This window comes from Pyrococcus woesei (assembly GCF_050496105.1).
GTDB classification, from domain to species: domain Archaea; phylum Methanobacteriota_B; class Thermococci; order Thermococcales; family Thermococcaceae; genus Pyrococcus; species Pyrococcus furiosus.
In genome coordinates this window covers 274,340-382,843 of record NZ_CP179867.1, presented here as the reverse complement: position 1 = coordinate 382,843, position 108,504 = coordinate 274,340, and the positions used below count along the sequence as shown (strand labels likewise).

Genomic DNA, 108,504 nt, shown 5'->3' with positions numbered 1-108,504 from the left:
GCCGTGATGATCATTGCCACAATAATTCTGGCAATTTACATGTACGTGAATGTTAAGATAACAAGATTACAGGAGGGTGCTAAAGAATGAGGAGAGATGAGCTTATAAAATCTGGAATAATGACTTTTTTGGCAATAGTGGTCATGTTTTTAATCCTCTTCCCAGTTTACTACATATTCACGGTTTCCATAAAACCGGCTGCGACAATAGCAACAACTGAATTAGATTTAATACCTGATAAAGTTACTGGGGAAGCTTATGGGGAAGTACTCTTTGGGTTAAAGGGAACTAGAATTTCAGAAGAATTTACAGGGACACTAGAAGGATCGGCAAAAATAGTTGGGGGAAAGCTTCAGGTTGAAAACGGAGTTATAAAAGGTGAAGTTAAATACGGTCCATTTACAGGTATAAGATTTGAAGTTCCAGTTAGTGGATTGTCATTTGAGTTATCCCAACAGGTTAATGAAGTTCAAGGAAATCTAAAGGCTGAGATTAGTGGAATAATCTCCTTAACTAGGGTTAATTCAGACGGTACCATAGGGCTTGGTGTAATAAAGAACGTTACCCTGAAGTCAGGGGAAGTCAATGGGTTAAAAATCTCAGAAGGAAAATTAGCTGGATTTATAAGAATAAGAGACTCTGGAAAGGCTGAACTTACAGCGATTGGGAAGTTCGTAAACTCAAAGTTCTTCCACCACCTTAGGAATAGCTTAATTCTTGCAACATTAACTGTGTTCCTGACTTTACTCTTCGTAGTTCCGGCTGCATATGCATTCTCAAGGCTCAAGTTCTTTGGAAGAGAGCACATACTATACTTCTACCTGATGTTTACCCAGGTAGCAGGAGGTTTAGGAATAGCGGGATTGATAGCCCTTTATGGTATGCTCGTAAAGCTAGGCCTCTACAACAAGCTTCCAGCTTTGGCCATAATATACGCTGCAGGTAGCGTTCCATTCAACACTTGGCTTCTCAAAAGTTACATAGACTCTATAAGTCCAGACTTTGACGAGGCCGCACTTGTTGATGGAGCAAGCTATCTCCAGATAATAAGATACGTATTACTCCCAATGGCTCTTCCAGGAATTGCTACGGTAGCAGTTATGTCATTCATAGGAGGGTGGACAGAATTCATCCTTGCAAGCCTATTGTTAACCGAGGAGAATCAACCTCTCTCAGTGTGGATATACACCCTAATGGGTGGAATTGGAAGGGGAATTGACTGGAACTACTTTGCAGCTGCAGCGTTACTATTTGCACTTCCCGTGTTTATAATGTTCATGCTTGCTCAAAACTACATTAGAAGTGGCCTAACTGTCGGTGGATTGAAAGAATGAGGTGGTGGAAATGAGTAGGAAGCTTTCTCTCCTCTTAGTATTTCTAATTTTTGGAAGCATGCTGGGAGCAAACAACATTGTAAAAGCTGAGGAGCCAAAGCCATTAAACGTCATAATAGTTTGGCACCAACACCAACCCTACTATTATGATCCCGTGCAGGGCATCTATACTAGGCCTTGGGTTAGGCTACATGCGGCAAATAACTATTGGAAGATGGCACACTACCTAACGGAATTTCCAGACATTCACGTTACCATAGACTTATCTGGGTCTCTGATAGCTCAGTTAGCTGACTACATGAATGGAGCAAAGGACATCTACCAGATAATTTCGGAGAAAATCGCCAATGGTGAGCCTCTAACTTATGATGAGAAATGGTTTATGCTTCAGGCCCCAGGAGGGTTCTTTGATCACACAATTCCTTGGAATGGAGAGCCCGTTACAGACGAGAATGGCAACCCAATAAGAGACTTCTGGGATAGGTATACTGAGCTTAAAGACAAGATGTTAGCTGCAAAGCAAAAGTATGCCAACCTCCCTCTAGAGGAGCAAAAAGTTGCAGTTACAAACGAATTCACGGAGCAAGATTACATTGACCTTGCGGTTCTCTTCAACCTTGCATGGATAGATTACAATTACATAATCAGCACTCCTGAATTAAAGGCCCTCTACGACAAAGTTGATGAAGGAGGATACACAAGGGAAGACTTAAAGACAGTTCTCTACCACCAGATGTGGTTGCTAAACAATACTTTCAAGGAGCATGAGAAAATAAACCTTCTTCTTGGAAATGGAAACGTTGAAGTTACAGTTGTTCCTTACGCTCACCCAATTGGCCCAATACTTAACGACTTTGGATGGAGTGAAGACTTTGATGCCCATGTAAAGAAGGCTCACGAGCTATACAAGAAGTACCTCGGAGGGGGAGTAGCAACTCCTAGGGGAGGTTGGGCTGCAGAATCGGCACTTAATGACAAGACGTTAGAAATTTTGGCTGAGAATGGCTGGCAATGGGTAATGACTGATCAAATGGTGCTGGAGAGAATGGGCATTCCATATAGCATTGAAAACTATTATAGACCGTGGGTAGCGGAGTTCAATGGAAAGAAGATATACTTGTTCCCAAGAAATCACGATCTAAGTGACAGAGTTGGATTCAGATACAGCGGAATGAACCAATATGAGGCCGTTGAAGACTTCATAAATGAGCTCCTTAAGATTCAAAAGTACAACTATGATGGTTCCTTGGTCTATGTAATAACATTGGATGGAGAGAATCCCTGGGAGCACTATCCCTATGATGGGAAACTCTTCCTTGAGACACTGTACAAGAGGCTATCAGAGCTTCAAGAGGCTGGTTTAATTAGAACTCTAACTCCCACCGAGTACATTCAGCTCTACGGAGACAAGGCAAACAAGCTCACTCCTCAGATGATGGAGAGGTTGGACTTTACTACAGAAGAGAGAGTAGAAGCTCTTAAAGTGGCTAACTCCCTAGGTGAGCTCTATGATCTCGCAGGAGTTACTGAAGAAATGCAGTGGCCAGAGTCAAGTTGGATTGATGGAACGCTCTCGACATGGATAGGTGAGCCACAAGAAAACTATGCATGGTATTGGCTATATTTAGCGAGAAGAACCTTAATGGAGAACAAAGACAAAATGGACAGCGCTTCCTGGGAAAAGGCTTATGAGTACTTACTCAGGGCTGAGGCAAGTGACTGGTTCTGGTGGTATGGAAATGATCAAGATAGTGGGCAAGATTACTCCTTTGACAGATACTTCAAGACATATCTTTACGAAATCTACAAGTTAGCAGGAGTTGAGCCTCCAAGCTATCTCTATGGAAACTACTTCCCAGATGGTGCTCCTTACACAGTAAGAGCCTTAGAAGGGCTAAAAGAGGGAGATGTGAAAGAGTACTCAAGCTTATCTCCAGTGGCTGAAGGGGTAAAAGTCTTCTTTGATTCCCAGGGACTTCACTTCATAATAAAAGGTAGCCTTGATAAGTTTGAAATAAGCATTTATGAGAAGGACAAGAGGATTGGCAACACCTTTACACTTCTACAGAAGAAACCCGATAAGATTAGATATGATGTGTTCCCATTTGTAAGGGATAGCGTTGGGTTAATGATAACTAAGCACATTGTATACAAGGATGGAAAAGCTGAAATATACAACGCCACTGACTATGAGGGTTATGAGAAGATTGGAGAGGCTCAGGTAAGCGTAAATGGGGATGAAATTGAAGTTATTGTTCCATTTGAATACCTAGAGACTCCAGAAGACTTCTACTTCGCAGTTTCAACAGTAGATGAGCTGGGAATGTTAGAGGTAATAACTACTCCAGTTAACCTCAAACTACCAGTCCAAGTAAAAGGAGTGGTGCTGGTAGATATAGCAGATCCAGAGGGAGATGATCACGGGCCAGGAACATACACTTATCCAACAGACAAGGTATTTGTAGAGGGGGCCTTTGACTTGCTTAGGTTCAGAATGCTAGAACAGACCGACGCATACGTCATGGAGTTTTACTTCAAGGAGCTTGGTGGAAACCCATGGAATGGGCCTAATGGATTCAGCTTGCAAATCATTGAAGTGTATCTTGACTTCAAAGAGGGAGGTAATACTTCAGCAATCAAGATGTTCCCAGATGGACCTGGTGCAAATGTTCAGCTTGACCCAGAACACCCCTGGGACGTAGCATTTAGAATTGCTGGGTGGGATTATGGTAATCTAATAGTGCTGGCTAATGGAACTGTTTATCAAGGCGAGATGCAGATAAGTGCAGATCCTGCCAGAAATGCGATAATAGTAAAGGTTCCGAAGAAGTACATTCAGATTAACGAAGACTACGGTCTGTGGGGAGTAGTTTTAACAGGAAGTCAAGATGGTTATGGGCCTGACAAGTGGAGGCCAGTTGGTGTTGAAGCGGAGCAATGGAAAGTGGGTGGAGCTGATCCACAAGCAGTTATAAACAATGTTGCTCCAAGAGTGATGGATCTCCTAGCTCCAGAAGGATTCAAACCAACCCAGGAGGAGCAACTAAGTAGTTACGATGCTGAGAAGGGAATTCTAGCAACAGTTAAGGCTTTACCATTACTAAAGCAAGGTATCGTCGTCATTGATCCAGAGGGAGATGATCACGGGCCAGGAACATACACTTATCCAACAGACAAGGTATTTGTTCCTGGGCACCTTGACCTATTGAAGTTCAAGATGGTCGAGGGAGACGAGTATTGGCAGATGGAATTCTACTTCAAGGAGCTTGGTGGAAACCCATGGAATGGGCCTAATGGATTCAGCTTGCAAATCATTGAAGTGTATCTTGACTTCAAAGAGGGAGGTAATACTTCAGCAATCAAGATGTTCCCAGATGGGCCAGGAGCTAATGTAAAGCTAGATCCAAGACATCCCTGGGATGTTGCCTTAAGAATTGCTGGGTGGGATTATGGTAATCTAATAGTGCTGGCTAATGGAACTGTTTATCAAGGTGAGATGCAGATAAGCGCAGATCCAACTAAGAATGCAGTAATAGTGAAACTTCCAAAGAAGTATCTCTCAATTGGGGACTATGGGCTCTATGCAGCAGTCTTAGTAGGTTCTCAAGATGGTTATGGGCCTGACAAGTGGAGGCCAGTTGCTGTTGAAGCAGAGCAATGGAAGCTTGGAGGGGCAGATCCGCAGGCTGTAGTGGACAACCTTGCACCTAGAGTAGTTGATATGCTCGTTCCAGAAGGATTTAAGCCCACCCAGGAGGAGCAACTAAGTAGTTATGACGTAGAGAAGAAAGAGCTGGCTACAGTATACATGATAACACTAGTAAGCGGAAGTGGTGAGAAAGAGGAGGAGGTAGAAGAGGAAACCCCAACTCAGACTGAAACCCAGACGCCAACAGAAACTAGGACTGAGACCAAAACTCCAACTGAAACGACAACTACCACACCAACAGAAACAAAAGAGACACCAACACAAACCACTACTACCCAACCTGCAAGAACAGAAACGCAAGGGGGAATATGTGGTCCTGGATTGATTGTACTATTGGCAGCTCTAGGTGTTTTAAGAAGAAGGAGCTGACTTCACTTTACTTTAAATTTTTTCAAGGAGGGAAGAGAAATGGCTGGTGTTAGGCTTGTGGGTGTTTGGAAGCAGTTTGGGAGTTTTACTGCGGTGAAGGATTTAACGCTGGAGGTTAGGGATGGTGAATTCCTAGTCCTCCTCGGCCCCTCGGGCTGTGGTAAGACTACAACTTTAAGGATGATTGCTGGTTTGGAGGAACCAACAAAAGGTCAAATCTACATTGGGGATAAGCTCGTCGCTGATCCAGAGAAGGGAGTCTTTGTTCCACCAAAGGATAGGGATATTGCCATGGTCTTCCAGAGCTATGCATTGTACCCCCACATGACTGTTTATGAGAACATCGCCTTTCCACTAAAGCTTAGGAAGGTTCCAAAGCAGGAGATTGACAAGAGGGTTAGGGAAGTTGCAGAAATGCTTGGGTTGACCGAGCTTTTAAATAGAAAGCCGAGAGAGTTGAGTGGTGGGCAGAGGCAGCGTGTGGCACTAGGAAGGGCCATTGTTAGGAGACCTCAAGTCTTCCTAATGGATGAGCCATTGTCAAACTTAGATGCTAAATTAAGGGTGAAGATGCGTGCTGAACTTAAAAAACTCCAAAAGCAATTGGGCGTGACTACAATCTACGTAACCCACGACCAGGTTGAGGCAATGACCATGGGTGATAGGATTGCTGTGATGAATCAAGGAGTATTACAACAAGTTGGGACTCCAGAGGAGGTTTATGAAAAGCCAGCAAATACTTTCGTCGCTGGTTTCATTGGATCACCACCAATGAACTTCCTGGATGCTACGATTACTGAGGATGGGTTCTTGGACTTTGGTGAGTTTAGGCTTAAATTACTCCCAGATCAATTTGAAGTCCTGCAGGATTACGTTGGGAAGGAGGTCATCTTTGGCATTAGGCCTGAAGACATTTACGACGCACTCTTTGCCCAAGTAAAGATTCCCGGGGAGAATATGGCTAGGGGCGTTGTTGATATAATCGAAAACCTCGGTGGAGAAAAAATCGTGCACATAAGCATTGGAGGATTGATAGTAACAGCAAAATTCCCAGGAGAATCAAGAGTCAAAGAAGGAGACGAAATAGACATTGTCTTCGACATGAAAAAAATCCACATATTCAACAAAAAAACAGGAAAAGCAATACTTTAGAGAAGGGATTCCAAAATTTCTTTTGCCTTCTTAATTCCATCCTTAAGTTTTGTTATTTCTTCTTCAAGCTCTTTAATCCTGTTTTCTAGTTCCTTTGCCTTTTCTGCCTCTGCTTGTACTTCTTCAAGCTTCTTCTTTAGTTCTTCACTTTCCTTTGCTAGTTGCTCAAGCTCCTTGACTTTGTTCTCCAACTCCTCTGCCCTCTTAGCTTTTGCCTCATATTCTATAAGTTTTACTTTCTGTTCCTTGAGTTCTTTCTCTAGCTCTTTTTTCTCTTCTTCTAACTTTTGAAGCTTCTTCTTTAGGTTCTCTATTTCTTCCTTGGCTTTTTCTAAGCTTTCAAGCTCTGCTGCTTCAACTTTTTCTTTTATTGCTTCATACTCTTGTTTTAACTTTTCATATTCTTGCAACAATTTTTCGTACTCTTCTTTGGCGACTACCTCTCTTAATCCACCTTTTTCTATCATTTCAATGGTCTTTATCAACTCATCAAGCTTTCCTTGCTTTATTAGCTCGTAGGTCTCCCTGACCAATTGGCCAGCCTTGCTCTCTCCCTTTAAGTGTTTCCTTATCGTCTGCTCAGTCCTACCTAGTTCTCTGGCTATTTCACTAACTGTCATTCCAGCCTTCTCTCTTGCTATGGCTCCTGCAGCCACTGCTAGGCTGTCGACCCATGTTAATCTTTCTGCTGGGTCCTTTATTAGTTCAATAACTTCTGGCCTAAATAGCGTGGCGAATAGTAGTATGCTCTCTAACTGGTGGATTTCACTTCTTGTAATTGGATTTAGGGGAACTTCTACACTCATCTTTCCTCACCTCCTTTAGAGTTCGTAAATCCTACCCCTCTTCAATACCTTGTCTGGATATACTATAATTCCCTTGTCAGTTATGTCGAAAGGATGTCTCTTCATTGAATGGCTTGTACCTCTCATCTTCCAAACTATGAGAGAACGCTTAAGTTCACCGTCTATTTCATCAAGATCCAGTCTAATTATTCCATCAACACCATGCTCTACACCTGGGCCACCAAAACCTCTCTCTCCAACGCTTATCTGACTAACAAAGATGCTTGTACATCCAGTTCCGGCTAGAACTCTCTTGAGTTGAAGAATTATGCTTCTAGCCATGGCAGGCTTGTTTATGTAGAGTGTTGTAACTGAATCAACCACCACCCTCTTTGCATTTATGTCCCTTATTGCTTGCCTAAGCACTTCTATGAACTCCCTAATGTCTGTAAGGTCATGAACGATGTACTTCTCATATTCTTTGCTTTTGCCCACTCCAGCTGTGAATGCATCTACCATTGCAAATAATCCTTCTTCTTCGTATTTTCTGACATCCCAGCCAAATTGGGCCATATTTTGTCTAACTTGGACAGGGTGTTCCTCTAAAGCAACGTATATTCCTGGTTCTCCCATTTGGAGGCCATTCCAGAGGAACTGTTGACTAAAGATACTTTTTCCTGTACCTGGGCCACCGCTTAGTAAAACTACGTTTCTTTCAGGTATCCCACCGTGTAAAATTTCGTCCATTCCAGGTATTCCGGTTTTAACTCTTCTTACCATCTTAATCACCCCCGCACTAGGCACTATAGGTTTTACTAACTTCAATATACTATAATTTGCCAAGAATATTTAAGTGTTTCTACCTTGGAATATTCATCACAAAAAAAAACATTGAGCCCTAAAACCCATATTAGGTAGAAATAGAAAAGCATCAAGAAAAAGCCAAGGAAGAGAAGAATTACTTGTTGCCGTTTCTTCTGTCAAGTTTTTCTTCCCAGGTTAGGATGGTATGAGTAAATGTGCTATCTTCCTCCTCAATCCCCCTCTTTAATTCTGATACGTGAGCGTACTTTGCTTTAAACTTCTCTAAGATGTAATCAACGGCCTTTTCTGGATCTGCTTTTTCACCGCATGTATAGACATCTAAAGCAGCATATCCTTTCTCGGGCCAAGTGTGGACGGAAATGTGACTTTCGGCAACTATGACAACTCCACTTACCCCCATAGGTGAGAACTTAAAGAAGTAGCTAGCCTTAACTTCCATGTTTCCTACTTTTGCTGCTTCGAGAAAGATCTCTCTAATCTTGTTTGGGTCAGCGATGACTTCAGGATCGCAACCAGCAGCTTCAACAACATAGTGATATCCTATTGTATCCATTCTCTCACCTCCCCACCTTCTATTTACATTTTGATACTGGAATGGGGATACTTTTAAAGTTTTTTGGTATAGTGAAAAGAAATTATCGGGATATTTTAGTTTTGTCCCGTAAATATCATGCCTTCTTGGGTTTTTTCTTATCCTTTTCGACAATTTTTTGAAAAATCTGATAGTTCCTAGTCTTTTTTAATTTTGGGCTTTCATTGATGAACAAAATTACAAAAATTAACCAAAACCACCCCTTATGAGCTTACTATATTGGTGGGGAATACTTTTTACGGAGAATAAAGGAGGAAAAAGATATAAATAGCACGGATAGTGAGAAACTACCAATGTGGGCTTATCTAGCAATCTTAGCGATGGCCTATGTCACTTACAAAACAAAAGCGCTTGACATAAAGGGAATAATAGCTGCCCTGCTCTTAGGGGTCATTATAGTAACCTTAGGAGGAATTATACCCTTTATTGCATTGTTGGCATTTCTAGTTATGGGAACTCTTGCAACAAAATTTAGGTACAGAGAAAAGAGAAAGATGGGTCTAATAGATGAAAGTATCAGGAGCGTAGGAAACGTTCTTGGAAACGGCTTAGCCCCATTGCTTTTTGTCATTGTAGAGTTTATAATAAAGCAGGATTTTGGGTGGGCAGGAGTTCTCTCGTCCATAGCAGTTGCGAATGCTGATACTCTTGCAAGTGAAATTGGAAAAGTTTTTGGAAAGAATCCCAGGATTATAACGAATTTGAAACCTGCGAAACCTGGAGAAGAAGGAGCAGTAAGCTTTGCAGGCGAATTTGCTGCTTTATTAGGAGCTTTTGTAATATCTCTCTTTGGACTATCTCTAACTGAGTATGGAATTCAGATGATTGTTTCTGTCACCTTGGCTGGCTTAATAGGGGCAAATATTGATAGTTTAATTGGAGCTACTTTTGAAAAGAATGGGTATTTTGGGAACAACATGACAAACTTTATAGCAACTCTCTTAGGAGGACTATTGGGAATGGCGCTGTTCCTCCTACTGGTGTGATGAAAAGGCGGATTGCTGAGAGGATGATGAAGACCTTAGGGGCTGATCACACCTCAATGATTGTAAAGTCCCTTGCAACTTCTCCCTGTACTCCTGATTCTCGAACTCTCTTTTCTAGAACTTCATGTGAATAGTTAGTATGACTTATGTGAGCAAAGACAGTATAACTTGCTCCAACAACTTTTGCAAATTCTATGGAGTCTGAAACTCCAAGGTGGACTCCTGGAATTGACTCTCTCTTTGTCATCTCAACTATAAGGATATCAACTCCCTCTAGTAGCTTTTTAACTTTTTCATCTTTCAGTATCTCTGGCCCTGTATCCCCTGTAACCCCTATTCTCCTTCCCTTGATTTCAAAGAGATAACCCCCAGCAATTTCGAGAGAGTGAATAACTGGGAAGTGAATTACCCTAAAGTTGTCAAATGAATATTCATTCCAAAATTGAAGCTCCTCATACCTCCACTCATAGCCAGAAGGGACTTCACTTCCAAAGGCAAGCCTAGAGAGTTCCTTTGCAACTTTTATGCCAAGTGTATTTGACGAAATAATAAGTTTTTTGTAAACTTGAAGATCTGGTACTCCAAATATGTGATCAAAATGAGCGTGGGTTATAAACACATTCTCTACTTTTTTGTTTAAGCGCTCTAGGTGATAATGAAGGTCTGGACTTGGGTCCACTAGTATTTTTCCCTCTTCTATGTAGAGAGAAAATCTTGTCCTTCTAAAGGCTGGATTTCTCCTTGCAATGCTACAATTCTCACAGTTACACAATGGCTTTGGTGTCCCACTGTATGAACCTGAGCCCAATATCACAACCTTCATTTTTCCTCACCATGCAAAAGTTCTTAACTTAATTAATTAGCCTTTTTTAAGGTGAGCAAAATGGAGGAGTATTATGTTTGTCCTGAGTGTGGAAGTGAGGATGTAGAGGTCATTAAAGAGAGGGGGAGAGAGGTGACTCTAAGGTGCAACGAATGCGGTTACGTATGGATGATCACACTCCCAAAATTGAGGGAGATTCCAGTAATAGTTAGCAAACATGAGAGAAGCTTCAGGGAGAAGGCTGTGCTCCCTGAGGATGAGGTAATAAAGGTAGGAGATGTTATTGAGATAGAAAACGACCAAGTGAAAGTACTTAGCATAGAGCTTCCAGGAGGAAAAAGAGTGAGAAAGGCCAAAGTAGCAGAGATACAGACAATTTGGGGCGAGAGCTTAACATACCCAAAGGTCTTCGGAGTGTCAATATATCTCCCAGGAGGAATAACTCAGTCATTTAAGGTAGTTGTGGATAGAGAGGAAGAATTCGTGGTGGGAGAAGTAATAGAAGTTGGAGGTTACACCTTCAAAGTTGAGATGATAAAGACAGAGAAGAAGCTCATGAGGAGTGGCAAGGCCAAGGCCGAAAACATAGTAAGGCTAATGGGTCATGCAATAAAAGGTAGAGCGAGAAGAAAGCTCAAAATCTATGAGGGCTATGATTCGATATCTGCTGAGAATCAGTAATTTTATTTCTGCATTTTCTAGAAAAAACGTTTTTAGGAAATATTTCTCAAAATCTTTCCCTTTAAAAACCCTTAGTAAAATATATAACTCCCTCAGTCATACCCACCTTGAAGACTCACGATCATATGGGTGATGGAAGATGGCTGGTGAGGAAGTTAAGGAGATAGATGAGTTTGAGGAATTAGGATTTGAGCCTGCTACAGAAGAAACTCCTAAGAAAAAGAAGAAGGAGAAAATAATCAGGTCAATAGAAGATCTTCCAGGAGTTGGACCGGCTACAGCAGAAAAGCTTAGAGAAGCTGGTTACGATACTTTAGAGGCAATAGCTGTAGCTTCCCCAATAGAGCTCAAGGAAGTTGCTGGAATAAGCGAGGGAACAGCATTAAAGATAATTCAAGCTGCAAGAAAGGCAGCTAACCTGGGAACATTCATGAGAGCAGATGAATATCTCAAGAAGAGAGCTACAATAGGGAGAATTTCCACGGGGAGTAAAAGCCTTGATAAGCTTCTTGGTGGTGGTATAGAAACCCAGGCAATTACAGAGGTGTTTGGAGAGTTCGGTAGTGGAAAAACTCAGCTAGCCCACACACTGGCAGTTATGGTTCAATTGCCTCCAGAAGAAGGAGGGCTTAACGGTTCTGTAATATGGATAGACACAGAGAACACATTTAGGCCTGAGAGAATAAGGGAAATTGCCCAGAATAGAGGGTTGGATCCAGATGAAGTCTTAAAGCATATTTACGTTGCTAGAGCCTTTAATAGCAATCATCAAATGCTTCTTGTTCAACAAGCTGAAGATAAGATAAAGGAGTTGCTCAACACAGATAGGCCCGTTAAGCTCCTAATAGTGGACTCACTAACGAGTCACTTTAGGAGTGAATACATTGGTAGGGGAGCCCTAGCAGAGAGACAGCAAAAGCTTGCAAAACACCTTGCTGACTTGCACAGGCTAGCAAATCTATACGATATAGCCGTCTTCGTAACTAACCAAGTACAAGCAAGGCCTGATGCATTCTTTGGAGATCCAACAAGGCCTATAGGTGGTCACATCTTGGCCCACAGTGCCACGCTAAGAGTTTACCTAAGGAAAGGAAAGGGTGGAAAGAGAATAGCTAGGCTAATTGATGCCCCACACTTGCCAGAGGGAGAGGCAGTATTCTCAATAACTGAAAAAGGGATAGAGGATTAGCTAAGCTTGAACTCTTTTGTCTTTTTCTTCATTCTCCACTCCTCAATAATTCTTATAAATGGACATTTAGATCTCCAAAGCCTTATTATCTCTTTAATCTTCCTTATCACTAATCTCACCTCTCCTCCTAAGTTCCTCTTCATATATAGTCCACAAAGCCACTAGTGTTGCTGGGATCCCATGCTCGGTTGCAAAAGTCATGTAGGGGGCTAAATCAACTACATAATCTGCAAACCTAAACAAGCCTACTGGAATGCCCTCCCTTGACCCTATGAAAACCACAACTTCCTTGGCGTAATACATGTCCTTTGCAAGCTTATCTTTGACTTCGTTAAGAGTAGGTCCTTTTGGATCTGTAATTATGATTAACCTCCTGCTCCTTCTCTTGTCTCTAATTACCTGGTAGAGGTCCCAAACACTTACGGGAACTTTTTCAACTTCCCAGGGGTAGGCTTCCTTTTGAATTTGATATCTGCTCTCTTGTCCCTCCTTTACTCCCCTTATAAACGCCATAAGCTCGTAGGCGTTCATCTTTTCCTTGGGTGCTATTATTAGCTCTTTAACTTCAAAGGCCTGGGCTGCCCTGCCTATCTTTTCTCCAAAAGCTCTAGCTGTTTTATAATCTCCCCAATAGGGCATCTGAACGATTGTTAGCTTCTTGAACAGTTTCCTACAGTCTGGCTTGTCCTTGGGATATTTTTTCCACTTAAGATATTCTTCTCCTGGGATTACTGAGATATACGCTTTGTCTCCAATTATTTCAACTTGAACAACTTTGTCTGGATAGCTTAAGTTCACTTCAGCATTTGTCAAATCTTTGATCCTGGCACCAAGTACAACGTTCACGTCCACGCTTGAAAAGTCCCTCTTTCCTCTCTTCTTTGTTCTAACAGCAAAGCTCTCGCCTTCTTTTATGTACTTTACTATCTCCTCTGCAGCTCCCTTAATATCCTCGAGTGTTGCTGGAACTTCTATTAAAACTGGATAAACTTTCTCGACCTCTGGAACCTCCAATATCTTTTCTAGAGCTTTCTCATTGTCACTCTCTACTATAACTATCCCAGGATATCCCTCTGGGGCTATTGTAACTTTAGCGTCTGGGAGAATTTCTTTGATGTAGTTTCCAGCCACAGCTTCCATGTCCATTTGGGTTTTAACTATGAACTTCATTCCTCAATCCTCCCGTATTTTTTCATTATCCTCACTAACTCTTCCTTGGGAAGAGCATACCTTATATGATTGTCCCTTCCATCCATAGTTTTAGCTTGGAGGAGGGAATTAATAATTGCCTCTTCAACAGCTTCAGCTGTAGCTTTAAATATGGGAGATAACACCGAATCTGGAAGAGCTCTAATGGAAATCTCTTGCTTCTCATAGTGTTTTATCTTGTTTGCTGTCGAGAAGGCAACCACTACATCTCCACTTCCGTTGTAGGCATAACCTCCAGTCCTTGCTAACCCAACGACAGCCCTCTTAGCTAATCTGTTGAGCTGTCTTGCTGTTAGAGGAGCATCTGTAGCCACAATCATTATTATGCTTCCCTTTCCACTACCACCTCTCCCAGGCCAGTCCTTAAGCTCTAATCCCACTGGGACTCCTGCTATTGTTAAGTCTTCCCTCTTCCCAAAGTTGCTCAAGACTAGAGCTCCAACTGTATACTTCTTTCCCTCCACCTCCACAATCCTTGAGGAAGACCCTATACCCCCTTTAAATTCAAATGCACTCATTCCAGTTCCTGCCCCAACTGCCCCTTCTTCGAAATCTTTTGAAGCACTTTCAATTGCCTCAACAACGTGCTCTCTCTTTACATGCCTTCCCCTTATGTCGTTGAGGTAAGAGTCATTACACTCCAAAACAAGAGGGTTCACTGACCCTGTTGTGACCCCTATGTCCTCATTTTCCCTGAGAACATAGTCAAGTAACCCATCTATTGCTGTTCCTATGCTTAAGGTGTTCGTGAGAATTATTGGCGTTTCAATGGTCCCGAGTTCCCACAGCTGAACTAACCCTACTGGCTTAGAATATCCATTCATTACAAAAGCGCCTGCTAAAACTTTCTCTTTATATATGTTCCCATCATGAGGTAAAATAGCTGTGACTCCAGTTCTTACGGGTCCTTTACCTGGGATCAATTTTCCCCTTCCTTTTATGAGAGTAACGTGACCAACTTTAACTCCCTTGACATCAGAGATGCTATTTCTTTTTCCATGCTCAAAAACGCCTATCCTAATTCCCAAATCTGGTGCCTTCATAGTTACACCCAAGTTGAATCTTTTAAGCTTTGCATTTTTAGCCTTTTATTGTGGGTTATTGATTTTCTATTTCCATTTTCTCCTTAATTTTCCTGAGTTGTGCTTCCTTAATAGCTTCTTTATGCTCTATATCGCCTTTGATACCTTTCACACGCATTGAAAGTCTAAGTAATGAGTCTTCTGGTCCATAACATATGAGAACATCTCCTGGAAGTATCTTTGTGATTCCAGTTGGAGCGCCAATATAGATTTCCCCATTTTTCGTTTTTCTATATATTCCAAGTACAAGGATTCCCTCTTTGTCGAGTTCAACTTTCCGTAATGTTTTATTTGCCAGCCAACTGTTTTCCTTTACCTGGATTCTAGAGATTGAGTAACCTCTAGAGAGTCCTAACAACTGATTATAGTCGTAAACCTTAAGTTCTGGGAATTGTTTTTCGAGAAATTTCTTTATGACTCTTCTCATCCATCTCTCAACTCTTTTTGAGGTGAAGAAGAAGTAAAGGAAAACAAGACTTATTACAAGAATTCCCAATGAAGTTAATGCCTCACTCTTACTCTTTCCAACAAAAGTAAGTATTAATGTGGCTATCGCTGATGTTATTCCTGCGCTTCCCAAAAATATCAGGATTCTAATTATTCTTCTCCTCACTGGATGGGAAACTACGTATTCACTTTCGCTAGTTGTAAAGCCTGTGCCAGAGTAGGCAGATTGAGCCTGAAAAGCAGCTACATCTCTAGATAAGCCAGTCATTTCAAGGGCTATTGCTCCAATCCTGACAATGATTATCGAAAGCACGACTACAAGGATAAAGGAGATAAGGGCAAACACTTTTATGGCACCTGTCAGAATTGTACCTTTTCTGCTGGAATTTATAAAGATTATTTTGGAACAAACAAAGAATATAGTAATGCATTTATACTCTTCAGATTTTCCTCTAATGATGGATGAGAAAGAACTTTACGAAAAGTGGATGCGAACAGTGGAAATGTTGAAGGCTGAGGGAATAATTAGAAGTAAGGAAGTGGAGCGAGCATTTCTAAAATACCCTCGATACTTGTTTGTGGAAGATAAGTACAAAAAATACGCTCACATTGATGAGCCTCTTCCAATTCCAGCAGGCCAGACAGTCTCGGCTCCTCATATGGTGGCAATAATGCTTGAGATCGCTAATCTAAAACCTGGAATGAATATTCTTGAAGTGGGAACTGGAAGTGGGTGGAATGCTGCCTTGATTTCTGAAATAGTCAAAACGGATGTATACACAATAGAAAGGATCCCTGAACTTGTGGAATTTGCAAAAAGAAACTTGGAGAGAGCAGGCGTAAAGAATGTTCATGTAATTTTGGGAGATGGGAGTAAAGGATTTCCTCCCAAGGCTCCCTATGATGTTATTATCGTCACAGCTGGTGCTCCAAAGATTCCCGAACCACTTATTGAACAGTTAAAAATTGGTGGAAAGTTGATAATTCCTGTAGGTAGCTATCACCTCTGGCAAGAGCTTTTAGAAGTTAGGAAAACTAAAGATGGCATTAAGATCAAAAACCATGGTGGGGTAGCCTTCGTTCCTTTAATAGGGGAATACGGGTGGAAAGAATGAAAGGGCTTATAGCCTTTGATTTAGAAGGGACGTTAACTGATATGATAAGTTGGGAAATTCTTCACGAGAAATTTGGGACGTGTGATAAAGCTAGGGTTCATACTTCTCTTTTTCTCTCGGGAAAGATAACTTATCATGAATGGGCTGAGATGGATGTGAGATTATGGAAAGGTAGAAGGAGAGAAGAAGTTGAGGAGGCCTTTTCTCAGGTTACCCTTAAACCCTACGCCCGAGAGCTCTTTGAATGGTTGAAAAAGAACAACTTCAAAACTGCTATAATAAGCGGGGGTTTGATGTGCCTTGCAAGAAAGGTGGGAGAAAAGTTAGGTGTGGATTTCATTGTAGCTAATGAGTTAAAGTTTGATTCCCAGGGAAGGATAGAGGGGGTGATAGTTAGAGTTACATTTGACAATAAAGGTGAGATTTTAAGACAGCTAAAGCAAAAAGTCAATCCAAATGTTACAATCGCCGTTGGGGATTGGAAAAATGACAAATCAATGTTTGAGGAAGCTGATATTTCCATTTCTCTGGGAGATATTGACGGAGATTATAAAGCTAGGGATCTGAGGGACGTTCTCGAAATTTTGAAGAGTATTGTTAGAAACATTTAAGAATATTGAAGTAAATTTTCACGATTGGTGATAAGCTATGGCTAAACTCAAGGAGCCAATTATAGCAATCAATTTTAAGACGTACATAGAGGCAACTGGAAAAAGGGCTTTAGAAATAGCAAAGGCCGCTGAAAAAGTGTACAAAGAAACAGGTGTAACAATTGTGGTTGCTCCCCAGCTTGTAGATCTAAGAATGATTGCCGAAAGCGTTGAAATACCTGTATTCGCTCAACATATAGACCCGATAAAACCTGGGAGTCATACTGGACACGTTCTTCCTGAGGCTGTGAAGGAAGCTGGAGCGGTAGGGACTCTCCTCAATCACTCTGAGAATAGAATGATCCTTGCAGATCTCGAGGCTGCAATAAGGAGGGCCGAAGAAGTAGGTCTAATGACAATGGTCTGCTCTAATAATCCTGCTGTATCGGCGGCTGTAGCCGCTTTGAACCCAGATTATGTTGCTGTAGAGCCTCCTGAGTTGATAGGAACTGGTATCCCAGTCAGTAAGGCCAAGCCTGAAGTGATAACCAACACAGTGGAGTTGGTTAAGAAGGTAAATCCTGAGGTTAAGGTTCTTTGTGGAGCTGGAATATCCACGGGAGAAGACGTTAAGAAGGCAATAGAGCTTGGAACGGTAGGGGTTCTTTTAGCAAGTGGAGTAACAAAAGCAAAAGATCCAGAGAAGGCGATATGGGATCTTGTTTCGGGAATAATTAAGGAGTAGAAGCTAAATCTCTATCTTTACTGTTTTTCCTGTTTTTGAGGATTCATATGCTGCAAGGACTACTGCTAAATTCTTGAGTGCATCTTCTCCCGTTATTGGAGGTTCTTTATCTTGCTGAATTGCATCTATAAATGAGTTAATTATCCCCTCTATATCTGCCCTCTCCCAGTAAATCTTTTCGGTCTTGTCTTGATATACTGTGAAGTCTGGATAAGCTGTTCTTATATCAAGGAACCCATCGTCACCGACTATGTAGTACTTCATCTCTAGTCCCACGGGGTATCCTTTCGGATTCGCCCACCCTGCTGTTAGTAGGGTAACAACTCCGTTTTTGAACTTAATGAGTGCGGTTCCTATGTCGTCAACTTTAAATCCCCATATCTTTGCTCCTATGTCGGCATAAACCTCCACTGGATCACTCTCCGTAAGCCAGAAGAGTGAATCTATTCCATGGGGTGCCGTATCCATGAAGCCTCCTCCTCCACTCTTCCTTACGTCAAAGAACCAGCTTGTATCTAGGCCCTCTAAGAACATTGGTGGCTTTACATACTCTGAAATTGCATAGATGTACTCTAACCTTCCTATCTCGTTGTTTTCTATCATTTCTTTGGCCTTTCTTAATGGTTGAGTGAACCTGGGATTGAATGGAACCATTAGCTTAACTCCAGCTTTTCTTGCCGCTTTTATTATCTCCTTCCCATCCTCTAGAGTTAGTGCTATTGGCTTTTCTAGGAGTATGTGCTTGCCCTCTTCTGCAGCTCTTATTGCTACTTCTTTGTGCTTGTATGTTTCAGTAGCAATGTAAACCGCCTCTATTGTTTTGTCCTTTAACAATTCTTCATATGTTGGATAGAATTTTGCTCCATACTTCTTAGCTTCTAACTTTGCAACTCCAGAGTTCGGCCCATCTCCTGATATTGCAACAAGCTTAGCCCTTCTGCTCGCCTTAATTACGGGGGCATACCTCAACGCGTGAGGGTGAGCGTAGCTTATAATCCCAAACCTTACCATCTCACATCACCATCCTTGTGGGCTGGAAGCCTCGTCCTTTAGGGTGGGGAGGAAAGTCCGCTTTCTTAATTCTTCCAAACCTTTTTTCGCAATATTTATTGAGGCATTATAATCCCTATCAGCCACAAAGCCGCACTTTGGACACCTAAACACTCTATCATCTTTGAAAGTTCTAACGTAGTAACCGCAGTTTGAACACGTCTTTGAAGTCCCTCTCGGGCTTACAAAAATTACTGGCACACCGTATAGCTTTGCCTTGTAAACTATTTTTGCTATCAAGTCTGCATAGCTCCAAAGGTGTAAAATTTTCCTCAATAGTTTCGGCCTCCTTTGCTTTTTCAGCCCCTTCAGCTTCTCAAGGACAATAGCCCTATTCAACTGCTTTGCCTTTAAAACAAGTGCTTTAGCAATTTTATGGTTTAAGTCATTGACAAACCTCCTGTCTTTGTGGTTTGTCCTAGCATAAATGCCGAACTTTTTCATAAGCCTCTCTTGCCTTCTAGCAGTCAACCTTTCCATATGTTCCTTATGCCTTATTAATATGTCCCCTTGAACCCTCATAACTACTCTTCCCTTTTCATCGCTTGCCACCAACAAGTTGTAGTATCCCAAGTCCACCCCAATTGTTCCAACGGGCTTTATTGGTTCTTTTTCTGGAACATTGACCGAGACCAACGCATACCAATCTTTGTCAACACGTTTTATAATAACTCTACCGTGTTTGTATTGAAGATACTTCTTGTACTTCTTTGGAACGTATAGTGGCAAATAAACCCTCCTCCCCATTAAAGGGACAACCAATCCGTTATTTTCTATCCTAACATCAACACCTTTAAAGTAAATAACATCAGAGCGAAACTTCGGAAATTCTCCTCCGTTCTTGAGCCAAGAGCGATAGATTTCGATTGCCAAGTTCATGGCATCTTGGACAACATTGCTGTGTAGCTGGGGGTATTTGTCCCTAATTGCTCTGTAAGCAAATCTATGGAGGTTGCCCCTGTTGGGCTTCTCCCCAAGCTGAGCAATTGCACTAAGCCAATCATTTACACAGGCCTTGAAGGCTTCTATAGATTGTTCTAGCATCCATTCTTTGCTCCTTGTTAATGGTCTCATTTTCATCTTTAGCGTGAGCTTCATCTCACGCACTCATTATGTTTTTTGCGTAAAGCTTTTAAATACTTTTCGCTTACCTTATGGTGAGGGTGCCTCTGACCGTGCCCGATGACACCAACCTGCCCAATGAAGCACGGGCGACCGTGGGGAGGGTGTTCCCTGTGGGAACCCTCGCCATTCACGGCGAGGAGGAGGTCAGCTCCTCCACGTTCAATCTAACTGGTTCGCCCTTTCTTATACTCTCTCTTGCCTTTTCAGCTATATATAAGGCTATCAATGCGTCTTTAGCTGTAACGATCGGGTCACATTCTGACCTAATGCATTCGAAGAAGTGCTTTAGCTCAGCTTCAAAGGCTTCTGGAAACGTTGAGAGCATTGGGGAAAAGCGAGGCATCTCAAAACTACTCTTTACAACTCCCACCACTGGAGCATCTAAGGGTGTATATCTAATTCTTCCATTCTTTCCTATGATGTCCAGGTGGTGGTAGAAGACTCCATATTTGGCTGGGAGTGGATAGCTCCAACTCACTTCGACGATTCCAGTTTTTTCTCCTTCAAACTTTATGAACATTATTACGTGATCAAAGGTTTTGTTAACTCTTGCTTCGCCTCTTATGGCCTTTCCTACGGCAAAAACTTCTATTGGTTCGCTTTCAAAGAACCATCTAAGAAAGTCAGTTACGTGAACCCCTAAATCTAGTGCAACTCCTCCACTCTTGGATTCATCCCAGTACCAATAGTCGGCTGGGAATGGAAGATGTTGAACTTCAGTTTTTCTTATCTGCACTGGTAGTATGTTCCTGGACTTTATGACCTCCTTTATTTGGATCCATCTCTTGTCAAACCTTCTCACATGACCTACAAAGAGTTTAAGGCCTTGTTGTTCTGCTTCTTTTATCATTTCTTTTGCTTCTTCTACCGTTAAGGCTATAGGCTTCTCAACGATTACGTGCTTTCCAGCCTTTAGGGCTTTTATTGCTATCTCAGCGTGGGTGTATGTTGGTGTTAAAACCTCTACTACATCCATGTCTTCGTTCAGAAATTCATCTAGGTCTGTATATACTTTGGCATTCAATTCTTTTCCAGCTTTTTTTGCAGCCTCTTCGTTAATATCCATCACAGCCACTACTTTAGCTAGGTGTCTTAGTGCTTTCAATGCTGGCTTGTGAGCGAGATTAAAGATATTTCCACAACCCACAACACCTACTTTTAACCTTTCTACCATTCTCACCACCATATTATATTATTCCCCCATGATTAAAAAGATATTGCCAAATTCAGCACAAAAAAATTTTTAGTTACCAAAGCTAAGTTTTTCATGGGGTGAGTGTCATGAAAGTTGTCGTGGGAATACCAAGTTACAACAATGCTGATACAATTGGCTTTGTTGTCAAGCAAGCCGCAGAAGGTCTCAAAAAGTACTTTGGAGGAGGGATTATAGTTAATGCAGATGGGGGAAGCACTGATGGAACTAGAGATGTAGTTCTCTCGACTAGCGTCCCTGAAGGCGTCGAGGTGCATAGCTTTGTCTATAAATGGCCAATCCCAGGGAAAGGGAGTGCTATGAAGGAAATTATGGAATTTGCAAGAGAAAGAGATGCAGATGCTGTAGTATTTGTGGATAGTGATTTGAGGAGCATTACTCCTGAGTGGATCTACAAATTTGCAAAACCGATTGAAGAAGGGTATGATTTTGTGGCTCCTCTCTATCTAAGACATAAATGGGATGGAACTATAACAAATAACATAGCCTATCCAATGACAGCTTCGCTGTATGGGTTTGACATCAGACAGCCAATAGGTGGGGACTTTGGAATCTCTGCAAAAATGATTGACCTTTATCTAGAAGATGAGGAAGTATGGAAGACCGATGTTGCTAGATTTGGAGTTGACATATTCCTAACAACAACGGCAATAGCCAATAAGAAGAAAGTTGTTCAAGTAAGCCTAGGAATGAAAATCCACAATCCAAAGGATCCTGCCTCATCTTTGGGCCCAATGTTCAATCAGGTAGTGGGAACACTTTACATGCTAATGAAGAAATATGAGAACATTTGGAAGAATGTCAAAGAAATTAAACCTGTTGAGACATGGGGAGAAGAAGTTTCTGGGGAGCCAGAGGAAGTTAAAGTCAATCTTGAGCTGCTAAAGCAGAGGGCTAGGGAATTGTTCTATAAAGAGAAAGAAATTTTGAAAAAAGCATTGGCTCCAGAAACATATTTCGGAGTGGAAAAGGTTCTTGAGAGTTTTGACTTCCCAGATGAACTATGGGCTAAAGTGCTGTTTGATGGGGCTGTCGCATATAAATTGGGAATATTGAAGAATGCTGAACCGTTAATTCCTCTTTACTTTGCAAAGACAGCAGACTTTGTAATAAAGACTATGGACATGCCAACAGTAGAAGCAGAAAAATTAGTAAGAAGGAGGGCAAAGGTGTTCTTGGAGCAGAAGGATTACCTAATTGAGAGATGGTTTGGTCATTCGAGATGATATCCCTCCGCTTCATACAACATTTTCAATATTCTGTCTCCTTCCTCATGTTTCTTAATGATTTTCTCCGCTAGATCAATTACCTCCAGAAATCTGTTGTGCATCATTAGAAACTCAATAGCATCTAGAGCTTTTAGGTATTCAAGGCTTTTCTCCTTTGCTGCAAGATATTTCACTATTGCCATCCTTATTCTTGCCCTGAAGTATACTTTCCCTTCGCTTTCGTATAAGGCCTCTTTGTATGCTTTCATAGCATTTTCGAACCTTCCTATCCCTATTAGCGCTTCTGCAAGTTCCATGAGCTTGTCTCCTGCATCTCTATACCTTTCTGTTGCCCTGAGAGTGTCTATTACTTGGTTTAAGATTTTCACTAAATTTATTCCAATAAGGTTAGCTCTGTTAAAGTTTCTAGCTAGGAGGTATGCATATTGGGCTCTTAGTAATAGGGTCGCCATAGTTTCTAAGTCTCCTTCTGCATATGCAAGCTTACTAGCTTTCTCATAGTGTTTTCCTGCTGTCTCCATTAGCTCAGTATATCTCTCGTCGTATCCAAAAATGCTCTTTATGTAATTTCCAACCTTTTCGAAGGTTTCCCCACTCTTTACATAATCTTCATTTGCCACGGCCTCTTCCGCTATCCTGCTGAAAATTTCTACGAGTCTACTTGCTATTTTCTTAACTCCTTCCTTATCTCCCAAGAGATCATAGTATCTGTATGAGGCCTCATAAGCTACAATTGCAGATTCTATCTCTTCTGCTTCCTCATAATTAGCTCCTAAATCGGCGTATAGGTTTGCAAACTCCGTGGCATACTTTCTGACGTGCTCTTTATCTTCTAGGAAGGTAAATGCTTCAATAACATTTAGACTTAACCCAGTTAGTCTCTCTAAGCTTACCTCTGAACGATCTAACTCCCTCTCTAAGAGTTTCACATAGAGGTATGCTGCTCTCACCATTAAAGGTCTTGCCTGCTTTTTAAGTCCAAAATTGTGTGTCAAAAGGAGAGCAGCTTCTTTGTAGAGGGTAGCAGCTTCCCTGGGTTTTCCACTCTCTTCATACTTTTTTGCAGCTCTAACTAGGAGTGTGATACCATCTTTGATTTTACCCTCTTTTAATAGCTTTCTAGCTTCTCTCTCAATTTCCTCAGGAGGAGAAAACATTGGATCTATCTCCAAATCCCCACCCTCCTTTATAGTTTGGATAAATAAAAATGTTATTTAAGTCTTTCCAGAATTCCAAGTGGATAAAAGGAGAGTGATGCTTTGGCTTGTACCTCTTCCATCCCAATTGCTATCCCCAAGCTGATCAATTCTTTTACTCCTCTGACTTGAAATTTTCCCTTAGCTGAGGAAGAAATAAATCGTGGAACCTTATATTTATTTACGAGTGTCCATGCCTTTCTCATGAATTTTAATGCATTTGCCCTCTCATATGGATTTTGATGTAAAAGAGGCCTTAGAGAGAATCCCAGGGCCACCCCTCTCTTATTCATCATCCTAGCCAAGACATGGTCAATGCCTTGATCCTTCCTATTTGCCCAGGGGGATATAACTGCGTCTACACCTCTCTCGATGGAATACCTCACAACTCTGAGATCGCTGCTTTCCACGTAGATTAGATAATTTTGTTTAAATCTCTGAACAGCCTCTTTTACGAGAGAAGGCTTTGGATTAATTAAAGTAATCGCAACATTTCCGTATTCTTTCTTAATTTCTTTAAGTCTCTCTTTATCTAAAACTCCTGGAGGGATTTCATACGAAAAAACAACATCATCGAACCACTCCTCAGCAAGTTCATAAGCTTCTCTGCTTCTAATGTCCATCTCTACAAACTTCACTCCATTTCTCCCTCCAGCCATTTCTTCACTGCTTCAACAACGCTTTCCTTCCTCATTGGAAATGCTTTGACCTTAATTCTTAAATGAATAACATCCTCTCCTTCACTGACCTTTACCTCTCCCAAATAGGCCTTTTGCTTATCGAACCTAATGTAGAATGTTCCAGTTTCGTCTACTTTTTCCTCTATGTGCTCTAACAAGTATTTCTTGTCTTCTTCGCTTAGGAGGTTCCTAAGATTTTCGAGAAATTTTCTTATATTTCTTGAATGCTTAAGCTCAGCATCAAGAACCAATATGGGGTTTCCGAAATAACCTTCAGTTTCTATAATTTCAAACTCTACATCCTTTGGCGATATATCTTCGGGGAATAAGGTTTCCAATGCTTCAAGAACTTTCTCTGGATCCTCAGTTGCGTGGATGAATGTTCTAATCCTAATGTTATGAGCTTGCAACCGCCCTTTCATTGTCATCCCCTAGAATAAATTTGGAATTTGAAGATTAAAAAGTTTAGTCTACTATCTCGCCAAGAAGATAAGTGGAAGTGGCTCCATTTACCTTTGCCCTAGCGAATTCTCCTTTTTCTCCTCTTGGGATTATTATGTGCTTGTAATTCATCGTTACGGCATCAACATTTCCTTTCTTTCCTTCTCCATGAACGAGAATGTCGACTTTCCTACCTACGTATCTCTGGTTGATTTCATAGCTTATCTGAAGTCTCACCCTGTGCATAATTCTTGACCTCTCCTTGACGACCCATCCTGGGAGTTGCTTCCACTTAGCTGCAATTGTCCCAGGTCTTGGGGAATAGCGAGATACATTTACTTTATCGGGCTTTATCCTCTTGATTAGCTCTAAACTTCTTTGAAATGCTTCTTCACTTTCTCCTGGGAAACCAACTATTATGTCCGTATGTAAATTTAGATCTGGAAACTCTCTTCTGAAAGCGTTAACTATTTCCTCAAATTCTTCCACTGTGTATGTTCTCCCCATTCTTCTCAAAATTTCGTTATCTCCACTCTGAACTGGCAAATGAAGGAACTTGTAAACTTTTTCATCCTTGTATGCTTCTATAAGCTCGTCTAGGAACTTCAATACATGATTTGGATTCATCATTCCAACCCTAATCCTAAATTCGCCTTCTATTGCTGTAATTTCATCTAATAACTTTGCTAGGTTAGTTCCTATGTCGAATCCGTAGCATCCCGTATCCTCCGCTGAAAGCCAAATTTCTTTGTACCCTTGTCTAATGGCCCACTTTACCCATTCAACAATCTTCTCTGGAGAGTAGCTTTTGAGGACTCCTCTAGCTGATCTAGTGGCACAGTAGGTACAACCATTTAAACACCCTTCAGCAATTGGGAGAATAAAGTGAACTCCTCTCGGGCTTAACCTGGGAAAATCTAGCTTATCAAGATTTCTCTTTCTCCAGTCAGGGACACTTATGAGCTTCTCACCTCTTAAGGCATATTCCACTGCTTGAACTATTCTGTCTATGCTTTTAACTCCCAAAACTGCTGACACTCTCTCATCAATAGCATCGGGATTAACGTGAGGAAGGCATCCTGTAACTATAACTTTCTTTCCCCTATCTAATAACTCTCTTATTCTCCTCGCAATCTTTACTTCTGTGGGATCTTTTACGGCACATGAATTAACAACAACAATGTCAGCATTTTCTTCTCCTTCTACTATCTCATAACCTGAAGACAAAAGTAGGCCTGCCATAATCTCTCCATCTGCTCTATTTCTCGCACATCCATAGTTCTCAATGTATACTTTTGTCATCGCACCTTCATATTCAAGGGATTTTAAGTAATTTTCTCTTATGCTCTATAACCTTTGGTTTACAATATCTTTATAAACACTCAATGTTCACAACATTTGAGTATGTTCAAAAATGTTCACGTGATCGGAGGTGTTCATCATGTATAAAATCCTCGAGAAAAAGGAAATCGCAATGAGAAATACCTGGTATAAAGTTTACGCACCTCACGTAGCTAAAAAAGTTCAGCCAGGACAGTTCGTCATAGTTAGAGCCTTTCCGAACGGAGAAAGAATTCCTTTGACTCCTGTAATGTGGGATAGAGAAGAGGGGTGGATAGTTCTAATAGTATTTACAAGAGGAAAGACAACAATGAGGATGGCAGTGGAGCTTAAGGAAGGGGATTCACTGTTAAACGTAGCGGGACCACTAGGGACGCCAGTTCCTATGGAAAAGTTTGGAAAAATACTTGCAATAGGTGCTTATACTGGAATAGTGGAAGTGTATCCAATTGCAAAAGCCTGGCAGGAAATAGGAAATGACGTAACAACACTTCACGTAACTTTCGAGCCAATGGTAATTCTCAAGGAAGAACTTGAGAAGGCAGTAACCAGGCACATTGTAGAACCTGTCCCATTGAATCCAAATCAGGACTTCTTAGCTAACATGAAAAACGTGTCTCAAAGACTCAAAGAAAAGGTTAGAGAGCTTTTAGAAAGTGAAGACTGGGATTTAGTATTTATGGTCGGCCCAGTTGGAGACCAAAAGCAGGTATTTGAAGTTGTAAAAGAGTATGGTGTCCCAATGAAGGTTGACCTCCATCCCATCATGGTTGATGGGACTGGGATGTGTGGGGCTTGTAGGGTTACAGTTGGTGGTGAAGTCAAATTCGCATGCGTAGACGGCCCAGAATTCGACGCATATCAAGTAGATTGGGATGAGCTGATTCACAGAGTGGGGTTCTATGCCAAGTTGGAAAAATTAGCTCTGGAGAAATATATGGAAGAGCTTAAGGCTAAGGGGGTGATTTGAATGCCTAGGCTTATTAAAGAGAGGGTTCCTACTCCTGAGAGGTCTGTTGGGGAGAGGGTTAGGGATTTTGGTGAGGTTAATCTTGGTTATTCTTGGGAGTTGGCTTTGAGGGAGGCTGAGCGTTGTCTCCAGTGTCCTGTTGAGTATGCCCCTTGCATTAAAGGTTGTCCTGTGCATATTAACATTCCGGGTTTCATTAAAGCCTTGAGGGAGAATAGGGATAATCCTAGTAAGGCTGTGAGGGAGGCTCTTAGGATTATTTGGAGGGATAATACGTTACCAGCAATTACTGGTAGGGTTTGTCCCCAGGAAGAGCAGTGTGAGGGTGCTTGTGTGGTTGGAAAGGTTGGTGATCCAATAAACATTGGAAAATTGGAGAGGTTCGTGGCTGATTATGCTAGGGAGCATGGGATTGACGATGAATTATTACTAGAGGAGATTAAGGGGATTAAGAGGAATGGGAAGAAAGTCGCAATCATTGGAGCTGGGCCCGCTGGCCTAACTTGTGCCGCAGACCTGGCAAAAATGGGTTATGAGGTAACAATCTACGAAGCCCTCCACCAACCAGGAGGAGTACTAACATACGGAATCCCAGAATTCAGACTACCAAAAGAAATACTTAGAAAAGAGCTGAAGAAGCTAAGCCTTTTGGGTGTAGAAATAAAAACGGACCATATAGTTGGTAAAACTATAACAATTCAAGAGTTACTTCAGGAATATGATGCAGTATTTATAGGAACTGGAGCTGGAACACCAAAATTGCCAAATATACCAGGAATAAACCTTAATGGTATTTATTCTGCGAATGAGTTCCTCACGAGAATTAACCTAATGAAGGCCTACAAATTCCCAGAATACGACACTCCAATTGTTGTTGGGAAGAAGGTTGTTGTTATTGGAGCTGGTAATACTGCAATGGATGCTGCTAGGTCAGCACTGAGGCTTGGAGCGGAGGTTACTATTGCTTACAGAAGAGGCAGGGAGGATATGACAGCCAGGATTGAGGAAGTTAAGCATGCTGAGGAAGAGGGAGTTAAGTTCATGTTCTTTGTTAATCCAGTGGAATTCATTGGAGATGAGAATGGAAATGTTAAGGCGGTGAAGTTTGAGAAGATGAAGCCACTGGAAGAGAGGGACAGTAGAGGAAAAAGAAAAATAGTTGGAACAGGAGAATACATAACTGTGGAAGCAGATACAGTAATAATAGCGATTGGCCAAACTCCAAATAAGGTTCTCTGGAGGGCAACTCCTGAGCTTAAGGTGGATGAGTGGGGTAGGATTGTTGTGGATGAGAATTTGATGACTAGTATTCCTGGGGTTTTTGCTGGTGGTGATGCTATTAGGGGTGAGGCTACGGTTATTCTAGCAATGGGCGACGGGAGAAAAGCAGCAAAAGCCATCCACCAATACCTAAGCAAGAAAGGAAATTGACACCTCTTTCTTATAACCTTTTTAGGACGAAAGGTTTATATCTCCAGGATGATAGTAAAACTCTGGTGACGGCAAATGGCGTGGAAGGTTTCTGTCGACCAAGACACCTGTATAGGAGATGCCATCTGTGCAAGCCTCTGTCCAGACGTCTTTGAGATGAACGATGAAGGAAAGGCCCAACCAAAGGTAGAGGTTATTGAGGACGAAGAGCTCTACAACTGTGCTAAGGAAGCTATGGAGGCCTGTCCAGTTAGTGCTATTACTATTGAGGAGGCTTGATTTCTTTTTCATTTATATTTTTATATCTCAAGGAATAAAATGGGAAGCATAAAGAAGGGGAAGAGAAGTAAAATATACTCATTCTTTAAGTTGCTCTGGAGCTGGAATTGGCACGATCTCGTAGGTATATACAAGTGGAATTGCATAAATTTTGTCTTTTTCTTTGTAGACTATCTTAAATCTAATTGCGGCTGGCTTTCTTGGGTACCTGAAATCGTCCTTTTTAAAGTGGACTATTATAACTTTGCTTTCATTAGGGTTAAGTGTTAGTCCTTTTAGTGGTAATCTGATTTCTTTTGTATTGTTCTCGATTTCGTCAAGATTAGTTGCATTGATGTATGTTACCTCCTCAATTTGAAGATCAGATATGTTGTATTGAACCCCTAATACAGTTAGCGGTTGTGTACCTATGTTTTTCACTGCAAACATACACTCGGGAGAAACATTTCTCCCAAAAAAGCCCACTTCTAGTTCAATCATATCAGTTATCTTTAGAGAATGATTCTGCTTGGGAGAAATTTCAAAGATCCATTTCGCACTGAGTTCTTTATGGTAACTTTCTTTTTTATTCTCTATTATCAGGGTGACATTCTTCTTATAAATACCTGTTTTGTTTAACGTGAGATATATTCCGAATGTTAACTCCCTAATCATTGGATCATGGTACTTTAGTGTTTCTTTTATCTTAGCTTTTTTAAGTGTCGCAAAGCCATCTAAACCTATAATGCTTAAATTAGAGTTCTTTATAATGTTATATTCTTTGAAATCTGTTCCAATCCAGTAGACCCTAATTAGCACTGTGTCATTGAGTTCACCATAAATGTAAGCATCTGGGACTAGAAATACACTCTCGTTTGGAACATGTGAATAAATGTAGCTCGCTCCAATAAGAAAAAGAAATATGAAAATACTAATTTTCTTTGCTCTCATATTATTCACCTTCAATTTAGAGGTTTGACTCGTACTTGATAAAATAGGAACTTTTTAACCAATGCTTTTTTTATTTCTCCAGTTGGATAATTTTGTCCATCAATATGAATATATTTTCTCTGGGTAACCTCATATTCTTCATATTTCGGTCTTATTTGGAAAGCTACAACTTGTGCATCATGCTCAAATTTCCCACTAATAGATACTTTAACAACTCCAGTAGCAGTCACATCAAAACCTAGGGATGCAGAAAGCACACTATATGCTACCATCACACTGCCACTAATTTTATGTGACCATGCTATCCAACTGCTGAAGGAATATTCCTGGCCAGCATATCCATAGGCTTCTTTTACAGTTTTCCAGAATCCGTAAGTTACTCCAACATATTTCACATTTTCTACTTTCCACAACTCCCAATACCCACCTGCATCTTGTGGAGCAACTTCTCTACTATCTGCTGTTTGAGCAGCTACTATTTGTGCTACTGTCCCAATAACTAACAATACAACAAATAATGCAGATAACTTCTTCATATTTTATACCTCCTGCTAAATTGTTGTATTAGTTATTTTTCACATTGTTTTATTTATACTTTTTTTAATTTATATTTGCCAATATTACAAGACATAAATTAAATGGGAGATAAAAATTTGACATATAGTCAAAATCTTGATTCTGTTTTTAAAAAACCTGTTGAGGTTATGAATAAGTATTACTGAATAATAACTTCGATCTCATTTAATTCCACTTTACTGTTTCCATTTGAATCTTCCCATTTAAGTAGTGTAATCTCTTTTGTCTTCCTCACTTTATAATAAAGTAGACAAGCCTCGGTTCCAAACCTATGTGTTCCTAGTATGAATATCCTCCTATCTTCGGGTTGAATTATACAATAATCCTTTTTTCGCCAAATGCTTCTGTAAATATTTCCATTAAACTTCATTGTATCCCTAGTGAATGTTGCGTTAACAAATTTTGCTGCGGCTTTTCCAAGCACAATCTGGAGATCTATTGGTTTATTGGCAAATATTTTCCTCCCTATATTTTTGTCAACGTCTGTAATAGTCACAAATGGTTCAAAGGTGAAGAAATATATTGTTTTAGAGTCAACTATCACTGCGTTTAGGTTGGAAACCCTAGCATGCTTAACATTAATTAAATAGCTTCCTAGAACTCCATCTTTTGAGATAAAATATATCCTATTGGAAGTTATTGCAATGGCCAGGAAATTAGAGGTTACTAGTTTTGTAATATTTCCATCTAGTTTAAAACTCCATAATATAGTTCCATTGATATCGTACAGCATAATCTTGTTGTCTATAGCAACTAGCAACTTATCTCCTAAAAATCCTAAGTTGGCATATAGGGGTGAGAGATATGTTGCATAAGCGCATTCATATATCCTAGCCCAATTAAATTCAATGTTCTTGCTCCAAACTTTCTTTGCGTTCTTTGTCATGAGTAATGTTCCATTATTTAGGAAGACTGCAGTAAAATTATTGTATACATCAAAACTTCGTGGGAAAATGCATATTGGGAAATCGATCACCCATTCTCGCTTTTCTTTAAATTTGTAAATATTGCTGAAACTCCGAACATAAATTGACTCATTTTTCACCTTAATTTCTTTTACAGCCATGGCATATCTCAATTTCCATGCTATCCCATACTTGTCGAGGACATAAAAGGTGGAATTCCCCCCAGGTTCAAAATCAAGAACCACTACGTATTTTTCTCCTTTTGCGATAATCCATGGAGGAAAGTTCTTAATCTTTATAGCGTATGATGTTGAGGATTTATTCGCGAGGTCTATCCAAGTAACGTGAATAGTTTTATTTGCATTTTCGAGTATTACTAGATTTTCATCTACAAGCCCAGCCCACAGAGGAGTTGGCATTTCTAGGATTTCATTTCCGACCTTATCGAATAAATATAAGGCGTCTGAGATTATTAGGACATAGTCTTTAGAAACATCAATGCTTTTTACTTGAGTGTTTAGGCTCCATAGGGGGTTTACTGTGGTATATGCTATAGTTAGTTCAGGAGATAGGAGAATAAAAAACATGAAAGTGACTTTAAAAATTCTTTTCATACTTCTTCACCTCACCCGGTTATTAACTCTACTCCAAGGTTATTAAGCACGTCATCAATGGATAGATACGTGGACGTTTCTTCATCAGGATCCCACCTATAGAGTAGTCCATAGATTTGTACATATTTATAGGCCTGTCCTTGGCACCAATAAAATACTGGAGATCCACTATCTCCAGGAGCCACCTCCATAGTTGTACGGATTTCTAAACTGGTCGAGATATCGAGTATAATGCCACCAGTCAGTCCTGTAGTCCTTCCACTCTTCAAAACAGTGGAGCCAACATATTGATATCTATATGGCTTGTATCCTTTAATAATAAAGTAAGGATAAACTTTAGGAGTGACTCCTACTGTTGTTTTTATCCATGCCATGTCTCCTTGGGCTGGAGACCAAAGTTTTATCTCAACATTTCCTATATAGTAACTTGGGTCGGAAGTGTCTGGTTGATACGCGGGAGCACCTTCATCAGTACAGTGGCCTGCGGTGACCATTCCGACTATTCCATTTTTTTCTGCAGGAAAACCTAAAGTACAATAATTATGACCTGGGACTTGAAACTGTATCCCTCCCATTAGAGGCCGTATCACATCATTCCTAGAAAGAGGTTGTATTAATGAGAGTTTACCATAATTTTCTATATTCAAAGGCTTTAGATCGATTTCTTCTACAATAACTGCTTCCTTGGGTATTCTTAACTTATCAAGGTGTCCACTAAGTAACTCCAGATTCCTAGGGGAAACACTCTCTAGTCCTATAATCAGCCGATTTTTAGAATTTTGATAACTCAACCACGTAATGCCTAATTCCCTACTCCTAAATAGTTCTTTCGCTTTTTCTCCTTCTTCTTTTAGTTGTTCGAAGCTGTATTTGCCTTTTAAAAACGCCACGTTTACTTTTCCTTTGTATTTTTCTAATGCTTTCCTTATTTTCTCTTTATCTTTTTCATCTCTCACGTAGACAAAGATTAACCCTTTATTCTCGTCAATGAACATTCCTCCGTAAGATGAGAGGTTTCTAGAGGATTCTCCATTAAGCTCGTCAATCCCCACTAGTTGGCTTAACTCTCTTGCAGCCTGATGTAATATTATTGATTCTGGTTTCTTGAGTAATCCGTAGGGTTTTTCTTTAAATGCGAATCCTTCAAAATTCTTAATTTTCTCGGGTTCTTGACAATACCACCAGATTCTAGGCTCACTCTTCTCAACCCACTGGCCATTCTCAAAAACCCAATATTTTACTGGCTGACAGGCCTTATCATTACCCGCACTCCCAAAAGAACCCAAAACCACAAAACCAAGTAACAAAACAATAACCCACCTCAAACCCAACACCACCACCACAAATATTTAACTACTAACTCAATTTTAAAATATTTAAATTTTTTGGATAAGTTATCTATATAATACCAAAGAAGGGAGTATAGTATCCATGGAGTAGTTCATTTTCAATTGCCAACAAAGTATTACACGAGGAATAATGTGGAAAATATAGAAGTCAAATCTCGAGGTTAAATTTCTTAGCTTGCTCAAGTACGTATTCTCTAATCTCTCTAGCCTTTGGAAACTCAACTACAATTTCTCCATTCTCGATAATTGGCTTTAACAATGGTTCAACTTTTGCATTACAAACTGGACATCTCTCAAGCTTTTTGTTGGCAGGAACTACATGGTAGTGTCCGTTTTCACATCTATACACTTGCTTCCTACCGCTAAGCTTTCCCCTCTTTGCAATTGGCTTTCCTTCAACTTCCACAATGTCTAGGGCAAAGTCTACTGGCTTTGCACTTGCTATAGCTCCTCCAACTCCAAAAGCATCTACAACGTCAACTATTTCCTTTATTTTCTCTTCATCAAGTCCTCCTGAGACAAATATCTTCACCCAGTCATATCCTCTAACCTTTAACTCCCATCTAACTTCTTCAATTATCTTCCTGAAGTTCCCTCTTCTTGAGCTTGGAGTGTCTAGTCTCACGGCAAATAGTTTCTTGCCGAGGGCTTCAGCTGCCATAACAGCCTCGACCTTCTCATCGTAAAATGTATCTACTAGGGCTATCCTAGGAACTTCCTCTTCAATGACCTCATCGAAGTATTTCCAGGCTTTAACTTGATCGCCAACAGTTATAATCAATGCGTGGGGCATAGTTCCCACAGCTTTTTCTCCCATCATTTCTGCTCCCAAAACTCCAGAAACTCCGTCACATCCTCCAATAAACGCGGCTCTATCAATCATCGGAGCAATTGCTGGGTGCATATGCCTAATTCCGAAGGAATACACTGGCTTAAACTTAGCAGCTATCTTAATTCTTAAGGCTGCTGTTGCTATTCCGCTAGCTTGACTTAGCATTCCCAGGAGGGCCGTTTCATAGATACCGAAGTCTGCATAATCCCCTTCTATTTGTAACACTGGCTCATATGGATGGAAGATAGTTCCTTCTGGCATGGCATAAACGTTAACTGGAATTCCTTCCAATAGTTTTGCTACTTCTTCAACCCCGACTAAAACTCCCCATCTCCAATTGTTTGGGAGGGAGGTTGTTGTTACGTCAGCAAGAACCTTTTTTCTTATGTTCTTAACCTCGAGGATCTTTTTTGTTCTCAAGAAATAGACATCAGTAGTTTTTCCCGCCTTTATCTCATCTTCATTAGCAATGTAAAATCTTTTCATTGCTATCCCCCAAATATAAATAGACCTTCAAAAAAATAAAGTTAATGTATGATGAGGAATCGGGGAGCTGAGATGTGATGAAATCCATCAGAGCTGACTAATTCAGCATCTCTTTTAGCTTTAAGATGACTTCTTTATAAGGGATCTTTCCCTTTCTCATAACTATAACGTCGTGAATTTTACCAAGTTTATCTGCCAAAAGCTCGTCATTGACTATTATTAGCATTTTCACGTCAACATTGGAAAGTTTTTCTAGCTTTGATTTAATATAACTTCTAGTCCAGAAACCTGCAATTTCAACGTAAACTTCCTTTCCGTTCTTTCTGATGAGGAAATCAGGTATGTAGGCATATTGGCCAGCCTTAATTATCCCTGGCTCTCTTATGACCTCCACTCCCAGGATTCTCTTTATTTTAGTTACAAACTCCCTTTCAAGGGAGGAATCATACTCCACACTTACTTCGAGTTTGGGTAGTAAGATATCATCTTCACTTGAGAGTTCAAAGAAGTAAACTCTCTTGTCCTCTATTATCTCGGCCTTTATCGCCCACTCTTTGGCCTTCACTATCTCTGGAATTAGTTTTGCCATAGAAGTTCCATATTTCCTCGTCATCTTTAAAATTGATGCAGGCCCTGTGATTTCTATATTTTCCCCACTTATCTCATACATCAAACCCAAGAGCTTTATTAGCCTAAAAATCCTCTTGTGATTTTCTGAGACCCGAAAACTCATTCTTGCAGAGTTAAACATGAGAGTTTGGAGAAGGGAGAGATTGTATCTTCTTATTAACTCTTCTTCACTTATCCCTGGAACTCTTGTTAGGATTTTTTCCTCTTCTCTATCTGCAAACATAGCTCTTTCAATTTCTTCTGGAGTTGTGTTGAAGTAAGTTGCGGCCTCTGCAATTATCTTAGCCCTTTCAATTTCACTCGTTACATACCCCCTGCTAAAGAGGAACCTTCTGACCTCCAATGGATCTAAGGATGAAGATGTTGTAAACTCCGACTCTCTCTCAAGAATCTTTGCAAATCCTCTAACCTTTCTATAGTTCTCAGCCCTCTCCATATGCCTTAACTTCTCTTGAAGATCTTCGTATTTTTGTCCAACACTTGATTTAAACGCAAGAATTACTGCTCTAGCTAGCCTAAAGTGTTCTTCACTTGCAAATTTTAAATAAATCTTCCCTCTTCTTCTTGTTGCATCTAAAAGTTCCTTAGGCAACACATCGCTTATAGGGTAAAGGGATTTAAAAGGAATTTCTCAACCCTGGGAATGTGAAGGTTGAATTATATTATGACAAGGGGACAGTTCTCATTAAGGGAAGGGTTCACATTCCCATGGCCAAGTGGGATGAAAGAGTGAAAGCATATAGAGCTTTGGCCTACAAGTATAAGGATATTGTAGAGTTTCTAAAGTCGGAAGGTGTTGATTTTGAGGATCATGTCATAGATAACATTATTCCATCTCCAATTTACGATGTTGAGTTTGACTTTGAGCTTAGGGATTATCAAAGAGAGGCTGTAAAGAAGTTCATGAGAGTGGGGCGAGGAATAATAGTACTGCCTACTGGGGCTGGGAAGACGATAGTAGCTCTGGAGATCATTAGGAGGTTGTCGGTTTCTACTTTGGTAGTTGTACCAACTTTGGCCCTTCTTGAGCAGTGGAAGGAAAGATTGTCCATATTTGGAGAAATTGGAGAGTTTTCGGGGAGAAAAAAAGAACTAAAGCCAATAACTGTAACTACTTATGATTCTGCTTACATAAATGCTGAGCTCCTTGGGGATAAATTTCTCTTCCTTGTATTTGATGAGTGCCATCATCTACCATCTGAAGCTTATAGAAACATAGCCCAGATGAGCATCGCCCCCTATAGGCTTGGATTGACTGCCTTTCCCGAAAGAGCTGACAATCTTCATGAGTTGTTTCCCGAGTTGATAGGTGGAATAATCTATGAGAAAAGGCCCTCTGAACTTGTTGGAAAATACCTTGCAAACTATGAGGTTGTGAGGATCCATGTTCCCTTAACAAGGGAAGAAAGGGAGGAGTATAGGAAATATTATGAGAGGTTTAAGAGATATGTTGAAAAGAGGGGAATTCAGTTTACCAGCCTAAAAGATTTCCAGCGGATAGTTTTGAGTACTGCAAATGATAATGAGGCATTTAAAGCCCTAAGAGCCTTAGAACAGGCAAGAAAAATTGCTTTTAATTCAACTAAAAAGCTAGAGAAGCTCAGAGAAATTCTTGAGCGGCATAGGGGAGAGAAGATAATAATCTTTACTAGGCACAATGATTTAGTCTACTTAATATCTAGAAAGTTCTTGATTCCTGCGATAACTCACAAAACCAATAAAGAGGAGAGAAGTGAGATTCTAAGAAAGTTTAGAAAAGGAGAATATAAAGCAATAGTGAGTAGTCAAGTTCTCGATGAAGGAATAGATGTTCCTGATGCCAGTGTGGGAGTTATAATCAGTGGTACTGGATCTTCTAGAGAATTTATCCAGAGGCTTGGGAGGATATTAAGACCGGCTCCAGGAAAGGAAAAGGCAATATTGTATGAACTAATTTCTTCTGGGACTAGTGAGGTTAGAATATCAAAAAGAAGAAGGTCAAGTATTTAGCTCGGCGTCAAACCTATTTGTCCTCTTGTAATCTGCATACCTCTTGTCGAGTCTCTTGCTTACATATGGTCCATCTTTTCTATAGCCGAATTTTCTGTAGTACTCTCTAACTCCAACTCCACTAATAATAAGCATTTTCTTTGCATCAAACTCCTCTCTTGCTATCCTTTCAGCTTCAGCTAGGAGTTCTCTTCCATACCCTCTATGCTGCCATTCGTACTTCGGCTTTTCCCCTATTGGAACCATGGGTCCGTAGACGTGAAGCTCCCTAACTATGGCTGAGGGACAGCAGTTTATCTCCTTTCTGTGGGCTTTTTCGCTCGGAATTCTCAGCCTTAGGAAACCTATGAGTATGTCATTCTTCACATCTTCAAAGCTTAGGAATATCTCTGTTCCCTCCCCAGCTTCATAATCCTCTCTAAGCAATTTAATGTGTTCTATTTCGGGCATCTTTCCAAACTTCTGCATTTGATGGCCTACCTCTCTAAACCTTATCTCCCTGGGTCTTATTCCCCTCCTTACAAGTTCCTCAAATACAAGTTGTCCTAGATTTGAGTGCTTAACACCCGCAACAATTAAGTGGGAGGGGATGTCCCTCTGTATTCTCATGACCCTAACCCACTTGGGGAATATCTTATACGCCTCAACAAGTAACTCCACGGCCTCTTCTGTAGTGTAAGGCTTATACAGACCAGCCTTATACCATGCGTAGAGGGGAGCATCTCTAGTTACGAGGGTTGGATATATCTTTAACATGTCGGGTCTAAATCTCGGATCTTCAAATATCGTCTTAAAAACGTAAAGGTCCCTTTCAAAGTTGCTCCCAGGGAGTCCGGGCATTATGTGATAATTTATCTTTAACCCAGCATCCCTCAGGAGTTGAGTAGCCTTAATTATTTCTTCAACTCCGTGCCCTCTTCCTACCCTTTCATGAATGAAGTTGAAAATTGTTTGTACTCCAAGCTCGACTCTAGTTGTCCCAAAAGCTAACATCCTATCAATTTGTCTCTCAAATGCCCAATCGGGCCTCGTCTCAATTGTTAAACCAACCATTCTAACTTTTGCTTTTTCGTTCTTTTTCTGCTCCTCCTCTAAATAATAGAACTTTTTCTTGTGGGTTTTTTCCCAGGCTTTCCTAAACTTTGGATCTTCATTAAGAACCGACTCATCTTTTAGCAGAATTAGGCGAACTAGCTTTTCCTCCAAGTTTTCTATGTCCTTAAAGTACCAGAAATCATTCATGGCTTTAAAGGCACACTTGATGTACCATTCTTGGTAGTCTAGATCAGTTGCAGGGAATGTCCCGCCTTGTATTATAACTTCGACTTTATCTATTGGGTGGCCAATATCGTAGAGTTGCTTTAGCCTGGCCATCATTATTATGTAAGGATGATAAGCGTATTGAGAGGCTCTCAAAGCTGAGGGTTCTTTTCCAGTGTAACTTTGAGGTGAACCAACTGCTGGTCCACCTGGGCAGTAAATACATCTCCCATGGGGGCATGGGAAGGGTTTCGTCATCATTGCAACTACTGCTACTCCACTTATCGTTCTTGTAGGTTTCTTTTTTAGAAGGTCTCTAAACTTCTCTCTTGCATCTTTGGGAAGGGCTTTCCATATGTCGGAGTTCTTTGGAAACTTTGGAAGGTGGTACTTTTTAGCCACCTCTACCTTAATCCTCTCTAACTCTTCCCTACTCTTTATCTCTCCAGACAGGAGTGCGTTTACAATTTCTTCTATTGCAGCCTTGAAAGCTTCATCGCTCATTTCTTCATACACTTCTGGCATAGCCTTTAAAATGTTTGTCTTATTAGAAATCTTTATAAGTAGTAAATTACAACAAACAAATATGAAGTCAGCAAAAACTATATTTATATTGGGTATTATTGCTATCATTCTTAGTAGTGGATGCATAAATACAAAGGTAACTACACAAACAGCAATTGGGGAAAAGGTAGAGAGAGTATGCCTGACTAATGAAGTTGTTGGATCCTTTGAGGTCCCTCAAGAAATTCGAGAAGAGGTGGAGAAGCTGTTTAGTGAAGCAAGTGTGAAAGGATTTACCGTGAATGTTATCTTGGACAATTCTACACTGTCTTTAACATTCTATGAGTTTCGGCCTTCTTTCCTTCCACAGGACTTTGAAGTTGCTGTAGATGGAAGGCAATTAAAGAATACGATGTATCTTTTAGCAGATGAAGTTTCCGTAGCTATAGCCTACAACAACCAGACTTTTAGGGGGAAAGTAAGAATAATCCCCAAGGAAAGAGGAGAGTTCACCTATAAGGCAAAACTAGATGAAATTTCTGGAGAGGTACTACTGGGAAGTTTTGGCACTAAGACTCCAGAGTTTCAAGTCTATGCGCGAAAGATTTCAGAAAATACAGTAGAGGTTATGGTAAAGAAAGATGATGAAATTGTTGCTAGCGGAGTTATATCTCTAGGCTGACAGAAAGCCACCATCAACTGGAATTACTGCCCCATTAATGTAGCTTGCCATGTCACTGGCTAAGAATAAAATAACTCTTGCTACTTCATCGGGATCTCCAAAGCGGCCCATAGGTAATCTAGCGTTAAAGTGGAGCGATGTTGAGATCTTCTCCATATCAAATTTTGCTATTGCCTCTTTCTTTAGCTTTTTAACCCCCTCGGTCTCTATTCCTCCAGGAACTACAACATTCGCTCTAATGGTCTTTCCATATTCTCTAGCTATTGCTCTAGTTAAAGCCACGACTCCGAGCTTTGCTGTGTCGTAATGGACTAAACCTTTTGCAAAGGGTAGAAAAGCCTCTATTGAGCTCACATTTATTATTACTTCTCCCCGATTTTTTCTTCTCCTAATGAAATGCTGGCACATCCAGAAAACTGAATCTAGGTTAATTGCCATAACTTTCCTGTAGAATTCCTCATCAACTTCAACAAAATCCTTAAACCAATAAACACCTGCATTGTTTACCAGAATATCTGGCTCTCTGCCCTCTAATAACTTCCAAAGTATGTCTATCTCTTGCTTCTTAGCTAAATTAACTCTAAATATTTCAACGTTTACGTCGTATTTTTCTTGTATTCGCTCCTTTACAAGTTTTAAACCCTCTTCATTTATATCCACTAGATAAAGATCAGCACCAGCTTCAGCAAATCTGAATGCAGTTGCTTTTCCTATCCCTGATGCTGCTCCAGTTATAAGGGCCCTCTTACCTTTGAGGCTAATCAACTCACATATGGGTTTCATCAATCTCACCCATAAGTATTAGGGAAAAGTGTTAAATATAGGTTATCCATTTTGGCCTTCCATGAGATTCAAGCCGAGACCTTTCATAACTCCTGTTAGGTTTAAGTGCCTATTTTGTCTGGATTGTTGTAGGGGAAGACATGTCTATCTTACGGTGTCGGATATTAAACGATTAGTTGGGTCTGGGCATGATCCCCAAAAGTTCCTCACGTTTTCAATTGAGGGTGGGAATATTAGATTTGTTTTAAGTGTGAGGGAATGGGATCTTGGATGTATTTTCCATGACCCTGGGACTGGAAAATGCACTATCCATCCTATTAGGCCTCTAATCTGTAGAATTTATCCGTTTATGGTGTCAAAAAGACCACTTGGAGTTGAAGGAGAGGAACCCGTTCAATATAAGGGAAGAATGTTGTGGTTATACTATGACGAGAGTTGCCCAGGAATAAATTCCCAGGAGGGGGAAGTTATAACTCCAGAGGAAATAGCTGAGTTGGGAGTAAAATTTGAGGAAGAACTAAGTAGGACTACCTTCGAGGATGTCATTAAAGTTCTCTGACAAAACATATACTCTCTTCCTCGCATCTTGCAAAAGATAAACCTCCTTTACGATTCCAGAATCTTTTAGAAGCTTTATTGCATACCTAACAGTTCTTTCAGAAAGATTTGTTCTTTTTGCAATTTCCTTGGAAGACATGGGTTCTTCAAGAACTTTCAGAACTAGCTGGGCAGATTTGGGTAATTTAGCAAAGTCGATCCCTCCTCATCATCATCACCTCAATCCTTTTGAAGGAAAGTGGAATAAAAAGCTTTCTAAAAAGGCAATAATAATGTGGCAGATAAATGTGAATGATAACAGAAAATTTTTGTCAGATTGTTAATGTTCCCTTTATGGTGGGCCCGCGGGGATTCGAACCCCGGACCTCCGCCTCGTAAGGGCGGCGTCATAACCAGCTAGACCACGGGCCCGCCCATAACTCTACCAAATCAGAGCATATATAAAAATTTCGGTAATGTTAAGAGGGTATTTAGAGATTATAGCTTGATGATGAACTTCACGGTACCCTGAGTTCTAAAAACGATGATGAGCCCCCTCTCGTCTGATTACCTTTTTCTTGCAAAAGTTATATAACCAGTATGAGCTAGAATTGTCGTTCTAGGTCTTATACATTCCTTTTTAACCTCTTGTTCAAAGACAACAACATCGATGGTCTTAGGTTTTAGAAATACATCCCTAAATTCTGCTAGTTTTTCATGAAGCCTTATTACTTGGTTCGCACAGGGGAGATATGCAACAAGATAACCTCCGGGCTTTAAAGCTTTTGCAGCATGCTCTACAACTCTCTCAGGTTGAGGAAGGTCAAGAATAACATGATCAACGTTCTCTTCGTCTATTCCTTCATAGATATCTTTTATCTTGATTTCAACTCTGTCATCGAATCCAGCCCATTTTATGTTTTCCCAAGCGAGCTTTGCAAAATCTTCCCTGATCTCATAGCTAACAATTCTTCCCGTGGGGCCAATGATATTGGCTAAAAAGAGCGTTAGTGCCCCGCTCCCAACCCCAGCCTCTACAATAAAATCTCCTGGGGAAATTCCTGCATAGGCCACAATTAGTGCAGCATCCTTAGGATGAACTATTTGAGGGCCTCTTTTCATTTTTTCAATTAAATCAACAATTTTCGGCTTTAAGATCTTGAATTCATATCCCTTATGACTTACTATGCTCTCCCCATAATTCTTGCCAACTATCTCTTCGAGCTTTAGTATGCCCAAATCTGTGTGGAAATCCTTTTTTCCTACAGTAATAATGTATTTCTTTCCCCTGGGATCAACGAGGAGAACTTTTTCCCCTTCTTTAATCATATCTTCTTCACCAGAATTTCATTGTTTCTAACTTGGATCACTATTGGGCTAATCTCTTCTAATGCCGCGACGGCTTTTTCAGGAGCTACGTCCGTATTTAGGAAGTATATTGAGGTCCAGTCTTCAATTGGCAAAACACTTCTACTCAAAAGTATTGTTTCTAAAGCTTTGGCTTCTCCGAGGTATAGGTATTGTGAAAGTCCCAATGTTATAAAAAACACTCTTTTGGAAGATTTTGCTAAGATATCTCTTATGATTGGGTAGTAAAGTTTTATGAATTCTGAAAGGTTATACGTGAGGGGTAATTCTTCGACTTTACTAGCATAACTAATCTTTCCGGGCCCAATTTTTATTGCCTTTATATTCTTTGTTTTCTCCATGATTTTAGTGTATTCATCTGGAGACGATATCCTCCTTAAATATGTCCTAAACATTACATCACCAATTCCAAAGAAGTCGTCTATCACAAACTCATATCTATCAACGTATTTTAGGATTATCTCACCCCAAACTAGCCTGTGGATTGGTGATGAGCTTGAGTATTCAACTATTGCAACATCTCCGTTTCTCATTTCATCTAATAGTATCTTTCCCAAAACTCGCAAGTTCATTTTATCCCCTCCAAATCGTTTTTAAAGTTATAGCTTTTAAATGTTGAGGGGTAATAAATGGGAAGGTTTGTAGTATGGCCAAGTGAGCTTGACTCAAGATTGTCAAGGAAGTATGGTAGAATAGTTCCCAGGTCGATAGCAGTCGAAAGTCCTAGGGTAGAGGAAATAGTAAGGGCTGCTGAGGAATTAAAGTTCAAAGTTATTAGAGTAGAGGAAGATAAACTAAACCCTAGGCTCTCTGGAATTGATGAAGAATTGAGAACTTTTGGCATGATAGTTTTGGAAAGTCCGTATGGTAAGTCAAAATCCCTAAAATTAATCGCTCAGAAAATTAGAGAGTTTAGAAGAAGGAGTGCGTAGTTACTCTTCTTCCTCCATCTCAACAACTATCGCAGTTGTTGTGTCTATAACTCCATCTATGTTATGAATGTCATGAAGGATTTTTCTTGTTAGTTCTCCTAGGTCAGAAGCCTCAATATGGACTATTGCATCGTAAGGCCCAGTAACTGCATCAGCATTTATAACCCCCGGTATTTTCTTTACTTCCTCAATAACCTTCTGTACTTTTCCTATCTCAACTGTCAATAAAATATATGCCCTCACCATTTTTCATCACCTGTCAGGTTTTCAATTGTCATTAGATCTAACAGCTTATATCGTTTTCTATGTCCAAAAGATTAAAATTCTCAAAGTTCTATAAAATGCAAGATGAACTCTCAACTATGTGCTTTATGTAAAGGAAGAAAATTATTGTGTGGAAGGCCTGTCTGCCCGATATTGCAGAAAGTTAGAATTATAAAGGAAGTCTCCCCTCTAGTAAACAGGGAAGATTTTTTTGGCTCTTCTCCTCCAAGTATTTTTGTTGGTGAGCATGGATATCCCTACGTAAGAGTAGGTCCCCTCGTTCCACCCATCCAAGGAGATACGCAATATATGGACAGCCCATTATCCTGGGAAAATGTGAGAATAGAGGATGTAATCAGGTTTAGGTCTCTCTTAGTTTTGGGAGAGGCAAAGGTCAATGTGGACGTTAGAAAATCCTCCAAGCTCATTGATTCTCTTCAAGAGCTAGCCATGTCTATAAAGCCTGTGGATAGTGAAGTTATTCTTAAGGAAAAACCAGCCATTAATATTTTACCAGAAGAATTTGCTCCTCCTCTTGGGCCTAGGGGGAAATTAAAGGTGTTCAAAGTCGTCGATAATCCAAAAGTGCCGAGAAAGGTAGATAAAACGATATCTGATGAACTTAAGGCAAGAGAAGCAATTATTGGCTTATATGAGTCGGGTTTTGATGAATATTATATAATTAGACTGCTTTCGGCTGGACTGTTAGGCGTGAAAAAGAGAATAGTTCCCACTAGATGGAGTATTACTGCAGTTCAGGATACAATAGGGAATTATCTTCGCAAAAACATTTTGAAAAATCCTATAATTGATAACTTCGAGGTTTATCATCATGAATTCCTGGGAAACAGGTACGTTGTCTTGCTTCTTCCGATGACGTATTCTTTTGAATTACTTGAAGTTTGGCTTAAGGGCTCTCTCTTTGGGACCTCCAAACCTTCGGTTATTCATGACTATGAAGACTTTAGGGGTCTTAAAGGATATGCAGAGCAAACTACTGGGGCTTATTACGCTGCTCGCCTCAGCGTTCTTGAATACTTAAGGAAGAGAAAAAGACAGGCAGGAATAATAGTGTTTAGGGAGGTAACGCCTGCATACTATGCCCCAGTTGGAGTTTGGCAAATTAGGGTTGGGGTTAAGAAAGCATTAGAAAAAGGGCCCATTAAGTTTGAAAATCTTGCGGAAGCTTTAAATCAGATAGGAAATATATTAGAACATCCCCTAGAGGAATACCTCAAGAAGAGTTGGACCCTTACAAGATTTAAGCAGAGAAGTTTAACTTCCTTCCTGGGGGTAGTGTAATGAAAAATAGGAAAATTTCGAGAATTATGAGTAAAAGAAAGTTAATTATGCTCGCTAGAAAAGAGGAGCTAAGCCATAATCTGAGGTACATCTCGAAAGTCCCTGTCAGCTTAGTTATGGATAGAGATTTTCTTAAGGTTAAGCCTGAAACTCCTCTCTTTGAGTTAATAGCCATGTTTAACGTTGAGGAGACATCAGCAGTTGTTGTTGATGATGAGAACAGACTTGTTGGATTCATAACCATGAAGGACATTCTTCACTACTTCATGCCTCCCAGGAGGTATTCTATAGTTGGAATTGGTTTGCTGAAAAAATACGGACTTACAAGAGCTTCGAGAGTAGAGGATATCATGGTTAAGAAGCCCATAACAATTAAAATTGATGATAACTTAGGGAATGCAATAAAACTTATGGTTGAAACTGGGAAGCATCACCTTCCAGTTATAGATGAGGAAAGAAAAGTTCATGGTATTCTTGAGGTGAAGGACATAATAAGGCTTATCAAGATAGTATCATCGGAATAAAGTTCCCTGTTACACGTTGGATAAAAGATAAGGGTTACATAATTAAATGTTCATGGGCCAACAGAATTTGAGATATATCTGCATATAATCCATAACTTGCAAAAACTTTTTAAATATTGTCCAAAACTAATGTTTGAGGGGAAATATGGTAATGTATGAGAGAAGTGAAGAAGATACAAGGCTATTTGATGTGGAGGAGTTGGATTACATATTTGGAAGCGAGCTTATGGGTAAAGGTACCATTGTTACAATAATGTATGATGCATTCTCATTAGGATGGGCCCTAGGATTTGAAATATTCAAGAAATTACTCCATAAGAATTCCTTTGGTGTTATCCATAACTACACCTTACCTGTAATAAAGTTGGCTTCTAGAGCTATGTTTGTAGGTTTGGACATTCACGAGGTAGCAAAAAAGAACAAGTTATTAATTGTTGATGTATTTGGTTCAAAGTACAATGTTCCTTCTTATAATGGAATGAGTTTTCAGATTCCAGACTTAACTCCCGAAACACTACATCCAAAGATTACCAACATATATTACGAGAAGATATTCCCAGTTGTAGGGGATAGGAAGATCGTGAAGTTAGTATATATCCTGGATGGGCTCACTACAATGGTTGGGGAAGATGTTGCAATTAAATTACTCAATACTGAGGTTGCGTGGATAGCCAATATGTATGAAAAGAGGAAGATTGTAGATATTTTCCTCTTAAACACTGATATTGTGTCTAAGAAGTTTATTGCCTGGACAGCAAGCTTGTCTGATATAGTTATAGTCTTCCAGTCATTATTAGAGGAAAGAAAAGAAGATAAAATAAAAGAGAGAATGATCATCATTAAATCTCCAAGCAAAGAGTTTGAGCCAACAACATTTGAATTTAATGTGACGGTTTCTGACGAAGGGTTTCATTCTCTAAACTTTAAGAAATAAAACCTATCAACAAAAATCACATAACATTTTTAAAATTCTCTAAGTCTTTACAAAACTGAAGAGAGATGAAAGTTGTTGAAGTAAAGGATCTAAGAAAACTTTATCCCAAAAAGATTCCTCTTCCCTTCAGAAAAGTCGAATACTTTGAGGCCCTTAAGGGGATAACATTTAGCGTAAAGAAGGGTGAACTTTTTGGCCTTTTAGGGCCAAATGGAGCTGGGAAGACTACTACCATAAAAATTCTTACAACTCTACTTGAACCAACTTCTGGAGTTGCCAAAGTTTTGGGTTATGACGTAGTTAAAGAACCCAGAGAGATTAGAAGGAGAATAAATCTAGTTGCAGAAGGTGAGAGGACACTTTACTGGCGTTTGTCGGGTTATGAAAACCTTAGATACTTTGCGAGTATTTACTATGTTCCCAGGAGAGAAGCTGAGAAAAGAATAAAGGAACTTCTTGAAATGGTGGGGCTTTGGGAGAGGAGGAATGATCTTGTAATGAACTATTCTAGGGGGATGAAGCAAAGGCTTGCCATAGCTAAAGCCCTCATAAATGACCCTGAGGTTCTCTTCTTAGATGAGCCAACCTTGGGGCTAGATGTGCAGAGCGCTGTTTTCGTTAGAGAACTTGTGAGAAAATTGGTTGACGAAGAAGGAAAAACAGTTCTTCTAACAACTCATTACATGCAGGAGGCTGAGGAACTTTGTGATAGGATAGCAATAATTGACCATGGAAGGATTATAGCCCTTGATACTCCTGAAGGCCTGAAAAAGATGGTGAGGGATAATACAATAGTGGAAGTTAAGGTACGAAATTATCCTGGCAGTAATCCTTTTGGATTGGCAAAGGTTGAAGAGCAAGAAGGGGTCGCGATTCTTAGGGGAAGCATTGATGAGGAAGAAATTCCCAGGTTAGTGGAGTTTTTGGTCAAAAATAATGCGAAGGTTCTCTCCGTTGAAGTGGAGGAGCCCACTCTAGAAGATGTCTTCATAAAGCTCACTGGTAGGGGGCTTAGAGATTGAGCCTCTTGGCCATAATTGACAAAGAATTCAGGATGTTCTTTAGGTATCCTTTAAGGGTAATAAGCTCAATTTTAGTTGGGTTAGTATTTCTCCTACAGTTCGTTTACTTTGGCCAGGCTATTTTAGGAGGTAGATTCTCTAGACTATTAGAGGAAGCTACAGGAGTTGGGGATTATCCAACTTATGTTCTTATTGGATATGTTCTTTGGTGGGTCTCAGTTTCTCCTATGGAAGCCTCCGTATGGGGAGTTAGAAGAGAGCTTCAGAGGGGAACCTTCGAAAGCAATGTCATGGCTCCAATTGGAATTTTAAAAATGATAATGGGTCTTGCAATTTCTTGGATGATGATGGATTCTATTATAATGCTCCTGGTATTTGCCCTTGGCGTCGTAATTTTTGATATAAAAGTCTCTGCAATCTATGTTGCAAAAGCTATCCCAATAATAGCGCTTGCCTTCGTAACTTTCCTCGGATTTGGAATAGTTTTTGCTGGCTTAGTTATGATGCTCAAAAATATTGGCCCCCTAGCTAATATCTTTGAATTTGTTATTCTCTTCCTTTCTGGAGTTTTCTTTCCCCTATCCACGTTACCTGAAATTGTGAGGAAGATTTCTTGGATTATTCCCCTAACTCACGCAACTAGTGCCGTTAGGAAGATTTTTATTGGATTGAGCTATTCATCTGTAGTTAATGAAATAACAGCCATGCTCATTCTCCTTCCTGTTTATTGGGCGATAAGCTTGGCAGTGTTCAAGTGGGCAGAAAAAGTAACGAGGATGATGGGATATGGGGGTTACTGAAGAACTTGAGGCTCTAAAAGGTGTTGCGAGAAAAAATTGGAAAATATTTTTGAGTTATAAGGCGTGGTTTGTTAGCGATATCTTAATGGGATTCTTCTTCGCAGGTAATGCTCTTTTGATTGGACTTGGGTTGACAGGAAAAAGGACTTCAGAAGCATTGGCTGAGCTTACGGGATATTCTGATTATCTAACTTTTGCAATACTTGGGTTTATGGTTCTAGCTTTTGGAATGACATTTATGAGTGGTTTTGTGTGGAGTATTGTTGATGAGCTATATGCAGGAACCCTTGAAAGTTCTTTTGCCGCTCCCATGAGAAGAATAACGTTTTTCCTGGGAAGTATAGTAGTTGGGCTAATTCTAGACCTTTTGTACCTGGGAGTATATATTCCCTTATTTTGGGTAATCTTTGGCCTTGAAATTAATTTTGTAAATTTGCTTAAGGGAATTATCGTGTTAATAGTTGGAGCCTTTGGAATGATTGGTCTTGGACTTATGGCGGCTGGAATAGTTATCTATCTAAAAGACCCTGGGCCATTTGTAAACATCTTAGAAATGCTCGTTTTTGCTCTGAGTGGGGCTATGTATCCAGTGAAAATCCTTCCTAAACCTCTGCAAATCATGGCAAAATTACTTCCCTATGCTCCAACAACGGAAGCTGTAAGAAAAGTGGCGTTGGTGGGGCTGTCAAAGAGTGCAGGAGAAATAATGTATCTGAGCTTAATATCAATTATATACACATTGTTGGGCGTTCTCACTTACAGGTGGGCAGAAAGAAGGGCAAGAGAGATTGGACTTAAGAGTTATTGAAATGGTAGATCTAGGCCCAGCTCTTTTGCTATCTTTTTGACTTCATCCAGTGGAATTACTGCACTTCTCGCTCCCACCTTTTGGACAGTTAGATAGGCGAGTAACATTCCGAGTTTGGCAGAATCCTTTACATCCCATCCATTTAGATAGCCGTAGATAAATCCAGCATCGAAGGAATCTCCTCCACCAGTTGTATCGATGGCCTTTGCAGATAGTCCTCTTATCTCATAAACATTTCCATTCTCATCCCTAACTAAAGCTCCACCACCATTGAGAGTTGCTATAGCTATTCTGGACTTTAACTCCGTTATTTTTTCTAAGCTTCCGTACTTCCTCTTGAATTCGTCTTCATTCATCATTAGAATGTCAATCTTTTCTTCAATATGCTTAGGAACCTCCATTTCACCTGGGTCGAAGGACACTGTTAGACCAAGATTTTTGGCTAAATTTACGGCCTTTTCAACAAGTGGAAGAGGGTTTGAAGAAAGGTGAAGGTGTCTTGCGAGCTTTAGGTAATTTTCCTTTACTTCCTTAAATCTATTAGCTCCTGGGTATTTGACAATCCTCTTATCTTCTCCAATTACCATCATTACGGCAACTCCAGTTGGTTCATCTACAACTTTAATCCCCCTGGTATCTACCCCTATCTTTTCGAAAAATTCCAAGTGTAGCCTTCCAAAGTCATCATTTCCTACAGCTCCAATGAACCCGACTCTTAATCCCAGGAAGGACAACCAAGTTGCTGTATTCCCTGCAGAACCTCCTAAGCCTGTGTAAACTTTTTTGGCATTTACTTTTTCGTGGAACTCAGGGAATCTTTCTAGCATAAAGGTTATGTCGTAGTTGAGATTTCCCATGCATATTACGTCTAGTTTCATAAGAGAAGATGTAAGGCTAAAATATATTAAGATTGCTCTTCCAAAACTTCGCTGTAAATTCTCTCTATCTCTACAACAATCTTGTCCCAAGAATATTTTTCCTCAACAGCTTTTCTCCCGTTCATCCCATACCATTTCCTTAATTCTTCATTTTTGAGAAGCTTTTGAGTGGCTTCTCTCAGCTTAAGCTCATTCCCAGGGGGCACTAGAAGGCCAGCTTCATTCTCTTTTATGATTTCAGGTATTCCACCAACGTCTGTAGCTACAACTGGGACTCCTGATGCCATTGCTTCGAGCACAACTATACCAAATGCTTCTGCTGAGACTGAGGGTAAGACAAAAACATCTGCCATTCTAAAAACTTCTGGAAGAGCATCATCTGGCACATATCCCATAAATACAACTCTCTCTTCAATTCCTAAAAATTTGGCCTGTGCCTTTAAAAAGGGAAGCATTTCCCCACTTCCTACCATTACAAGAGTAGCATCCTCTATTTTGGAGAATGCATTTAAAAGGACGTGAGGACCTTTACGGTAACTCATTCTGCTTACATAAAGGACTATATTCCCTTCGAGTCCAAACTTGGCTTTTATTTTATCTTTGTGTTTAGCTGGAAAGAAGCGTGTATCGTCAACCCCATTGGGTACAATTGATACAGAAACTGATGTGAAGTGCTCTATAAAAGATTTTGCGGCCTTGCTTACCGCTATTATCCTATGGGGATATTTCAGATAACTCCTAAAGAGAGGTATTGTAAGCCCTAGAGTGTCCCAGAGTTTTGACTCGTGGGCAAAAGAAATGCTATGAGTTGTGAGTAGTGTTGCTTTTTCCATGGTTCTTCCAGCCTTTACAGCCTTTAAGGCAAGTGGCATAAACGCATGGTGAGAGTGAATTACATCAAAATTATTCAAAAATTCATTTAACTCTGATGATTTTAATCCATAGGTAATGTTTACCTCCAAAAGAGGGCTCACGACCCCAGGAATCTTAATGAGGTCTATTCCATACTTTTCAAGTTCTTTTTCTTTCCCTGTAACTCTGTTATTCGTAACTATCCCAACCTCATGTCCCCTCTCTCGGAGTTTGATTGCTAGATTGTGCATGTGACTCGCTACTCCTCCAATCTTTGGGTAATACCAATCACTAACTAGAGCTACTTTCATTTCCACCACTCAGAAGTTTATAGAATACAAATGCGCCAATTATTGAGTACTGGTATTGGAATATGAATTTGTAGATGAAGGCAGTTAGAGCAGCCTTTGTAGAAGAGCCAATTCCTACAAGAATTCCAAATTCGTTAGCCCCAACTCCAGAAGGGATCCCACTTAGAGAGGCAAAAACAACGCTCATTATAAAAGCATAGAATGCCTTCTTGATTGGTATATCCAGTAAAAATGCTTTTCCTACAAAGACCAAGCCAAAAACTTGGAGAATTATTACTGCAAATGAAATTAAAAAAGTTGATACAAATGTTAGTTTACTTTCCTTTGCTTTTTTCCACCCAAGATAAAGCCTTTGCCACCAGTTTTTTAAGAGATTGGGAACTTTCTTGAGCCCCAGGTTTTCCCAAAGTTTAAAAACTATAAGGGCTGCCCTGTGGAATATTTTGTCGTAGACAAAGGCGAGAATGATTATACCCAAACCAAAAAGTCCTAATTTTGTGAACCCAAACAAGATCAAGGCAAATGAGAGAACGATAATTATCTCAATTGCAATTCCAAACGCAAGAGAAGAAAGAGCTAGAAAATAATCCCCTCCAACAAGTTTTACCTTTGTTATATGTCCCAATGTTGGAGGCAAAACTGCCATGAGGTAGTATCCACTTATAAAGGCTTGAAGAGTTCTCCTGAAACTGGTGTTCTGAACCATTCTCATAACTAGATACCATCTAAGAGCTCCTAGCAATACTGTGAGAATCGACAATAGAAAAGCTACTGTTAGATAGAAATAGTTGGCCTCACTTATTGCGCTTGGAAGCTCCTTTAGATCTATACTTTTGTAAAGATACGCCAGAGAAATCAAGAACGCTATAAGACTAAACAATCTTTTCTTTTTCATTTTAAACACCTATAGGAGATCTATGCTCTTCGTGGAGAGAATTTACTGTTTCTATTTTACTCCTCGCTGTGTTTATAAGTATTTCCATTCACAATAATTTTTGAAAACACTGATAAAGCTAAACCTCTAGCATTCTCTTTTAACCAAATAAAACGCTTTAGAAATAATTTAATCAATGCTTTTTAGATTCTAAGGTCTTTTTTGGAGTATTTTTGATTGTTCGGTAAATTCTACTCTTATCGAAATATTTATAAACCCCAAATAATTTAATAACTAATGGTAACCAAAAGTGGGAGGGGGTGAGAGAGATGGTGAGGAGAATAAGAAGATGGGACATATGGGATCCATTCGACCTAATAAGGGAAATACAAGAGGAAATTGATGCAATGTTCGATGAATTCTTCAGCAGGCCAAGGCTCTGGACTTACAGAAGGTGGAGCGAGCCAGCAATGTATGAGGAGAGAGTAGGAGAAGTCTGGAGAGAGCCATTCGTTGATATCTTTGACAACGGAGATGAGTTTGTAATCACGGCAGAGCTTCCAGGAGTGAGAAAAGAAGACATCAAAGTGAGGGTTACAGAGGATACAGTATACATTGAGGCCACAGTTAAGAGGGAGAAAGAATTAGAAAGAGAAGGAGCAGTGAGAATAGAGAGATACTTTACAGGGTATAGAAGAGCCATCAGGCTTCCAGAAGAAGTTATTCCAGAGAAGGCAAAGGCCAAGTACAACAACGGAGTGCTTGAGATCAGAGTTCCAAAGAAGCACCCAACAAAGAAGGAGAGTGAAGGATTCGAAGTTAAAGTTGAATAGCTTTAGTACCCTTCTTTCTTGATATTTGGAAATATTTTTGGAGGTATTGGTTCTATTATCAATTAATTCCTTTTATTTTCAAAATCCTTGGATCATAACCAATATCGAAAACTTTATAAACCTTAAGAGTTTTAGTAACCATTGGTAATCAAAATATTGAGGTGAGGAAAGATGAGTGAGAAGAAGAAGGAAGTTAAGCTTAAGGTTGCCTCTGCTTATCAGAGAGATGTTGGTAGGGGCATAGTAAGAATAGACAGGAAAACGATGAGAGAGCTAGGAATATCACCAGGAGATGTTGTTGAGATCATAGGAACTAAGAATACAGCAGCAATAGCTTGGCCAGCATACCCCGAAGACGAGGGGCTTGGAATTATCAGAATGGATGGTACAATAAGAAAGAATGCTGGAGTTGGACTTGGCGATGAAGTAATTGTAAGAAAAGCTGACGTTAAAGAGGCTAGAAAAGTAGTATTGGCTCCAACAGAGCCAATAAGATTTGGAAGGGACTTCATTGAATGGCTACACGAAAGGTTAATTGGAAGGCCAGTAGTTAGAGGAGACTACATTAAGGTAGGTGTTCTTGGTCAGGAGCTAACTTTTGTAGTAACAACAACTCAGCCAGCTGGAGTTGTTCAGATTACAGAATTTACAGACTTTGATGTCAGTGAAAGACCTGTAAAAGAAGTAGAGAAAAGAATAACAACAGGAGTTACTTACGAAGACATTGGTGGTCTAAAAGATGTAATAGAGAAGATAAGAGAGATGATAGAGCTTCCACTAAAGCACCCAGAGCTATTCGAGAAGCTTGGTATTGAGCCTCCGAAGGGTGTTTTGTTGTATGGTCCTCCTGGGACTGGTAAGACTTTGCTGGCTAAGGCTGTTGCCAATGAGGCTAATGCTTACTTCATTGCAATTAATGGTCCGGAAATAATGAGCAAGTACTATGGAGAGAGCGAAGAAAGACTAAGAGAAGTGTTTAGAGAGGCAGAAGAAAATGCACCAGCAATAATCTTCATTGATGAGATTGATGCAATTGCTCCAAAGAGAGAAGAAGTTACTGGAGAAGTAGAGAAGAGAGTTGTTGCTCAGTTATTGACCTTAATGGATGGATTAAAGAGCAGAGGAAAGGTCATAGTCATAGGTGCCACAAACAGGCCAGATGCCATTGATCCAGCCTTGAGAAGGCCTGGAAGGTTTGACAGAGAAATAGAAATAGGCATTCCAGACAAGCAGGGTAGGAAGGAAATCCTCCAAATCCACACAAGAGGAATGCCAATAGAGCCAGACTTTAGGAAGGATGATGTTCTAAAGATTCTCGAAGAGCTAAGAGGGGAGGAGAAGTTCAAGGATGTTATTGACAGGGCAATAGATCAGGTCAGCAAGGCTAAAGAAGAAGAAATTCAGCAAGTGCTCAAAAGAATAAGCCAAGATCTATATGAAGAGGTTAAAGCAAGACTTATTGACAAGCTATTAGAGGAGCTGGCTGAGGTTACTTATGGATTCGTTGGTGCTGACTTGGCCGCATTGGCAAGAGAGGCAGCAATGGCAGCACTGAGGAGGCTCATAAGAGAGGGTAAGATAGACTTTGAAGCAGAAACGATACCAAGAGAGGTCTTAGAAGAGCTTAAGGTAACTAGGAGGGATTTCTATGAGGCTTTGAAGATGGTGGAGCCTTCTGCTCTTAGGGAGGTTCTCATTGAGATTCCAAACGTCCACTGGGACGATATCGGAGGACTAGAAGAAGTAAAACAACAACTAAGAGAAGCAGTAGAATGGCCACTCAAATACCCAGAGGCCTTCAGGGCATTTGGAATAACTCCGCCTAAGGGGATTTTGTTGTATGGTCCTCCTGGGACTGGTAAGACTTTGCTGGCTAAGGCTGTTGCTACTGAGAGTCAGGCTAATTTTATTGCCATTCGTGGGCCTGAGGTTTTGAGTAAGTGGGTTGGTGAGAGTGAGAAGAGGATTAGGGAAATCTTCAGAAAAGCCAGACAAGCAGCCCCAGCAATAATCTTCATAGACGAAATCGACGCAATCGCACCAACAAGAGGAACTGATGTCAATAGAGTAACCGACAGAATAATCAACCAGCTACTGACAGAAATGGATGGTATAGTGGAGAATAGTGGTGTTGTGGTTATTGGTGCTACTAATAGGCCGGATATTATTGATCCGGCTTTGTTGAGGCCTGGGCGTTTTGATAGGCTTATTTTAGTTCCAGCTCCTGATGAGAAGGCTAGGCTTGAGATTTTCAAGGTTCACACTAGGGGCATGCCATTGGCTGATGACGTTGACTTGAAAGAGTTGGCCAGGAGGACTGAAGGTTACACTGGTGCAGACATAGCAGCAGTCTGCCGAGAAGCAGCACTAAATGCCATGAGAAGGGCCCTTGAGCAAGGAATAATCAAGGAAGGCATGAAAGCTGACGAAATAAGGAAAGTGGCTAAGGTAACAATGAAGGACTTTGAAGAGGCATTAAAGAAGATTGGACCTTCAGTAAGTAAAGAAACCATGGAATACTACCTCAAAGTCCAAGAGAAGTTCAAGCAGGCCAGAGGCTGATTTCCTTTACCTTTTTCTTCAACATTAATTTGGACGCTGACCGAAAAGTATTTAACTGTATCTCAACATTTCGTTGATGACAAACTCAGGAGGTGGCAAGAGATGGCTGAGGAGCACGTTGTTTACATTGGAAAGAAGCCTGTTATGAACTATGTCCTAGCCGTAATAACCCAGTTCAACGAGGGAGCAAAGGAGGTCTCAATAAAGGCCCGTGGTAGGGCTATTAGCAGAGCTGTTGATGTAGCAGAAATCGTCAGAAACAGGTTCCTCAAGGACACCGTTGACATTAAGGAGATTAAGATCGGTACTGAGGAGCTTCCAACTGCAGACGGTAGAACAACAAACACTTCAACTATTGAGATCGTTCTAGAGAGAAAGGTCTGATTTCATTTCCTTTCCTTTTCACTTTCAACCTTTTCTACTAGCTCATCTAATAGTTCTTTAAATTTAAATGCATCAACCCATTTAATTCCCATCTTCTCTGCCCAAGTGAGAATTCCAACGTCAGCTGATACAATAATCCCGTCGATCTCCTTTGCTAGCAGTATAAGCTCAAAATCTTCAGTGCTGTCAACAATTCCCTCTCTTAGAGCTTTTCTGTAATTTCTTCTCAGCTTTTGTATTATTTTGTCAACGTTGTTGGTGTCTATTACGCTCTCTCTAACAGCCTTCTCTGCTACTCTAAGTCCCTTGTCAACTCTCCTTCTTATATCCTCTATTAGCTCATAGACTACGAATGCGGGGATTTTTATATCGTGAACATTTGGAGGTTTTTTTATTATGTAAAGTTCCATCTCGGGGGGAATATCTTCCAAGAAGTTTTTGACTTCCTTGTAGATCCCAGGGGGCATGTAAAATTCAACTTTTCCAAAGAGCTTCTCAGCGTATTTGAGGAAGGTTTTCATGGCCTCAGTTGGGGTATTCCCAAACTTCTTCCTTACGTCTGGATTAACGAAAATGCTGGTATCTAGGATGAAGCGAATCATACCCCTCACCTGGAATTTTATATGTGGCCCACCCGTAACACCCGCCCTCATCGTAGCATGTATGCATTCTCAGGCGGGCTAACCCAGGTGGGCCTGTGCCCGGCCAGGGTTACCCCCGGTCACGGCACTCCGTGACGCGGAAGGCACCTCCCGAGGGGACCTCGCTGAGGCCGGGCTGTTGCCCCCGCGTCGCACCTGGCCTCATTAAGATCAGCCAAGCCCTCGCTTGCGGGGGCGTTAATTATTTTACATTAAGACGTTTATAATGTTGACTTCAAAAAAAGAGATTATGAGGGGAAGTTTGACGTTTCTTCGTTGCTCTTCATTATCTTTTGCCTATATTCTTCATACTTCTTTCTAGCTTCTTCCGCTTTCTCTTTCTCCCCTAAATATTCATAAGCCTCAGCAACATGTTTCCACCACATTGGATCCTCTTCGGCTTCCTTTAGGCAGTACTCTAGGAACTTTTGATAAGCTTCTCTTGCTAATTCTTCCATCCCCAACTTTCTCGCTATGTTGCCCACATCTTCCCAAAATACTCCCTCTTCTTGAGCTTCTCCTTTGTAATATTCTAATGCTTTCATCCATGCTTCTCGGGCTTTTTCCTGATTTCCAAGTTCTTCGTACAACTTAGCTACATCCTCCCAGAACCATGGTTCCTCTTGAGCATATCTTTCCAAAGCTTTTGCAGCTCTCTCCATGTTTCCTGCTTTTTTCCAGTATTCATGGGCCTCCTTAAGATAGTAGGTGTCCTTTTCTTTCTCATAGAGCTGCTCATAGAGTTCGGCGGCCTTTGCATACTCCCCAGCCTTTTCATATGCCCAGGCAGCACTTTCCAGCCATCCTAGCTTTAGGTACATTTCCGCTGCCTTTAGATAGTTTCCAGCTTTTTCATACTTTCTTGCTGCCTGCTTATATTTCCCCATCCTTTCTAGCTTTTCTGCACTCCTGAACCTATCGGTAATGCTTAGGTCGGGTTCGCTTATGTACCATATCCCGAAAGCTAAGACGGCTATGAAGAATAATATAATCCCTCCAATTACTTTGAGTTTCTGCCAAGTTATTGAAAGATAAGTAGCATATCCTGAAATAATTGTGAATGGCAGGAGGAGGAGAGCATATTTCCAGCTCTCTGCATATATTGTTAGGGCCAAGAAAAACGCTAGCATTAATGTTAGTCCCAGGAATCCCAGGCTTAAAATTATTCTAATTAGCATCCAAAAGCCCCACTTCCACACTATAAATCCTGCTATACCTATAATTAGAGCGAGAAATCCAGCTACGTACAACTTTAGCTTGTCCATCCTTCCACCTCCAATAGGAACTTTTTATATTCGGGTTTTGGAGTATACAAGTAGGGATTTTTCCTGCCTATTACTCGATGACAGGGGACTATTATTGGATAGGGATTTCTCTTTACAGCTGCTCCAACTGCTCTTGATGAAGTGTTTAGTATCTTTGCAAGCTCTCCATAGGTTATTACCTCTCCTCTTTTAACGTTTTCCACTAAATAGATATACAGCTTTCTTTCAAATTTTGTTAAATAGGAGACTTCAATGAACTCTGCTGCTTCTTCGTTACTTATTTTTCCTATAAGGGTTTTAAAGACAACATCCGAAAATCCGCTATTTCCCTCCTTTATCTCAAGTTTTTTGTTTAACCTTTTTTCAAGAAAGTTAATTAGCGTTGGTATTCTATGCCTTATAACTTCCGGCTCATCTATAGAAAATATAATTCCAAAAATCTTGTCCTCACTTAATGTCCCTATGTAAACTGCTTTATTTTTTACTTGGAATTTCCTAACTTCCAATATCATTATTACCACCAGCAAAATGTTCCCATCCACGCATTGGCACTTTTTCTCCTGTTGTTGTATACACTCCTTCTCCTTTTTCGACTCTTCCAATTATAGAAAATTCAAAGCTTAGGATGTCCAAATACTCCTGGGATATCGTGAACACAAGTTCAAACTCCTCTCCACTGGCAAGAGCAACTTCTACTGGGTTTTTAACGATCTCTTTAACCTTTTCATGTACTGGAAGCGAATTTGGGTCTATAACTATTTTTACTTTACTCGCTTTTGATATCTCCCAGAGTTCCTTCGATAGTCCATCGCTTATGTCAATTGCTGAGCTTGCGTAGTTTGCTAATTCTAACCCTTCCCTTACCCTTGCAATAGGATTTTTCATTTTTTCAGCTATCTCCCTGGGAATTTTTTCTCCTTTCAACCATAGTAGAAGGGCAGTTAGAGGCCTACCAAGATCTCCAGTAACACAAACCACCTCTCCAGGTTTTGCACCACTTCTCAAGAGAATTCTTTCTGCTTCTCCAATGGCTCCTCCGTCTATAACAAGCTCATTGCTCTCGTTTGTGTCTCCACTTAGAACCTCCACATTGTACCTTTTAGTCCCTCTTTTAATTCCTTTGGCAATTTCTCTTAGTGTTTTTTCGTTAATATCTCTTGGAAGTCCCAGAGAAAAGAAGAATCCTATCGGCTTTCCTCCCATGGCTGCTATGTCACTTACGTTCATTGTAACAACTTTTGCTCCAGCTTCTTCGGGGGTCATGAAGTCGGGAACATCTGTTCTCCACACTAACATGTCATTTGTTAGTAATAGCCATCTGTCCCCAAGTTTTATAAATCCTGCATCGTCTCCAAGCACTTTTGACTTCAATTCTTCTTGAAACAACTTGATGATTTCGGTCTCTTTCATCTTTCCTCACCATAACAAGTTAAAGGTTTATATTTATCGTCAAGTTTTAATTTAATGGTGATGCCAATGAATGAGGCAACGTTAGAGGCTTATGCTACATACTTTAAGATAATTGTCGTGCTAGTAGCGATTGGGTACTTTGCTTACATATTCATTAACAGGGAGAAGTTTAGGGTTGCAAGAATTGTGGCGATCTCAGCCCTATCTGCAGCTGCAGTAACGGTAACCACAATGCTTGTTAGAATTCCGATTCCCGCGTCTCAGGGTTACTTGAACTTTGGAGATATAATGATAATGCTAGTTGCAGTTCTCTTTGGACCTTTAGTTGGAGGATTTGCTGGAGGAGTTGGTTCGGCTTTGGCAGATGTAATTGGTTATCCATCCTGGGCCCTCTTTACGCTGGTAATAAAAGGAACTGAAGGTGTAATAGTGGGCTGGTTCTCTAAAGGAACCACAAATTATGGAAGAATTCTTCTGGGAACCGTTCTTGGAGGCATAGTCATGGTTCTCGGTTATGTATCTGTAGCATACGTTCTATACGGCCCAGGTGGCGCCGTAGCTGAATTCTACAATGACATAGTTCAGGCAGTGTCTGGAATTATAATTGGTGGAGGACTGGGATATATTCTGAAAAAGAGAATAGGTCCTATTCTTGAGTAGGTATCTCTTCAATTATCTTTTCCCATTCTTTTTCTTGGAGAAGAGGATCAATTGATATTCTTTTGGCTGCTTTCTTAATTTGGCCGAGATACTTAGAATCTGCTATAATTGCATCACTTCCTAGTTCCTCAATTTCATAAACTTTCAGTCTGACATCTTCGGGTAGATATCTTATAAAGATAGGGCCAGCTAAGATTATATCTGGCTCAAATCCGTCATCTTCTAATTCCTTTATTGCAGCTTCAATAATTTCCTTGACTTGGGACATTATGTTGTTGTTCTCCATGTCTCACACGCATACTAACATAGCATTCAAAGCTTAAAAAATTTGTTGGGAAAAAGTTATTTAAGTATGCCGAGACTCTTGTTTGTCTTCTTTATGCTTTCCCACTTCTCGGCAATTTCAAACATTGCCCTTATTGCATCTATATTTTCGGGAATTACATCACTCTCTTGATGAACTGCCTGTATGTAGAAGAGTCTATTGCCCTTTACATTTATGCTTTCTTTCCACACTGCAATCTCATAAAGATTGTTCCATTCTCTGTGCAAATCCCTAGCGAATTCTATTAGCTGAGCAGTGCTCTCGAATCCCTTCTCCTTTTCAAAAAGGAGTACTCTCGTTGTGTTCTCGAAAATGTCAATAACATCTTCCCTGGTTAAGGGTTTCTTAAGCTCTACCATTATTGAGTGAACATGCATAATTGTTGTTGGGACTACAAATGCAGAAGTTTCTATGTTTATTGGGATTACAGTTTGCACATCTGGTCCATGGTGGGAAGGAATTGTTACGCTCGGTTTTATAGCGTTTATTGGTCCTCTCTTAATGTCGTTTGGATCGGCAGCTCTCCTAATCATTACGGCATATACGTAATCAACGTAATCTTTTATTGCATTGAGAGTTCTCACTAACCCTGTAGTGTTACAAGAGACAACCCTCACGTAATCTTTTCCAAGGGCAGCTTCATAGTTTGCTTGAGCTACAAAAGAAACTTGAGCAACTTCAGCTTTTTCTCCCCCTTGGAAAATAGCCTTAACTCCCGCCTTCTCATAGAGTTGCTTATTTTTCTCTCCCATTCCTCCGGGAGTTGCATCTACAATTATGTCTACCTTTTCCAACAAGTCATTGAGTGTTCCTTCAACCTCAAATCCAGCTTTTTCAAATCTTGGAAGGAATTCCTCACTTGCGGCGTATACTGGGATTCCAAGTTCTTTTGCTCTGTAAGCTTCAAAATCAGGCTTAGTTTTTGTAACTCCTATGAGCTCCATGTCATCTTGCTTAGTTACGGCGTAGGCTACCCTCTTTCCAATTGTCCCATATCCATTAATTCCGACCTTTATTTTCACTTTACCTCACCAGATTTAGATTATAAAATGAAATTTTAAGGGTTGTTTTCACTCAAAGTGACTATTTACTGGCATTGTCTGATTAGGAAGAGTACCCACAACTTCAAATTCGATTCTAATGTTTGTGAGAATATAGAGGAATACCAATACTGCAAGCCCAATGATAAGCTTAGAGAACCAAGATGGATAAGGTTCTGGAAATTCTGCATTTGACTTCATAATAGTCCCCTCATCTACAACAATGGCATCGGAGGGCATCTTTGAAAGAACTAGGAAGACTATCAGATCACCAACTATTCCAGTGGTATTGAAAATGTACAATATGGCCCAGAAGGGAGAATATGTAACCCAGGAAAAGAAGAACGCCACAATGGATATAATAATTGGAGCTATAGTGATGTATCTTATTTTTTTAACTGGAAGAGGAGTGTTAATGCCAACATAAACGGCTAAAATGATCCCATATTTAGTTAATACTCCTAAGCTGGTCTTGGCTCCGCTAAGTTTTGCTGTGAGGGCATGAAGGCCTTCGTGGAGGATTACAACAAGTATTAGGGGAAGAACAAGATAATGTAGGAGATCCCTAGAAGAACTCATTGATAAAGAAACCCAGTGCACTGTAAGAGAGGAGCCTATGAGCAGTAAAAAGGACAATGCTGTGAGATCCTTCGAGTATCGAAATAGATCAAATTCATACAAGAACATAGAATCTTTCATGTTTGCATGAGTGAATGGTCACCTATAAATGTTTTTTGCTTGGGAATAATCTTTAAAAAACAACATAATAAAATTAGGCTGGGGTGAGAGAATGAGGATAAAGGGAGTCGTTCTAAGTTACAGAAGGAGTAAGGAGAACCAACACAACAATGTAATGATAATTAAGCCTCTAGACGTCAACAGTAGGGAAGAAGCTTCAAAACTCATAGGGAGACTTGTTCTCTGGAAGAGTCCAAGTGGAAAGATTTTGAAGGGCAAAATAGTTAGAGTTCATGGGACAAAGGGGGCAGTAAGGGCCAGGTTTGAAAAAGGACTTCCAGGACAGGCCTTAGGAGATTATGTGGAAATAGTCTAATGGGATGTCTATGGAATTATTTGAAGTTCATGAGGGGAAAGCTAAAGTTTTAGTTCCCAAAGCAAAAACTATTTATGATTCTCCTGTTTTTTATAATCCTCGAATGGCTCCAAATAGGGATGTAGTTGTTTTGCTATTGAATGTTCTAAAACCTAAGATTGTTTTGGATGCACTTTCTGCAACTGGAATTCGGGGAATTAGGTTTGCCTTAGAGACTCCTGCAGAAGAAATTTGGATGAATGACATTAATGAATTAGCTTATGAACTCATGAAAAAGAACGTCCTATTAAACTTTAAGGGAACATTAAAAGAGAACGCTAAAAGGGCAATTTTTGAAGGTGAAAAGACAATAGTAATCAATAATGATGATGCAAATAGGCTTATGGCAGAAAAGCATAGGTACTTTCATTTCATAGATCTCGACCCTTTTGGGTCTCCAATGGAATTTTTAGATACCGCTCTTAGGAGCGTCAAAAGAAAGGGGATATTGGGAGTTACCGCTACCGACGGTGCTCCTCTTTGTGGAGCTCATCCAAAGGCATGCTTGAGGAAGTACCTAGCAGTTCCCTTGAGGGGAGAACTGTGTCATGAGGTTGGAACAAGGATTTTAGTTGGAGTGATAGCTCGGTATGCTGCAAAGTATGACCTGGGAATGGAAGTGCTCCTTGCATATTACAAGGATCATTACTTTAGAGCATTTGTAAAACTTAAAGATGGGGCAAAGAAAGGAGATGAGACTCTAGAAAATCTTGGATATGTTTACTTTGATGAAAAGACTGGAAGGTTTGAAGTGGAAAAATCTTTCCTTTCGACTCGCCCAAACGCCTATGGTCCTCTTTGGCTTGGCCCTCTAAAGAATGAAAAAGTTGTGGGTGAAATGTTGGAGCTCCTGGTGTCTGGATTTGAAGTTGCAAATTATAGAGAAGTGTTGAAGTTACTCCACATGCTTCATGAAGAGCTAGACATCCCTCTATTCTATGATACCCACGCCCTGGGAAAAAGGCTCAAGATAGAACCAAAGAAACTTGGAGAAATAATAAAAGAGCTAAAAAGCATGGGGTATGAGGCGACGAGAACACACTTTTCTCCAACTGGAATAAAGACTAACGCTCCTTACGAGGTTTTTGTTGAAGTAATGAGGAAAAATTAGCGTTTTCTTGTCCATTCAAATGCAAAAGTTGCTATAAAACCTAGGAGGAATGAAAATAATACTGGGAACTTTTCATACAGCATGAATGAAAGTGCAAATCCTCCTGCAAGTCCGGCGGTAGTTAGTGATTCAATTCTTTTCTTTCTATAACTCAAGTATCCTGAAATCAACACTAGAAGTATAGTTAGCCAGAAAAGCAAATCCTTACTCATTTGGTATCCACCTCTCCACTAAGGGCTTTCCCCAATACACCCTACAAATTTCATAGTGCAGATCAAGATCTTTTAGGACTTCTTTTACTTTTTTTTCTTCTTCATCTCTAAGAAGTGCAAATATGCTTTTTCCGAGCATTATCATTGATGAAGGGAGGAATATGACCTTGTCTATCTCCCTTGCAATTTCCAATAAGTCATTGCTTAACAGTCCAGTTGCTTCCGCAAATCTTCGAGCTTCATTCATTAAAACTTCTGGTGTAGGATTTTGAAGTAATCTCTGAAGACTTATTCTGCCCTCTTTTTCTATCGTTCTTATAACATCATCATCGAGGACTTCTTTTGTTCTTAGCTCTCCGATTGGTATTGCAAGAACTTTATATTCATGGTTAATTATGTTGTCAACAATAGCCTTTCCTGGGCCTCCTTCTTTTATTCTAATTTCAATTCCTCCGGTGAGTTGAGCTACTACATCTCCTAATCCACCCTTATGGACAACCTCAGCTTCATGAGCTATTTTTGCTAGGCTAAGCACTGTTCCTCCAAACTTATATCCCAGCACTAAGGCTGAACCAAGGGCTCCCCCCGCACTATTGCCAAATCCATATCCAGTTGGGAAATCAAAATACTGCCAGATTTCTATTTCTCCGACAAAGTCTTCTGGCACTATTTTATTAGCCACATGCATGGTTATAGGTGCTTCTTCTTTTTTTACGGGTTCACCATTAAACGCAACATGAATATGTCTTTCAAGCCCTTCTTCAATGTTTAGAAATACGTTTGTTCCTTTCTCAAGATTTATCCCCGCTCCTAAGGAGCCTGAATCTTGAGGGTTATCTCTAATTATTGGAACAAAAAAAGCTGTTATATGAGCCGGAACAAAGGCTCTAATTAGCATTTACTCACCTCCAATTAAATTTTCCAATAGGTTTGCCCTTTCAACGGCCTCTTTCAGATGTTTAGCTGTCACCCTAGTGTAAATTTGAGTTGTAGACAAACTCGCATGGCCTAGGAGCTCTTGAATTATCCTTATGTCTATTCCCCTCTCAAGCATGTGAGTGGCGAAGCTATGTCTTAGTTGATGAGGTGTGACTTTTATTCCTGCTTTTCTCCCATATTCTTTTAATATTCTCCACACAGTTTTTGGAGAGAGCTTCTCCTTATTCTTTCTCCTACTCTCTACAAACAAATATGGGCTGTCATCAGTTCTCCTTCTCAGATAATTTTTTATCTCGGTTAGGAGGGGTTGTGGAATTGGGATTGTTCTGTCTTTTCCACCTTTTCCCCCTCTCACAGTTAAAAATCCTTTTTCGAAGTTAATATCCTCTATTTTAAGATTGCAGAGCTCGGAAACTCTTAGGCCTGTTCCATAGAGAAGAAGAACTATGAGTCTATCTCTAATTTTATCCTTTGGAATAACTTCAATTAACTTTTTTACTTCCTCTTCAGTCAGGCTTTTTGGTAATGTTTTAGGGATTTTTGGATTCCTTAACCTCTCAGCTTCTTCGTTGAGTCCTTCAAACTTAAAATAGGCCTTTAAGGCTTGTACAACTAGATTAATGCTCCTAATTGAATACCCCTTGGCTCTTAACTTTGCTAGAAATCTTAGGGCATCTCTTGCTGTCGGAGAATAGCCTTCTTCCAAAAATTTAGAGAGGAAGTATGTGTACATTCTAATCGTGTTCTTGCTCTTTCCTTCTAGCTCAAGATACGTTGCAAATTCCTCTAGTACCTCACTCCTCAATGTTTTCTCCCTCATTCTCAATGACCTCTACTTCTTCTTCAAGCTTCTCTTCTTCCCCTTCAATTACCTCAATGTTCTCTTCCTCCCTTTCAATTGATTGTGTGAGCTGTAGGCTTAGATAGACTGTTTTGAAAAGTTGTTCGAGTATGTGGTCGTCCTCAGCATACACATGACCTTGTCCCACAATTATTTTTCCTGCAAATCCAAGTGTCTCTATTGCCCTGCTAAATATGTCAATTGATGGCATCTTTATTCCTGGGAACATTTCTTTCCACTTCTCTTCTAGCTTGTAAACTTTGGCTCTTTTTTTGAGGAGCTCCCTTAATTCAAGATTTTCTTCTTTTACCCTGGCATATTCTTCCTCTATCTCTTCAAGCTTTGCTTTAAGTTCTTCGATTTTTTGTAATAGGTCTTCTTTTTCTTTTTCAATTTCTTCATATTTACCTTTTAAGTCGAGATAGTCTCTTCTGAGCTCCATATATTCTGGAATTCTCTGGAGTGTTTTTAGACCTGCCCTAACTAATGCGTTCCTTAACTCCTTTCTGACAAGTTCAACATCTACATGCTCCAAGTCATGTCCTAGGGGGAGTTTCATCCGCTCTATATGCCCTACCATCTCACTAAGCTCTGTGAATAGTCTTTCTGCAAGTTCTCTGCCCACTCTATCTGCGTCGGTTGCTATTATCAACAAATCGGCCCCTGCGGCTGCACTTTTTGCTATCTCTATGTTTGTTGTCGGAATTATGGAGGAAATGGTTATGTTATATTCACTTCCCAGGGCTAAACCTTGTAAAGCTTTACTAACAACTTCAACGTCACTTGCTCCTTCAACAAGAATCCTAACATCAACTATCGTCATTCCCCTCACCTCGGTTTTTCCCTCTTTAACTTGATTTTCTTGACGGACTATTAAGCATTGTGGGTCTAAATAACTGGGAGTAATAAGGATTGAATATTTTATATGCCGAAAATTATATAAACATTTGACAAAGTTGGATAAGCGAGGTGACGCTCATGGCGAGGAACATAGTTGTTGAGGAGATAGTTAGAACTCCAGTGGAGATGCAGCAGGTTGAACTTGTAGAGAGAAAGGGGATTGGTCATCCAGACAGCATAGCTGATGGAATCGCTGAAGCGGTTAGCAGAGCTCTATGTAGGGAGTATATTAGGAGGTATGGAGTAATTCTTCATCACAACACCGATCAAGTTGAGGTTGTCGGCGGTAGGGCGTATCCCAGGTTTGGTGGTGGAGAGGTTGTAAAGCCAATCTACATTTTACTTTCAGGTAGAGCAGTTGAGCTAGTTGATCAAGAACTCTTTCCAGTTCATGAAGTTGCCATTAAGGCTGCAAAGAACTATCTCAAGAATGCAATTAGACACTTAGACGTTGAAAACCATGTTATCATTGATTCAAGAATTGGGCAGGGTAGCGTTGATCTTGTAAGTGTATTTAACAAGGCAAGGGAAAACCCAATTCCATTGGCAAATGATACTTCATTTGGAGTTGGATACGCCCCATTGAGCGAGACAGAGAGATTAGTTCTTGAAACTGAGAAGTTGCTTAACAGCGAGAAGTTCAAGAAAGAATACCCAGCCGTTGGAGAGGACATTAAGGTAATGGGTCTAAGAAGAGGAAACGAGATCGATTTGACTATAGCAGCTGCCATTGTTGATAGTGAAGTGGCAACTCCCAAAGAATACCTGGAAGTAAAGGACAAGATAAAAGAGGCCGTAGAAGAATTAGCTAAAGAGATAACCTCGAGAAAAGTTAACATATACGTCAACACAGCTGACGATCCCGAGAGAGGGATATACTACATAACAGTTACTGGAACTAGTGCCGAGGCAGGAGATGACGGTTCGGTTGGAAGAGGAAACAGAGTTAATGGTCTTATAACCCCAAATAGGCACATGAGCATGGAAGCTGCTGCGGGTAAGAACCCCGTCAGCCACGTTGGAAAGATCTACAACATTCTCGCAATGCTAATTGCAGAGGACATAGCTAAGACACTTCCAGTGGAGGAAGTTTATGTGAGAATATTAAGTCAGATCGGAAAGCCAATTGACCAGCCATTAGTAGCTAGCATACAGGTAATTCCAAAGCCTGGACATAGCGTGAAGGAATTCGAAAAGGATGCGTATTCAATAGCTGACGAGTGGTTGGCAAATATAACAAAAGTTCAGAAGATGATTCTCGAGGACAAGATCTCTGTGTTCTAGCTAATTTCCTTAAATTCCTTTTTTAGCAGAGCAAGTTCATTAGGTTTGAAAGCTTTATCTTCTATGATCAAAACTAAGGAAGAGTTATTGAGCATCAAGTGATCTTTTGCAGAGATTAGGAATTTAAAGGTACTTTCAAAACCATTTTCTAGGGCTAAGTATTCTACCGAATCTATGATAAACGTAACTCCTGGGTGTTTCTTGCTTAGGGATATCATCGTATGGAGAAGTTTGGGGAGATTTGTTGGGGAGATAGCATTCTCTCCCTCAACCTTAGATATCCATATGTAGGGTATTCCAATATTTTTGTAAATTTCTGGATTTCTTGTTATAGCTACAGCCTTTGAATAATCTATGCTGAAGCTTTTGCTTGCACTAACTATATATCCACCAGGCTTTAGGTTTGGAGAATTTTTCCCATCTTTAATTTGAACTTTTATTTCTATTTTGCTTCTCTGATAAAAATAATGTGTGAGAGTTGCTATCCCTGAAAATACAAATATGTCATCCGCTATCTTTGAAAAAATTATGGCATTTTGAGAAAGTTCCATTAGGAGAGGTAGAAACTCATTTACGAGGTTTGTTATGAAGCCTATCCATATTAAAAGGGCCCCTATGAGAAGGGGATAGTGCTCTCTTTGGTTAAGGGGAGTATAATGTTTGTGCTTGAGAATGTAATATATCCAAATTGTTGAAATGATAACTAAAAGTGTTTCGGTTAGAAACTTAAAATATGAGATATATGCCATATTGCTCGCCAGGTAGTTTTTACTCATAATATATAGATAAACTTTTTGAAAAAATTATTAATTAATGATTCCTTGAATTTTTAGAAATTCTTCAATCTCTTTAACTTCTTCTGGGGTAAGTTCAAACACTCTTTTCTTTGCATGCGGTACATTTTCTAGAATGTTTTTTAATGTCTTTAGTTCCTTTTTGTTTATTCCAAGCATGTGGCATGACTCCTTGAGGGCTTTTGACACTAGCTTTCTCCTATGCTGAAACAGAGCTTTTACTAAGTTCTCATTTAACTCTATTCTCTCATCTTTAGGTTTTGGAACGATAAGAACTAATGCAGAATCCACCTTGGGTTTTGGATAGAATGCCCCCCTTCCTATCTTCATTACAATTTTAGCATTTGCTAAAGCGTTCACCATTAGGGAAAGTCTTGAATAGTTTCTATCTCCAGGTTTTGCAACCATTCTCTTTGCAAATTCCAGTTGGTACATAACAACAGCTTTTTCAAAATCATGCTTCAGCAGTTTGAAGGTAAAGGGAGAAGAAATCTGATAGGGAATGTTAGAAACAACCTTGTTGAATTCGGGCCATTCAATTTTTACAGCATCTCCCTGAATGATTTCAACGTTCTCCCAGTTATATTCATTTTCCAAGATTTCAATGATTCTTTTATCCAGCTCTATTGCATAGACTTTCCCAGCTCTTTTTGATAACTCGTCTGTCAAGAAGCCGAACCCTGGACCTACTTCTAAAACTACATCGCTTTTCTTGATTTCAGCTGTTTCAACGGCTTTTATGATAACATCTCTCATGATTAGGAAATTCTGGCCTATTTTGTCTCTAGGAGAAAAATTGTATTTGGAGAGGAAATAGAAAAGTTTGTCTCTCATGTCTATTCACGGAATATTCTATTACTCCCTACAAATAGTCGGTATTTGTCTTTTCCTTGCAGCTCTTCTAATATTCTTTTTGCAATCATCTTTACTGGATCTGGAAGTCCTTTTACTCTCTTTTTAAGATCTTCAAAGCTTTCAAATGGCTTTTTTTCTCTTTCCTCAATGATTTCCCACATATGCTTTTTTCCTATTCCTGGGAGGAGCTCCAAACTGTGCAACCTGTTTGTTATTGGAGGAGCTATGTTGAAGAACTTTACAAATCTATCTTCATTGTTCTTAACAATTTCTTCCAGGACATAAGGGAGTTCGGCTTTTGCAGTGTCTGTTAGTTCATCGTATGTTAGCTTTTTGTTAATTTTTAGTACTTTGTCTCTCTCCCCCTTTCCCACATACACCCTCTCATACAACATTAGGTCAACTTTGGGGGTAACTTCTAGCAATGTGAATGCTTTTTCTCCTATCACCTGAGCTACAGGTTTTCCAAGATAGTGGCCTGTTCTTAGATCAGGATAACCATTTGGAAGATAGTCTAATACATATGCATATTCTTCATACTCAACATTCATTTTCTTCTTTATGCTATGATGATACGGATGTCTTCTGTGATAATCCATTATTCATCCCCCCTCTTTTTATAGTAGAGGAGTTTAATACTTTTATCATTTGGTATACTCTTTGTTCTAATAAGTTGTACATTGTACCATTTTTATTTTCCTCTTTTGAAAAGTTCTTGTTTGTAGAAAGGGTCCAGTTAAAGAAGAGAATTAGACAAACCTTTTGCTTTTTGGTATCTTAGCTCTCTTTCTCTTTTTGATAAAGTCAAGTATTTTAGGCAAGCAAAGTATTTAAATATCTTTATTTGCACTGAGAAATAGATCTTAATGGAGGTGAAAGGATGGTAGATTGGGAACTAATGAAAAAAATAATAGAATCTCCAGGAGTTTCTGGGTATGAACACCTGGGAATTAGAGACCTTGTGGTAGATATTCTTAAAGATGTTGCGGATGAAGTAAAAATTGATAAGCTTGGGAATGTGATTGCCCACTTTAAGGGCTCTGCTCCCAAGGTAATGGTTGCTGCTCACATGGATAAGATAGGACTCATGGTAAATCATATTGACAAAGATGGCTATCTACGTGTTGTCCCAATTGGTGGGGTTTTGCCTGAAACCTTAATAGCTCAGAAGATAAGATTCTTCACAGAAAAAGGGGAGAGATATGGTGTTGTAGGAGTTTTGCCTCCTCACTTGAGAAGGGAAGCCAAGGATCAAGGTGGTAAGATAGATTGGGATAGCATTATAGTGGATGTTGGAGCTTCTAGCAGGGAAGAAGCTGAAGAGATGGGATTCAGAATTGGGACAATTGGAGAGTTTGCACCAAACTTCACAAGGCTTAGCGAGCACAGGTTTGCCACCCCCTATTTGGATGATAGGATATGCCTATATGCGATGATTGAAGCTGCTAGACAATTAGGAGAGCATGAAGCAGATATATACATTGTAGCGTCTGTGCAGGAGGAGATTGGGCTCAGAGGAGCGAGGGTCGCGAGCTTTGCTATAGACCCAGAAGTTGGAATTGCTATGGATGTCACCTTTGCAAAGCAACCAAATGACAAAGGAAAGATAGTTCCAGAGTTGGGTAAGGGTCCCGTTATGGATGTTGGGCCAAATATTAATCCAAAACTAAGGCAGTTTGCTGACGAGGTTGCAAAGAAATATGAGATCCCATTACAAGTTGAACCAAGTCCAAGGCCTACTGGAACTGATGCAAATGTAATGCAGATAAACAGAGAAGGTGTTGCGACGGCAGTTCTCAGTATACCAATCAGATATATGCATTCCCAGGTTGAATTAGCTGATGCTAGAGATGTTGACAATACAATAAAACTTGCTAAGGCGTTACTTGAGGAGCTAAAGCCAATGGACTTTACACCGTGAGGGATATGATAATAGTAGTCCCAATTGGTGAAGTTCCTAGCGATGTTCTTTCTTTTCTTTCTGAAAATATTGAAAGCTTTTACATGAAGTTTGGAATAGGAGTTAAGATTATTGGCAGCCTTCCAATCTCGGCGTTTTCTCATGCCTATGACTTTTATAGAAATCAGTATTTAGCTAGGCATTTTTTACCAGCCCTTTCCATCATAAGAAGGGATTATAAAGCCTTGGCAGTAATGGGAGTTACGGAAGTTGATCTTTATGAGTCTGGCCTAAATTTTATCTTTGGCATAGCTCACCCTGGGTTTGGAGTTGCTTTAATTTCTCTTCACAGGCTTTATCCAGAATTCTATGGAGAACCCCCAGATAGAAAACTTTTGAAGGAAAGGGCATTGAAAGAGGCTATGCACGAGCTTGGTCACGTGTTTGGCTTGGAACATTGTCCGAATCCCAAGTGTGTAATGCATTTTTCAAACTCAATTATAGATACAGATATAAAGTCTTGGATGTATTGTAAGAACTGTCTTAGGAAACTTGAAGAGAGGCTGGGGAGGGGCTATGTACGAGGTAGAACTTAAAGGATATGCAAACGATGAGATATTTGAGAGAGTTAGGGAGAAATTTGAGTTTATGAGGAGAGAGATTCATGAGGATATTTATTATCAACACCCCTGTAGGGATTTTTCCAAGACAGATGAAGCCTTGAGAATTAGAATAAAAAGATTCAACGGCCATTTTGAGGCCTTTCTTACATACAAAGGTCCAAAAATTGATGAAAGGTCAAAGACAAGGTTAGAGATTGAGGTTGAGATTGATGACGTCGATAAGTATTCTCAATTGCTTGAGCTCTTAGGATTTAGAGAAATCCTAACCATAACAAAAACCAGGGAAAAGTATTATGTTGAGAAAGGAGTAACGATAACTTTAGACGATGTTGAAGGGTTAGGTAAATTTGTTGAGATTGAAACTCTTGTAAAAAATGAGGAAGAAATCCCGCAGGCAGTGGAAAAGCTAGAGGCAATCCTTAGGGAGATTGGTGTCGAGCAGTTTGAGAGGAGGTCGTATCTTGAGCTTCTTGTAGAAAAGCTTGAAAGATCTCGACATACTTAAACCCGTCATCGGGAAAGATCAATACTGTAGTTCCCTTGGGATTTATTTTTTCATAAGCTTTAACTACAGCTCCTGAGCTCAGCCCTATTATTAAGCCATCTGTTCGAGCTACTCGTAAGGCCCCCTCAACAGCTTCCCTTGTTGTGATCTCAACGACTTTGTCAACTTTTACCTGGAAGAACCATTTTGGTTTCGTTTCTATTCTCTTTATCCCTGGAATTTTTTCTCCCTCTGCAGGTACAACTCCTATGATCTTAGTCCCATACTTTTCTTTGAAATATTTTGAAAGGGCCGCTATATGTCCAGAGGTTCCCACTCCAGCTATTATTACTTCAGGCTTCTTTTTTATGCTTTTGAGTTGTTCATCAAGTTCTTTGGCAGTTCCATAGTAGTGGGCTTCGAAATTTGCATCGTTCTCAAACTGATTTAAATTCACTGCTTTGTCTTTCTTGGCCTCTTCTTTTACAAAATTTATGAACTCTGGATCAATAGTCTCGAATTTTGTCCTGATTACTTCTGCTCCAAACATTTTGATTAGAATTTCAGTTATTTTTGGAGTGGGTTTTGGGACATAAGCTCTGAATTTAAGTCCAAGTACTGCAGACAATGCCGCAAGAGCAATTCCAACGTTCCCAGATGTTGCCTCATATAAAGTATCTGTTCCATCGATTTCTCCGCTTTCAATTGCTTTCATTATCATGTTGTAGACTGGCCTGTCTTTGATGCTTCTACTGAATGGATTAAAGAACTCAAGCTTGGCAAAAAACATCCCTCCCTATTCCTAGCTTCACTAGTGGAGTTGGTTTGTACTTTTCGAATAGCTCTAAGGTACTTGAAAATACGTTCATCTTTTGATCACCAATATAAGGGCGGGACATTGCCTAATGTATTTTATGATTGCGGCAATTTTTTCTCTCTCAAAGATCTTAACACTTTGACAATTTCATTTAATGATAGAACGCTCTTGTCTACAACTCCCCTCTTCTTAAGCTCATACCCAACCTTTATCCTTGTCGGAATTTTAATACCTATACTCATCAAAATATCGACATTTTCAAAAACTTCTTCGGGTTTTCCCTCTAGGATGATAGTCCCCTTGTCAAAAACAACAATTCTATCTGCATGTTCAAGTAGAAAGTCAGTGTTGTGCTCAACTAAGACAACAGTAATTTTTTCCTCTTTGTTTAATAGTTTAACCAGACTTAGGATCTCCTCTTTCCCTAAGGGATCTAGCTGAGAAGTTGGCTCATCGAGCACTAGCACTTTTGGCTTCATGACGAGAACGCTGGCTATTGCTAATCTCTGTTTTTCTCCACCACTTAGTGCTAGGGGAGAGTGTTCCTTCTTTTCCCAAAGCCCTACTAGCTTTAGGGCCCATCTTATTCTTTTCCACATCTCTTCTCTTTCTATTCCAAGATTTTCAAGTGCAAAGGCCACCTCTTCGAGCACAGTCATGTTGAAGAGCTGTGACTCTGGATTCTGAAACACAAGACCGACAATTTGAGAAAGTTTTGAAACTGGATAATTAAGGGTGTTTAATCCATCCACAATTACTTCTCCCGAAAACTCACCTTTGATGGAGTGAGGAATAATACCATTTAATGTTAAGCAGAAAGTTGATTTGCCACTTCCGCTTGGACCGACTACTCCTAAAAATTCCCCCTTTCTAACAGTTAAATTAACATCCCTTAGGGAGTATTGTTTAGCTCCAAAATATTTGAAGCTAACATCCCTAACTTCAATTATCTTCACTCTTTGGACCTCCTGGAGAAAATCATTGCTAGTCCAACTATAAAGACTATCGTCGAGAATATTTCAAGCCTTCCCACCCACATTAATATTGTGAGAAGAATTTTTATGTCTAGGGGAAGCAGTGGAGACGTTATTCCGACGCTAAGCCCTACGTTTCCAATTGCGGAGGCTACTTCAAATAGTGCATCTGCAAATCTAACTCCTAGCCTTAGCATAATATATAAAGTTCCCAGGAGGAGAAATGCTATGTACGTCATTGTAAAGCCTAAAACTTCTTGAATTTCCTCTTCTGTGAACTCATATCCATTGACTCTCTTTCTTATTACCGCCCCCTTGGGAAGAATTGCCTGTTCTATGGTCCACTTAAGGCTTTGGTACATGAGAACTATTCTAATCAACTTTATACCACCAGAAGTACTACCTGCACTTCCTCCTATGACCATTAATATTGCCAGGAGTATCTTATCTATCTCTGGATATTCGGCCAAATTGCTTATTCCAAATCCAGTACATGTAATTGCTGAAACTGCATGAAATATTGATTCTCTTAGTGCCCTTATTGGAGTTAAATGTCCAAAAAAGACCAGAGAGTATGTCATTAGAGCCACTATTAAAGTAATAAAGTAAAGCATATACCTAACTTGAATATCTCTGAAGAATTCTTTGAGAGAACGATTTTTGAACATCCTATAATGGACAGTAAAGTTTGTGGCACCCATTATCATGAGGAATACAGTAACTGTTTCTATTGCAAGAGAATTAAAGTATCCAATGCTCAAGTCATGACTACTCATACCACCAGTTCCCAGGCCAGTCATTGAGTGAATTGTTGCATCAAACAAACTCATCCCATTGCTATAGTACAAGTAAATGCCTAGGAGCGTTAGGACTGCATAAATCTGAACTATAATTTTTGCCGTGTTTACAAAGTTAGGCAATATTCTCTCGCTCCTGGCCTCAGCCTTATATAGCCTAGCTGCAGCTACACCAGGTCTTATGAGAACTGTTAGTGCAACCAAAACTATTCCTATCCCACCAAGCCATTGCATCCAAGCTCTCCAAAAGAGGAGAATTTTTGGATAGCTCTCTAGGTTGCTCATCATTGTTAGTCCAGTCCCTGTCCATGCGCTCATTGTTTCGAAGTATGAATCTACAAATCTCATCTTTGCTATTCCCATAAAGGGAATAACACTAACTAAGGAAGCGAAAAGCCAAATAAATGCCGACGCCATCATTGCCTGTCTTAGATTTACGTCTTCGATCTTTTCCATGTGTTTAGATAACACCCACCCCAAAATAATACAGGAAAACCCAGGAATTGCGAAGTAGATTACCAAGGGTATCTCTTCTGGATAAAACCAGGCAAGCAAAACTGGAACTAAATAAGCTAATCCAATACCCTGCAAAATTGCTCCAATTAAGTTTCTGATTACGAAGAGATCTTCTGAGATGTTTATAAATGTCCTTAATTTGACCATACGGTTGCCTATTTTGCATGTTAAAAATAAAAACATTTCTTTTTATAGAGCCTCTAATATCTTATCTTCCCCTCCTGGGAGAACTAAGGGGCGAGAAATATGTTTCCGAGCATCTGGAGGAACTTCATAAATCTTCTTCTTTAAGTCTCTTGGCCTCTTAACTGGAGTCAATATTTTTTCCATCTTATATCCGCACTTTTTACACTTTAGATAATCTCCCTTGCTCTTCATCGTTCCTCCGCACTTTGGACATCTTGGCTTTTCATATTCCACTTTGGGAACAAGATTTACTGGGTAAAATTTTTCCAGGTTTACGGTTAATACTCCTTCGAATTCTTTGACTCCGCCAGCTATTATAACCTCATCTCCTGGGAGGAGTTTCCTCACGTAGTTTCTAAACTTTTTAGTTGGTTCAAAAGCTGCCACTCTAATCTTCCCTGTTTCATCCTCAAGTTCAAAAAATACATGTCTTCCTTTTTCCCAGTATTTTCCAGCGACTTTTCCCCTTATGACAACGTTATCATAAGGCTTAACATCTTTTATCTTCTTAACAACCAAATGATCGTCGGTATTTTGATTTGTTTTGTAAACTTGGAAGAATTCAATTGGTTCTTCTATTTTAATCATCTCAAAGACCTGAAGAATCTTTCCTACATCAATTCCTCTTATCCCCACAAGAACTGGGTCTTTTCCATGAGGAGTTATTAGGACAGTTCTCTTGTAAGGGTCAACGTTATCGTAGGTGAACGGATAGCTCCATTTGTCTGCATAAAATACACTTTCCTTAATAACTCTTCTTGGAGTTCCCCAGTACTCTCTTTTCCTGTAGGCAAGTAATTCGTAAGTGAACTTTTCTAGAGGATAGCCTATAGCTGCTAATCCCCCAATTATTCCTCTTCCGAGCTTGAATTTGTAAACTTCTGCGTTGACTTTTCGAGCTACATGTTCTGCTTCTTCGATTGTAACGTGCTCTCTTAATGCTCTTAGAGAAAACTCTTCTAATTCCTTTGGCACTTCCCCAATTAAGAAAACAATCCCTGGATTTGTGTTCTCGTGATCTATATCGGCCAATTCCCTTACATACCGTATTACAAGTGTCTTTACTTCCTTTATCTTTTCTTCATCGATTTTAAAACTCATTGCAACGGCCCCATTTCCCCTGGTCTTGTAAGGAACATTTGGATTTAGCCTAATTAATCTTGGAAAGTCTAGAGGCTCAGCTATCTTGGAAATTTCCCTATATAGAATAGCCCCAATATATGTAGTGCACATTCCATTTGGTGAATCGGTGTCGTCAATACCTATGTGGATGAGCATCGATAAAGGCTCTTAAGGGATGCTTAAAAATAATATCCCAGGGGGTTAAAGATGAAGCTAACTCATGTAGATGAAAAAGGAGTTAAGATGGTAGAAGTTGGACATAAGAAGGATATGTATAGGAGAGCCATAGCAAAGGGTCGAATTAAACTTAAGCCTGAAACTATAAAGCTCATTAGAGAGGGAAAAATTGAGAAGGGAAACGTTCTAGCAGCTGCTCAAATTGCTGGAATATTAGCTGTGAAGAAGACCTTTGACATAATACCTCTTTGTCATCCAATTCCATTAACTGGGGTTGATATAACCTTTGACTTTGGCGAAGACTACATTGAAGTTACATGTGAGGTTAGAGCTATTTACAAGACTGGAGTAGAGATGGAAGCTTTAACAGGGGTTTCTGTGGCTCTCTTAACGATTTGGGACATGGTAAAGGCTGTAGAAAAAGATGAGAAAGGCCAATATCCCTATACTAAAATAGAGGAGATAAGGGTTGTAGAGAAAATTAAAGAAGAACGCTCCTAGTCATTGCTCCATCAAAGAGAATTGTAGAGCCTAGCATATATTCGGCGTTATCGCTAAGTAAGAATTCTATTAATTCTCCTAGTTCTTCCCATTTTCCAGTTCTTTGAAGAGGAGTTCTTTCAATAACTTCCTTTTTCCATAGCTCTTCTGGATCAACACCCCTTTTTTCTGCTAGTCTTCTTAGGTTTTCTCTAGCTCCTGGGGTATCAAAGCTCCCAAGTAGTACTGTGTATGCCCTTATTCCTCTCTTTCCATAGGCCCTAGATATTCCTTTAGCAAGCTGAATTAATCCTGCCCTAGTACTGTCTGCGAGAAGGAGGGGAGGCATTGGCTCTAAAACTGAAGCAGAACTTAAGTAGATTATTATCCCTCTTGTGTTATTTTTCAACCATTTATTAAGGAGAAGAGTTGTTAGGTAGCCTGGGGCAATTATGTGAAGCAAGGCTCCTTCTACCCAATCTTCATAATCTAATTCGTGAATCATGCAGGGTTCACACTTTACATTAGGGGCATTCCAAACAAGGACATCTATTTTTCCTAAAATTTCCCAGGCCTTTTCTACCATGTTTTTAATTTCTTCTTTTTTTGAGAGATCTGCTTTAATCGGATAGACTTTTTCATATTCTTTTAGCTCTTCTAGGGCTTTTTCTAAATTTTTTTCATTGCTAGACGATATTACTACTCTGTGTCCTTTTTTGAGGAGTTCCTTGGCCACATTGAAGCCTATTCCTCTTGAAGAAGCTGTTATTAAAATGTTCATACGATTGACATTAGTGTACTCCCCTATTAAAACGTTCCTATGTGGTCATTTTTATTACACAAACGTGAGAATTTGTCAACTTTTGACTGAAATTTATTTTAAATTGTCTTAGAGAGAATGAAATTAGATGGATGATCACTATATATATTTGTCAAATTGACTATTGTAATTTGGATAACCTAAATTAGCTAGGTTTCTTATGGAAAAGAGGGTGAGCGAGATGAAGTTTTGTTTTTGTGGGGAGAAAAAAGATAGCAGAGTTAAACCACTCAGAGTAGCTATAATAGGAGCAGGTCCAGCAGGATTATCGGCAGCATGCTCACTAGCTTGTGATGGGTTTGATGTTCATGTATATGACAAAATGCCTGAACCTGGAGGAATGGTGGCCTTTGGTATTCCTGAGTGGAGAATTCCAATAAGTAAAGTAAGACAGGCAGTTAAAGAAATTGAGGAGCTTGGAGTAGTGTTTCATATGAGAACAAAGGTTGTGTATGATTCTCCAAAGGAGCTTGGAGATGAATTTGCTGAGAGGTTCGTGTCTTTAGAGAAACTTATGAAGGAATATGACGCAATCTTAATTGCCACTGGAGCATGGCGGCCCAGAATTTTAGATATTCCAGGGAAAGAGCTTAAAGGTGTTGAAAATGCTCTTCAACTTCTTTTAAGGATAAACTTAGCTAGAATTGGATATCTACCTCAAACAAAAATGCCTTCCTTCGAGGGAAAGAGGGTTGTAGTAATTGGTGCAGGTTATACTGCAGTTGACGTTGCTAAAGAAGCAAAGTTGCTGGGGGCAAAATCAGTAACGATTGCATATAGAAGGAGTCTACAGGATTCATACGCAAAAAATGAGTTTAAAAAACTTATAAAAGAGGGAGTTAAGTTCCTTGAATATGTAACTCCTGTAAGGATTTTTGGAGATGAAAATGTTAGAGAAGTTGAATTTGCTAAAACAAAGGTAGTTAGAGGATCTGTGATTACAACAGAAGAGAAAAGAACTATCCCTGCAGATGTCATTATATTTGCAATAGGTCAAATCCCCACAAATCCTATAAAAGAAGTTCTATGTTCGAATGAGGATATTCTCAAAAATGCTGGAATATTTTTCGCTGGAGACGTTATATCTCCCAGGAATATAGGAACAGCAATTAGAGAGGGTAGAAAAGTAGCTGAAGAGATAAAAGCATGGTTAACTGAGCATGCATTCCTAAATATCAGACTTTCTTATCCTGTTTCCCTTAGAGACATTTCGAAGAGCGCAACTCAGTGTTAGATAGATTTTATAAACTTTTCTTCCTAATCTTTAAATGATGGACAAAGAGCAACTTACGACAGTAGTTGAAAAGATGTTGAATAGTATAGGGTTTAAAACTGCCAGAGTGTCGTTTAGGGGAGGATGCTTTGACTTAGTTGCTACCAGGCAAATTCTCTTGCTATTTATAAAGACGTTGGTGAATATTGACAAATTCACAGAGGAACAAGCTGAGGATTTAAAGAGGTTGGCAAAACTCTTTAGAGCCTCAGCTCTTTTAGTAGGGTTAAGAACTAAAAACATAGAATTGGAAGATGGAGTTGTTTATGAGAGGTTCGGAATATATGCTGTTAACCCAGAGACCTTGTTTTCCATATTGGCAGGAACTGAATATCCTCTTGTAATGGCTGAGAGGGGAGGATTCTTCGTTAGAATTGATGGGGAGAGGCTAAGAGAGCTTAGGGAAAAATATGGATACTCTACAACCGAACTTGCAGAAATGCTTGGAGTATCGAGAAAGAGCGTTCAAAGGTATGAAAAGGGGGAGGGCATGGTAAGTATAGATGTGGCAATAAGGCTTGAAGAAATCTTCGACGAGCCATTGGTAAAGCCAATAGATATATTTAAGGCAAAAATCGAGAAAGTAACATTGTCATCCCCTCCAGAAAATGAATTGGAGAAAGAGGTGTTTGATAGGTTAGAAAGACTTGGGATGAGTGTTGTAAAAATAAAGAGGGCTCCCTTTAATGCAGTCACAAAAGAGGAAGATGAAGAGGTTAATCTACTCACTGGAATTGATGAGAAAAAGACCCCCTCGACAATTAGGAGGGTAAGATTAGTTAACCAAATAGCAGAATTCGTAGAAAGTGAGGGTGTATTTGTTCTAAATGAAAAGAAAACGGAAGTTGTTGGGAAAGTTCCAATAATTCCTAAAGACATTCTCAATAAAGTTAGGGACGTGGATGAGCTAATGGAGATTATTAAAGAGCTAAGGAGTAGCACCTAAATCTTTATCTTTTTCCATCTTCCTTTTCTAAATACTATCCAGAACAGCCCGGCTGAAATAAATGTTTCAAGGCTCATTCCTATCCAGGCGGCAATTACTCCCAACCCTTTGAATTCCAAGCCTAGACTTGGAAGTGAAACTCCAAATCCCAGAATATAGGAGGGCATAATTCTAAAGAGAAGTTTGCTAATTGCTGTTACATATAGGGGACTCTTTGTGTCTCCAGCTCCCCTAAGGGCTCCACTCAACACGAAGATTACTCCCAAAGGTATTTCGCTTATCCCAACTATTATGAGGTATATAACTGCTAGTCTCTTAACCTCCTCATAGTAAGGGTCTGTCGGGGATAGAAATGGCCTAACTAGGATACTTGGGAATGCCATCAACACAAAAGCCATTACGCTCATAAAGATCGTTGTCATCTTTAGAGACTCTTTAACTATCTTTTCAGCTTCATCAGGCTTTTTAGCTCCTAAGCTCTGTCCTACTAGGGCAGAAGTTGCGATACTAAATCCAAATGCTGGCATGTATGCTATGCTCTCCACTCTCAGCCCAATTTGATGAGCCGATAATGCTATTTCTCCGAACCTTGTGACTATAGCCATGTAAAGGAAGTTGTAGAAGCTAAATAGCCCTCTCTCAAGTAAAGCGGGAGTGCCGATTCTCAATATCTTTTCAACTATATCAAGATGCAACCTCCACTCTATCACAGGCTTAATGACGAGTTTGCCATTCAAAAACAACAACATTCCAATTAAAAACGAGACTGTAATTCCTATTCCTGAAGCCCAGGCGGCGCCTACTGGGCCAAGCCTGGGAAATCCAAGTTTTCCAAAAACTAAAAGATAATCAAACACGCCGTTTAAGACGTTCATTAGAATATTGAGTTTCATTGGGGTCTTTGTATCTCCCGCTCCCCTAAGAGCTGAGAAAAATACAAACCCCACAAATCTAATTGGATAGAATAGGAATAACACTTTTAGATATTCGTATCCAATCTCGAGAACTTCTCCTTTGGCACCCATGATTCTTAGAATTTCATCTCCAAAGAAAATTCCGAAAAGCATTACTGGAATACCAAGAAGAAAAGCTAAGTACATACTTTGCTCTGCTACCCTTGAAGCCTCTTCAAGTTTTCCTTCCCCAACCCTTCTAGCTACTATAGCTAAAGTTCCAGTGGAAACAGCGATCATTATTGGAAACATGAACCAACTAATCTGTCCTCCTAGTCCAACAGCTCCCAAGGCAATAGCGCTGACATGACCTACAATCATCATATCGACTAGGTTGAGCAATGTTTGACTTATGTTCCCAGCTATTGCTGGCCATGCTAGGCTCCATATTTTCCTTCTTAGCTCACTCATGCATCATCCCAATTACAATTTGTATCTAAACGATAAAAGGAAAGTTGTAATTTATAAGATTTTTGTGGAAAAGCTTCCCCTTGTTTTTTAGACAAAAATCTTATATGCTTGCCTTTAATCAAGATAATTTAGCTTTGAACAACTTTGGCAGGAGAGGTTAAGCTATGTCAATAATAGTTGTCACTGGAAGAGGAGGAGCAGGAAAGACCACAACGACTGCTAACTTGAGTACTTATTTCGCTCAGCGAGGATATAGAGTATTGGCGGTGGATGGAGATTTGTATCTTCCAAATTTAGGGCTTCACTTCGCTTTAGACAATGTAAAATACACCATTCATTCAGTAGTCAAAGATCCCAATATTGATCCGGAATGGGCAATTTATCGACATAGAGAGACTGGAGTTTACGTAATGCCTGGAAGTCCTAGGCTTGAGGATGTGATAGGAGTCTCAGCTCAAAGGTTGAGAGACGTGTTGGAGGATCTCAAGTATAAGTATCCCCTTATATTTTTAGATTCTCCAACAGGAGTTCCCTTCGATACCCTTCCAGCGTTTGAAATTTCAAACTACCAAATTATTGTAGTGGAAGTTGAGAGGTCTCCTATTTACTCCTTTGAAGTTATGGTGGAAAATGAAGTTCTAAAGCTTAAGGCTCTGGGGGATAAATTTGGGTTAAAAGTGGGTGTAGTGCTCAACAAGGTTAGAGAAGCTGCAGATGTTATAGACAAGATAGTTGAAGTTATTGAAGAGGAGATAGGAGTTCCCGTTCTTGGAGTTATTCCATTTGATGAGGCAGTGCCAGAGTCTGTAAATGCTGGAATTCCAGTTATAGTATATAAGCCCAGGAGTGAGGCCGCTATAGCTTTTAAAGAGTGTGGACAGATAACTGAAGAGTGGATTTTTGGATCATCTGAGTCTTCTCCTTAGTTAGGGGGTGCTATGATGGAAATAGAGGAGATTATAGAGAAAGTTGCTAGGGGAGAGATCAAGTTTCATCAAGTAGAAAACTATGTGAATGGGGATAAAAGGCTTGCAACTGAGATAAGAAGGAGAGCCTTGGAGAAAAAACTTGGAATACAGCTAAAGCACATTGGCCACTACTCAATTGATCCAAACGAAGTTATTGGAAGGAACATTGAAAACATGATAGGTGTCGTTCAAATACCCATGGGTATTGCGGGTCCTCTAAAGATTAATGGTGAATATGCAAAAGGTGAGTTTTACATTCCCCTAGCCACAACTGAAGGGGCCTTGGTTGCTTCAGTAAACAGAGGTTGTTCTGCTCTAACAGAGGCTGGTGGAGTTTACACAACCCTAATAGATGACAAGATGACTAGAGCTCCTCTATTGAAATGTCCAAACGCCAGAAGGGCGAGAGAAGTAGCTGAATGGGTCAAGAATAATCTGGATTACCTCCAAGAAAAAGCTGTTAGTAAGGTTACTCGTCACGGAAAGCTTAGGGGGGTAAAGCCTTTTATCGTTGGGAGAAACTTATACTTAAGATTTGAATTCGAAACTGGAGATGCCATGGGAATGAACATGGTTACAATAGCGAGCGAAGAGATAATGAAAGTAATAGAAGAAGAATTCCCCGATGTAAAATATTTGGCTCTTTCTGGTAATCTGTGCGTAGATAAGAAGCCAAACGCCTTAAACTTCATCCTGGGAAGAGGAAAGACCATTATTGCTGAAGCTGTAGTTCCTAGAGAGATTGTTAAGAAAAAGCTAAAGACCACTCCAGAGCTTATCGCTGAAGTAAACTACCTAAAGAACTTAGTGGGTTCGGCCCAAGCAGGTTCCTACGGTTTTAACGCTCACTTTGCCAACATTGTAGGGGCGATATTCCTAGCCACAGGTCAGGATGAGGCTCAAATTACGGAAGGTGCACATGGAATAACCCTCGCTGAAGTCACTGAAGATGGAGATCTATACATAAGCATAACAATGCCGAGCCTAGAAATAGGGACGGTTGGAGGTGGGACTAGAGTACCTCCTCAAAGAGAAGCTCTAGAAATTATGGGGGTTGCTGGAGGAGGAGATCCTCCAGGGATGAATGCTAAGAAATTTGCGGAGATAGTTGCTGGTGCGGTTTTGGCTGGTGAGCTCTCTCTTCTGGCCGCAATTGCCGCCAAACATTTGGCTAGGGCTCATAAAATGCTTGGGAGATGATTTCTTCTACCGTCAATTTTTTAATTTGCATATTTTAATAACAAAATGGAACAAAAATTCTGAGGAGGTGAGTAGATGCCAGTAATAGAAGAGATTCCAACCGTGAAGTTTGAGAGAGTAGGAATGCACTCCCACATAAAGGGCCTTGGACTAGATGAGAATGGTAAGGCAAAGTTCATTGGAGATGGAATGGTTGGTCAAGTAAAGGCGAGAGAAGCGGCGGGAATAGCGGTAAAATTGATTAAACAAGGTAAACTAGCTGGAAAGGGAATTCTCTTAGTAGGTCCAACAGGGAGTGGAAAAACCGCAATTGCAATGGGTATCGCGAGAGAGCTTGGTGAAGACGTTCCATTTGTTCAAATAAGCGGGAGTGAAATATATTCAGCAGAGATGAAAAAGACAGAATTCCTCAAGCAAGCTTTGAGAAGGGCCATAGGTGTGAGAATAAGTGAGGAAAGGAAAGTATACGAAGGAAAAGTAGAAAAGATTGAAATAAGAAGAACAAGGCATCCCTTCAATCCTTACATAGAAATTCCGGAAAGTGTAGTCCTAACTCTAAAAACAAAGGACGACTCAAAGACCATAAGGGCAGGAAGAGAGATAGCATATCAAATACTTGAGATGGGTATTGAAGAGGGAGATGTTATTCAAATTGATGCTGAAACTGGAAGAGTTTCAAGAATTGGGACTACTAAAGAGGAAGAAGGGCTCTTCTTCCGAAAGAAAGTTGAGATGCCCACTGGTCCAGTATTGAAGATTAAGGAATTTACATATACTGTTACTCTTCACGATTTGGATGTTGTTAATGCAAGAGCTGGTGGAATATTTAGCCTTCTCTTTGGAGGTAGAATGGAAATTAACGACGAGATAAGGGAGAGAGTAGATCAAACAGTTAAACAGTGGGTTGAGGAAGGAAAGGCAACTTTGGTCCCAGGAGTGCTCTTCATTGATGAATGTCACATGTTAGATATTGAAGCATTCTCATTCTTGGCTAGAGCCATGGAAAGTGAGCTTGCTCCGATCCTAATCTTAGCTACGAACAGGGGTATGACAAAGATAAGAGGAACTGACATAGAGTCTCCACATGGAATTCCACTTGACATGCTTGACAGATTACTCATAATAAATACCGAACCATACAAGAAGGAAGAGATAAGGGAGATTGTAAAGATAAGAGCAAGAGAAGAGAAGATAGAGCTTAGCGAAGAGGCTCTCGAATATCTAGCAGAGCTGGGTGAGCAGACGAGCCTTAGATATGCAGTGCAACTACTGGCTCCAGCTAGCATAATTGCTGGAGGAAAGAGGGTTGAGAAAGAGCACGTTGAAAAGGCTAGGGAATACTTCGCAGACGTGAAGAGAAGCATAGCCTTTGTAGAGAAGGTGGAAGGAATGCTCAAGTGATTGAGCAGAGAATGTCAAAGAAAAGTGAACCAATCCAGTGAACTAAAAAGCTTGGTACTATACTTTCCTCTTTTAAATCTATTTTTGCAAATATTATGCCCGCGATAAATGAATATGGGATCTCTATAGTGGGTTTTCCTACATGGATGATTGTGTATGGGATATCTTGGAAAATAATACCAATTGTTGGAGATTTCTTTGCAATAGGGAACAGTAAAAATCCCCTAAAAAATGCTTCGTGGGCAAACATAACTACTCCTATAAGGATTTCCTTCAAAGCAAAGTCCAGTGCACTTGAGTAAGAGAATATTGGATAATAATTTCTCATTTCAGGAATTGCTAGTCCAGCAAAACCCAGCAAGAATGCAAAAACCAGAAGTAATTCAGTGGATCTCAAGCTATTTGGAGTCCTAAAGCCAACTTCTCTAGGAGTTATCCCCAGAAGTTGATAAATTATTGTTGGAATTATAAGGTAAAAAATGACGACTAAGACTACCCAGAAGTAGAAGGTTCTAGCCAAAATTGGGATAAAGGAAAGAGGAAGTAGGATTAGTGGTGCTACGTATTCTTTCATCATCTCCAATCACACTATTAGTTCTATTATTAAAGGAAGCAGGAAGGCCGTGTAAACACCGTTGAGAGCCATAGCTAGTCCACTTACTGCTCCGGATAACTCATCTTCAAGTATTATTCTTGCGGTGCCGAGGCCATGAGAAGAAACTCCCGTAGCTAGTCCTCTCGCCACCCTATCTTTGATCTTGAAGAAGTCAAGTAACTCTGGAGCAAGGGCATTTCCAAGAATTCCCGTTAAGATTACTAGAACTGCTGTTAGTTCTGGAATTCCACCAATCTTTTCACTAACCCCCATTGCAATTGCCGTTGTCACGCTTTTTGGGGCAATAGTTCTCTGGAGAATTTCTGGGCTATTAAAAGCTTTCAAGATATATACAGCTGAAAGAATTGCCGTAGTTCCACCCGTGATGATCCCAGTTGCAATCTCCTTCTTATATTCTTTCACAATATTGATTTGCTTATATAGGGGGATAGCTAAACTTACAACAGCTGGTCCTAGTAAAAAGCTCAGAAATCTCGCTGATTCCATATATTTCTCGTAGCTAATATTCCCAACTTTAAGAATGAGAGCGATTAGAAGTATTGAGAGGAGAACTGGGTTTAATATTGGAGTTTTCTTCTTGGAATATGCCCAGGAGAAAAATGTATATGCTGAGATTGTGAGAAATATTCCAAATGTGTTCATCTTCTAAGCACCTCCACAACCTTTCCTGTTGCCCACAGAGTTATCAGAAAGCTGAAAATGAGGGCAGTTACTATTGCCACAATGTTTTCCTTTAGGAGATCTAAGTATAGGATAATCCCAACTCCTGGGGGGATAAACATTATGCTCATGTTTTTCACAAGGAATTCTGCTTCTTTTTCTACATCTCTAATTTCTATAATTCCCGTTATCAACGCAATTGTCAATAATAGCATTCCAAGAACGCTCCCAGGAACTGGAATTCCTAAGCTTTCTATTAATTCTCCCAGAAATAGAAATCCAAAGATTATAGCTAATCCCTTGTACATGAAACCACCCTTCAACATTAGGGGAAAGAAGTTATATACTTCTCTACTCGCATACCAGTATAGGTGTACAATAATGCCCTACATAGAGAAGCTTGAACTAAAGGGATTCAAATCTTATGGGAACAAGAAAGTGGTAATACCCTTTTCAAAAGGATTCACGGCAATAGTAGGAGCTAATGGATCTGGAAAGAGCAACATTGGAGATGCTATTCTCTTTGTACTGGGAGGGTTATCAGCAAAGGCCATGAGGGCCAGTAGAATCAGTGATCTCATATTTGCTGGAAGTAAAAATGAACCCCCAGCTAAGTATGCTGAAGTTGCAATATATTTTAACAACGAGGATAGAGGCTTTCCAATTGATGAAGATGAAGTGGTGATTAGAAGGAGGGTTTACCCCGACGGTAGGAGTTCTTACTGGTTAAATGGGAGAAGAGCTACAAGAAGTGAAATTCTTGATATTTTGACCGCTGCCATGATATCCCCAGATGGTTATAATATAGTTCTCCAGGGAGATATAACGAAGTTCATTAAGATGAGTCCTTTAGAGAGGAGACTCCTTATAGATGACATATCTGGAATTGCTGAGTATGATTCTAAGAAAGAGAAAGCTTTAGAGGAATTAAAGCAAGCTGAGGAAAATTTAGCTAGGGTGGATCTCCTGATCAAAGAAGTAAAGAAGCAACTTGACAAGCTTGAAAAGGAAAGAAATGACGCGCTTAGATATCTAGATTTAAAAGATAAGCTTGAGAAAGCTAAAGTTTCTCTTCTCCTGGGTGAAATAAAGATACTAGAAACTCAAATAAAAGAAGGGGAAAAGAGAAGGGCTGAAATAGAAGAGGAAATTCAGAAAATCGAAAAAGAGATAGAAAAAATTGGAAAAGAAATTGTTGAAAAAGTAAAAGTTCTAAGAGAAATTGAAGAAAGAATTGAGAAAGAAAGCGGGGAAGAGGCAATTCAAATAACTAAGAAAATTGGAGAAGTTACATCAAAAATTGAATTGACAAAGAGGAACATTGAGGTTGCAAAAGAGGAACTGGAGGATGCTCAAAGAAGGCTTGCGAAAACTAAGGAGGAACTTAGAAAAGTTCTATCAGAAATAGAGAAATCAAAAGGAGCTATAACAAGATGGAAAAAGAGGAGAGATGCTCTGATAAATGAAATCAAAAAGAAAGAGGAGGAAAGAAACGTTCTCGTAGTTAAGCTTGGGGAAATTGATAAAACTTTTGGAGCTGCAAGAGAAGAGTTTGACTCAGTTGTTAAGGAACTAGAGGAAACAACGAGAAAGATGTACGAAATCGAAGGGAATATAAGGAGACTCCAAGAAGAAAAAGAAAAGCTCCACTCTAGAATATTGTTCCTAAGAGCAAAACTTCCAGGAATTAAGGAAAAAATTAATGAATTTAAAGCAGTTGTTGAAGATAAAAGGGCAGAAATTAGTGAAATAGAAGGAAAGCTCTCAACAATACAGGCCAAAAGGATTAAAGTTGAAAAGGAAATTGAGGCAAAGAGTAATGAATTAGAAAAAGTTTCGAAAGAGTTAGAATCCTCAGAGAGAGAATTAATAGCTGCTGAGGCCCAAAGAGAAGTGAGAGGAAATAGGGCTGCCGAGGAGTTAAAGCGTTCTGGGATTGGCGGGATCTATGGAACACTCGCCGAGTTAATAAAGGTCAAAGACGAAGCTTATGCCCTCGCAATCGAAGTTGCCCTGGGAAATAGAGCAGACAATGTAGTTGTTGAAGATGAGCTCGTGGCTGAAAAGGCGATAAAATACTTGAAGGAGCATAAGCTAGGTAGATTGACTTTTCTCCCTCTTAACAAGATAAAACCTAAACACGTTGATTCTTCCGTAGGATTACCAGCTGTTGATGTTATTGAGTATGATCAAAAAATAGAGAATGCTGTAAAGTTTGCTCTTGGAGATACAGTTATAGTCAACTCTATGGAGGAAGCTAGACCTCACATAGGAAAGGTTAGAATGGTAACAATTGAAGGAGAGCTCTATGAAAGAAGTGGCGCAATAACAGGAGGACATTTTAGAGCGAGAGGCCTTGCAGTAGATACAACGAAACTTAGGGAAAAAGTGGAATCTCTAAGGAGGAGGAAAGAAGCTTTGGAGGGAGAATTAAATTCCCTAAAAATCGAACTTAGGAGTTTAGAAAATGCAAGCTTTGAGTTGAGAATAAAGCTTAGTGATGAGAAAAAGGAGCTTGAACTTGCTAGCAAAGACCTAAACAGGTTGTTGGAAGAGGAGAATGCAGTAAAGGAAGAAATTGAAGAATCTGAGAGGAAAATACAAGAAATTGAGCAGAAAATTGAAAATGAGAAAAGTGAGCTAGCTAAGTTACGGGGTAGAATTCAGAGGCTTGAAAGGAAGAAAGAGAAACTTAAGAAAGCCCTAGAAAATCCAGAAGCTAGAGAGCTAATGGAAAAGATAAGAATAATCGATGGAGAAATTTCCTCTCTCAAGGAAGAACTTAGCAGAATTGAAAGTAGAATAGAAAGTCTAGAGTCTAGGCTCAATGAGGAGTTACTTCCAAGAAAAGCTTCATTAGAGGAGGAAATTGAAGGATTAGTTAACAAGATAAATGCCCTTAAGAACAACATATCTGAAAATGAGAAGGCTTTAGAACTTCTGAACAAGGAGCTTGAAAAATTGAAGTCCATAGAAGAAAACATTAAGGGTGAGATTAGAACATTGAGAGAAAAGCGGAAAAAGCTCGAAGAAGATATATCAAAGCTTAGAGAGAAAAAAGAAGTGCTTCAACGCAAGCTTCAAGAGCTCGAGATTGAAGCTAACACGTTAAAAGTAAGAGATGCTCAACTGAACGCCCAGCTGGAAGAAAAGAAGTATCAACTTACGCACTATGATAAAAACCTCATTAAGTCGATAAAGGAAATTCCTCTCGACTTAGAGAAGGTTAAGAAGGAAATTGAGAAGATGGAGGAGGAGATAAGGTCTCTAGAGCCTGTTAACATGAAAGCTATTGAGGATTTTGAGATCGTTGAGAGAAGGTATCTAGAGCTTAAGAGCAAGAGAGAAAAGTTAGAAGCAGAAAAGGAGAGCATAATAGAGTTCATAAATGAAATCGAAAAAGAAAAGAAAAATGTCTTTATGAGGACTTTTGAGGCAATCTCGAGGAATTTCTCAGAGATATTTGCAAAGCTTTCCCCAGGTGGATCAGCTAGACTAATATTGGAAAATCCAGAGGATCCTTTCTCCGGAGGGTTAGAAATAGAGGCCAAGCCAGCCGGAAAAGATGTCAAGAGAATTGAAGCTATGAGTGGTGGGGAAAAAGCTTTAACGGCATTGGCCTTTGTGTTTGCAATTCAGAAATTTAAGCCTGCTCCATTTTATCTCTTCGATGAGATAGATGCTCATTTAGATGATGCAAACGTCAAGAGGGTTGCAGACTTGATAAAAGAGTCATCAAAGGAGAGCCAGTTCATAGTAATAACGCTAAGAGATGTAATGATGGCAAATGCAGACAAGATAATAGGTGTAAGCATGAGAGATGGAGTGAGCAAGGTGGTCTCTCTAAGCCTGGAGAAGGCAATGAAGATACTTGAGGAGATAAGAAAGAAGCAAGGGTGGGAACATGGAAATTGAGGTTACTCCTGTAGACATTTTGCTTCAGCTTGTTAAGATGGGAAAAGTTGATCCATGGAATATCGATATTGTCGATCTAACTGAAAAGTACATTAAAATGCTTAGGGAGATGCAGGAGCTAGACTTGAGAATTTCAGCGAGGGCAATTTTAGCTGCTGCAATACTAGTTAGGATGAAAAGTGAGGCTTTGCTAAATGAAGACTCTAGGGAGCAAGAAGAAAAGGAAGAGGAAAGAATAAGGGTGGAGGTAGATCCCTTAGTTCCACCATTAAGGAGGGTTGAGAGATACTATACCTTGGATGACTTAATTGACGCTCTAATGGAGGCATTGGAAGAAGCTGAGAGGAGAAAACCAAAGAAAAAGAAGAAAGTCGAGATTGATGAGGAGATATTTGTTATTGATGACTTTAGAGTGGACATCGAAAAATACGTTGAAGAGCTTTACAAGGTTGTTAAGAAAATCTACGAAAAAACAGGAACACCAATAAAGTTCTGGGACTTAGTTCCTGATGTTGAGCCAAAGATAATAGCGAGAACTTTTCTATATCTCTTGTTCCTTGAGAATATGGGGAGGGTTGAGATAATCCAAGAAGAGCCTTTTGGCGAGATCTTAGTAGTTCCAATGTAAAATAGGAAAGTTTTATAAATATTGAATGCAGAAAGTATTTGTTGAGGCGAGACAATGAGAAAACATGTATTGCTGGCAATTAGTATAATTTTAATTTTAATTGTAGCCTATAGTGCCTACGTGCTCAGTTATCCCAAATATCCAGAAGTTGATAATTGTATAAATCCTTTTAAAGTTGTAAGACCTATTGCTAGAGTTCAGAAGAACTGGTCTAAAATCCATATATTTTTTTAACTTACCACAAACAGGAATTTCTGGAAGCTGGCTAAGCCTTGGAATGTTATGTGGTGAGAGCTGTTGTACCGAAAAAGGGAGCAAATGCGAGTCTATTTTTCCTGAACCAAGACCTTAGGATGTGGAGGTGTTAATATGAGGGAAATTGGAAAAAAGTACATTTTGGCTATTTCCTTTATATTTTTGATAGGGATAAGCATTTCATTAGCTGAGTATTATTCTCTGCCAATGGCAGTAGCTTTAGCCTTAGTGAGCACTGTTCTAGCTATTTTAGTCCCTTGGGTCATCATTTCTACAGTTTCAAAAAAGGAATTTAGGTATTCTACCGTTTCAGCGTTTTTGCTAGCATCTCTCTGGGAGTTTTTCTGCTCTTACTTAACCCGAATGTTGAGCTATCCACTTTGGAAGTTCTTCTTTAATGCTGGGATAGGTGGAATCGTTGTTACGGCTATTATTGCGATAGGGAGCATGATAAAAGCTAAGGATATTTCAGCTGAAGTAAAATAGAGCTCTCTCCCATCTTTTTGCGGGTCTAAAAGTTAAGGCTAACAAAGGCTCATGAGTACCAATGTAAAGAACCTTCTTCTCCTTATTTATGTAAAAATAGTATTTCCCTGGAGGAATCTCCTGAAGGAATTTTATTGGTTTTGTTATTTTCGCAATTTTCTTATCCCAAAACACGCATTCGTAGCTCTCTTCGATATCCTTAACTCTCTTAACGATATCTCCAAGGTCTAAAAGTTCACCATCAAGCTTAGTTGCAACTAGCGTTTTGTTGCCATCAGTAAAGAGTATGGTATCCTCTACTTCAATCCTAATCGAATTTTTTAGAAAAGAAAATAAGGTAGAGTAAATTTTGTAAATTTTTCTTTTCTTAGCTAACCTCTTAGCTATCCTTTCTTTAGCATGATTAGTGAGTAACATTTTTCTCCTGTTTGTATTCTTTTGCTGCTCTAACGAGTCCGTGAAAGACTGGAGCTGGTCTCATTGGCCTCGACTTAAATTCTGGGTGGAACTGAGTTGCTATGAAGTATCTCTTATCTGGCAATTCTAGAATTTCCATTCTTCTTTCATCGTCCCCCGCAACTCCACTAAACACTAATCCAGCTTTCTCAAGAGCTTCAATGTAATTAGGATTGACCTCCCACCTGTGCCTATGTCTCTCATATACGAGTTCCTTATTGTAAAGGGAATATGCTAAGGTTCCTTTCTTTATCTTTACTGGGTAAGCTCCAAGTCTCATAGTTCCTCCAAGCCTGTCTAGGTTTCGCTGCTCTGGCATTAGGTCAACAACTGGATATGGAGTTTGGGGATCTATTTCAGTTGAATGGGCTCCCTTCATTCCTAAAACATTTCTTGCAAACTCAACAACTGTTAGTTGGAAGCCAAAGCATATGCCTAGGAAGGGGATGTCATTTTCTCTTGCATATCTTATTGCCTGTATCTTTCCTTCAGCTCCCCTTGCCCCAAATCCTCCTGGGATTATAATACCATCAACTCCTTCAAGAAGCTTCGTTCCATGAGTTTCAACGTCCTCGGCCTCAATCCATCTTATCTTTACCTTGACTTCATTACTAACGCTGGCATGTTTTAATGCTTCTTTAATGCTAAGGTAAGAATCTTGCAATTTGACGTACTTTCCAACTATTGCAATCTCAACAGTTTCAGTTAGGGCCTTGTATTTTGCAACCATCTTTTCCCAATCTTTTAGGTCTGGTTCCCTATCTTCAAGCTTGAGCCTTTTTGTTAGATATTTTCCGAGTCCTTCTCTCTCCAGTAGGAGGGGAACTTCATATGTATCTTCAACGTCATACGCGCTGATAACGGCTTCCTCTGGAACGTTGGTAAATAGGCTTATTTTCTTTCTTGCGGCCTCTTCAAGGGGATCTTCACTTCTGGCAACAATTGCATCTGGTTGTATTCCCAGGGAGCGGAGCTCTTTGACGCTGTGTTGGGTTGGCTTTGTCTTCTGTTCTCCAACTACCTTGAGTTTTGGAACGTATGTTACATGAACGAATGCCACGTTGTCTCTTCCTTCTTCTAGCTGCATTTGTCTCGCTGCCTCGAGGAAAGGCATGCTTTCTATATCTCCCACGGTGCCTCCTATCTCCACTACAACGACTTCGTAATCCTTAGCTATCTCTCTTATTCTCCTCTTTATTTCATCTGTGATGTGAGGAATAACTTGGACAGTGGCTCCGAGATATTCTCCTCTTCTCTCCTTTTCTATTACAGTAGAATATACCTTTCCAGTTGTTATGTTATGGTCAAAAGTCAATTCTGTGTCTAAGAATCTTTCATAATTTCCTAAATCAAGATCCACTTCTCCACCATCGTCAAGAACGAAGACTTCTCCGTGCTGATAGGGGTTCATAGTTCCAGCATCATAGTTGATGTAAGGATCAATTTTGATGTTGGTTGTTTTGTAGCCTCTAGCTTTCATGAGAAGCCCTATTGAAGCGCTTGTGATTCCCTTTCCAAGCCCACTCACAACTCCTCCAGTAACAAATATGTACTTCGTCATGATTGTGAGGTTGAATAGGGGCATTAAAACCTTTCGTTTATAATCATTTTATACACATAAAACTTTTAATCTGCTCTTTTGAGATACTTTTTGGAAATTTATGGAAAATTTCATGAAGGAGGGGAGATTATGATTAACAACTTGGACATTAAAGAACAACTAAGGTCATTTTTTGATCCCAAGGCTGTAGCGATTATTGGAGCAACAAACAAGAAAGGAAAAGTTGGGAATGTTATTTTTGAGAATTTCAAGAGAAACAAGGAGAGAGGAATATTCAAGGGCAACATATACCCAGTTAACCCCAAACTTGACGAAATTGATGGATACAAGGTTTATCATAGTGTCGAAGAACTTCCAGACGACACTGATTTAGCTGTTGTAGCAATTCCGGCCCCTGCAGTCCCAGAAACCATGAGAAAAATTGCAGAAAAGGGAATAAAGGCCGTTGTAATAATTACAGGAGGATTTGGTGAGCTCGGGGAAGAAGGTAAAAGAATGGAGCAAGAGATACTGGAAATAGCAAGAGCTCATGGAATTAGGGTGATAGGGCCCAACTGTGTAGGTGTTTATGTTCCCGATACTGGCGTTGATACAGTTTTCTTACCAGAAGAAAAGATGGACAGACCGAAGAGTGGTCCAATAGCATTTGTTAGCCAAAGTGGTGCATTCGCTGCAGCAATGCTTGACTGGGCAGCGATGGCGGGCATTGGGATTGGAAAAATGGTTAGTTATGGAAACAAAATAGATGTAGATGATGCTGACCTCATGGAATACTTTGCCCAGGATGAACAGATTAAAGTGATGACATTTTACATTGAAGGAGTCAAAGATGGTAGGAGATTCATGGAAGTTGCCAAAAGAGTAACAAAGATAAAGCCAATAATTGCCTTAAAGAGTGGAAGAACAGAGTATGGAGCAAAAGCTGCTTCGTCTCACACTGGAAGCTTAGCGGGTCAAGATGTCATATACGACGCAGTTTTCAAGCAGACAGGTATAATAAGGGCTGAAGACTTTGAACACATGTTTGATTTGGCAAAAGCTTTTGCAAAATGTAAGTTGCCAAAGGGAGACAGAATTGGAATCATTACAGATGGTGGTGGAGCTGGAGTAATGGCTAGTGATGCCGTTGCAAAGTTTGGCTTAAAATTAGCTGAGTTGAGTGAAGAGACCCTAAGATTCCTAAGGGAAAAGTTCCCACCTCATGCAGTTGTTGGAAATCCAACTGATGTCGTTGGAGACACTGATGCAGAAAGATACAGGTTAGCTCTAGAGGCTTTCACAAAGGATCCAAACGTTGATGCAATTCTCGTCATAGTCCTCTTCCAGGTTCCATTACTGGATGAAGAGGAAGTCATTGAAATCATTGCAGACTATGCGAAGAAGAGTGATAAACCGATAGTTGCTGTATCAATGGGAGGTTACAAGACAGACAGATATGCTAAAATGTTGGAGGAAAAAGGAGTTCCTGTTTATCCAACCCCTGAGAGGGGTGTTAGAGCTCTCGCTGGGTTAGTTAGATATGCTGAATATTTGAGGAAGATGGGGGAATGAAAGATGAAGGGGGAGGCCCTTAAGATAATAGAGGAAGTGTTGGCACAAGGAAGGACGGCGATGGTTGAATATGAAGCTAAGCAAGTTTTAAAAGCTTACGGTCTACCCGTCCCAGAAGAAAAGCTGGCAAAAACTCTTGATGAGGCCCTTAAATATGCCGAGGAAATTGGATATCCAGTAGCTATGAAACTTATGTCTCCTCAAATTCTCCACAAAAGTGATGCAAAAGTTGTCATGTTAAATATCAAAAGTCCAGAAGAATTAAAGAAGAAATGGGAAGAAATACACGAAAACGCTAGGAAATATAGGCCAGATGCAGAGATTTTTGGTGTCCTAATTGCTCCCATGCTTAAGCCTGGGCGAGAAGTGATAATCGGTGTTACTGAGGATCCACAGTTTGGGCATGCAATAATGTTTGGACTTGGTGGAATATTCGTGGAAATCCTGAAAGACGTAACATTTAGAATAATTCCAATCACAGAAAAAGATGCAAGAAAAATGATTACAGAGATTAAGGCCTATCCAATACTGGCAGGAGCTAGAGGGGAAGAACCAGCAGATATAGAGGCTATAGTGGACATGTTGCTAAAAGTTTCAAAGCTTGTCGATGATCTTAAGGACTACATAAAGGAGATGGATCTAAATCCAGTGTTTGTATATAGAAAAGGCGAGGGAGCAGTAGTTGTTGATGCAAGAATAATCCTTAAGGGATAGCCTCTTCTTTACCCTTTTTCTTGTACATACGAGATTATATCGTGAAGTATTAATAGGCTTATTGTAGCGTCGACAGCCGATGCAATGTTTCCAGCCATTAAAAATAAAAGTGAGAAAAACAATTCTATCCCAGCATAAATTAGAGCTAATTTTATTGCAAGCCTTATTCTTTTCATAACTCCAATTGCTAAAACAAAGCTAAATATTGCGAATGCATAGTAGATTGAATAACTATATAAAAGCAGAAGAAAGGAATTTAAGATTAGAAGATAAGTTGCAAGCTTTAAGGGTTTCATAAATCTCCCCTGGGAAGTTTGTCTTTCACTTGAGATAAAATCTTCTGAAATTCTCCTAATCCAGCTCTAACCACTGGGAACTTCGGAACGAATGGACAAGGAGGTTCTTCTTCTATGCTAATTTCAAACGTCCCAATTTCCTTTGCTATTTTAACTATCTCCTCTTTATCAAGCCCAATTAGTGGTCTTATTACTGGCAATTTTGTAGCTGTGCTTATGACTAGGAGATTGTCAAGAGTTTGGGAAGCCACCTGGCCTAGTGAATCTCCCGTAATTATTGCACTAGCTCCAACTTTTTTTGCATAGCTCTCTGCAACAATATACATAGTATACTTACAAAACACGCATGTCCACTTGCCTTTCTTTATTTCCTTAAGCTTTTCGAAAACAGGAGCTTGAACTTCGTAGGCGTTCACTGTATGTGGATCTTTAACCTTTTCGCCATGAATTTCTTGGAGCTTTTTGACAACTTTTCTAACTTTTCTCTCCTTCACCTCGTCCTGTCTAAAATGAAGAGGGTAAACTTCTACCCCCCTACTAGCCATAAGATGAATTGCAACGGGAGAGTCTATGCCTGAGCTTAGGAGGGCTACAACCTTCATGGGTTAGAGGTTGAGTTTTTGGTATATATTTTTTCTTCTCGCAAGCCCAGATATATCATGTATCCAAGAATTACTGTACCTCCTATTAGCTCTGGAATTGCTAGCCCAATACCCACTGCTACCAACCCTATCATTGTGAGAAAAGTTGCAAAAGCCAATAACCCTGCTTTCTTTCCATTAGTCGCTATATCTATGAAGGAGAGGATGTAAAAGAGAATTGCTGATGGAGTATGAGGGGTGTACTCTTCAGGAAAAATGCCAACCATTATTAGGAAGAGCATTGCCATCGTGAGGATTTTTCTCTTGTGCACCAAGGCAGTTAGAGCGCCCAAAATCCCGAGAATTACAATAAAGGTATTGAACATCCATCCCTTGGGATTTTGTATTGACCCCATGTCGCTGAGAGCATTTTTAGTGAATAAGAACCACGGATTATTTGAAATAACTATCGAAAGACCAACGGCAAAATATACTGCTGTGATTATGGGGAGCATCTTTTTGGCCTTCATGGTGGAAAATAATATAAACCAAGATTAAGTCTTTTTTCCTCGTATGGATACAATAGCCTTTGCATATATGGGCGGAAAAGAGTATGAGTGGCTATTTTTTGAAGTATATGATCGAGTGAGGCGGTTCTATAGAGATGTTAGATTACCAATAAACATTGTCTATGCTGGAAAAATTATCCTTCCTCCTGGGACATTAATTAGAGTTGAGACTGCAAGTGGGTTTGTTAATATGTATTCTTTTGAGGCAGTTGTTGAGGCTTTATATGGGAAGTTAGTCGAAATGAGAGACGATGTAAATGACGATAGCATAACAAAGATTTTTGGAATCACGACGTTTCCTATTGGCTCAAGAGATAGATATTTTGACATATACAAAAAGTACCTTGGAATCCAAGTTAATGTTGGGGATTATCATGTTTTGGCTCTTTCAATAAAGCCATTTTTTACAGAAAATAAATATTTGTTTATCGAAAGGGTTTTTAAGGGCGTTCTTCATGAGATCGGCCACTTATATGGGCTCTCACACTGTCATGAAGATTGTGTAATGAATCCCCCAAAAGATATCAAAGACTGGGATCTTAGGACTCCTACATATTGCAATACCTGCTTGAGAAAATTAAAGAATAAGGAAGAGCTCATGCCCAAACTTCAGCTATAACGTCGTGTTTGTGAATGCTCTCGTGACTTATTACCTTCACATGTATTTTCCCCTTGAATCTGTTCCTTGCCTTGTATACTATTTCTCTAGCAACGTCCTCTACAAACTTTGGATTCTCGTACATTCTCCTCACAACAGCATTTTCGTCAGGAGTTTTTAGAAGGGTGTAAGTTGGAGAGCTAAATGAGCTTTCTACAACTTCGATCATATCCTCTAGAGCTATATCCTCATTGAAATGCGTCTCTATTTCTAGCTCGGCGATTGCTCTTTGTATGTGAGTTTTTCCTTGGTTGTTTGCCATTGCGTGAGGACAGGCTGTATTTCCGATAACCTTTACCTTTAGTACCTTTTTTATGCTTCCATCTGAGTTCTTTATCACTCCTACTTCTACGTCATAGGGTTCATAACTAGTTTTTCCGCTTGCAGGAGTTTGTCTTTCTAAAATTAGCGTGCTTTTTATCCATACCTCTGCTCTCTTATGGGAGTGTTTCTTTTCTATTCTTCTTATGATACATAGGGCAAGATCTTCAAGTGAAGTGTGAACTTTCTTTACTTCTTCTTCAACAGCTTCACTCATTGTTTCGGTGATGCTTTCTACAAGTCTACTCATGTGAATTCCTTTTTTCTCTTCGGGGAGGTCTATTGCAACTTCAAATGTGGGAATAAAAGTGTATATTCTTCCCTTCCACTCAATCTTTGCTACACTTTTTAAGTTTGTTATCCCAACTCTTGGGAGATATACTTTAATTTCGGGAGGCTCTTCTTGTGTTTCTATTGTCAATTTTTCTCACCCTAGAAAAAGATAAGCCTCATAGTTAAAAATTATTTGCGAAAATTTAAGGAAAAAGAAAAGTGCTAAAAAAGATTTCAGCTCTTAATTGCGAGCTTAATGTCTTCAACCTTAACAGTCTTTCTACCTGCGTGCCTTGCGAACTCTACTGCCTTCTTTGCGACCTCAATAGCGTACTCTTCGAGGTACTCTGCTAGGACTTTGGCTGCTTGCTCGCTAACTCTTTCAGCACCTGCCTTTCTTATAAGCCTGTCAACTGGGGCAATTGGCAATTCTCCCATTTCCTACACCTCCGAACCTTTTGTTTGTAAGGGATTTGCATTTTGTTTTTTGAAAAAAGAGATATATAAACTTTTCGGATTCAGAGCGATTTCCAAATAGATTGCCATGATTAAATGCCATATATTCTTGGTCTTCCCTTTAGGAAATTTCATTTTTGTCTTATCCCTGCCGATTACCATTACTTACCCCATTATCTCTTCAAAGTTACAAAATTACAACCTTCTTATGTATATACTTCTGTTGATTATTTTGCAATTTTCTAACTTAAAAATCTCTATTTTGTCGAAATTGACAGTTTCTCTTTTGTAGGCTGCTATATAAGAAAGATAATGGCATAATTTTGATTTAAAGGCTCTCTTAAAGTAGTACTTTTCCTCATAAATAATTACTGGAGCTTTTCTATAATTGTTACTGATAAACGTTAGTATCCTTTCTTTTTCGATATCTTTTCTATCAAAGTACCCCTCTATTACGGTCGGATAGATATCAGTTGTAGAGGATGGAATGTCCGAATGTATTATTACGTTTTTTGGATGTTGTGGGCTTATAATAAGTTTACCAAATATTATGACTTTCTTTTCTCTGCTCCATTTATCTACAAGTATCTTCAGTAGCCATCGGGGATTTCCAATAAGAAGTAAAACTCCCTTGTCTTCCACTAGGTCTCGCAATCTAATCATGTTAGTTTTGAAGACAGTTAACTTAAAATAAATTACTTCCTAAATCTAGCTGGGGGCATAGCGTGAGCGATGGGAAAATAATTCACGATCCAGTCCATGGCAGTATGAAAATCCCTGAGGAATTAATTAAACTTGTAGACACTCCTGAGATTCAGAGGTTGCGATATATTCGCCAGTTGGGGCTCGCTAACTTAGTATACCCTGGAGCTAACCACTCTAGGTTTGAACACTCTTTAGGTGTTTGGTATTTAGCAAAAAAGCTAAGCAGTGAATTGGACATCCCAAGGGATGAAGCTTTGCTGGTTCAAATTTCTGCATTACTTCATGATATAGGACATGGGCCATTTAGTCATACTTTTGAGAGAGTTTACAAAGAAAGGTTAAAGATTGGGGACCACATGGAAATTAGTAGGAAAATTATTGAGGGGAAAATAGATATAGTTGAGAATGGTGGGGAGATACCTGATATAATTTCTGATCTAGGATATAGTCCAAAAGAGGTCGGGGAATTAATATGTGGAGTACATAAAAAGAAGTATCTAAGCATGATAATAAATGGAGACATTGATGTAGACCAGCTTGATTATTTGGCTAGAGATGCTCACTATACTGGAGTTGCTCATGGGATAATCGACTTGGAGAGACTCTTAAATGTGATGAAAATACACGATAATGAACTTGTTGTTGATGAAAAAGGACTTGAAGCCGTTGAAGGTATGCTGGTTGCTAGATCTCTAATGTATTCTAGGGTATATTTCCATAGGACTGTTAAGATAGCCGAGGCAATGTTGATAAAGGGTGTGGAATTTGCTCTAGATAGTGGAGAACTGTTTGATTTTTGGAAAATGACTGATGATAGGCTAATAGTCGAACTTGAAGATATTGGTGGCTTTCCGAGTGAAATTATACAAAAAATTAGGAGAAGGGAGTTGTATAAACCAGCAGTTATTGTAGGGCCTCAGGATCTAACGGGGGACGAGAGAAGAATAATAGCTTCTCTCTACAAGAATACCAAAAAAATAAGAGAGCTGGAAAATGAACTTGCTGATAGAGTGGGTGCAAGCGAAGGAGAAGTGATAATTGAACTCTCTGTTCCTGAATTAATCATAAGCGAGCCTCGTCTTAAGCAAATCGAAATATCAATTCTTCTTGGTGATGGAAAAAAAGAACCTTTAACAAAGGTTACTCCTTTAGCTTCTGCAATTAAGAGAAGACAAACTCCTAGATGGATCCTTATAATAGCAACACCCCCTAATTATGTAGAGAAAGTAAAAAGTGTTTGGAGAAAAGTTATCTTTTAGAAGTATTGAAAAAATGGAAAAAGATTATAAGCTTGCAAACTAAATTTTCTTTAGCACTCTAATTACTAAACTGGGGTGGTTAAAGTGGGGCTATTTGACAAGCTTAAAAAGGCGGAAGTTCAGAAAAAGGTTCCCTCATCTCTTAAGAGTAGAATAAAGGAAGAGCCCTCTGAAGTTGAACTTGTACCAGTGGAAGAAGAGGTTTTGGCAAAAGAGTTAGTAAAGCCAAAGGTAGTATACATAAAGAAAATTGTGATTTCTACTCATGCTGATCTCAAGAGGGTTAGTGACGAGCTAAAAAGTGGTAATATAGTAATTGTAGAGCTTACACCGCTAGAACAGAAGCCTGAATTACTGAAGAAAATAGCTGAACAATTAATGACAACAGCCTCAATCATAGGAGGGGATTATGCCAAGATATGCGGAAGTCCTTTAAAGGTAATCTTAACTCCTCCAGAAATTAAGATTGCGAAAGAGTAAATACCTTCTTTTTCTTTGCTCAGTATTTTATGTTGTTTCTTTTTACCTCTGTGATAAAACTTAAATATATCTAAAATCCCGTAGTCTCATTTGGGTGGTAGACAGTGAAAGTTAAAACAATAATGACACCAAATCCAGTGACTATAACACTTCCTGCTACTAGAAACTATGCACTAGAGCTTTTCAGGAAGCATAAGGTAAGAAGTTTCCCAGTAGTTAATAAAGAAGGAAAATTAGTTGGAATAATAAGCATAAAAAGAGTGCTAACTAACGTAGATGAGGAACAACTAGCAATGCTAGTTAAAAGAGACGTTCCCACAGTTAAGCCAGATGATACCTTAAAGAAAGCCGCCAAATTAATGCTCGAGTATGACTATAGAAGGGTTGTAGTTATTGATGAGGAAGGTAAACCTGTTGGTATACTAACCGTTGGAGATATCATCAGGAGATATCTAGCAAAAAGCGAAAAATACAAAGATGTTGAAATTGAACCCTATTATCAGAGATATGTGAGTGTTGTTTGGAGAGGAACTCCTCTTATGGCAGCACTTAAGGCTTTGCTGTTGTCAAACGCAATGGCATTGCCAGTAATTGATGACGACGGTAAGTTAATTGGAATAGTAGATGAGACTGATCTCCTTAGAGATAGCGAAATCGTTAGGATTATGAAAAGCACTGAACTTGCCGCCTCAAGTGAAGAGGAATGGATTCTTGAGAGCCATCCAACCCTGCTCTTTGAGAAGTTTGAACTTAAATTGCCAAATAAGCCAGTCGAGGATATTATGACTAGGGATGTTATAGTGGCAACTCCTCACATGACTGTGCATGAAGTTGCAAGAAAAATGGTTAAATATAAAATAGAACAACTTCCTGTGATTAGAGGAGATGGGGATTTAGTAGGTTTGATAAGGGATTTTGATCTTTTAAAGGTTCTCGTTAAGTAGTTTTTGGTTTTCTCCTTTTTCTTGAAAATTGCAAAAATTTTTTAAAAATTTTTGAATTGTGAGGGTGGAAACCTTCGAAACCCTTTTAAATTTATTATTGAAACACCACAACAGCTCTCATGATTAAAAAGGGTGTTGGAGAGCAGAAATGGCGTGGCATGTCTTCATTCCAGACTCTCTATTGGAGGAAGCAAATGACCCCAAAATAAAGGCATACAAAGTAGGCCAAGTAGCAAGGGCATGTGCAATCTTCGGAGTAGAGCACATATGGATATACAAGGCGGGAGGAAAGGATGGGAAATTTATCAAACTCCTCCTAGAATATGCAGAAACCCCTCAGTACCTGAGAAAAAGAATATTTCCTATTACTCCAGAGTTAAAGTATGCAGGAGTCATTCCACCCCTCCAAATTCCAAGCCATAAACCAAAGGCTCCACCAAGGATAGGGGAAATACGAGAAGGCTATGCCTACAGAAAAGGAAAGAAACTGTTTGCAGATATAGGGCTAGATAGACCAGCTTTGATCAAGGGAGTTGCAAGAGAAGGGAGAGGAACCTTTAAGATAATATCAGTAAACCCTCTAAGAGTGATTCCAGCAGAACCTTCGGAGTACTGGGGATACAAGGTACATCTCAGTAGGAAAACATTGGCAAAAACACTTAAAAAGGCAAACCTCGACGTGGTCATCGCAACCTCGAGGAAGGGTGTTGATGTGAGAAGTGCCGAAGTGCCCTTGGAGGGCGAGGTAGGAATAGTATTCGGCTCTCCAAAAAAAGGTGTAATAGAGATATTAAAGGAGTACAATGAGGATTATGAATTTGATTTAATCCTAAATACAATCCCTGAACAAAAAACAAAGACCGTTAGAACGGAGGAAGCCTTGCTTGCTACATTGGCGATATTTAATTTCATGAGGAAAAGGGGTGATTAAAAATGGGTAAGGTTCACAGACCAAGAAGGGGATCATTGGGATTCAGCCCAAGAAAAAGGGCAAAAAGTATAGTTCCGAGAATTAGGAGTTGGCCAAAGGAAACTGAAGTAAGGATGTTAGGTTTCGCTGGATACAAGGCTGGAATGACTCACATATTAATGATAGATGACGAGCCAGGGCTGACTAACGGGAAAGAGATCTTTATGCCTGTGACAATTATAGAGACTCCACCACTCAGGGTATTCGGAATTAGAGCTTATAGAATGGGATACCTGGGACTTGAAACAGCCACAGAAGTTATAGTTCCAGACTTTCCATTGGACAACTATCCAGCAAAAGAAAGAAAAGGCAAACCTAAGCCAAAAATGACCTTCTACAAGCTACTAGAGAGAAGAATAGCTACTCTTCCAAAGAATTACACCCAGGAAATGTTTGAACAGAAGCTTGGCCAGTTAGAGGACATGATAAAAGAAGGAGAGATAGTTGATGTTAGGGCTATAGTTGCAACTCAGCCCTGGGTTATTAAGCTCAAGAAGAAGCCCGAAGTTATGGAATATGCTATTGGTGGAACTAGCGTGGAGGAGAAGTTTAACTACATAAAGGAAAAACTAGGAAAAGAGCTAAGGGTTGGAGAAGTCCTAAAGGAAGGGGAACTCCTTGATGTTATTGCAGTTACAAAGGGTAAGGGAACCCAGGGTCCTGTAAAGAGATGGGGAATTAAGCTTAGAGCCCACAAGGATAGTAAGGGAAGAAGAAAAGTAGGTTCAATTGGTCCATGGCATCCAGCAAGAGTAATGTGGACTGTTCCAATGGCCGGACAAATGGGATTCCACCACAGGACTGAGCTTAATAAGAGACTAATAGCTATCGGAGAAAACGGTAAGCTCAAGCTCGACGAGAATACTGAGATTGAAATTACTCCAAAGGGTGGATTTCCACACTATGGAATTGTTAGAAGCGACTTCATGATGATAGCTGGAAGCGTTCCTGGAGCAATAAAAAGAATAATTAGAGTAAGACCTGCTATAAGACCTCCAAAGAAGAAGCCACCTGTCCAAAGGCCTCAGATAACTTATGTAAGTGTAGAATCAAAGCAGTGAGATGGGGTGAGATAAATGAAGGTAAAGGTTTTTGACCTTAACGGTCAACCTGTTGGCGAAATAGAGCTTCCGAAGGTATTCTTCACTCCTTTTAGGCCAGACCTTATTAGAAGAGCTGTTATTGCATCCTGGACTCACAGAATTCAACCTCAAGGAAGAGATCCAATGGCTGGTAAAAGGAGAGTTACCGAAAACATTGGAAAGGGACACAGCATGGCAAGAGTTGAAAGGCTAAAGACACCTCCAAGGTATGCAGCATTTGTCCCATTTGCCAGAGGTGGAAGAAGAACGCACCCACCAAAGGTTGAGAAGATAATATGGGAAGATATTAACAAGAAGGAGAAGAGACTGGCATTAATGAGTGCAATAGCAGCTACCGCTAACTATGATTTAGTAAGAGCTAGAGGCCACATAATTGATAACGTTCCTCAACTTCCGTTGATAGTTGTGGATGATCTTCAAAAGGTTCAGAAGACAAGGGAAACTAGAGAAATATTCAAGAAGCTTGGAATATGGGATGATATCGTTAGAGCAAAAGAGAAGTCTGGAGTAAGAGCTGGAAAGGGTAAAATGAGAGGAAGAAGGTACAAGAAGGCCAAGGGTCCATTGATCGTAGTTGGAAAGAATGAGGGAATTGTCCTTGGAGCAAGAAACCACCCAGGTGTTGATGTAGTGGTTGTGGACAACCTCGGAGTTGAACATTTGGCTCCTGGAACTCACCCAGGTAGATTAACTGTTTGGACAGTTAGTGCTATAGAGAGACTTAGGGAGTTGTATGGGTGATGAAAATGGATCCTTACAAGGTTATAATTAGGCCCGTTGTTACGGAAAAAGCGATATCGTTAATTGAAAAAGAGAACAAGCTTACATTTATAGTTGACAGGAGAGCCACAAAACAGGACATTAAGAGAGCTGTAGAAGAGATCTTCAATGTAAAAGTTGAAAAAGTTAACACTCTTATTACCCCAAGAGGAGAAAAGAAGGCATATGTGAAGCTCAAGCCAGAGTATAGTGCAAGTGAAGTAGCTGCGAGATTAGGATTGTTCTGAGGTGATGGAAAATGGGTAAGAGTTTAATTCAGCAAAGGAGAGGTAAAGGAAGTCCCACATTTAAATCCCCCTCTCATAGGTTTAGGGGTGCTGTGAAGTATATCCCACTCAACTATACTCAAGAAAAGACTCTCAGGGGAGTAGTAGAGGAAATCATGCATGACCCCGGTAGAACTGCTCCAGTGGCAAGAGTTAAGTTTGAGAATGGTATTGAAAAGTTGATAATTGCCCCAGAAGGATTACTCGTGGGACAAGAAATCTATATAGGGCCAGACGCTCCAATTGCCGTGGGGAACACACTACCATTGGCTAAGATCCCTGAAGGTACATACGTATATAATATTGAAGGCATTCCTGGAGATGGAGGAAAATACGTGAGGGCAGGAGGAACTTACGCTTTAGTAGTCTCTAGAGAGCCAGATAAAGTAATAGTACAACTTCCAAGTGGTGAGCTTAAGGCTTTCAACCCAATGTGTAGGGCAACAATTGGGGTTGTTGCTGGTGGTGGAAGGTTAGAAAAGCCATTGGTTAAGGCTGGTAAAGCTTACTACAAGTACAAGGCAAGGAACAAGTTCTGGCCAACTCCAAGAGGTGTTAAGATGAACGCTGTGAACCACCCATTCGGTGGTAAGGAGCACCATCCAGGTAAGCCAACAACAACTTCAAGAAGGGCTCCACCAGGAAGAAAGGTTGGTCATATTGCTGCGAGAAGAACTGGTAGAAGGAAGTGAGGTGGTGTAGATGGCGAGGAAAGAGTTTAGATATCGCGGTTATACCCTTGAGCAGTTGATGAATATGTCTCTTGAGGAATTGGCTAGATTATTCCCTGCAAGACAGAGGAGAAGCCTTAAGAGAGGACTTACACCAGAACAGAAGAAGTTGCTTAGAAAAATTAGGCTTGCAAAGAAGGGCAAATACAAAAAGCCAATAAGAACACACTGTAGGGACATGATAATCCTTCCAGAGATGGTAGGGCTGACAATCTATGTCCACAACGGAAAAGAATTCGTTCCAGTGGAAATAAAGCCTGAAATGATCGGTCACTACCTAGGAGAATTTGCACCAACCAGAAAGAAGGTTGAGCACGGAGCTCCTGGTGTTGGTGCTACAAGATCATCAATGTTCGTCGCAGTGAAGTGAGGTGGTTTAAATGGCAAAGCGCTTTGGCTACTCTTTCCAAAATTTTGACCCCAAGAGAATGGCTAGGGCTAGTGCGAGAGATCTTAGAATATCTCCAAAACTCGCAGTTGAAGTGTGCAGAGAGCTTAGGGGCATGATGCTAAATGATGCTCTAAGATATCTGGATGATGTAATTGCCCTAAAGAGACCAGTTCCACTAAAGAGATACAACGACAGTCAGGGCCACAAGCCTGGTAAAGGATTTGGACCTGGAAGATATCCAGTTAAGGTGGCAAAGGCCATAAAGAAAGTCCTGCTTAATGTAAAAAACAATGCTGTGCAAAAAGGTCTCGATCCTGACAAGCTTAAGATTATTCACATTGCCGCTCACAAGGGCCCAGTCCTTAGAGGATGGTATCCTAGAGCATTTGGAAGAGCTACACCCTTTAATGAACAAACTACTCACATAGAAGTTGTCGTCGAGGAAATTAGGAGGTGAGCATATGGCAATTGAGAGGTACTTTATTCGTGAGGCTGTAAGAGAGATGCTCATCGATGAATTCCTTGAAAAAGAGTTAAGAAGGGCAGGTTATGGGGGTCTTGACATTAAGAAGACCCCCTTGGGAACTAAGGTCATAATCTTTGCTGCAAATCCAGGATACGTAATAGGAAGGGGAGGAAGAAGAATAAGAGAGCTTACCAGAATACTTGAAAAGCAGTTTGGTCTTGAGAATCCACAAATTGAAGTTGAAGAGATAAAGAATCCCTACCTTAATGCTAAAGTTCAAGCAGTGAGGTTGGCTCAGGCCTTGGAAAGAGGTATTCACTTCAGAAGGGCGGCATATGCAGCACTTAGAGCAATAATGAACAATGGGGCAAGAGGAGTAGAGATAAGGCTTAGCGGTAAGCTTACGGGAGAAAGAGCTAAGAGCATAAGATTCTACCAAGGATACCTAGCAAAAGTAGGTAACCCTGCGGAAACTTTGGTAAGTAAAGGCTATGCTCAGGCATTGCTTAAGCTTGGAGTCATTGGAGTTAAAGTCGCAATTATGCCTCCAGGAGCAAGACTTCCCGATGAAATTGAGATCATAGAAAAACCAGTTGAGGAAGAGGTGGTGAGCAATGAAGCCGAGTGAAATCAGAGAAATGAGTATTGAGGAGATTGACGCTAAAATTAGGGAGTTAAGGCTTCAGCTTGCAAAGGAGAGGGGACTCCTAACAATGGGAACATCTCTCGAAAATCCTATGGTTATTAGGAATTTGAGGAGAGATATCGCCCGCCTCCTGACAATTAAGAAGGAGAAGCTTAGGGAAAGAGAAAAAGGTAAGGTGAAAAAGTGAAGGTGGTGTTTGGTGCCCAGGATTGTAAACCCCTTGGATGAAATGCTATTTAAGGAGGTACTAAAGGAGCAGCAGAGGATTAGAGTCTACACAGAAAGGGCAAGATACGGAAAGATAAAGACTATAATTGAAGGAATTGATGAAAAAGAGTTTGACCTCGAGGAGATAGCAAAGAAACTCAAGGCGAAGTTAGCATGTGGAGGAACAGCGAAGAACGGGAGAATAGAACTTCAGGGAGATCACAGGGATCGTATCAAGAAATTATTGGTAGAACTTGGATTTTCAGAGGAGCTCATAGAGGTAGAGTAAACAAGAAAAATATAGTATGGCACGAACTAATCGGACTGAAAGTTAGGGTAGTTAACTCTACCCATCCTGGATATGTTGGGATAGAAGGATACGTAATAGATGAAACAAGAAACATGCTCGTGATAGCTGGGGAAAACAAAGTTTGGAAAGTTCCCAAGGATGTCTGCATATTTGAGTTTGAAACATGGGATGGGACAAAGATTAAAATATCTGGTGAAAAATTGGTGGGCAGACCCGAGATGAGACTAAAGAAGAGGTGGAGAAAATGATGAGAGATATAGGTTTGAGAGTACAGCCTCCCGCTGAAAAATGTGACGATCCAAAGTGCCCTTGGCATGGAAACCTAAAGATACACGGTAGGGTATTTGAGGGAATAGTAGTCAGCGACAAGCCAAGAAAGACGGTTACCGTGGAGAGACAATACTACTTTTATCTAAACAAATATGAGAGATATGAGCTCAGAAGAAGCAAGATACACGCTCACAACCCACCATGCATAAACGCAAAGGTTGGAGATAAAGTGCTAATTGCAGAGACAAG

General features: G+C 39.9%; 122 protein-coding genes and 1 tRNA gene (2 of these 123 only partly in view). 62 read left to right on the top strand and 61 right to left on the bottom strand.

The window, feature by feature from the left end:
• The 4 genes in view from ACMFNG_RS02275 to ACMFNG_RS02260 are tightly spaced (at most 39 nt apart) and all read left to right on the top strand, a layout consistent with a single transcriptional unit that may run on beyond the window.
• Positions 1-90 carry the end of a carbohydrate ABC transporter permease gene (locus ACMFNG_RS02275; protein ID WP_011013077.1) on the top strand. The gene continues 807 nt to the left of window position 1, outside the view, so 90 of the gene's 897 nt are visible here — the last part of the coding sequence; its start codon lies beyond the left edge, outside the window; the stop codon is at positions 88-90.
• Positions 87-1,334, top strand: coding sequence for an ABC transporter permease subunit (locus ACMFNG_RS02270; RefSeq protein ID WP_011013076.1), 1,248 nt, complete (start codon positions 87-89; stop codon positions 1,332-1,334). Before ACMFNG_RS02275 ends, ACMFNG_RS02270 begins: the two co-directional genes overlap by 4 nt.
• Positions 1,335-1,344: 10 nt before the next feature.
• The gene (locus ACMFNG_RS02265) at positions 1,345-5,412 is read left to right on the top strand and encodes a glucodextranase DOMON-like domain-containing protein (protein ID WP_014835529.1); all 4,068 of its coding nucleotides are present in this window, start codon (positions 1,345-1,347) and stop codon (positions 5,410-5,412) included.
• A gap of 39 nt (positions 5,413-5,451) precedes the next feature.
• A complete protein-coding gene (locus ACMFNG_RS02260; protein WP_011013073.1) occupies positions 5,452-6,564 on the top strand; it encodes an ABC transporter ATP-binding protein in 1,113 nt (370 codons plus the stop codon).
• On the opposite strand, the gene ACMFNG_RS02255 is transcribed toward ACMFNG_RS02260, so the two are convergent.
• From ACMFNG_RS02255 to speD, 3 genes are all read right to left on the bottom strand, one after another.
• Positions 6,561-7,370, bottom strand: coding sequence for a transcriptional regulator (locus tag ACMFNG_RS02255; protein WP_011013072.1), 810 nt, complete (start codon positions 7,368-7,370; stop codon positions 6,561-6,563). The two genes, ACMFNG_RS02260 and ACMFNG_RS02255, sit on opposite strands and share 4 nt — an antisense overlap.
• 15 nt (positions 7,371-7,385) lie before the next feature.
• A complete protein-coding gene (locus ACMFNG_RS02250; protein ID WP_011013071.1) occupies positions 7,386-8,129 on the bottom strand; it encodes a KaiC domain-containing protein in 744 nt (247 codons plus the stop codon).
• A gap of 178 nt (positions 8,130-8,307) precedes the next feature.
• Positions 8,308-8,727, bottom strand: coding sequence for an adenosylmethionine decarboxylase (speD, locus tag ACMFNG_RS02245; RefSeq protein ID WP_011013070.1), 420 nt, complete (start codon positions 8,725-8,727; stop codon positions 8,308-8,310).
• Between the two features lie 332 nt (positions 8,728-9,059).
• Between speD and ACMFNG_RS02240 the strand changes: the two genes are divergently transcribed.
• Positions 9,060-9,752 (top strand): DUF92 domain-containing protein, encoded by a 693-nt coding sequence (locus ACMFNG_RS02240; RefSeq protein ID WP_011013069.1) that lies wholly within the window; start codon positions 9,060-9,062, stop codon positions 9,750-9,752.
• A gap of 46 nt (positions 9,753-9,798) precedes the next feature.
• Here ACMFNG_RS02240 and ACMFNG_RS02235 read toward each other — a convergent pair whose 3' ends face one another.
• Positions 9,799-10,575: an MBL fold metallo-hydrolase gene (locus ACMFNG_RS02235; protein WP_011013068.1), complete on the bottom strand. Its 777-nt coding sequence runs from the start codon at positions 10,573-10,575 to the stop codon at positions 9,799-9,801.
• Between the two features lie 60 nt (positions 10,576-10,635).
• Here ACMFNG_RS02235 and ACMFNG_RS02230 point away from each other — a divergent pair, with 60 nt between their 5' ends.
• Positions 10,636-11,256, top strand: coding sequence for an HVO_0476 family zinc finger protein (locus tag ACMFNG_RS02230; protein ID WP_011013067.1), 621 nt, complete (start codon positions 10,636-10,638; stop codon positions 11,254-11,256).
• A gap of 139 nt (positions 11,257-11,395) precedes the next feature.
• On the top strand, positions 11,396-12,445 hold the full coding sequence (gene radA / locus ACMFNG_RS02225) for a DNA repair and recombination protein RadA (protein ID WP_011013066.1): 1,050 nt from the start codon (positions 11,396-11,398) through the stop codon (positions 12,443-12,445).
• Positions 12,446-12,538: 93 nt separating this feature from the next.
• On the opposite strand, the gene ACMFNG_RS02220 is transcribed toward radA, so the two are convergent.
• Genes ACMFNG_RS02220 through ACMFNG_RS02210 form a run of 3 tightly spaced genes read right to left on the bottom strand, consistent with a single transcriptional unit; the run spans position 12,539 to position 15,529 of the window.
• Positions 12,539-13,615 (bottom strand): SPOUT family RNA methylase, encoded by a 1,077-nt coding sequence (locus ACMFNG_RS02220; RefSeq protein WP_011013065.1) that lies wholly within the window; start codon positions 13,613-13,615, stop codon positions 12,539-12,541.
• Entirely contained in the window at positions 13,612-14,697 is a 1,086-nt protein-coding gene (locus ACMFNG_RS02215) for a P1 family peptidase (protein ID WP_011013064.1), read from the bottom strand. The genes ACMFNG_RS02220 and ACMFNG_RS02215 overlap by 4 nt, the downstream gene beginning before the upstream one ends.
• 55 nt (positions 14,698-14,752) lie before the next feature.
• Positions 14,753-15,529 carry a potassium channel family protein gene (locus ACMFNG_RS02210; RefSeq protein WP_011013063.1) on the bottom strand — a complete coding sequence of 259 codons (777 nt, stop codon included), beginning with the start codon at positions 15,527-15,529 and terminating at the stop codon, positions 14,753-14,755.
• Positions 15,530-15,641: 112 nt separating this feature from the next.
• Between ACMFNG_RS02210 and ACMFNG_RS02205 the strand changes: the two genes are divergently transcribed.
• The 3 genes from ACMFNG_RS02205 to tpiA are packed head-to-tail and all read left to right on the top strand — an operon-like array spanning position 15,642 to position 17,633.
• Positions 15,642-16,298 carry a protein-L-isoaspartate(D-aspartate) O-methyltransferase gene (locus tag ACMFNG_RS02205; RefSeq protein WP_048059100.1) on the top strand — a complete coding sequence of 219 codons (657 nt, stop codon included), beginning with the start codon at positions 15,642-15,644 and terminating at the stop codon, positions 16,296-16,298.
• Positions 16,295-16,909 carry an HAD-IB family phosphatase gene (locus ACMFNG_RS02200; protein ID WP_011013061.1) on the top strand — a complete coding sequence of 205 codons (615 nt, stop codon included), beginning with the start codon at positions 16,295-16,297 and terminating at the stop codon, positions 16,907-16,909. Before ACMFNG_RS02205 ends, ACMFNG_RS02200 begins: the two co-directional genes overlap by 4 nt.
• 37 nt (positions 16,910-16,946) lie before the next feature.
• A complete protein-coding gene (gene tpiA / locus ACMFNG_RS02195; protein WP_011013060.1) occupies positions 16,947-17,633 on the top strand; it encodes a triose-phosphate isomerase in 687 nt (228 codons plus the stop codon).
• 3 nt (positions 17,634-17,636) lie between these two features.
• Here the strand turns inward: tpiA and ACMFNG_RS02190 are convergent, their stop codons facing one another.
• The 3 genes from ACMFNG_RS02190 to ACMFNG_RS02180 all read right to left on the bottom strand — a co-directional run bounded on the left by ACMFNG_RS02190 (position 17,637) and on the right by ACMFNG_RS02180 (position 20,982).
• Entirely contained in the window at positions 17,637-18,644 is a 1,008-nt protein-coding gene (locus ACMFNG_RS02190; RefSeq protein ID WP_011013059.1) for a Gfo/Idh/MocA family protein, read from the bottom strand.
• Between the two features lie 6 nt (positions 18,645-18,650).
• Positions 18,651-19,781, bottom strand: a complete 1,131-nt coding sequence (locus ACMFNG_RS02185) for an RNA-guided endonuclease InsQ/TnpB family protein (RefSeq protein ID WP_014835532.1) — start codon at positions 19,779-19,781, stop codon at positions 18,651-18,653.
• 154 nt (positions 19,782-19,935) lie between these two features.
• Complete coding sequence (locus ACMFNG_RS02180) at positions 19,936-20,982, bottom strand: Gfo/Idh/MocA family protein (protein WP_011013057.1); 1,047 nt, start codon at positions 20,980-20,982, stop codon at positions 19,936-19,938.
• Between the two features lie 107 nt (positions 20,983-21,089).
• Between ACMFNG_RS02180 and ACMFNG_RS02175 the strand changes: the two genes are divergently transcribed.
• The gene (locus ACMFNG_RS02175) at positions 21,090-22,247 is read left to right on the top strand and encodes a glycosyltransferase (RefSeq protein WP_011013056.1); all 1,158 of its coding nucleotides are present in this window, start codon (positions 21,090-21,092) and stop codon (positions 22,245-22,247) included.
• Here ACMFNG_RS02175 and ACMFNG_RS02170 read toward each other — a convergent pair.
• Genes ACMFNG_RS02170 through ACMFNG_RS02155 form a run of 4 tightly spaced genes read right to left on the bottom strand, consistent with a single transcriptional unit; the run spans position 22,235 to position 25,869 of the window.
• A complete protein-coding gene (locus ACMFNG_RS02170; RefSeq protein ID WP_011013055.1) occupies positions 22,235-23,422 on the bottom strand; it encodes a hypothetical protein in 1,188 nt (395 codons plus the stop codon). The two genes, ACMFNG_RS02175 and ACMFNG_RS02170, sit on opposite strands and share 13 nt — an antisense overlap.
• Before the next feature lie 38 nt (positions 23,423-23,460).
• The gene (locus tag ACMFNG_RS02165) at positions 23,461-24,105 is read right to left on the bottom strand and encodes a Ribonuclease P protein component 3 (protein ID WP_011013054.1); all 645 of its coding nucleotides are present in this window, start codon (positions 24,103-24,105) and stop codon (positions 23,461-23,463) included.
• Complete coding sequence (locus ACMFNG_RS02160) at positions 24,081-24,548, bottom strand: RNA-binding protein (protein WP_014835534.1); 468 nt, start codon at positions 24,546-24,548, stop codon at positions 24,081-24,083. Before ACMFNG_RS02160 ends, ACMFNG_RS02165 begins: the two co-directional genes overlap by 25 nt.
• A 43-nt stretch (positions 24,549-24,591) precedes the next feature.
• The gene (locus tag ACMFNG_RS02155) at positions 24,592-25,869 is read right to left on the bottom strand and encodes a tRNA (N(6)-L-threonylcarbamoyladenosine(37)-C(2))-methylthiotransferase (protein WP_011013052.1); all 1,278 of its coding nucleotides are present in this window, start codon (positions 25,867-25,869) and stop codon (positions 24,592-24,594) included.
• Between the two features lie 139 nt (positions 25,870-26,008).
• Here ACMFNG_RS02155 and ACMFNG_RS02150 point away from each other — a divergent pair, with 139 nt between their 5' ends.
• The 3 genes from ACMFNG_RS02150 (at position 26,009) to ACMFNG_RS02140 (ending at position 28,588) form a co-directional block, all read left to right on the top strand.
• Positions 26,009-26,878: a sulfide/dihydroorotate dehydrogenase-like FAD/NAD-binding protein gene (locus ACMFNG_RS02150; RefSeq protein WP_011013051.1), complete on the top strand. Its 870-nt coding sequence runs from the start codon at positions 26,009-26,011 to the stop codon at positions 26,876-26,878.
• On the top strand, positions 26,879-28,309 hold the full coding sequence (gene gltA, locus ACMFNG_RS02145; protein WP_011013050.1) for an NADPH-dependent glutamate synthase: 1,431 nt from the start codon (positions 26,879-26,881) through the stop codon (positions 28,307-28,309).
• A gap of 75 nt (positions 28,310-28,384) precedes the next feature.
• Entirely contained in the window at positions 28,385-28,588 is a 204-nt protein-coding gene (locus ACMFNG_RS02140) for a ferredoxin (RefSeq protein ID WP_011013049.1), read from the top strand.
• Between the two features lie 78 nt (positions 28,589-28,666).
• On the opposite strand, the gene ACMFNG_RS02135 is transcribed toward ACMFNG_RS02140, so the two are convergent.
• From ACMFNG_RS02135 to ACMFNG_RS02110, 6 genes are all read right to left on the bottom strand, one after another.
• Positions 28,667-29,518: a hypothetical protein gene (locus tag ACMFNG_RS02135; RefSeq protein ID WP_011013048.1), complete on the bottom strand. Its 852-nt coding sequence runs from the start codon at positions 29,516-29,518 to the stop codon at positions 28,667-28,669.
• Between the two features lie 11 nt (positions 29,519-29,529).
• Complete coding sequence (locus ACMFNG_RS02130) at positions 29,530-30,054, bottom strand: hypothetical protein (RefSeq protein ID WP_011013047.1); 525 nt, start codon at positions 30,052-30,054, stop codon at positions 29,530-29,532.
• Positions 30,055-30,233: 179 nt separating this feature from the next.
• Entirely contained in the window at positions 30,234-31,613 is a 1,380-nt protein-coding gene (locus ACMFNG_RS02125; RefSeq protein WP_011013046.1) for a hypothetical protein, read from the bottom strand.
• Positions 31,614-31,624: 11 nt separating this feature from the next.
• Positions 31,625-32,956 carry a S1 family peptidase gene (locus tag ACMFNG_RS02120; protein ID WP_223208985.1) on the bottom strand — a complete coding sequence of 444 codons (1,332 nt, stop codon included), beginning with the start codon at positions 32,954-32,956 and terminating at the stop codon, positions 31,625-31,627.
• Positions 32,957-33,110: 154 nt separating this feature from the next.
• Positions 33,111-34,280 carry a nicotinate phosphoribosyltransferase gene (locus tag ACMFNG_RS02115; RefSeq protein ID WP_011013044.1) on the bottom strand — a complete coding sequence of 390 codons (1,170 nt, stop codon included), beginning with the start codon at positions 34,278-34,280 and terminating at the stop codon, positions 33,111-33,113.
• Between the two features lie 97 nt (positions 34,281-34,377).
• On the bottom strand, positions 34,378-35,505 hold the full coding sequence (locus tag ACMFNG_RS02110) for a DUF790 family protein (protein WP_011013043.1): 1,128 nt from the start codon (positions 35,503-35,505) through the stop codon (positions 34,378-34,380).
• A 50-nt stretch (positions 35,506-35,555) separates the two neighbouring features.
• Between ACMFNG_RS02110 and ACMFNG_RS02105 the strand changes: the two genes are divergently transcribed.
• Entirely contained in the window at positions 35,556-36,899 is a 1,344-nt protein-coding gene (locus tag ACMFNG_RS02105) for a DEAD/DEAH box helicase (protein ID WP_014835536.1), read from the top strand.
• Here the strand turns inward: ACMFNG_RS02105 and ACMFNG_RS02100 are convergent.
• Positions 36,888-38,684: a tRNA uridine(34) 5-carboxymethylaminomethyl modification radical SAM/GNAT enzyme Elp3 gene (locus tag ACMFNG_RS02100; RefSeq protein WP_223208984.1), complete on the bottom strand. Its 1,797-nt coding sequence runs from the start codon at positions 38,682-38,684 to the stop codon at positions 36,888-36,890. The two genes, ACMFNG_RS02105 and ACMFNG_RS02100, sit on opposite strands and share 12 nt — an antisense overlap.
• A gap of 61 nt (positions 38,685-38,745) precedes the next feature.
• Here ACMFNG_RS02100 and ACMFNG_RS02095 point away from each other — a divergent pair, with 61 nt between their 5' ends.
• A complete protein-coding gene (locus tag ACMFNG_RS02095) occupies positions 38,746-39,345 on the top strand; it encodes a hypothetical protein (RefSeq protein WP_014835538.1) in 600 nt (199 codons plus the stop codon).
• Here ACMFNG_RS02095 and ACMFNG_RS02090 read toward each other — a convergent pair.
• Entirely contained in the window at positions 39,337-40,128 is a 792-nt protein-coding gene (locus tag ACMFNG_RS02090) for an SDR family NAD(P)-dependent oxidoreductase (protein WP_011013039.1), read from the bottom strand. The two genes, ACMFNG_RS02095 and ACMFNG_RS02090, sit on opposite strands and share 9 nt — an antisense overlap.
• Before the next feature lie 61 nt (positions 40,129-40,189).
• Here ACMFNG_RS02090 and ACMFNG_RS02085 point away from each other — a divergent pair, with 61 nt between their 5' ends.
• Entirely contained in the window at positions 40,190-40,687 is a 498-nt protein-coding gene (locus tag ACMFNG_RS02085; protein ID WP_048059098.1) for a YkgJ family cysteine cluster protein, read from the top strand.
• Here the strand turns inward: ACMFNG_RS02085 and ACMFNG_RS02080 are convergent.
• The 4 genes from ACMFNG_RS02080 to ACMFNG_RS02065 all read right to left on the bottom strand — a co-directional run bounded on the left by ACMFNG_RS02080 (position 40,646) and on the right by ACMFNG_RS02065 (position 42,605).
• On the bottom strand, positions 40,646-40,846 hold the full coding sequence (locus tag ACMFNG_RS02080; RefSeq protein ID WP_223209030.1) for a winged helix-turn-helix domain-containing protein: 201 nt from the start codon (positions 40,844-40,846) through the stop codon (positions 40,646-40,648). The two genes, ACMFNG_RS02085 and ACMFNG_RS02080, sit on opposite strands and share 42 nt — an antisense overlap.
• 174 nt (positions 40,847-41,020) lie before the next feature.
• Positions 41,021-41,097: transfer RNA gene (locus tag ACMFNG_RS02075), tRNA-Val, on the bottom strand.
• A 135-nt stretch (positions 41,098-41,232) separates the two neighbouring features.
• On the bottom strand, positions 41,233-41,994 hold the full coding sequence (locus ACMFNG_RS02070; RefSeq protein ID WP_011013035.1) for a tRNA (adenine-N1)-methyltransferase: 762 nt from the start codon (positions 41,992-41,994) through the stop codon (positions 41,233-41,235).
• On the bottom strand, positions 41,991-42,605 hold the full coding sequence (locus tag ACMFNG_RS02065; RefSeq protein WP_011013034.1) for a DUF257 family protein: 615 nt from the start codon (positions 42,603-42,605) through the stop codon (positions 41,991-41,993). The genes ACMFNG_RS02070 and ACMFNG_RS02065 overlap by 4 nt, the downstream gene beginning before the upstream one ends.
• 57 nt (positions 42,606-42,662) lie before the next feature.
• Here ACMFNG_RS02065 and ACMFNG_RS02060 point away from each other — a divergent pair, with 57 nt between their 5' ends.
• Positions 42,663-42,965 (top strand): signal recognition particle protein Srp19, encoded by a 303-nt coding sequence (locus ACMFNG_RS02060; protein WP_011013033.1) that lies wholly within the window; start codon positions 42,663-42,665, stop codon positions 42,963-42,965.
• Here ACMFNG_RS02060 and ACMFNG_RS02055 read toward each other — a convergent pair whose 3' ends face one another.
• Complete coding sequence (locus ACMFNG_RS02055) at positions 42,966-43,211, bottom strand: Lrp/AsnC family transcriptional regulator (protein WP_011013032.1); 246 nt, start codon at positions 43,209-43,211, stop codon at positions 42,966-42,968.
• Positions 43,212-43,313: 102 nt separating this feature from the next.
• On the opposite strand from ACMFNG_RS02055, the gene ACMFNG_RS02050 reads away from it, so the two are divergent.
• From ACMFNG_RS02050 to ACMFNG_RS02025, 6 genes are all read left to right on the top strand, one after another.
• Positions 43,314-44,531 (top strand): Nre family DNA repair protein, encoded by a 1,218-nt coding sequence (locus tag ACMFNG_RS02050; protein ID WP_011013031.1) that lies wholly within the window; start codon positions 43,314-43,316, stop codon positions 44,529-44,531.
• On the top strand, positions 44,531-45,055 hold the full coding sequence (locus ACMFNG_RS02045) for a CBS domain-containing protein (RefSeq protein ID WP_011013030.1): 525 nt from the start codon (positions 44,531-44,533) through the stop codon (positions 45,053-45,055). Before ACMFNG_RS02050 ends, ACMFNG_RS02045 begins: the two co-directional genes overlap by 1 nt.
• 151 nt (positions 45,056-45,206) lie before the next feature.
• Positions 45,207-45,989: a hypothetical protein gene (locus tag ACMFNG_RS02040; protein WP_014835541.1), complete on the top strand. Its 783-nt coding sequence runs from the start codon at positions 45,207-45,209 to the stop codon at positions 45,987-45,989.
• A gap of 65 nt (positions 45,990-46,054) precedes the next feature.
• Complete coding sequence (locus ACMFNG_RS02035) at positions 46,055-47,011, top strand: daunorubicin resistance protein DrrA family ABC transporter ATP-binding protein (protein WP_011013028.1); 957 nt, start codon at positions 46,055-46,057, stop codon at positions 47,009-47,011.
• Complete coding sequence (locus tag ACMFNG_RS02030; protein ID WP_014835542.1) at positions 47,008-47,811, top strand: ABC transporter permease; 804 nt, start codon at positions 47,008-47,010, stop codon at positions 47,809-47,811. The genes ACMFNG_RS02035 and ACMFNG_RS02030 overlap by 4 nt, the downstream gene beginning before the upstream one ends.
• A complete protein-coding gene (locus ACMFNG_RS02025) occupies positions 47,798-48,619 on the top strand; it encodes an ABC transporter permease (RefSeq protein WP_430515192.1) in 822 nt (273 codons plus the stop codon). Before ACMFNG_RS02030 ends, ACMFNG_RS02025 begins: the two co-directional genes overlap by 14 nt.
• Here ACMFNG_RS02025 and ACMFNG_RS02020 read toward each other — a convergent pair.
• Genes ACMFNG_RS02020 through ACMFNG_RS02010 form a run of 3 tightly spaced genes read right to left on the bottom strand, consistent with a single transcriptional unit; the run spans position 48,613 to position 51,555 of the window.
• Complete coding sequence (locus tag ACMFNG_RS02020) at positions 48,613-49,497, bottom strand: ADP-dependent ribose-1-phosphate kinase (protein WP_011013025.1); 885 nt, start codon at positions 49,495-49,497, stop codon at positions 48,613-48,615. The two genes, ACMFNG_RS02025 and ACMFNG_RS02020, sit on opposite strands and share 7 nt — an antisense overlap.
• A gap of 26 nt (positions 49,498-49,523) precedes the next feature.
• Positions 49,524-50,660: a glycosyltransferase family 4 protein gene (locus tag ACMFNG_RS02015; RefSeq protein ID WP_014835543.1), complete on the bottom strand. Its 1,137-nt coding sequence runs from the start codon at positions 50,658-50,660 to the stop codon at positions 49,524-49,526.
• Positions 50,641-51,555 carry a lysylphosphatidylglycerol synthase transmembrane domain-containing protein gene (locus tag ACMFNG_RS02010; protein ID WP_014835544.1) on the bottom strand — a complete coding sequence of 305 codons (915 nt, stop codon included), beginning with the start codon at positions 51,553-51,555 and terminating at the stop codon, positions 50,641-50,643. The genes ACMFNG_RS02015 and ACMFNG_RS02010 overlap by 20 nt, the downstream gene beginning before the upstream one ends.
• A 308-nt stretch (positions 51,556-51,863) precedes the next feature.
• Here ACMFNG_RS02010 and ACMFNG_RS02005 point away from each other — a divergent pair, with 308 nt between their 5' ends.
• The 3 genes from ACMFNG_RS02005 (at position 51,864) to albA (ending at position 55,313) form a co-directional block, all read left to right on the top strand.
• Positions 51,864-52,367 carry an Hsp20/alpha crystallin family protein gene (locus ACMFNG_RS02005; RefSeq protein WP_011013022.1) on the top strand — a complete coding sequence of 168 codons (504 nt, stop codon included), beginning with the start codon at positions 51,864-51,866 and terminating at the stop codon, positions 52,365-52,367.
• Positions 52,368-52,538: 171 nt separating this feature from the next.
• Positions 52,539-54,929, top strand: coding sequence for a CDC48 family AAA ATPase (locus tag ACMFNG_RS02000; protein ID WP_014835545.1), 2,391 nt, complete (start codon positions 52,539-52,541; stop codon positions 54,927-54,929).
• A gap of 102 nt (positions 54,930-55,031) precedes the next feature.
• Positions 55,032-55,313, top strand: coding sequence for a DNA-binding protein Alba (gene albA, locus ACMFNG_RS01995; protein WP_011013020.1), 282 nt, complete (start codon positions 55,032-55,034; stop codon positions 55,311-55,313).
• Between the two features lie 2 nt (positions 55,314-55,315).
• On the opposite strand, the gene ACMFNG_RS01990 is transcribed toward albA, so the two are convergent.
• The 4 genes from ACMFNG_RS01990 to ACMFNG_RS01975 form a co-directional block, all read right to left on the bottom strand.
• Positions 55,316-55,915: an RNA ligase partner protein gene (locus ACMFNG_RS01990; RefSeq protein WP_011013019.1), complete on the bottom strand. Its 600-nt coding sequence runs from the start codon at positions 55,913-55,915 to the stop codon at positions 55,316-55,318.
• Positions 55,916-56,202: 287 nt separating this feature from the next.
• Entirely contained in the window at positions 56,203-57,219 is a 1,017-nt protein-coding gene (locus ACMFNG_RS01985) for a tetratricopeptide repeat protein (protein WP_011013018.1), read from the bottom strand.
• Complete coding sequence (locus ACMFNG_RS01980) at positions 57,207-57,731, bottom strand: protein O6-alkylguanine-DNA alkyltransferase domain-containing protein (RefSeq protein WP_011013017.1); 525 nt, start codon at positions 57,729-57,731, stop codon at positions 57,207-57,209. Before ACMFNG_RS01980 ends, ACMFNG_RS01985 begins: the two co-directional genes overlap by 13 nt.
• On the bottom strand, positions 57,715-58,629 hold the full coding sequence (locus tag ACMFNG_RS01975; RefSeq protein WP_011013016.1) for a thiamine-phosphate kinase: 915 nt from the start codon (positions 58,627-58,629) through the stop codon (positions 57,715-57,717). The genes ACMFNG_RS01980 and ACMFNG_RS01975 overlap by 17 nt, the downstream gene beginning before the upstream one ends.
• Positions 58,630-58,695: 66 nt before the next feature.
• Between ACMFNG_RS01975 and ACMFNG_RS01970 the strand changes: the two genes are divergently transcribed.
• Positions 58,696-59,289: an ECF transporter S component gene (locus ACMFNG_RS01970; RefSeq protein ID WP_011013015.1), complete on the top strand. Its 594-nt coding sequence runs from the start codon at positions 58,696-58,698 to the stop codon at positions 59,287-59,289.
• Here ACMFNG_RS01970 and ACMFNG_RS01965 read toward each other — a convergent pair.
• The 3 genes from ACMFNG_RS01965 to ACMFNG_RS01955 are packed head-to-tail and all read right to left on the bottom strand — an operon-like array spanning position 59,276 to position 61,353.
• Complete coding sequence (locus ACMFNG_RS01965) at positions 59,276-59,575, bottom strand: family 4B encapsulin nanocompartment shell protein (RefSeq protein ID WP_011013014.1); 300 nt, start codon at positions 59,573-59,575, stop codon at positions 59,276-59,278. The genes ACMFNG_RS01970 and ACMFNG_RS01965 overlap by 14 nt on opposite strands.
• A gap of 56 nt (positions 59,576-59,631) precedes the next feature.
• Entirely contained in the window at positions 59,632-60,636 is a 1,005-nt protein-coding gene (locus tag ACMFNG_RS01960) for a phosphorylating glyceraldehyde-3-phosphate dehydrogenase (protein ID WP_011013013.1), read from the bottom strand.
• Between the two features lie 48 nt (positions 60,637-60,684).
• Positions 60,685-61,353 carry a DUF3267 domain-containing protein gene (locus ACMFNG_RS01955; protein ID WP_011013012.1) on the bottom strand — a complete coding sequence of 223 codons (669 nt, stop codon included), beginning with the start codon at positions 61,351-61,353 and terminating at the stop codon, positions 60,685-60,687.
• A gap of 91 nt (positions 61,354-61,444) precedes the next feature.
• Here ACMFNG_RS01955 and ACMFNG_RS01950 point away from each other — a divergent pair, with 91 nt between their 5' ends.
• Together ACMFNG_RS01950 and ACMFNG_RS01945 are read left to right on the top strand one after the other, a co-directional pair.
• The gene (locus ACMFNG_RS01950) at positions 61,445-61,708 is read left to right on the top strand and encodes a 50S ribosomal protein L35ae (RefSeq protein WP_011013011.1); all 264 of its coding nucleotides are present in this window, start codon (positions 61,445-61,447) and stop codon (positions 61,706-61,708) included.
• 10 nt (positions 61,709-61,718) lie between these two features.
• Entirely contained in the window at positions 61,719-62,858 is a 1,140-nt protein-coding gene (locus ACMFNG_RS01945) for a tRNA (guanine(10)-N(2))-dimethyltransferase (RefSeq protein WP_014835547.1), read from the top strand.
• Here ACMFNG_RS01945 and ACMFNG_RS01940 read toward each other — a convergent pair.
• Genes ACMFNG_RS01940 through ACMFNG_RS01925 form a run of 4 tightly spaced genes read right to left on the bottom strand, consistent with a single transcriptional unit; the run spans position 62,855 to position 65,673 of the window.
• Complete coding sequence (locus ACMFNG_RS01940) at positions 62,855-63,070, bottom strand: hypothetical protein (protein ID WP_011013009.1); 216 nt, start codon at positions 63,068-63,070, stop codon at positions 62,855-62,857. The genes ACMFNG_RS01945 and ACMFNG_RS01940 overlap by 4 nt on opposite strands.
• Positions 63,063-63,968 (bottom strand): pantoate kinase, encoded by a 906-nt coding sequence (locus ACMFNG_RS01935; protein WP_011013008.1) that lies wholly within the window; start codon positions 63,966-63,968, stop codon positions 63,063-63,065. Before ACMFNG_RS01935 ends, ACMFNG_RS01940 begins: the two co-directional genes overlap by 8 nt.
• Positions 63,969-64,829, bottom strand: a complete 861-nt coding sequence (gene xerA, locus ACMFNG_RS01930) for a site-specific tyrosine recombinase/integron integrase (RefSeq protein ID WP_011013007.1) — start codon at positions 64,827-64,829, stop codon at positions 63,969-63,971.
• Positions 64,804-65,673 (bottom strand): toprim domain-containing protein, encoded by an 870-nt coding sequence (locus ACMFNG_RS01925; RefSeq protein WP_430515191.1) that lies wholly within the window; start codon positions 65,671-65,673, stop codon positions 64,804-64,806. Before ACMFNG_RS01925 ends, xerA begins: the two co-directional genes overlap by 26 nt.
• Positions 65,674-65,828: 155 nt before the next feature.
• Here ACMFNG_RS01925 and ACMFNG_RS01920 point away from each other — a divergent pair, with 155 nt between their 5' ends.
• On the top strand, positions 65,829-67,034 hold the full coding sequence (locus ACMFNG_RS01920; protein ID WP_011013005.1) for a methionine adenosyltransferase: 1,206 nt from the start codon (positions 65,829-65,831) through the stop codon (positions 67,032-67,034).
• Here the strand turns inward: ACMFNG_RS01920 and ACMFNG_RS01915 are convergent.
• From ACMFNG_RS01915 to ACMFNG_RS01905, 3 genes are read right to left on the bottom strand one after another with little or no spacing between them, the layout of a single operon-like run.
• Entirely contained in the window at positions 67,031-67,810 is a 780-nt protein-coding gene (locus tag ACMFNG_RS01915; RefSeq protein WP_011013004.1) for a DUF835 domain-containing protein, read from the bottom strand. The two genes, ACMFNG_RS01920 and ACMFNG_RS01915, sit on opposite strands and share 4 nt — an antisense overlap.
• Positions 67,811-67,840: 30 nt before the next feature.
• The gene (rsmA, locus tag ACMFNG_RS01910; protein ID WP_288072747.1) at positions 67,841-68,662 is read right to left on the bottom strand and encodes a 16S rRNA (adenine(1518)-N(6)/adenine(1519)-N(6))-dimethyltransferase RsmA; all 822 of its coding nucleotides are present in this window, start codon (positions 68,660-68,662) and stop codon (positions 67,841-67,843) included.
• 2 nt (positions 68,663-68,664) lie between these two features.
• Positions 68,665-69,282: a DUF655 domain-containing protein gene (locus tag ACMFNG_RS01905; protein ID WP_011013002.1), complete on the bottom strand. Its 618-nt coding sequence runs from the start codon at positions 69,280-69,282 to the stop codon at positions 68,665-68,667.
• Between the two features lie 281 nt (positions 69,283-69,563).
• Here ACMFNG_RS01905 and ACMFNG_RS01900 point away from each other — a divergent pair, with 281 nt between their 5' ends.
• Genes ACMFNG_RS01900 through cyaB form a run of 3 tightly spaced genes read left to right on the top strand, consistent with a single transcriptional unit; the run spans position 69,564 to position 71,711 of the window.
• Positions 69,564-70,604, top strand: coding sequence for a lysyl aminopeptidase (locus ACMFNG_RS01900; RefSeq protein WP_011013001.1), 1,041 nt, complete (start codon positions 69,564-69,566; stop codon positions 70,602-70,604).
• Between the two features lie 5 nt (positions 70,605-70,609).
• A complete protein-coding gene (locus ACMFNG_RS01895; RefSeq protein WP_014835550.1) occupies positions 70,610-71,179 on the top strand; it encodes an archaemetzincin family Zn-dependent metalloprotease in 570 nt (189 codons plus the stop codon).
• On the top strand, positions 71,160-71,711 hold the full coding sequence (gene cyaB / locus ACMFNG_RS01890; protein ID WP_014835551.1) for a class IV adenylate cyclase: 552 nt from the start codon (positions 71,160-71,162) through the stop codon (positions 71,709-71,711). Before ACMFNG_RS01895 ends, cyaB begins: the two co-directional genes overlap by 20 nt.
• Here cyaB and ACMFNG_RS01885 read toward each other — a convergent pair.
• The 4 genes from ACMFNG_RS01885 to tiaS form a co-directional block, all read right to left on the bottom strand.
• The gene (locus ACMFNG_RS01885) at positions 71,626-72,480 is read right to left on the bottom strand and encodes a cysteine synthase family protein (protein ID WP_011012998.1); all 855 of its coding nucleotides are present in this window, start codon (positions 72,478-72,480) and stop codon (positions 71,626-71,628) included. The genes cyaB and ACMFNG_RS01885 overlap by 86 nt on opposite strands.
• 122 nt (positions 72,481-72,602) lie before the next feature.
• Positions 72,603-73,463: an energy-coupling factor ABC transporter ATP-binding protein gene (locus ACMFNG_RS01880; RefSeq protein ID WP_014835553.1), complete on the bottom strand. Its 861-nt coding sequence runs from the start codon at positions 73,461-73,463 to the stop codon at positions 72,603-72,605.
• Entirely contained in the window at positions 73,460-74,941 is a 1,482-nt protein-coding gene (locus ACMFNG_RS01875) for a TrkH family potassium uptake protein (RefSeq protein ID WP_014835554.1), read from the bottom strand. The genes ACMFNG_RS01880 and ACMFNG_RS01875 overlap by 4 nt, the downstream gene beginning before the upstream one ends.
• Before the next feature lie 42 nt (positions 74,942-74,983).
• On the bottom strand, positions 74,984-76,258 hold the full coding sequence (gene tiaS, locus ACMFNG_RS01870; RefSeq protein ID WP_011012995.1) for a tRNA(Ile2) 2-agmatinylcytidine synthetase TiaS: 1,275 nt from the start codon (positions 76,256-76,258) through the stop codon (positions 74,984-74,986).
• A 51-nt stretch (positions 76,259-76,309) separates the two neighbouring features.
• Here tiaS and moaC point away from each other — a divergent pair, with 51 nt between their 5' ends.
• Entirely contained in the window at positions 76,310-76,780 is a 471-nt protein-coding gene (moaC, locus tag ACMFNG_RS01865; protein ID WP_011012994.1) for a cyclic pyranopterin monophosphate synthase MoaC, read from the top strand.
• Here the strand turns inward: moaC and ACMFNG_RS01860 are convergent.
• Complete coding sequence (locus tag ACMFNG_RS01860; RefSeq protein WP_011012993.1) at positions 76,761-77,540, bottom strand: SDR family oxidoreductase; 780 nt, start codon at positions 77,538-77,540, stop codon at positions 76,761-76,763. The two genes, moaC and ACMFNG_RS01860, sit on opposite strands and share 20 nt — an antisense overlap.
• Before the next feature lie 220 nt (positions 77,541-77,760).
• Between ACMFNG_RS01860 and ACMFNG_RS01855 the strand changes: the two genes are divergently transcribed.
• Together ACMFNG_RS01855 and ACMFNG_RS01850 are read left to right on the top strand one after the other, a co-directional pair.
• On the top strand, positions 77,761-78,813 hold the full coding sequence (locus ACMFNG_RS01855; RefSeq protein WP_014835555.1) for an FAD-dependent oxidoreductase: 1,053 nt from the start codon (positions 77,761-77,763) through the stop codon (positions 78,811-78,813).
• A 34-nt stretch (positions 78,814-78,847) separates the two neighbouring features.
• Positions 78,848-79,798, top strand: coding sequence for a transcriptional regulator (locus ACMFNG_RS01850; protein WP_011012991.1), 951 nt, complete (start codon positions 78,848-78,850; stop codon positions 79,796-79,798).
• On the opposite strand, the gene ACMFNG_RS01845 is transcribed toward ACMFNG_RS01850, so the two are convergent.
• Positions 79,795-81,162, bottom strand: a complete 1,368-nt coding sequence (locus tag ACMFNG_RS01845) for an MATE family efflux transporter (protein ID WP_430515190.1) — start codon at positions 81,160-81,162, stop codon at positions 79,795-79,797. The genes ACMFNG_RS01850 and ACMFNG_RS01845 overlap by 4 nt on opposite strands.
• 164 nt (positions 81,163-81,326) lie before the next feature.
• On the opposite strand from ACMFNG_RS01845, the gene ACMFNG_RS01840 reads away from it, so the two are divergent.
• The 3 genes from ACMFNG_RS01840 (at position 81,327) to ACMFNG_RS01830 (ending at position 84,731) form a co-directional block, all read left to right on the top strand.
• Positions 81,327-82,088, top strand: a complete 762-nt coding sequence (locus ACMFNG_RS01840) for a MinD/ParA family ATP-binding protein (protein ID WP_011012989.1) — start codon at positions 81,327-81,329, stop codon at positions 82,086-82,088.
• A gap of 15 nt (positions 82,089-82,103) precedes the next feature.
• Positions 82,104-83,330: a hydroxymethylglutaryl-CoA reductase (NADPH) gene (gene hmgA, locus ACMFNG_RS01835; RefSeq protein ID WP_011012988.1), complete on the top strand. Its 1,227-nt coding sequence runs from the start codon at positions 82,104-82,106 to the stop codon at positions 83,328-83,330.
• A gap of 75 nt (positions 83,331-83,405) precedes the next feature.
• The gene (locus ACMFNG_RS01830) at positions 83,406-84,731 is read left to right on the top strand and encodes a RuvB-like helicase (RefSeq protein ID WP_011012987.1); all 1,326 of its coding nucleotides are present in this window, start codon (positions 83,406-83,408) and stop codon (positions 84,729-84,731) included.
• Here ACMFNG_RS01830 and mrtA read toward each other — a convergent pair.
• From mrtA to ACMFNG_RS01815, 3 genes are read right to left on the bottom strand one after another with little or no spacing between them, the layout of a single operon-like run.
• Positions 84,724-85,308 carry a CPBP family archaeomyxosortase MrtA gene (mrtA, locus tag ACMFNG_RS01825; protein WP_011012986.1) on the bottom strand — a complete coding sequence of 195 codons (585 nt, stop codon included), beginning with the start codon at positions 85,306-85,308 and terminating at the stop codon, positions 84,724-84,726. The genes ACMFNG_RS01830 and mrtA overlap by 8 nt on opposite strands.
• A 6-nt stretch (positions 85,309-85,314) precedes the next feature.
• Positions 85,315-85,989, bottom strand: coding sequence for a CidB/LrgB family autolysis modulator (locus ACMFNG_RS01820; RefSeq protein WP_011012985.1), 675 nt, complete (start codon positions 85,987-85,989; stop codon positions 85,315-85,317).
• A complete protein-coding gene (locus tag ACMFNG_RS01815) occupies positions 85,986-86,315 on the bottom strand; it encodes a CidA/LrgA family protein (protein WP_014835558.1) in 330 nt (109 codons plus the stop codon). Before ACMFNG_RS01815 ends, ACMFNG_RS01820 begins: the two co-directional genes overlap by 4 nt.
• Positions 86,316-86,388: 73 nt before the next feature.
• On the opposite strand from ACMFNG_RS01815, the gene smc reads away from it, so the two are divergent.
• From smc to ACMFNG_RS01795, 4 genes are all read left to right on the top strand, one after another.
• On the top strand, positions 86,389-89,922 hold the full coding sequence (gene smc / locus ACMFNG_RS01810) for a chromosome segregation protein SMC (protein ID WP_014835559.1): 3,534 nt from the start codon (positions 86,389-86,391) through the stop codon (positions 89,920-89,922).
• A complete protein-coding gene (locus ACMFNG_RS01805; RefSeq protein ID WP_011012982.1) occupies positions 89,912-90,550 on the top strand; it encodes a segregation and condensation protein A in 639 nt (212 codons plus the stop codon). The genes smc and ACMFNG_RS01805 overlap by 11 nt, the downstream gene beginning before the upstream one ends.
• Before the next feature lie 54 nt (positions 90,551-90,604).
• A complete protein-coding gene (locus ACMFNG_RS01800; protein WP_048192914.1) occupies positions 90,605-90,784 on the top strand; it encodes a hypothetical protein in 180 nt (59 codons plus the stop codon).
• 135 nt (positions 90,785-90,919) lie between these two features.
• Positions 90,920-91,291 carry a hypothetical protein gene (locus tag ACMFNG_RS01795; RefSeq protein ID WP_011012981.1) on the top strand — a complete coding sequence of 124 codons (372 nt, stop codon included), beginning with the start codon at positions 90,920-90,922 and terminating at the stop codon, positions 91,289-91,291.
• Here the strand turns inward: ACMFNG_RS01795 and ACMFNG_RS01790 are convergent.
• Together ACMFNG_RS01790 and pyrG are read right to left on the bottom strand one after the other, a co-directional pair.
• Positions 91,274-91,708, bottom strand: coding sequence for a hypothetical protein (locus ACMFNG_RS01790; protein WP_011012980.1), 435 nt, complete (start codon positions 91,706-91,708; stop codon positions 91,274-91,276). The genes ACMFNG_RS01795 and ACMFNG_RS01790 overlap by 18 nt on opposite strands.
• Entirely contained in the window at positions 91,695-93,308 is a 1,614-nt protein-coding gene (gene pyrG, locus ACMFNG_RS01785; RefSeq protein ID WP_011012979.1) for a glutamine hydrolyzing CTP synthase, read from the bottom strand. The genes ACMFNG_RS01790 and pyrG overlap by 14 nt, the downstream gene beginning before the upstream one ends.
• A gap of 129 nt (positions 93,309-93,437) precedes the next feature.
• Here pyrG and ACMFNG_RS01780 point away from each other — a divergent pair, with 129 nt between their 5' ends.
• Together ACMFNG_RS01780 and acdBII are read left to right on the top strand one after the other, a co-directional pair.
• On the top strand, positions 93,438-94,859 hold the full coding sequence (locus ACMFNG_RS01780) for an acetate--CoA ligase family protein (protein ID WP_011012978.1): 1,422 nt from the start codon (positions 93,438-93,440) through the stop codon (positions 94,857-94,859).
• A gap of 3 nt (positions 94,860-94,862) precedes the next feature.
• Positions 94,863-95,573 (top strand): acetate--CoA ligase I subunit beta, encoded by a 711-nt coding sequence (gene acdBII / locus ACMFNG_RS01775; RefSeq protein ID WP_011012977.1) that lies wholly within the window; start codon positions 94,863-94,865, stop codon positions 95,571-95,573.
• Positions 95,574-95,581: 8 nt separating this feature from the next.
• Here acdBII and ACMFNG_RS01770 read toward each other — a convergent pair whose 3' ends face one another.
• The 3 genes from ACMFNG_RS01770 to ACMFNG_RS01760 are packed head-to-tail and all read right to left on the bottom strand — an operon-like array spanning position 95,582 to position 96,980.
• On the bottom strand, positions 95,582-95,869 hold the full coding sequence (locus ACMFNG_RS01770) for a hypothetical protein (protein ID WP_011012976.1): 288 nt from the start codon (positions 95,867-95,869) through the stop codon (positions 95,582-95,584).
• Positions 95,866-96,471 (bottom strand): 7-cyano-7-deazaguanine synthase, encoded by a 606-nt coding sequence (locus ACMFNG_RS01765; protein ID WP_011012975.1) that lies wholly within the window; start codon positions 96,469-96,471, stop codon positions 95,866-95,868. Before ACMFNG_RS01765 ends, ACMFNG_RS01770 begins: the two co-directional genes overlap by 4 nt.
• The gene (locus ACMFNG_RS01760; RefSeq protein ID WP_011012974.1) at positions 96,468-96,980 is read right to left on the bottom strand and encodes a DUF998 domain-containing protein; all 513 of its coding nucleotides are present in this window, start codon (positions 96,978-96,980) and stop codon (positions 96,468-96,470) included. Before ACMFNG_RS01760 ends, ACMFNG_RS01765 begins: the two co-directional genes overlap by 4 nt.
• A gap of 43 nt (positions 96,981-97,023) precedes the next feature.
• Between ACMFNG_RS01760 and ACMFNG_RS01755 the strand changes: the two genes are divergently transcribed.
• Complete coding sequence (locus ACMFNG_RS01755) at positions 97,024-97,638, top strand: peptidase (RefSeq protein WP_011012973.1); 615 nt, start codon at positions 97,024-97,026, stop codon at positions 97,636-97,638.
• Here the strand turns inward: ACMFNG_RS01755 and ACMFNG_RS01750 are convergent.
• The 3 genes from ACMFNG_RS01750 to ACMFNG_RS01740 all read right to left on the bottom strand — a co-directional run bounded on the left by ACMFNG_RS01750 (position 97,616) and on the right by ACMFNG_RS01740 (position 99,390).
• Complete coding sequence (locus tag ACMFNG_RS01750) at positions 97,616-98,419, bottom strand: GTP cyclohydrolase IV (protein WP_011012972.1); 804 nt, start codon at positions 98,417-98,419, stop codon at positions 97,616-97,618. The two genes, ACMFNG_RS01755 and ACMFNG_RS01750, sit on opposite strands and share 23 nt — an antisense overlap.
• An 86-nt stretch (positions 98,420-98,505) precedes the next feature.
• On the bottom strand, positions 98,506-98,709 hold the full coding sequence (locus ACMFNG_RS01745; RefSeq protein ID WP_010867469.1) for an archaeal histone A: 204 nt from the start codon (positions 98,707-98,709) through the stop codon (positions 98,506-98,508).
• A 213-nt stretch (positions 98,710-98,922) separates the two neighbouring features.
• Positions 98,923-99,390, bottom strand: coding sequence for a hypothetical protein (locus tag ACMFNG_RS01740; RefSeq protein WP_011012971.1), 468 nt, complete (start codon positions 99,388-99,390; stop codon positions 98,923-98,925).
• Between the two features lie 62 nt (positions 99,391-99,452).
• Here ACMFNG_RS01740 and ACMFNG_RS01735 point away from each other — a divergent pair, with 62 nt between their 5' ends.
• The 15 genes from ACMFNG_RS01735 to ACMFNG_RS01665 all read left to right on the top strand — a co-directional run.
• Positions 99,453-100,691 (top strand): HD domain-containing protein, encoded by a 1,239-nt coding sequence (locus ACMFNG_RS01735; protein ID WP_011012970.1) that lies wholly within the window; start codon positions 99,453-99,455, stop codon positions 100,689-100,691.
• Positions 100,692-100,775: 84 nt separating this feature from the next.
• Positions 100,776-101,171 (top strand): cell division protein SepF, encoded by a 396-nt coding sequence (locus ACMFNG_RS01730; RefSeq protein WP_014835563.1) that lies wholly within the window; start codon positions 100,776-100,778, stop codon positions 101,169-101,171.
• A gap of 104 nt (positions 101,172-101,275) precedes the next feature.
• Positions 101,276-102,115 (top strand): CBS domain-containing protein, encoded by an 840-nt coding sequence (locus ACMFNG_RS01725; protein WP_011012968.1) that lies wholly within the window; start codon positions 101,276-101,278, stop codon positions 102,113-102,115.
• Between the two features lie 148 nt (positions 102,116-102,263).
• A complete protein-coding gene (locus ACMFNG_RS01720; RefSeq protein WP_011012967.1) occupies positions 102,264-103,046 on the top strand; it encodes a putative RNA uridine N3 methyltransferase in 783 nt (260 codons plus the stop codon).
• Between the two features lie 2 nt (positions 103,047-103,048).
• The gene (locus ACMFNG_RS01715; RefSeq protein WP_011012966.1) at positions 103,049-104,146 is read left to right on the top strand and encodes a 50S ribosomal protein L3; all 1,098 of its coding nucleotides are present in this window, start codon (positions 103,049-103,051) and stop codon (positions 104,144-104,146) included.
• A 15-nt stretch (positions 104,147-104,161) separates the two neighbouring features.
• A complete protein-coding gene (gene rpl4p, locus ACMFNG_RS01710; RefSeq protein WP_011012965.1) occupies positions 104,162-104,929 on the top strand; it encodes a 50S ribosomal protein L4 in 768 nt (255 codons plus the stop codon).
• A 5-nt stretch (positions 104,930-104,934) separates the two neighbouring features.
• Positions 104,935-105,195 (top strand): 50S ribosomal protein L23, encoded by a 261-nt coding sequence (locus tag ACMFNG_RS01705; RefSeq protein WP_014835564.1) that lies wholly within the window; start codon positions 104,935-104,937, stop codon positions 105,193-105,195.
• A gap of 11 nt (positions 105,196-105,206) precedes the next feature.
• Positions 105,207-105,926, top strand: a complete 720-nt coding sequence (locus tag ACMFNG_RS01700) for a 50S ribosomal protein L2 (RefSeq protein WP_011012963.1) — start codon at positions 105,207-105,209, stop codon at positions 105,924-105,926.
• Between the two features lie 10 nt (positions 105,927-105,936).
• The gene (gene rpsS, locus ACMFNG_RS01695) at positions 105,937-106,335 is read left to right on the top strand and encodes a 30S ribosomal protein S19 (RefSeq protein WP_011012962.1); all 399 of its coding nucleotides are present in this window, start codon (positions 105,937-105,939) and stop codon (positions 106,333-106,335) included.
• A 10-nt stretch (positions 106,336-106,345) separates the two neighbouring features.
• Complete coding sequence (gene rplV / locus ACMFNG_RS01690) at positions 106,346-106,813, top strand: 50S ribosomal protein L22 (RefSeq protein WP_011012961.1); 468 nt, start codon at positions 106,346-106,348, stop codon at positions 106,811-106,813.
• 4 nt (positions 106,814-106,817) lie between these two features.
• Positions 106,818-107,450, top strand: coding sequence for a 30S ribosomal protein S3 (gene rpsC, locus ACMFNG_RS01685; protein WP_011012960.1), 633 nt, complete (start codon positions 106,818-106,820; stop codon positions 107,448-107,450).
• Positions 107,437-107,655, top strand: a complete 219-nt coding sequence (gene rpmC, locus ACMFNG_RS01680) for a 50S ribosomal protein L29 (RefSeq protein ID WP_011012959.1) — start codon at positions 107,437-107,439, stop codon at positions 107,653-107,655. The genes rpsC and rpmC overlap by 14 nt, the downstream gene beginning before the upstream one ends.
• A gap of 9 nt (positions 107,656-107,664) precedes the next feature.
• Positions 107,665-107,964 (top strand): stress response translation initiation inhibitor YciH, encoded by a 300-nt coding sequence (gene yciH, locus ACMFNG_RS01675; RefSeq protein WP_193328784.1) that lies wholly within the window; start codon positions 107,665-107,667, stop codon positions 107,962-107,964.
• On the top strand, positions 107,850-108,233 hold the full coding sequence (gene rnp1, locus ACMFNG_RS01670) for a ribonuclease P protein component 1 (RefSeq protein WP_011012957.1): 384 nt from the start codon (positions 107,850-107,852) through the stop codon (positions 108,231-108,233). Before yciH ends, rnp1 begins: the two co-directional genes overlap by 115 nt.
• Positions 108,230-108,504, top strand: partial view of a 30S ribosomal protein S17 gene (locus tag ACMFNG_RS01665; protein ID WP_011012956.1) — the 5' portion only. It continues 67 nt past the right edge of the window; 275 of the gene's 342 nt are visible here — the first part of the coding sequence; it begins with the start codon at positions 108,230-108,232; its stop codon lies beyond the right edge, outside the window. The genes rnp1 and ACMFNG_RS01665 overlap by 4 nt, the downstream gene beginning before the upstream one ends.

What these genes read in the sequence shown, in the direction of transcription:
- ACMFNG_RS02270 (WP_011013076.1), top strand. Translation starts at nt 87, where the DNA reads ATGAGGAGAGATGAGCTTATAAAATCTGGAATAATGACTTTTTTGGCA.
- ACMFNG_RS02265 (WP_014835529.1), top strand. Translation starts at nt 1,345, where the DNA reads ATGAGTAGGAAGCTTTCTCTCCTCTTAGTATTTCTAATTTTTGGAAGC.
- ACMFNG_RS02260 (WP_011013073.1), top strand. Translation starts at nt 5,452, where the DNA reads ATGGCTGGTGTTAGGCTTGTGGGTGTTTGGAAGCAGTTTGGGAGTTTT.
- ACMFNG_RS02255 (WP_011013072.1), bottom strand. Translation starts at nt 7,370, where the DNA reads ATGAGTGTAGAAGTTCCCCTAAATCCAATTACAAGAAGTGAAATCCAC.
- ACMFNG_RS02250 (WP_011013071.1), bottom strand. Translation starts at nt 8,129, where the DNA reads ATGGTAAGAAGAGTTAAAACCGGAATACCTGGAATGGACGAAATTTTA.
- speD (WP_011013070.1), bottom strand. Translation starts at nt 8,727, where the DNA reads ATGGATACAATAGGATATCACTATGTTGTTGAAGCTGCTGGTTGCGAT.
- ACMFNG_RS02240 (WP_011013069.1), top strand. Translation starts at nt 9,060, where the DNA reads ATGTGGGCTTATCTAGCAATCTTAGCGATGGCCTATGTCACTTACAAA.
- ACMFNG_RS02235 (WP_011013068.1), bottom strand. Translation starts at nt 10,575, where the DNA reads ATGAAGGTTGTGATATTGGGCTCAGGTTCATACAGTGGGACACCAAAG.
- ACMFNG_RS02230 (WP_011013067.1), top strand. Translation starts at nt 10,636, where the DNA reads ATGGAGGAGTATTATGTTTGTCCTGAGTGTGGAAGTGAGGATGTAGAG.
- radA (WP_011013066.1), top strand. Translation starts at nt 11,396, where the DNA reads ATGGCTGGTGAGGAAGTTAAGGAGATAGATGAGTTTGAGGAATTAGGA.
- ACMFNG_RS02220 (WP_011013065.1), bottom strand. Translation starts at nt 13,615, where the DNA reads ATGAAGTTCATAGTTAAAACCCAAATGGACATGGAAGCTGTGGCTGGA.
- ACMFNG_RS02215 (WP_011013064.1), bottom strand. Translation starts at nt 14,697, where the DNA reads ATGAAGGCACCAGATTTGGGAATTAGGATAGGCGTTTTTGAGCATGGA.
- ACMFNG_RS02205 (WP_048059100.1), top strand. Translation starts at nt 15,642, where the DNA reads ATGGATGAGAAAGAACTTTACGAAAAGTGGATGCGAACAGTGGAAATG.
- ACMFNG_RS02200 (WP_011013061.1), top strand. Translation starts at nt 16,295, where the DNA reads ATGAAAGGGCTTATAGCCTTTGATTTAGAAGGGACGTTAACTGATATG.
- tpiA (WP_011013060.1), top strand. Translation starts at nt 16,947, where the DNA reads ATGGCTAAACTCAAGGAGCCAATTATAGCAATCAATTTTAAGACGTAC.
- ACMFNG_RS02190 (WP_011013059.1), bottom strand. Translation starts at nt 18,644, where the DNA reads ATGGTAAGGTTTGGGATTATAAGCTACGCTCACCCTCACGCGTTGAGG.
- ACMFNG_RS02185 (WP_014835532.1), bottom strand. Translation starts at nt 19,781, where the DNA reads ATGAAGCTCACGCTAAAGATGAAAATGAGACCATTAACAAGGAGCAAA.
- ACMFNG_RS02180 (WP_011013057.1), bottom strand. Translation starts at nt 20,982, where the DNA reads ATGGTAGAAAGGTTAAAAGTAGGTGTTGTGGGTTGTGGAAATATCTTT.
- ACMFNG_RS02175 (WP_011013056.1), top strand. Translation starts at nt 21,090, where the DNA reads ATGAAAGTTGTCGTGGGAATACCAAGTTACAACAATGCTGATACAATT.
- ACMFNG_RS02165 (WP_011013054.1), bottom strand. Translation starts at nt 24,105, where the DNA reads ATGGCTGGAGGGAGAAATGGAGTGAAGTTTGTAGAGATGGACATTAGA.
- ACMFNG_RS02160 (WP_014835534.1), bottom strand. Translation starts at nt 24,548, where the DNA reads ATGAAAGGGCGGTTGCAAGCTCATAACATTAGGATTAGAACATTCATC.
- ACMFNG_RS02155 (WP_011013052.1), bottom strand. Translation starts at nt 25,869, where the DNA reads ATGACAAAAGTATACATTGAGAACTATGGATGTGCGAGAAATAGAGCA.
- ACMFNG_RS02150 (WP_011013051.1), top strand. Translation starts at nt 26,009, where the DNA reads ATGTATAAAATCCTCGAGAAAAAGGAAATCGCAATGAGAAATACCTGG.
- gltA (WP_011013050.1), top strand. Translation starts at nt 26,879, where the DNA reads ATGCCTAGGCTTATTAAAGAGAGGGTTCCTACTCCTGAGAGGTCTGTT.
- ACMFNG_RS02140 (WP_011013049.1), top strand. Translation starts at nt 28,385, where the DNA reads ATGGCGTGGAAGGTTTCTGTCGACCAAGACACCTGTATAGGAGATGCC.
- ACMFNG_RS02135 (WP_011013048.1), bottom strand. Translation starts at nt 29,518, where the DNA reads ATGAGAGCAAAGAAAATTAGTATTTTCATATTTCTTTTTCTTATTGGA.
- ACMFNG_RS02130 (WP_011013047.1), bottom strand. Translation starts at nt 30,054, where the DNA reads ATGAAGAAGTTATCTGCATTATTTGTTGTATTGTTAGTTATTGGGACA.
- ACMFNG_RS02125 (WP_011013046.1), bottom strand. Translation starts at nt 31,613, where the DNA reads ATGAAAAGAATTTTTAAAGTCACTTTCATGTTTTTTATTCTCCTATCT.
- ACMFNG_RS02115 (WP_011013044.1), bottom strand. Translation starts at nt 34,280, where the DNA reads ATGAAAAGATTTTACATTGCTAATGAAGATGAGATAAAGGCGGGAAAA.
- ACMFNG_RS02100 (WP_223208984.1), bottom strand. Translation starts at nt 38,684, where the DNA reads ATGCCAGAAGTGTATGAAGAAATGAGCGATGAAGCTTTCAAGGCTGCA.
- ACMFNG_RS02095 (WP_014835538.1), top strand. Translation starts at nt 38,746, where the DNA reads ATGAAGTCAGCAAAAACTATATTTATATTGGGTATTATTGCTATCATT.
- ACMFNG_RS02090 (WP_011013039.1), bottom strand. Translation starts at nt 40,128, where the DNA reads ATGAAACCCATATGTGAGTTGATTAGCCTCAAAGGTAAGAGGGCCCTT.
- ACMFNG_RS02085 (WP_048059098.1), top strand. Translation starts at nt 40,190, where the DNA reads ATGAGATTCAAGCCGAGACCTTTCATAACTCCTGTTAGGTTTAAGTGC.
- ACMFNG_RS02070 (WP_011013035.1), bottom strand. Translation starts at nt 41,994, where the DNA reads ATGATTAAAGAAGGGGAAAAAGTTCTCCTCGTTGATCCCAGGGGAAAG.
- ACMFNG_RS02065 (WP_011013034.1), bottom strand. Translation starts at nt 42,605, where the DNA reads ATGAACTTGCGAGTTTTGGGAAAGATACTATTAGATGAAATGAGAAAC.
- ACMFNG_RS02060 (WP_011013033.1), top strand. Translation starts at nt 42,663, where the DNA reads ATGGGAAGGTTTGTAGTATGGCCAAGTGAGCTTGACTCAAGATTGTCA.
- ACMFNG_RS02055 (WP_011013032.1), bottom strand. Translation starts at nt 43,211, where the DNA reads ATGGTGAGGGCATATATTTTATTGACAGTTGAGATAGGAAAAGTACAG.
- ACMFNG_RS02050 (WP_011013031.1), top strand. Translation starts at nt 43,314, where the DNA reads ATGAACTCTCAACTATGTGCTTTATGTAAAGGAAGAAAATTATTGTGT.
- ACMFNG_RS02045 (WP_011013030.1), top strand. Translation starts at nt 44,531, where the DNA reads ATGAAAAATAGGAAAATTTCGAGAATTATGAGTAAAAGAAAGTTAATT.
- ACMFNG_RS02040 (WP_014835541.1), top strand. Translation starts at nt 45,207, where the DNA reads ATGTATGAGAGAAGTGAAGAAGATACAAGGCTATTTGATGTGGAGGAG.
- ACMFNG_RS02035 (WP_011013028.1), top strand. Translation starts at nt 46,055, where the DNA reads ATGAAAGTTGTTGAAGTAAAGGATCTAAGAAAACTTTATCCCAAAAAG.
- ACMFNG_RS02025 (WP_430515192.1), top strand. Translation starts at nt 47,798, where the DNA reads ATGGGGGTTACTGAAGAACTTGAGGCTCTAAAAGGTGTTGCGAGAAAA.
- ACMFNG_RS02020 (WP_011013025.1), bottom strand. Translation starts at nt 49,497, where the DNA reads ATGAAACTAGACGTAATATGCATGGGAAATCTCAACTACGACATAACC.
- ACMFNG_RS02015 (WP_014835543.1), bottom strand. Translation starts at nt 50,660, where the DNA reads ATGAAAGTAGCTCTAGTTAGTGATTGGTATTACCCAAAGATTGGAGGA.
- ACMFNG_RS02010 (WP_014835544.1), bottom strand. Translation starts at nt 51,555, where the DNA reads ATGAAAAAGAAAAGATTGTTTAGTCTTATAGCGTTCTTGATTTCTCTG.
- ACMFNG_RS02005 (WP_011013022.1), top strand. Translation starts at nt 51,864, where the DNA reads ATGGTGAGGAGAATAAGAAGATGGGACATATGGGATCCATTCGACCTA.
- ACMFNG_RS02000 (WP_014835545.1), top strand. Translation starts at nt 52,539, where the DNA reads ATGAGTGAGAAGAAGAAGGAAGTTAAGCTTAAGGTTGCCTCTGCTTAT.
- albA (WP_011013020.1), top strand. Translation starts at nt 55,032, where the DNA reads ATGGCTGAGGAGCACGTTGTTTACATTGGAAAGAAGCCTGTTATGAAC.
- ACMFNG_RS01990 (WP_011013019.1), bottom strand. Translation starts at nt 55,915, where the DNA reads ATGATTCGCTTCATCCTAGATACCAGCATTTTCGTTAATCCAGACGTA.
- ACMFNG_RS01985 (WP_011013018.1), bottom strand. Translation starts at nt 57,219, where the DNA reads ATGGACAAGCTAAAGTTGTACGTAGCTGGATTTCTCGCTCTAATTATA.
- ACMFNG_RS01980 (WP_011013017.1), bottom strand. Translation starts at nt 57,731, where the DNA reads ATGATATTGGAAGTTAGGAAATTCCAAGTAAAAAATAAAGCAGTTTAC.
- ACMFNG_RS01975 (WP_011013016.1), bottom strand. Translation starts at nt 58,629, where the DNA reads ATGAAAGAGACCGAAATCATCAAGTTGTTTCAAGAAGAATTGAAGTCA.
- ACMFNG_RS01970 (WP_011013015.1), top strand. Translation starts at nt 58,696, where the DNA reads ATGAATGAGGCAACGTTAGAGGCTTATGCTACATACTTTAAGATAATT.
- ACMFNG_RS01965 (WP_011013014.1), bottom strand. Translation starts at nt 59,575, where the DNA reads ATGGAGAACAACAACATAATGTCCCAAGTCAAGGAAATTATTGAAGCT.
- ACMFNG_RS01955 (WP_011013012.1), bottom strand. Translation starts at nt 61,353, where the DNA reads ATGAAAGATTCTATGTTCTTGTATGAATTTGATCTATTTCGATACTCG.
- ACMFNG_RS01950 (WP_011013011.1), top strand. Translation starts at nt 61,445, where the DNA reads ATGAGGATAAAGGGAGTCGTTCTAAGTTACAGAAGGAGTAAGGAGAAC.
- ACMFNG_RS01945 (WP_014835547.1), top strand. Translation starts at nt 61,719, where the DNA reads ATGGAATTATTTGAAGTTCATGAGGGGAAAGCTAAAGTTTTAGTTCCC.
- ACMFNG_RS01940 (WP_011013009.1), bottom strand. Translation starts at nt 63,070, where the DNA reads ATGAGTAAGGATTTGCTTTTCTGGCTAACTATACTTCTAGTGTTGATT.
- ACMFNG_RS01935 (WP_011013008.1), bottom strand. Translation starts at nt 63,968, where the DNA reads ATGCTAATTAGAGCCTTTGTTCCGGCTCATATAACAGCTTTTTTTGTT.
- xerA (WP_011013007.1), bottom strand. Translation starts at nt 64,829, where the DNA reads ATGAGGGAGAAAACATTGAGGAGTGAGGTACTAGAGGAATTTGCAACG.
- ACMFNG_RS01925 (WP_430515191.1), bottom strand. Translation starts at nt 65,673, where the DNA reads ATGACGATAGTTGATGTTAGGATTCTTGTTGAAGGAGCAAGTGACGTT.
- ACMFNG_RS01920 (WP_011013005.1), top strand. Translation starts at nt 65,829, where the DNA reads ATGGCGAGGAACATAGTTGTTGAGGAGATAGTTAGAACTCCAGTGGAG.
- ACMFNG_RS01915 (WP_011013004.1), bottom strand. Translation starts at nt 67,810, where the DNA reads ATGAGTAAAAACTACCTGGCGAGCAATATGGCATATATCTCATATTTT.
- rsmA (WP_288072747.1), bottom strand. Translation starts at nt 68,662, where the DNA reads ATGAGAGACAAACTTTTCTATTTCCTCTCCAAATACAATTTTTCTCCT.
- ACMFNG_RS01905 (WP_011013002.1), bottom strand. Translation starts at nt 69,282, where the DNA reads ATGGATTATCACAGAAGACATCCGTATCATCATAGCATAAAGAAGAAA.
- ACMFNG_RS01900 (WP_011013001.1), top strand. Translation starts at nt 69,564, where the DNA reads ATGGTAGATTGGGAACTAATGAAAAAAATAATAGAATCTCCAGGAGTT.
- ACMFNG_RS01895 (WP_014835550.1), top strand. Translation starts at nt 70,610, where the DNA reads ATGATAATAGTAGTCCCAATTGGTGAAGTTCCTAGCGATGTTCTTTCT.
- cyaB (WP_014835551.1), top strand. Translation starts at nt 71,160, where the DNA reads ATGTACGAGGTAGAACTTAAAGGATATGCAAACGATGAGATATTTGAG.
- ACMFNG_RS01885 (WP_011012998.1), bottom strand. Translation starts at nt 72,480, where the DNA reads ATGTTTTTTGCCAAGCTTGAGTTCTTTAATCCATTCAGTAGAAGCATC.
- ACMFNG_RS01875 (WP_014835554.1), bottom strand. Translation starts at nt 74,941, where the DNA reads ATGGTCAAATTAAGGACATTTATAAACATCTCAGAAGATCTCTTCGTA.
- tiaS (WP_011012995.1), bottom strand. Translation starts at nt 76,258, where the DNA reads ATGCTCATCCACATAGGTATTGACGACACCGATTCACCAAATGGAATG.
- moaC (WP_011012994.1), top strand. Translation starts at nt 76,310, where the DNA reads ATGAAGCTAACTCATGTAGATGAAAAAGGAGTTAAGATGGTAGAAGTT.
- ACMFNG_RS01860 (WP_011012993.1), bottom strand. Translation starts at nt 77,540, where the DNA reads ATGAACATTTTAATAACAGCTTCTTCAAGAGGAATAGGCTTCAATGTG.
- ACMFNG_RS01855 (WP_014835555.1), top strand. Translation starts at nt 77,761, where the DNA reads ATGAAGTTTTGTTTTTGTGGGGAGAAAAAAGATAGCAGAGTTAAACCA.
- ACMFNG_RS01850 (WP_011012991.1), top strand. Translation starts at nt 78,848, where the DNA reads ATGATGGACAAAGAGCAACTTACGACAGTAGTTGAAAAGATGTTGAAT.
- ACMFNG_RS01845 (WP_430515190.1), bottom strand. Translation starts at nt 81,162, where the DNA reads ATGAGTGAGCTAAGAAGGAAAATATGGAGCCTAGCATGGCCAGCAATA.
- ACMFNG_RS01840 (WP_011012989.1), top strand. Translation starts at nt 81,327, where the DNA reads ATGTCAATAATAGTTGTCACTGGAAGAGGAGGAGCAGGAAAGACCACA.
- hmgA (WP_011012988.1), top strand. Translation starts at nt 82,104, where the DNA reads ATGGAAATAGAGGAGATTATAGAGAAAGTTGCTAGGGGAGAGATCAAG.
- ACMFNG_RS01830 (WP_011012987.1), top strand. Translation starts at nt 83,406, where the DNA reads ATGCCAGTAATAGAAGAGATTCCAACCGTGAAGTTTGAGAGAGTAGGA.
- mrtA (WP_011012986.1), bottom strand. Translation starts at nt 85,308, where the DNA reads ATGATGAAAGAATACGTAGCACCACTAATCCTACTTCCTCTTTCCTTT.
- ACMFNG_RS01820 (WP_011012985.1), bottom strand. Translation starts at nt 85,989, where the DNA reads ATGAACACATTTGGAATATTTCTCACAATCTCAGCATATACATTTTTC.
- ACMFNG_RS01815 (WP_014835558.1), bottom strand. Translation starts at nt 86,315, where the DNA reads ATGTACAAGGGATTAGCTATAATCTTTGGATTTCTATTTCTGGGAGAA.
- smc (WP_014835559.1), top strand. Translation starts at nt 86,389, where the DNA reads ATGCCCTACATAGAGAAGCTTGAACTAAAGGGATTCAAATCTTATGGG.
- ACMFNG_RS01805 (WP_011012982.1), top strand. Translation starts at nt 89,912, where the DNA reads ATGGAAATTGAGGTTACTCCTGTAGACATTTTGCTTCAGCTTGTTAAG.
- ACMFNG_RS01800 (WP_048192914.1), top strand. Translation starts at nt 90,605, where the DNA reads ATGAGAAAACATGTATTGCTGGCAATTAGTATAATTTTAATTTTAATT.
- ACMFNG_RS01795 (WP_011012981.1), top strand. Translation starts at nt 90,920, where the DNA reads ATGAGGGAAATTGGAAAAAAGTACATTTTGGCTATTTCCTTTATATTT.
- ACMFNG_RS01790 (WP_011012980.1), bottom strand. Translation starts at nt 91,708, where the DNA reads ATGTTACTCACTAATCATGCTAAAGAAAGGATAGCTAAGAGGTTAGCT.
- pyrG (WP_011012979.1), bottom strand. Translation starts at nt 93,308, where the DNA reads ATGACGAAGTACATATTTGTTACTGGAGGAGTTGTGAGTGGGCTTGGA.
- ACMFNG_RS01780 (WP_011012978.1), top strand. Translation starts at nt 93,438, where the DNA reads ATGATTAACAACTTGGACATTAAAGAACAACTAAGGTCATTTTTTGAT.
- acdBII (WP_011012977.1), top strand. Translation starts at nt 94,863, where the DNA reads ATGAAGGGGGAGGCCCTTAAGATAATAGAGGAAGTGTTGGCACAAGGA.
- ACMFNG_RS01770 (WP_011012976.1), bottom strand. Translation starts at nt 95,869, where the DNA reads ATGAAACCCTTAAAGCTTGCAACTTATCTTCTAATCTTAAATTCCTTT.
- ACMFNG_RS01765 (WP_011012975.1), bottom strand. Translation starts at nt 96,471, where the DNA reads ATGAAGGTTGTAGCCCTCCTAAGCTCAGGCATAGACTCTCCCGTTGCA.
- ACMFNG_RS01760 (WP_011012974.1), bottom strand. Translation starts at nt 96,980, where the DNA reads ATGAAGGCCAAAAAGATGCTCCCCATAATCACAGCAGTATATTTTGCC.
- ACMFNG_RS01755 (WP_011012973.1), top strand. Translation starts at nt 97,024, where the DNA reads ATGGATACAATAGCCTTTGCATATATGGGCGGAAAAGAGTATGAGTGG.
- ACMFNG_RS01745 (WP_010867469.1), bottom strand. Translation starts at nt 98,709, where the DNA reads ATGGGAGAATTGCCAATTGCCCCAGTTGACAGGCTTATAAGAAAGGCA.
- ACMFNG_RS01740 (WP_011012971.1), bottom strand. Translation starts at nt 99,390, where the DNA reads ATGATTAGATTGCGAGACCTAGTGGAAGACAAGGGAGTTTTACTTCTT.
- ACMFNG_RS01720 (WP_011012967.1), top strand. Translation starts at nt 102,264, where the DNA reads ATGGCGTGGCATGTCTTCATTCCAGACTCTCTATTGGAGGAAGCAAAT.
- ACMFNG_RS01715 (WP_011012966.1), top strand. Translation starts at nt 103,049, where the DNA reads ATGGGTAAGGTTCACAGACCAAGAAGGGGATCATTGGGATTCAGCCCA.
- rpl4p (WP_011012965.1), top strand. Translation starts at nt 104,162, where the DNA reads ATGAAGGTAAAGGTTTTTGACCTTAACGGTCAACCTGTTGGCGAAATA.
- ACMFNG_RS01705 (WP_014835564.1), top strand. Translation starts at nt 104,935, where the DNA reads ATGGATCCTTACAAGGTTATAATTAGGCCCGTTGTTACGGAAAAAGCG.
- ACMFNG_RS01700 (WP_011012963.1), top strand. Translation starts at nt 105,207, where the DNA reads ATGGGTAAGAGTTTAATTCAGCAAAGGAGAGGTAAAGGAAGTCCCACA.
- rpsS (WP_011012962.1), top strand. Translation starts at nt 105,937, where the DNA reads ATGGCGAGGAAAGAGTTTAGATATCGCGGTTATACCCTTGAGCAGTTG.
- rplV (WP_011012961.1), top strand. Translation starts at nt 106,346, where the DNA reads ATGGCAAAGCGCTTTGGCTACTCTTTCCAAAATTTTGACCCCAAGAGA.
- rpsC (WP_011012960.1), top strand. Translation starts at nt 106,818, where the DNA reads ATGGCAATTGAGAGGTACTTTATTCGTGAGGCTGTAAGAGAGATGCTC.
- rpmC (WP_011012959.1), top strand. Translation starts at nt 107,437, where the DNA reads ATGAAGCCGAGTGAAATCAGAGAAATGAGTATTGAGGAGATTGACGCT.
- rnp1 (WP_011012957.1), top strand. Translation starts at nt 107,850, where the DNA reads ATGTGGAGGAACAGCGAAGAACGGGAGAATAGAACTTCAGGGAGATCA.